Source organism: Peribacillus sp. FSL M8-0224, assembly GCF_038003055.1.
In the GTDB taxonomy this organism is placed as follows: domain Bacteria; phylum Bacillota; class Bacilli; order Bacillales; family DSM-1321; genus Peribacillus; species Peribacillus frigoritolerans.
This window is the reverse complement of the sequence record NZ_JBBOOJ010000001.1, coordinates 5,017,421-5,132,763: the sequence shown is the minus strand read 5'-3', so window position 1 is coordinate 5,132,763 and position 115,343 is coordinate 5,017,421. Positions and strand designations below refer to the sequence as shown.

Annotated in this window: 102 protein-coding genes and 1 pseudogene (2 of these 103 running past the window's edge); 85 read left to right on the top strand and 18 right to left on the bottom strand. The window is 41.7% G+C overall.

Translation table 11 applies throughout. The annotated features are described in order from the left end of the window. The 7 genes from MKX49_RS24965 to MKX49_RS24935 form a co-directional block, all read left to right on the top strand. Positions 1 to 318, top strand: partial view of an acyl-CoA dehydrogenase gene (locus MKX49_RS24965; RefSeq protein WP_340878157.1) — the final stretch only. It extends 819 nt beyond the left edge of the window; 318 of the gene's 1,137 nt are visible here — the last part of the coding sequence; its start codon lies beyond the left edge, outside the window; the stop codon is at positions 316 to 318. Between the two features lie 35 nt (positions 319 to 353). Then, the gene (locus MKX49_RS24960) at positions 354 to 1,493 is read left to right on the top strand and encodes an acyl-CoA dehydrogenase (RefSeq protein WP_048683536.1); all 1,140 of its coding nucleotides are present in this window, start codon (positions 354 to 356) and stop codon (positions 1,491 to 1,493) included. A gap of 111 nt (positions 1,494 to 1,604) precedes the next feature. Next, positions 1,605 to 2,237, top strand: coding sequence for a TetR/AcrR family transcriptional regulator (locus MKX49_RS24955; RefSeq protein WP_034315867.1), 633 nt, complete (start codon positions 1,605 to 1,607; stop codon positions 2,235 to 2,237). 30 nt (positions 2,238 to 2,267) lie between these two features. Next, the gene (icmF, locus tag MKX49_RS24950; protein ID WP_323596375.1) at positions 2,268 to 5,534 is read left to right on the top strand and encodes a fused isobutyryl-CoA mutase/GTPase IcmF; all 3,267 of its coding nucleotides are present in this window, start codon (positions 2,268 to 2,270) and stop codon (positions 5,532 to 5,534) included. A 138-nt stretch (positions 5,535 to 5,672) separates the two neighbouring features. Then, positions 5,673 to 5,843 carry a hypothetical protein gene (locus tag MKX49_RS24945; protein WP_156319604.1) on the top strand — a complete coding sequence of 57 codons (171 nt, stop codon included), beginning with the start codon at positions 5,673 to 5,675 and terminating at the stop codon, positions 5,841 to 5,843. 205 nt (positions 5,844 to 6,048) lie between these two features. Then, the gene (rpoE, locus tag MKX49_RS24940) at positions 6,049 to 6,639 is read left to right on the top strand and encodes a DNA-directed RNA polymerase subunit delta (RefSeq protein WP_057278194.1); all 591 of its coding nucleotides are present in this window, start codon (positions 6,049 to 6,051) and stop codon (positions 6,637 to 6,639) included. Positions 6,640 to 7,050: 411 nt separating this feature from the next. Then, positions 7,051 to 8,658: a CTP synthase gene (locus MKX49_RS24935; protein ID WP_048683527.1), complete on the top strand. Its 1,608-nt coding sequence runs from the start codon at positions 7,051 to 7,053 to the stop codon at positions 8,656 to 8,658. Between the two features lie 258 nt (positions 8,659 to 8,916). Here the strand turns inward: MKX49_RS24935 and MKX49_RS24930 are convergent, their stop codons facing one another. Next, positions 8,917 to 9,447 carry a DUF2529 domain-containing protein gene (locus MKX49_RS24930; RefSeq protein ID WP_063595704.1) on the bottom strand — a complete coding sequence of 177 codons (531 nt, stop codon included), beginning with the start codon at positions 9,445 to 9,447 and terminating at the stop codon, positions 8,917 to 8,919. A 310-nt stretch (positions 9,448 to 9,757) separates the two neighbouring features. On the opposite strand from MKX49_RS24930, the gene MKX49_RS24925 reads away from it, so the two are divergent. The 45 genes from MKX49_RS24925 to spoIID all read left to right on the top strand — a co-directional run bounded on the left by MKX49_RS24925 (position 9,758) and on the right by spoIID (position 52,863). Beyond that, positions 9,758 to 10,129 carry a response regulator gene (locus MKX49_RS24925; RefSeq protein ID WP_034315860.1) on the top strand — a complete coding sequence of 124 codons (372 nt, stop codon included), beginning with the start codon at positions 9,758 to 9,760 and terminating at the stop codon, positions 10,127 to 10,129. Positions 10,130 to 10,376: 247 nt separating this feature from the next. Then, entirely contained in the window at positions 10,377 to 11,234 is an 858-nt protein-coding gene (locus tag MKX49_RS24920) for a class II fructose-bisphosphate aldolase (protein WP_048683519.1), read from the top strand. Positions 11,235 to 11,396: 162 nt separating this feature from the next. Then, positions 11,397 to 12,047 carry a fructose-6-phosphate aldolase gene (gene fsa / locus MKX49_RS24915; protein WP_034315855.1) on the top strand — a complete coding sequence of 217 codons (651 nt, stop codon included), beginning with the start codon at positions 11,397 to 11,399 and terminating at the stop codon, positions 12,045 to 12,047. A 210-nt stretch (positions 12,048 to 12,257) separates the two neighbouring features. Beyond that, the gene (locus tag MKX49_RS24910; protein ID WP_048683515.1) at positions 12,258 to 13,541 is read left to right on the top strand and encodes a UDP-N-acetylglucosamine 1-carboxyvinyltransferase; all 1,284 of its coding nucleotides are present in this window, start codon (positions 12,258 to 12,260) and stop codon (positions 13,539 to 13,541) included. A 99-nt stretch (positions 13,542 to 13,640) separates the two neighbouring features. Then, the gene (gene glpX, locus MKX49_RS24905; protein WP_034315852.1) at positions 13,641 to 14,603 is read left to right on the top strand and encodes a class II fructose-bisphosphatase; all 963 of its coding nucleotides are present in this window, start codon (positions 13,641 to 13,643) and stop codon (positions 14,601 to 14,603) included. Positions 14,604 to 14,921: 318 nt separating this feature from the next. Next, positions 14,922 to 16,211, top strand: a complete 1,290-nt coding sequence (rho, locus tag MKX49_RS24900) for a transcription termination factor Rho (protein ID WP_034315849.1) — start codon at positions 14,922 to 14,924, stop codon at positions 16,209 to 16,211. A 149-nt stretch (positions 16,212 to 16,360) separates the two neighbouring features. Next, the gene (rpmE, locus tag MKX49_RS24895; RefSeq protein ID WP_034315847.1) at positions 16,361 to 16,561 is read left to right on the top strand and encodes a 50S ribosomal protein L31; all 201 of its coding nucleotides are present in this window, start codon (positions 16,361 to 16,363) and stop codon (positions 16,559 to 16,561) included. Between the two features lie 138 nt (positions 16,562 to 16,699). After that, positions 16,700 to 17,305, top strand: coding sequence for a thymidine kinase (locus MKX49_RS24890; RefSeq protein ID WP_034315845.1), 606 nt, complete (start codon positions 16,700 to 16,702; stop codon positions 17,303 to 17,305). Positions 17,306 to 17,493: 188 nt separating this feature from the next. Continuing rightward, a complete protein-coding gene (locus MKX49_RS24885) occupies positions 17,494 to 17,943 on the top strand; it encodes a hypothetical protein (RefSeq protein WP_251541608.1) in 450 nt (149 codons plus the stop codon). 163 nt (positions 17,944 to 18,106) lie between these two features. Further along, on the top strand, positions 18,107 to 19,177 hold the full coding sequence (gene prfA / locus MKX49_RS24880; RefSeq protein WP_202313896.1) for a peptide chain release factor 1: 1,071 nt from the start codon (positions 18,107 to 18,109) through the stop codon (positions 19,175 to 19,177). Continuing rightward, positions 19,170 to 20,039 carry a peptide chain release factor N(5)-glutamine methyltransferase gene (gene prmC / locus MKX49_RS24875; RefSeq protein WP_340878154.1) on the top strand — a complete coding sequence of 290 codons (870 nt, stop codon included), beginning with the start codon at positions 19,170 to 19,172 and terminating at the stop codon, positions 20,037 to 20,039. Before prfA ends, prmC begins: the two co-directional genes overlap by 8 nt. 151 nt (positions 20,040 to 20,190) lie before the next feature. Continuing rightward, a complete protein-coding gene (gene spoIIR, locus MKX49_RS24870) occupies positions 20,191 to 21,126 on the top strand; it encodes a stage II sporulation protein R (protein ID WP_340878152.1) in 936 nt (311 codons plus the stop codon). 289 nt (positions 21,127 to 21,415) lie between these two features. Then, complete coding sequence (locus MKX49_RS24865) at positions 21,416 to 22,465, top strand: L-threonylcarbamoyladenylate synthase (RefSeq protein ID WP_034315839.1); 1,050 nt, start codon at positions 21,416 to 21,418, stop codon at positions 22,463 to 22,465. Positions 22,466 to 22,539: 74 nt separating this feature from the next. Then, positions 22,540 to 23,106 carry a manganese efflux pump MntP gene (locus MKX49_RS24860; RefSeq protein WP_048685870.1) on the top strand — a complete coding sequence of 189 codons (567 nt, stop codon included), beginning with the start codon at positions 22,540 to 22,542 and terminating at the stop codon, positions 23,104 to 23,106. A gap of 141 nt (positions 23,107 to 23,247) precedes the next feature. Further along, positions 23,248 to 23,691, top strand: coding sequence for a low molecular weight protein arginine phosphatase (locus tag MKX49_RS24855; protein WP_340878151.1), 444 nt, complete (start codon positions 23,248 to 23,250; stop codon positions 23,689 to 23,691). Positions 23,692 to 24,030: 339 nt separating this feature from the next. Further along, entirely contained in the window at positions 24,031 to 24,477 is a 447-nt protein-coding gene (rpiB, locus tag MKX49_RS24850; protein ID WP_034315832.1) for a ribose 5-phosphate isomerase B, read from the top strand. A gap of 59 nt (positions 24,478 to 24,536) precedes the next feature. Continuing rightward, positions 24,537 to 25,130 carry a TIGR01440 family protein gene (locus MKX49_RS24845; RefSeq protein ID WP_251541601.1) on the top strand — a complete coding sequence of 198 codons (594 nt, stop codon included), beginning with the start codon at positions 24,537 to 24,539 and terminating at the stop codon, positions 25,128 to 25,130. A gap of 370 nt (positions 25,131 to 25,500) precedes the next feature. Then, on the top strand, positions 25,501 to 26,742 hold the full coding sequence (glyA, locus tag MKX49_RS24840) for a serine hydroxymethyltransferase (RefSeq protein ID WP_340878150.1): 1,242 nt from the start codon (positions 25,501 to 25,503) through the stop codon (positions 26,740 to 26,742). Between the two features lie 234 nt (positions 26,743 to 26,976). After that, positions 26,977 to 27,606 (top strand): uracil phosphoribosyltransferase, encoded by a 630-nt coding sequence (gene upp / locus MKX49_RS24835; RefSeq protein ID WP_034315825.1) that lies wholly within the window; start codon positions 26,977 to 26,979, stop codon positions 27,604 to 27,606. 23 nt (positions 27,607 to 27,629) lie between these two features. Beyond that, positions 27,630 to 28,772, top strand: a complete 1,143-nt coding sequence (wecB, locus tag MKX49_RS24830) for a non-hydrolyzing UDP-N-acetylglucosamine 2-epimerase (RefSeq protein ID WP_340878148.1) — start codon at positions 27,630 to 27,632, stop codon at positions 28,770 to 28,772. Positions 28,773 to 28,855: 83 nt separating this feature from the next. Continuing rightward, positions 28,856 to 31,084: a S8 family serine peptidase gene (locus MKX49_RS24825; RefSeq protein ID WP_289351364.1), complete on the top strand. Its 2,229-nt coding sequence runs from the start codon at positions 28,856 to 28,858 to the stop codon at positions 31,082 to 31,084. 458 nt (positions 31,085 to 31,542) lie between these two features. Next, entirely contained in the window at positions 31,543 to 31,911 is a 369-nt protein-coding gene (locus MKX49_RS24820; RefSeq protein WP_048685860.1) for an ATP synthase subunit I, read from the top strand. 22 nt (positions 31,912 to 31,933) lie between these two features. Further along, positions 31,934 to 32,629 (top strand): F0F1 ATP synthase subunit A, encoded by a 696-nt coding sequence (gene atpB / locus MKX49_RS24815; RefSeq protein ID WP_048685858.1) that lies wholly within the window; start codon positions 31,934 to 31,936, stop codon positions 32,627 to 32,629. Positions 32,630 to 32,693: 64 nt separating this feature from the next. Then, positions 32,694 to 32,918, top strand: coding sequence for a F0F1 ATP synthase subunit C (gene atpE / locus MKX49_RS24810; RefSeq protein ID WP_048685857.1), 225 nt, complete (start codon positions 32,694 to 32,696; stop codon positions 32,916 to 32,918). 165 nt (positions 32,919 to 33,083) lie between these two features. Further along, positions 33,084 to 33,605: a F0F1 ATP synthase subunit B gene (gene atpF / locus MKX49_RS24805; RefSeq protein ID WP_249594538.1), complete on the top strand. Its 522-nt coding sequence runs from the start codon at positions 33,084 to 33,086 to the stop codon at positions 33,603 to 33,605. Next, positions 33,602 to 34,138: a F0F1 ATP synthase subunit delta gene (locus MKX49_RS24800; protein ID WP_063595715.1), complete on the top strand. Its 537-nt coding sequence runs from the start codon at positions 33,602 to 33,604 to the stop codon at positions 34,136 to 34,138. The genes atpF and MKX49_RS24800 overlap by 4 nt, the downstream gene beginning before the upstream one ends. 24 nt (positions 34,139 to 34,162) lie before the next feature. Then, positions 34,163 to 35,671, top strand: a complete 1,509-nt coding sequence (gene atpA / locus MKX49_RS24795; RefSeq protein ID WP_048685849.1) for a F0F1 ATP synthase subunit alpha — start codon at positions 34,163 to 34,165, stop codon at positions 35,669 to 35,671. Between the two features lie 37 nt (positions 35,672 to 35,708). Then, on the top strand, positions 35,709 to 36,569 hold the full coding sequence (locus MKX49_RS24790) for a F0F1 ATP synthase subunit gamma (protein ID WP_048685846.1): 861 nt from the start codon (positions 35,709 to 35,711) through the stop codon (positions 36,567 to 36,569). An 87-nt stretch (positions 36,570 to 36,656) separates the two neighbouring features. Beyond that, positions 36,657 to 38,054 (top strand): F0F1 ATP synthase subunit beta, encoded by a 1,398-nt coding sequence (atpD, locus tag MKX49_RS24785; protein WP_048685843.1) that lies wholly within the window; start codon positions 36,657 to 36,659, stop codon positions 38,052 to 38,054. Positions 38,055 to 38,079: 25 nt separating this feature from the next. Next, positions 38,080 to 38,481, top strand: coding sequence for a F0F1 ATP synthase subunit epsilon (locus MKX49_RS24780; RefSeq protein WP_048685840.1), 402 nt, complete (start codon positions 38,080 to 38,082; stop codon positions 38,479 to 38,481). Positions 38,482 to 38,823: 342 nt separating this feature from the next. Further along, a complete protein-coding gene (locus tag MKX49_RS24775) occupies positions 38,824 to 39,198 on the top strand; it encodes an NADH-quinone oxidoreductase subunit A (protein ID WP_048685838.1) in 375 nt (124 codons plus the stop codon). A gap of 26 nt (positions 39,199 to 39,224) precedes the next feature. Beyond that, entirely contained in the window at positions 39,225 to 39,701 is a 477-nt protein-coding gene (locus tag MKX49_RS24770) for a NuoB/complex I 20 kDa subunit family protein (RefSeq protein ID WP_170946902.1), read from the top strand. Then, positions 39,702 to 40,643 carry an NADH-quinone oxidoreductase subunit C gene (locus MKX49_RS24765; RefSeq protein WP_340878145.1) on the top strand — a complete coding sequence of 314 codons (942 nt, stop codon included), beginning with the start codon at positions 39,702 to 39,704 and terminating at the stop codon, positions 40,641 to 40,643. A gap of 5 nt (positions 40,644 to 40,648) precedes the next feature. Continuing rightward, a complete protein-coding gene (locus MKX49_RS24760) occupies positions 40,649 to 41,746 on the top strand; it encodes an NADH-quinone oxidoreductase subunit D (RefSeq protein WP_048685832.1) in 1,098 nt (365 codons plus the stop codon). Then, the gene (gene nuoH, locus MKX49_RS24755) at positions 41,747 to 42,754 is read left to right on the top strand and encodes an NADH-quinone oxidoreductase subunit NuoH (protein WP_340878144.1); all 1,008 of its coding nucleotides are present in this window, start codon (positions 41,747 to 41,749) and stop codon (positions 42,752 to 42,754) included. 33 nt (positions 42,755 to 42,787) lie between these two features. Next, a complete protein-coding gene (gene nuoI, locus MKX49_RS24750) occupies positions 42,788 to 43,207 on the top strand; it encodes an NADH-quinone oxidoreductase subunit NuoI (protein ID WP_048685828.1) in 420 nt (139 codons plus the stop codon). Continuing rightward, complete coding sequence (locus MKX49_RS24745) at positions 43,204 to 43,722, top strand: NADH-quinone oxidoreductase subunit J (protein WP_048685826.1); 519 nt, start codon at positions 43,204 to 43,206, stop codon at positions 43,720 to 43,722. Before nuoI ends, MKX49_RS24745 begins: the two co-directional genes overlap by 4 nt. Then, positions 43,719 to 44,033 carry an NADH-quinone oxidoreductase subunit NuoK gene (gene nuoK, locus MKX49_RS24740; protein ID WP_034315785.1) on the top strand — a complete coding sequence of 105 codons (315 nt, stop codon included), beginning with the start codon at positions 43,719 to 43,721 and terminating at the stop codon, positions 44,031 to 44,033. Before MKX49_RS24745 ends, nuoK begins: the two co-directional genes overlap by 4 nt. A 34-nt stretch (positions 44,034 to 44,067) precedes the next feature. Next, positions 44,068 to 45,939 (top strand): NADH-quinone oxidoreductase subunit L, encoded by a 1,872-nt coding sequence (nuoL, locus tag MKX49_RS24735; protein ID WP_340878143.1) that lies wholly within the window; start codon positions 44,068 to 44,070, stop codon positions 45,937 to 45,939. Next, entirely contained in the window at positions 45,936 to 47,459 is a 1,524-nt protein-coding gene (locus MKX49_RS24730) for a complex I subunit 4 family protein (protein WP_340878142.1), read from the top strand. The genes nuoL and MKX49_RS24730 overlap by 4 nt, the downstream gene beginning before the upstream one ends. Before the next feature lie 3 nt (positions 47,460 to 47,462). Beyond that, positions 47,463 to 48,989, top strand: coding sequence for an NADH-quinone oxidoreductase subunit NuoN (nuoN, locus tag MKX49_RS24725; protein ID WP_340878141.1), 1,527 nt, complete (start codon positions 47,463 to 47,465; stop codon positions 48,987 to 48,989). 149 nt (positions 48,990 to 49,138) lie between these two features. After that, positions 49,139 to 49,381, top strand: coding sequence for a DUF1146 family protein (locus MKX49_RS24720; RefSeq protein ID WP_034315776.1), 243 nt, complete (start codon positions 49,139 to 49,141; stop codon positions 49,379 to 49,381). Positions 49,382 to 49,539: 158 nt separating this feature from the next. Further along, on the top strand, positions 49,540 to 50,289 hold the full coding sequence (locus MKX49_RS24715; protein ID WP_048685820.1) for a YwmB family TATA-box binding protein: 750 nt from the start codon (positions 49,540 to 49,542) through the stop codon (positions 50,287 to 50,289). 32 nt (positions 50,290 to 50,321) lie between these two features. After that, the gene (gene murA, locus MKX49_RS24710; protein WP_034315774.1) at positions 50,322 to 51,623 is read left to right on the top strand and encodes a UDP-N-acetylglucosamine 1-carboxyvinyltransferase; all 1,302 of its coding nucleotides are present in this window, start codon (positions 50,322 to 50,324) and stop codon (positions 51,621 to 51,623) included. 202 nt (positions 51,624 to 51,825) lie between these two features. Beyond that, positions 51,826 to 52,863: a stage II sporulation protein D gene (gene spoIID / locus MKX49_RS24705; protein ID WP_226990485.1), complete on the top strand. Its 1,038-nt coding sequence runs from the start codon at positions 51,826 to 51,828 to the stop codon at positions 52,861 to 52,863. 20 nt (positions 52,864 to 52,883) lie between these two features. Here the strand turns inward: spoIID and MKX49_RS24700 are convergent, their stop codons facing one another. After that, a complete protein-coding gene (locus tag MKX49_RS24700; protein WP_340878140.1) occupies positions 52,884 to 53,309 on the bottom strand; it encodes a VanZ family protein in 426 nt (141 codons plus the stop codon). 154 nt (positions 53,310 to 53,463) lie between these two features. On the opposite strand from MKX49_RS24700, the gene MKX49_RS24695 reads away from it, so the two are divergent. The 8 genes from MKX49_RS24695 (at position 53,464) to MKX49_RS24660 (ending at position 59,918) form a co-directional block, all read left to right on the top strand. Continuing rightward, complete coding sequence (locus MKX49_RS24695) at positions 53,464 to 54,342, top strand: M23 family metallopeptidase (RefSeq protein WP_340878614.1); 879 nt, start codon at positions 53,464 to 53,466, stop codon at positions 54,340 to 54,342. Between the two features lie 434 nt (positions 54,343 to 54,776). Next, a complete protein-coding gene (gene spoIIID, locus MKX49_RS24690; protein ID WP_034315767.1) occupies positions 54,777 to 55,049 on the top strand; it encodes a sporulation transcriptional regulator SpoIIID in 273 nt (90 codons plus the stop codon). 307 nt (positions 55,050 to 55,356) lie between these two features. After that, a complete protein-coding gene (locus MKX49_RS24685; RefSeq protein ID WP_048685812.1) occupies positions 55,357 to 56,358 on the top strand; it encodes a rod shape-determining protein in 1,002 nt (333 codons plus the stop codon). 277 nt (positions 56,359 to 56,635) lie between these two features. Beyond that, positions 56,636 to 57,475 (top strand): flagellar hook-basal body protein, encoded by an 840-nt coding sequence (locus tag MKX49_RS24680; RefSeq protein ID WP_323596360.1) that lies wholly within the window; start codon positions 56,636 to 56,638, stop codon positions 57,473 to 57,475. Between the two features lie 48 nt (positions 57,476 to 57,523). Further along, positions 57,524 to 58,366, top strand: a complete 843-nt coding sequence (locus MKX49_RS24675; protein WP_340878138.1) for a flagellar hook-basal body protein — start codon at positions 57,524 to 57,526, stop codon at positions 58,364 to 58,366. 168 nt (positions 58,367 to 58,534) lie between these two features. Continuing rightward, positions 58,535 to 58,789, top strand: a complete 255-nt coding sequence (locus tag MKX49_RS24670) for a DNA-directed RNA polymerase subunit beta (protein ID WP_053087418.1) — start codon at positions 58,535 to 58,537, stop codon at positions 58,787 to 58,789. Between the two features lie 128 nt (positions 58,790 to 58,917). Continuing rightward, positions 58,918 to 59,346 (top strand): 3-hydroxyacyl-ACP dehydratase FabZ, encoded by a 429-nt coding sequence (fabZ, locus tag MKX49_RS24665; protein WP_034315755.1) that lies wholly within the window; start codon positions 58,918 to 58,920, stop codon positions 59,344 to 59,346. A 290-nt stretch (positions 59,347 to 59,636) separates the two neighbouring features. Then, complete coding sequence (locus MKX49_RS24660; RefSeq protein WP_251540651.1) at positions 59,637 to 59,918, top strand: hypothetical protein; 282 nt, start codon at positions 59,637 to 59,639, stop codon at positions 59,916 to 59,918. A gap of 114 nt (positions 59,919 to 60,032) precedes the next feature. Here the strand turns inward: MKX49_RS24660 and MKX49_RS24655 are convergent, their stop codons facing one another. After that, positions 60,033 to 60,467 (bottom strand): YwpF family protein, encoded by a 435-nt coding sequence (locus MKX49_RS24655; RefSeq protein ID WP_034315749.1) that lies wholly within the window; start codon positions 60,465 to 60,467, stop codon positions 60,033 to 60,035. A gap of 360 nt (positions 60,468 to 60,827) precedes the next feature. On the opposite strand from MKX49_RS24655, the gene ssb reads away from it, so the two are divergent. The 8 genes from ssb to MKX49_RS24615 all read left to right on the top strand — a co-directional run bounded on the left by ssb (position 60,828) and on the right by MKX49_RS24615 (position 72,345). Beyond that, the gene (gene ssb, locus MKX49_RS24650) at positions 60,828 to 61,190 is read left to right on the top strand and encodes a single-stranded DNA-binding protein (protein WP_214811232.1); all 363 of its coding nucleotides are present in this window, start codon (positions 60,828 to 60,830) and stop codon (positions 61,188 to 61,190) included. 440 nt (positions 61,191 to 61,630) lie between these two features. Next, the gene (locus MKX49_RS24645; RefSeq protein WP_152908346.1) at positions 61,631 to 62,635 is read left to right on the top strand and encodes an ABC transporter ATP-binding protein; all 1,005 of its coding nucleotides are present in this window, start codon (positions 61,631 to 61,633) and stop codon (positions 62,633 to 62,635) included. Then, a complete protein-coding gene (locus MKX49_RS24640; protein WP_057278171.1) occupies positions 62,616 to 63,584 on the top strand; it encodes an ABC transporter ATP-binding protein in 969 nt (322 codons plus the stop codon). Before MKX49_RS24645 ends, MKX49_RS24640 begins: the two co-directional genes overlap by 20 nt. Before the next feature lie 42 nt (positions 63,585 to 63,626). Next, on the top strand, positions 63,627 to 65,243 hold the full coding sequence (locus MKX49_RS24635) for an ABC transporter substrate-binding protein (RefSeq protein ID WP_057278170.1): 1,617 nt from the start codon (positions 63,627 to 63,629) through the stop codon (positions 65,241 to 65,243). Between the two features lie 115 nt (positions 65,244 to 65,358). Continuing rightward, on the top strand, positions 65,359 to 66,363 hold the full coding sequence (locus MKX49_RS24630) for an ABC transporter permease (protein ID WP_133351499.1): 1,005 nt from the start codon (positions 65,359 to 65,361) through the stop codon (positions 66,361 to 66,363). A gap of 12 nt (positions 66,364 to 66,375) precedes the next feature. Next, positions 66,376 to 67,278, top strand: coding sequence for an ABC transporter permease (locus MKX49_RS24625; protein ID WP_340878137.1), 903 nt, complete (start codon positions 66,376 to 66,378; stop codon positions 67,276 to 67,278). Positions 67,279 to 67,484: 206 nt separating this feature from the next. Then, a complete protein-coding gene (locus tag MKX49_RS24620) occupies positions 67,485 to 71,222 on the top strand; it encodes a S8 family serine peptidase (protein WP_340878136.1) in 3,738 nt (1,245 codons plus the stop codon). Positions 71,223 to 71,928: 706 nt separating this feature from the next. After that, positions 71,929 to 72,345 (top strand): hypothetical protein, encoded by a 417-nt coding sequence (locus MKX49_RS24615; RefSeq protein WP_063595730.1) that lies wholly within the window; start codon positions 71,929 to 71,931, stop codon positions 72,343 to 72,345. A 70-nt stretch (positions 72,346 to 72,415) separates the two neighbouring features. Here the strand turns inward: MKX49_RS24615 and MKX49_RS24610 are convergent, their stop codons facing one another. Further along, the gene (locus tag MKX49_RS24610) at positions 72,416 to 73,861 is read right to left on the bottom strand and encodes an aminotransferase-like domain-containing protein (RefSeq protein ID WP_340878135.1); all 1,446 of its coding nucleotides are present in this window, start codon (positions 73,859 to 73,861) and stop codon (positions 72,416 to 72,418) included. 123 nt (positions 73,862 to 73,984) lie between these two features. Here MKX49_RS24610 and MKX49_RS24605 point away from each other — a divergent pair, with 123 nt between their 5' ends. Further along, positions 73,985 to 74,593, top strand: coding sequence for a LysE/ArgO family amino acid transporter (locus tag MKX49_RS24605; protein WP_034315735.1), 609 nt, complete (start codon positions 73,985 to 73,987; stop codon positions 74,591 to 74,593). 129 nt (positions 74,594 to 74,722) lie between these two features. Here the strand turns inward: MKX49_RS24605 and MKX49_RS24600 are convergent, their stop codons facing one another. The 3 genes from MKX49_RS24600 to MKX49_RS24590 all read right to left on the bottom strand — a co-directional run bounded on the left by MKX49_RS24600 (position 74,723) and on the right by MKX49_RS24590 (position 80,696). After that, a complete protein-coding gene (locus MKX49_RS24600; RefSeq protein ID WP_340878133.1) occupies positions 74,723 to 77,695 on the bottom strand; it encodes a DEAD/DEAH box helicase in 2,973 nt (990 codons plus the stop codon). Beyond that, the gene (locus MKX49_RS24595; protein WP_340878132.1) at positions 77,688 to 79,313 is read right to left on the bottom strand and encodes a hypothetical protein; all 1,626 of its coding nucleotides are present in this window, start codon (positions 79,311 to 79,313) and stop codon (positions 77,688 to 77,690) included. Before MKX49_RS24595 ends, MKX49_RS24600 begins: the two co-directional genes overlap by 8 nt. A gap of 489 nt (positions 79,314 to 79,802) precedes the next feature. Further along, the gene (locus tag MKX49_RS24590) at positions 79,803 to 80,696 is read right to left on the bottom strand and encodes a helix-turn-helix domain-containing protein (protein ID WP_340878130.1); all 894 of its coding nucleotides are present in this window, start codon (positions 80,694 to 80,696) and stop codon (positions 79,803 to 79,805) included. 547 nt (positions 80,697 to 81,243) lie between these two features. Here MKX49_RS24590 and MKX49_RS24585 point away from each other — a divergent pair. Next, the gene (locus MKX49_RS24585) at positions 81,244 to 81,561 is read left to right on the top strand and encodes a hypothetical protein (protein ID WP_340878129.1); all 318 of its coding nucleotides are present in this window, start codon (positions 81,244 to 81,246) and stop codon (positions 81,559 to 81,561) included. Positions 81,562 to 81,589: 28 nt separating this feature from the next. Here MKX49_RS24585 and MKX49_RS24580 read toward each other — a convergent pair whose 3' ends face one another. After that, positions 81,590 to 81,733: a hypothetical protein gene (locus MKX49_RS24580; protein ID WP_153246105.1), complete on the bottom strand. Its 144-nt coding sequence runs from the start codon at positions 81,731 to 81,733 to the stop codon at positions 81,590 to 81,592. A 463-nt stretch (positions 81,734 to 82,196) separates the two neighbouring features. Here MKX49_RS24580 and MKX49_RS24575 point away from each other — a divergent pair, with 463 nt between their 5' ends. The 3 genes from MKX49_RS24575 (at position 82,197) to MKX49_RS24565 (ending at position 88,187) form a co-directional block, all read left to right on the top strand. Next, entirely contained in the window at positions 82,197 to 83,633 is a 1,437-nt protein-coding gene (locus tag MKX49_RS24575; RefSeq protein WP_340878128.1) for a hypothetical protein, read from the top strand. A 154-nt stretch (positions 83,634 to 83,787) separates the two neighbouring features. After that, positions 83,788 to 85,794, top strand: a complete 2,007-nt coding sequence (locus tag MKX49_RS24570) for a penicillin-binding transpeptidase domain-containing protein (RefSeq protein ID WP_340878127.1) — start codon at positions 83,788 to 83,790, stop codon at positions 85,792 to 85,794. 323 nt (positions 85,795 to 86,117) lie between these two features. Beyond that, the gene (locus MKX49_RS24565; RefSeq protein ID WP_340878125.1) at positions 86,118 to 88,187 is read left to right on the top strand and encodes a SpoIID/LytB domain-containing protein; all 2,070 of its coding nucleotides are present in this window, start codon (positions 86,118 to 86,120) and stop codon (positions 88,185 to 88,187) included. A gap of 155 nt (positions 88,188 to 88,342) precedes the next feature. Here the strand turns inward: MKX49_RS24565 and MKX49_RS24560 are convergent, their stop codons facing one another. Together MKX49_RS24560 and MKX49_RS24555 are read right to left on the bottom strand one after the other, a co-directional pair. Next, on the bottom strand, positions 88,343 to 88,594 hold the full coding sequence (locus MKX49_RS24560; RefSeq protein ID WP_340878124.1) for a hypothetical protein: 252 nt from the start codon (positions 88,592 to 88,594) through the stop codon (positions 88,343 to 88,345). A gap of 84 nt (positions 88,595 to 88,678) precedes the next feature. Further along, complete coding sequence (locus MKX49_RS24555; protein WP_340878123.1) at positions 88,679 to 90,103, bottom strand: alkaline phosphatase; 1,425 nt, start codon at positions 90,101 to 90,103, stop codon at positions 88,679 to 88,681. 256 nt (positions 90,104 to 90,359) lie between these two features. Here MKX49_RS24555 and secA point away from each other — a divergent pair, with 256 nt between their 5' ends. The 4 genes from secA (at position 90,360) to MKX49_RS24535 (ending at position 95,230) form a co-directional block, all read left to right on the top strand. Next, positions 90,360 to 92,738 (top strand): preprotein translocase subunit SecA, encoded by a 2,379-nt coding sequence (gene secA / locus MKX49_RS24550; RefSeq protein ID WP_340878122.1) that lies wholly within the window; start codon positions 90,360 to 90,362, stop codon positions 92,736 to 92,738. Next, a complete protein-coding gene (locus MKX49_RS24545) occupies positions 92,735 to 93,196 on the top strand; it encodes an SLAP domain-containing protein (protein ID WP_340878121.1) in 462 nt (153 codons plus the stop codon). Before secA ends, MKX49_RS24545 begins: the two co-directional genes overlap by 4 nt. Further along, the gene (locus tag MKX49_RS24540; protein WP_142398479.1) at positions 93,181 to 93,363 is read left to right on the top strand and encodes a hypothetical protein; all 183 of its coding nucleotides are present in this window, start codon (positions 93,181 to 93,183) and stop codon (positions 93,361 to 93,363) included. Before MKX49_RS24545 ends, MKX49_RS24540 begins: the two co-directional genes overlap by 16 nt. A gap of 76 nt (positions 93,364 to 93,439) precedes the next feature. Then, positions 93,440 to 95,230 (top strand): LTA synthase family protein, encoded by a 1,791-nt coding sequence (locus MKX49_RS24535; protein WP_340878120.1) that lies wholly within the window; start codon positions 93,440 to 93,442, stop codon positions 95,228 to 95,230. A 17-nt stretch (positions 95,231 to 95,247) separates the two neighbouring features. On the opposite strand, the gene MKX49_RS24530 is transcribed toward MKX49_RS24535, so the two are convergent. The 5 genes from MKX49_RS24530 to tagD form a co-directional block, all read right to left on the bottom strand. Further along, positions 95,248 to 96,174 carry an LCP family glycopolymer transferase gene (locus MKX49_RS24530; protein ID WP_340878119.1) on the bottom strand — a complete coding sequence of 309 codons (927 nt, stop codon included), beginning with the start codon at positions 96,172 to 96,174 and terminating at the stop codon, positions 95,248 to 95,250. A 277-nt stretch (positions 96,175 to 96,451) separates the two neighbouring features. Then, positions 96,452 to 97,150, bottom strand: coding sequence for a C40 family peptidase (locus tag MKX49_RS24525; RefSeq protein WP_340878613.1), 699 nt, complete (start codon positions 97,148 to 97,150; stop codon positions 96,452 to 96,454). Between the two features lie 143 nt (positions 97,151 to 97,293). Then, entirely contained in the window at positions 97,294 to 97,491 is a 198-nt protein-coding gene (locus MKX49_RS24515; RefSeq protein WP_340878117.1) for a LysM peptidoglycan-binding domain-containing protein, read from the bottom strand. A gap of 292 nt (positions 97,492 to 97,783) precedes the next feature. Beyond that, positions 97,784 to 98,947, bottom strand: a complete 1,164-nt coding sequence (locus tag MKX49_RS24510) for a CDP-glycerol glycerophosphotransferase family protein (protein ID WP_340878116.1) — start codon at positions 98,945 to 98,947, stop codon at positions 97,784 to 97,786. Beyond that, a complete protein-coding gene (gene tagD / locus MKX49_RS24505) occupies positions 98,940 to 99,338 on the bottom strand; it encodes a glycerol-3-phosphate cytidylyltransferase (RefSeq protein ID WP_034315711.1) in 399 nt (132 codons plus the stop codon). The genes MKX49_RS24510 and tagD overlap by 8 nt, the downstream gene beginning before the upstream one ends. Positions 99,339 to 100,224: 886 nt before the next feature. Between tagD and MKX49_RS24500 the strand changes: the two genes are divergently transcribed. The 5 genes and pseudogenes from MKX49_RS24500 (at position 100,225) to tagH (ending at position 108,147) form a co-directional block, all read left to right on the top strand. After that, positions 100,225 to 103,554 carry a CDP-glycerol glycerophosphotransferase family protein gene (locus MKX49_RS24500; RefSeq protein ID WP_340878115.1) on the top strand — a complete coding sequence of 1,110 codons (3,330 nt, stop codon included), beginning with the start codon at positions 100,225 to 100,227 and terminating at the stop codon, positions 103,552 to 103,554. Positions 103,555 to 103,650: 96 nt separating this feature from the next. After that, positions 103,651 to 105,189 (top strand): glycosyltransferase family 2 protein, encoded by a 1,539-nt coding sequence (locus tag MKX49_RS24495; protein ID WP_340878114.1) that lies wholly within the window; start codon positions 103,651 to 103,653, stop codon positions 105,187 to 105,189. Between the two features lie 136 nt (positions 105,190 to 105,325). Further along, positions 105,326 to 106,531: pseudogene (locus tag MKX49_RS24490) on the top strand (CDP-glycerol glycerophosphotransferase family protein); the annotation flags it as partial. Between the two features lie 3 nt (positions 106,532 to 106,534). Beyond that, complete coding sequence (locus tag MKX49_RS24485) at positions 106,535 to 107,332, top strand: ABC transporter permease (protein ID WP_323596338.1); 798 nt, start codon at positions 106,535 to 106,537, stop codon at positions 107,330 to 107,332. 17 nt (positions 107,333 to 107,349) lie between these two features. After that, positions 107,350 to 108,147, top strand: a complete 798-nt coding sequence (tagH, locus tag MKX49_RS24480) for a teichoic acids export ABC transporter ATP-binding subunit TagH (protein ID WP_034315705.1) — start codon at positions 107,350 to 107,352, stop codon at positions 108,145 to 108,147. A gap of 38 nt (positions 108,148 to 108,185) precedes the next feature. Here tagH and MKX49_RS24475 read toward each other — a convergent pair whose 3' ends face one another. The 3 genes from MKX49_RS24475 to MKX49_RS24465 are packed head-to-tail and all read right to left on the bottom strand — an operon-like array spanning position 108,186 to position 112,338. Beyond that, positions 108,186 to 109,352 carry a glycosyltransferase family 4 protein gene (locus MKX49_RS24475; protein ID WP_340878113.1) on the bottom strand — a complete coding sequence of 389 codons (1,167 nt, stop codon included), beginning with the start codon at positions 109,350 to 109,352 and terminating at the stop codon, positions 108,186 to 108,188. 24 nt (positions 109,353 to 109,376) lie between these two features. Then, complete coding sequence (gene murJ, locus MKX49_RS24470) at positions 109,377 to 110,903, bottom strand: murein biosynthesis integral membrane protein MurJ (protein WP_340878112.1); 1,527 nt, start codon at positions 110,901 to 110,903, stop codon at positions 109,377 to 109,379. Positions 110,904 to 110,907: 4 nt separating this feature from the next. Next, entirely contained in the window at positions 110,908 to 112,338 is a 1,431-nt protein-coding gene (locus tag MKX49_RS24465) for an O-antigen ligase family protein (RefSeq protein WP_340878111.1), read from the bottom strand. 111 nt (positions 112,339 to 112,449) lie between these two features. Between MKX49_RS24465 and MKX49_RS24460 the strand changes: the two genes are divergently transcribed. The 3 genes from MKX49_RS24460 to MKX49_RS24450 all read left to right on the top strand — a co-directional run. Next, complete coding sequence (locus tag MKX49_RS24460) at positions 112,450 to 113,193, top strand: WecB/TagA/CpsF family glycosyltransferase (protein ID WP_048687845.1); 744 nt, start codon at positions 112,450 to 112,452, stop codon at positions 113,191 to 113,193. Between the two features lie 18 nt (positions 113,194 to 113,211). After that, the gene (locus MKX49_RS24455; protein WP_340878110.1) at positions 113,212 to 114,315 is read left to right on the top strand and encodes a glycosyltransferase family 4 protein; all 1,104 of its coding nucleotides are present in this window, start codon (positions 113,212 to 113,214) and stop codon (positions 114,313 to 114,315) included. 76 nt (positions 114,316 to 114,391) lie between these two features. After that, positions 114,392 to 115,343, top strand: partial view of a glycosyltransferase family 4 protein gene (locus MKX49_RS24450; protein ID WP_340878109.1) — the 5' portion only. Its footprint extends 107 nt past the window's final position; 952 of the gene's 1,059 nt are visible here — the first part of the coding sequence; it begins with the start codon at positions 114,392 to 114,394; its stop codon lies off the right edge, out of view.

The following is a 115,343-nucleotide window of genomic DNA, read 5'->3' as shown; positions in this document are numbered from 1 at the left end:
AAACCCATTGCAGAACAGCAAGGGATTGGTTTCAAACTGGCCGAAATGGCAACGGGCATAGAAGCTTCAAGGCTACTCGTCTATCGGGCGGCATATTTACGCTCGCAGGGGTTGAATTGCGGTAAAGAGGCTGCAATGGCTAAGCTATTCGCTTCGAGGACGGCCGTTGAGGTGGCGATAGAAGCAGTCCAGGTGTTCGGAGGCTATGGATATACAACGGATTATCCGGTCGAACGATATTTCAGGGATGCGAAGGTAACTGAAATTTATGAGGGTACAAGCGAAATACAGAGAATGGTCATCAGTAAAAATCTATAATTACGAGAAATTTGAGAAATTTAGGAGGCATTGTCATGCAATTTAAACTAACGGAAGAACATGAAATGATCAGGAAAATGGTGCGCGACTTTGCCCAGAATGAAGTGGCTCCGACTGCTGCCGAGAGGGATGAAGAAGAACGATTCGACCGTGAAATCTTCGATAAAATGGCTGAACTTGGATTGACTGGGATTCCGTGGCCTGAGGAATACGGCGGAATTGGAAGTGATTACTTAGCGTATTGCATAGCGATTGAGGAACTTTCCCGGGTTTGCGCTTCTACTGGGGTGACTTTATCAGCCCATACTTCGCTCGCAGGATGGCCAATATATAAGTTTGGCACTGAAGAACAAAAACAAAAATACCTTCGCCCGATGGCACAGGGGGAAAAAATCGGTGCATATGGCCTGACTGAGCCTAGCTCAGGCTCAGACGCCGGCGGGATGAGAACGACTGCAAAGCTTGTGGGTGATGAATATGTTATCAGCGGTTCCAAAATCTTCATTACGAACGGCGGGATTGCGGATACATATGTCGTCTTTGCCTTGACAGATCCTGAATCGAAGCAAAAAGGAACGAGTGCTTTTATCATTGAAAAGGACTTCCCGGGCTTCAGTGTTGGTAAAAAAGAGAAGAAACTTGGAATCCGTTCATCACCGACTACGGAAATCATCTTTGATGAGTGCCGTGTTCCTAAAGAAAATCTCCTTGGAAAAGAAGGAGAAGGCTTTAAAATCGCGATGATGACGCTTGATGGCGGCCGTAATGGAATTGCAGCCCAGGCTGTAGGGATAGCCCAAGGTGCATTGGATGCCGCGGTTGATTATGCAAAAGAGCGCGTCCAATTCGGCAAGCCAATTTCTGCACAGCAAGGAATCGGTTTTAAATTGGCGGATATGGCAACGGGTGTTGAGGCTTCAAGGCTATTAACCTATCAGGCTGCCTGGTTGGAATCAGTGGGCCTTCCTTATGGGAAAGAGTCGGCCATGTCCAAACTCTTTGCTGGAGATACAGCAATGAAAGTGACGACGGAGGCCGTACAGGTTTTCGGGGGCTATGGATATACAAAAGATTATCCAGTGGAGCGGTATATGCGCGATGCGAAAATAACCCAGATTTATGAAGGGACACAGGAAATTCAAAAGCTGGTCATCTCACGGATGGTTACTAAATAGGGTTGAAACTGCGGTTTTCCGATAAGGCTCTGCCTTTACCGGAATTCCCTTTTCAATTTCGTCAGAATGTCTTTGATTAATGAATAAAGGGCTTTCAAAAGGAGTTTGGAAATGGAAAAAAGAGAGGTTCTTGCATCTGTAAAGGATGAGCGGCTGGTTGAAAAAAGGCGTACACAAATGATTAAAGGAGCGGTAACCCTTTTTAAAGAAAAGGGATTTCATCGTACGACTACCAGGGAAATTGCCAAAGCGGCAGGCTTTAGCATTGGCACATTATACGAGTATATCCGGACCAAGGAAGATATTTTATATCTCGTTTGTGACTTTATTTATGATGAAGTCCAGGAAAAGCTTCAGAAGGAAATAGAACAGAGTGATGGGACACTTGAAAGCTTGAAGCTGACGATCGCCTATTTTTATAAAGTGATGGATGATATGCAGGACGAAGTGCTTGTCATGTATCAGGAAGTGAAAGCCCTGACGAAAGATGCTTTACCATATGTTCTGAACAAAGAACTTCGGATGGTGGGCATGTTCGAAAAAGTGATAACGAAATGTGTCGAGAATGGGGAGCTATCATTAACGGAAAAACAAATAAGCCTTGTTTCACATAATATTTTCGTACAGGGACAGATGTGGAGTTTTAGAAGATGGGCATTGCATAAACAGTACACGCTTCAAGAGTATGTTGAACTGCAGACGCAATTATTGATTCAAAATGTATCGGGTTCCAAAGTGCACTGATATAAATAAGTTTCAATAAGGGGGAGCTACATGAGTACAGTTGAGGTGTATAAACCGAAGAACCATATTAGATTCGTTACAGCTTCAAGCTTATTTGATGGACATGATGCATCCATCAATATAATGAGGAGAATCCTTCAGTCCAGCGGGGCGGAAGTTATTCACCTAGGTCATAATCGTTCGGTGGAAGAAATCGTGAATGCGGCCATCCAGGAAGATGTTCAAGGCATAGCCATGTCATCTTACCAAGGCGGACATGTGGAATATTTTAAATATATGTATGACCTGCTGATGGAAAAGGGAGCCGGGCACATTCGGATTTTTGCCGGCGGTGGCGGGGTCATCATCCCTAGGGAAATTAAAGAACTCCATGATTATGGAATTGCCCGTATCTTTTCACCTGATGAAGGGAGGGAATATGGGCTTCAAGGAATGATAAACGTTTTGATGGAGGAGTGTGATTTCTCGACAGTCAAACCATCTTTACAGGAACGTTTTGATGAATTGATTGCCGGGGGAACGAATGCCATTGCCCAATTTATTACCTTTGCCGAAAATAGACTCGATGTTTCACAGGAATCAGCGGCAGCGGTGGAGAGTCTTTTTGAGCAGATCAAGACTTCCGAAAAGAAGGTTCCTGTTCTGGGAATCACGGGGACTGGCGGAGCTGGAAAAAGTTCATTGACTGATGAATTGATACGAAGGTTCATTAACGAAATTCCGGACGAGAGAGTCGCCATTCTATCTGTAGACCCGACCAAACAGAAAACGGGCGGTGCCCTTCTTGGTGACAGGATCAGAATGAACTCGATCTTTTCAGATCGTGTTTATATGCGGAGCCTAGCCACGCGCCATTCAAAAAGTGAGCTGTCTTTGGCGATAAAGGATGCCATTTCCGTCGTGAAGGCAGCAGGCTTCGATTTAATCATCGTTGAAACGAGCGGGATCGGTCAGGGTGATGCAGAAATTGCCGAAATATGCGATGTTTCCATGTATGTAATGACGAGTGAATTCGGTGCACCTTCGCAACTTGAAAAAATCGATATGATTGATTATGCAGACTTGATAGTCATTAACAAATACGAGCGCAAAGGTTCCGAGGATGCAAAAAACCAAGTTCAAAAGCAATACCAAAGAAGCCGTACGCTTTTTGATCAAGATCCATCTGAAATGCCAGTATACGGTACAATCGCTTCCCAATTCAATGACCCAGGCACCAATGCATTATTTGCCGCACTGATTGAAAAGCTTAATGAAAAATCAGGAACGGCTTGGAGTACGGCCTTTTCGAAAGAAGCGGATGTTTACAAACAAAATGTCATCATTCCCACTGACCGCCGGTATTATTTACGTGAAATCAGTGATACGGTCAGATCGTATCATAAGCGTGCCGCTGAACAAGTGCGTATTGCCCGGAGGCTTTTCCAGCTTGAAGGAGCCATTGATGCAGTTAAGGAACATGATAACGACGGCGATATGGTGGCTTCTTTAGAAAAACTGAAAAAGGAAACCGCTTCGAATTTATCACCTGAATCTAAAAAAATCCTTTCTGGATGGATGGATTTAAAAGAAAAGTATGCAGGAGAGCAGTTTGTAACGAAAGTCAGGGATAAAGAAATCGTCACAAAGCTGAAAACGAAAAGTTTATCAGGTTTAATGATCCCGAGAGTATCACTGCCGAAATATGTGGATTATGGAGAGATTTTGGGATGGGTATTCCGTGAGAACGTTCCGGGCTTCTTTCCTTACACAGCGGGAGTCTTTCCGTTCAAGCGTGAAGGGGAAGACCCGAAGCGGCAATTTGCCGGTGAAGGATCGCCCGACCGTACCAACAGGCGTTTTCATTATTTATCAAAGGATGATACTGCTAAACGGCTTAGCACGGCTTTCGACTCTGTAACTTTATATGGCGAGGACCCTGATCACCGGCCTGATATCTATGGAAAGGTAGGGGAAAGCGGAGTCAGCATCTGCACGTTGGATGACATGAAAAAGCTGTATGCAGGTTTTGATCTTTGCCACCCCTCAACCTCTGTATCCATGACCATCAATGGACCGGCACCAATCATTTTGGCCATGTATATGAATACGGCTGTCGATCAGCAGATTCAACGGAAAGAAGAAGAGCTAGGCCGTCCCCTTACAGATGCCGAAGCTGAAGAAGTGCAGGCTTATACGCTTCAGACGGTACGCGGTACTGTTCAGGCGGATATTCTGAAAGAGGACCAAGGCCAGAATACATGCATCTTCTCTACGGAATTTGCTTTAAGGTTAATGGGCGACATTCAAGCCTATTTCATCGATCGAAAAGTCAGGAACTATTACTCTGTATCCATTTCTGGCTATCACATTGCAGAAGCGGGTGCCAACCCAATTTCACAGCTGGCTTTTACATTAGCGAATGGCTTTACTTACATCGAATATTATTTAAGCCGAGGAATGAATATTGATGACTTTGCCCCGAATTTGTCATTCTTCTTCTCAAATGGGCTCGACCCGGAATATACGGTGATCGGGAGGGTGGCAAGAAGGATCTGGGCGACAGTCATGCGGGATAAATATGGTGCGAACGACCGCAGCCAGAAGCTCAAATATCATATACAGACTTCCGGGCGCTCGCTTCATGCCCAAGAAATTGATTTTAATGATATCAGAACGACACTTCAAGCTTTAATGGCACTGCAGGACAACTGTAATTCCCTGCACACTAATGCGTATGATGAAGCCATCACGACGCCTACTGAAGAATCCGTGCGCCGGGCAATGGCCATCCAAATGATCATTACGAAGGAGCATGGTCTCTCAAAAAATGAAAACCCGATGCAAGGTGCCTTCATCGTGGAGGAATTGACGGATCTGGTCGAAGAGGCCGTCCTGCAAGAGTTCGATCGCATCAATGATCGAGGCGGTGTGCTGGGTGCAATGGAGACGCAGTATCAGCGCGGGAAAATCCAGGATGAATCGATGCATTACGAAATGAAAAAGCATACGGGAGAATTGCCGATCATCGGTGTCAATACGTATTTGAATCCAAATCCTCCTTCCGAAGAAGCGGTGAACAGCATGGAAATTGCCCGTGCAACCAAGGAAGAAAAGGAAGGGCAAATCATAAATCTCCGGGCATTCCAGGAAAGAAATAAGGAGTTCACGGATGAAGCGTTAACTAAACTGAAATTGGCAGCCATGAATGGGGAAAATATCTTTGCTGAGCTCATGAACTGCGTGAGGGTGGCCAGTCTGGGTCAGATAACGAGGGCATTATATGATGTAGGCGGTCAATATCGAAGAAATATGTAAACAAAGAAGGGGGCTCCGAACGTTTAGGGGCCCTTTTTTTTAATAATTCCCGTCTTTTTTAACAAAATGAAGATTTTACCTTATAATTATTTGGAAAAGGGGCAAAAATGAAGAATCAGCCCTATTGGAGTTGAGAAAATGAACCTGAAAATGATTGGGTTGATCATAGGTTACATTCTTGCCATCATTTTTTTATTTGAGCTGTATGAGCATCAACTGGGTGCCATTTCTTTTTTTATCCTGACTGTTGTCTTTTTTACGGCAGCCTATCGTCAGAAATCGAAAAAGAAAAAAAGGAATGATCTTTAGCTTTTGGTTTCCTGTGAATGATAGACAATAAGGTAAATCTGTGAAAGTATCATATAGAACTAGCATAAACCCATTTAGATTGTTTATAATGGAGTATATGTCTAGCAGGAATTGTCGTTATTTTATCGAACTACTGTTTTAGATTATTTTTTTATGTGAAAAAACACGGAATTCAGTGTTTGAATAGAGAAGGGAAGTGCGGAATTTGAGTTTAAAACAATACTCAAAAGAGCAATTATTGGAAATGTCCTTAATAGAGATGGCATATGATTTGTTAGTTGAAAGAAATGAACCGATTCCATTTAAAGACTTAATTAGTGAATTAGCTTCGCTGCACCATTTATCCAAAGCGGAAGTGGAAAAGAAAATTGCCCAATTCTATACGGATTTAAATGTGGATGGCCGTTTCACTTCACTTGGAGACAATCGCTGGGGATTGAAAACATGGTACCCGGTTGACCAAATCGAAGAAGAAGTCGTACATGTTGTAAAACCTAAAAAGAAAAAGAAAGCCAAAAAGGCTGCTGTGGTCATCGATGATTTCGATGAACTTGAAGACGAAGACCTTGACTTTGAAGAGGATATCGATGATTTGGACGAGGATGAAGATGACGACGATGATGATATTCTAGGTTCTCCAGTCATCGACGAAGTGCTTTTGGATGATGACGTGGATGATGACGACGATCTGGAAGAAGAAATAATCGAAGATGATGCATTTGTCCTGGAAGATGATGAGGACGAAGATGAAGACGAAGATGACTTGGATGACTTGAATGAAGAGGATGAGAAATAAATAATCGCCCTTGACTTTTTAAGGCGAAATTTGTAGAATCATTTTTGGGCTCCTTAAAAAAGGACACAATGATTAAATTATATCGCTCCCTTACTTTTTTGTAAGCGGAGCGTTTTTGTTTTTAATGATGGAATGAATAAATGACATCATTTTTTTATTTTTAAAAATGATTTCTCGTAGAATTGTAAAAACTATAGAGAACATATTTATGTTAACTGTCATTTAAGGAAATTTATTCTTGTTCATGTATCCTGCATGACTCTCACTAAAGACCTTTAAGTGATTAATGGTTTGTACTGGTTACGGTTTTTAGCTTTTAACCGCTCATGTGGCGGAAGATTTGATTCAGGTTCCGATCTAATGATGTGAAGAACTGAATTGGAAGAAAACATTCTATTAGGAGGATATAAGATGACAAAATATATTTTTGTGACAGGTGGAGTAGTTTCTTCCTTGGGAAAAGGGATTACGGCCGCTTCTTTAGGAAGATTATTAAAAAATAGGGGATTGAATGTTACGATCCAGAAGTTTGACCCTTATATCAACTTGGACCCTGGTACGATGAGTCCATATCAACATGGTGAAGTGTTTGTAACGGATGATGGTGCTGAAACGGATTTGGATTTGGGGCACTATGAGCGTTTCATCGATATCAACCTTGGTAAACACAGCAATGTGACTACAGGCAGAATTTATTCAACCGTCCTGAGAAAAGAACGTCGCGGCGATTATCTAGGTGGAACGGTTCAAGTCATTCCCCATATCACGAATGAAATTAAAGAACGGGTTTTCCGTTCAGGCAATGAAACGAATGCCGACATAGTCATCACTGAAATTGGCGGTACTGTAGGGGATATCGAGTCTCTTCCATTCCTTGAAGCGATTCGCCAAATCAAGAGTGATATCGGCATCAATAATGTTATGTATATCCACTGTACATTGGTTCCTTACATCAAAGCTGCAGGTGAAATGAAAACAAAACCGACACAGCATAGTGTAAAAGAATTACGCAGTCTTGGCATTCAGCCAAATATCATCGTTGCACGTACAGAAAGCCCGATTTCACAAGATATGAAGGATAAAATCGCTTTATTCTGCGATATCGATAAAAATTCTGTTATCGAATGTCTTGATGCGGATACGCTTTACTCCATCCCTCTAGCGCTTCAAGCACAAAATATGGACCAAATCGTTTGTGATCACTTGCAATTGGATTGTGGCGAAGCGGATATGGAAGATTGGAAGGAACTAGTCAAAAAAGTTACTTCTTTATCAAAGAAAACGAAAATCGCCTTAGTCGGAAAATATGTTGAATTGCAAGATGCTTATCTTTCTGTAGTGGAAGCACTTAAGCATGCTGGTTACGCATTTGATGCAGATGTTGAAATCGACTGGGTGAATTCCGAAGATGTAACTAAAGAAAATGTTGCAGAACTTCTTCAAGATGCAGATGGAATCCTTGTACCTGGAGGTTTTGGAGATCGTGGAATCGAAGGGAAAATTGCAGCGACTGAATTTGCCCGCACGACAAAAAAACCATTCTTCGGAATTTGCTTAGGCATGCAGTTGGCGTCCATTGAGTATGCACGCAACGTCCTGGGATTGCCAGAAGCACATTCAGCTGAAATTAAGGAGGATACTCCTGATCCAATCATCGATCTTCTTCCTGAGCAGAAGGATGTAGAAGATTTGGGCGGAACACTGCGTCTTGGTCTGTATCCATGTAAGCTTATCGAAGGTACTAAAGCATACGAAGCTTATAATGACGAAGTTGTTTATGAACGTCACCGTCACCGTTATGAATTCAATAACCACTACCGTCAAGCTATGGAAGAGGCAGGATTCGTGTTCTCCGGTACAAGTCCAGATGGCCGTCTAGTCGAAATCATTGAACTGAAAGATCATCCTTGGTTTGTGGCTTCCCAATTCCATCCGGAATTCACGTCACGTCCTAACCGTCCACAGCCGCTATTCCGCGACTTTGTCGGTATGTCATTAAAGAACGGCGAAAATCGTTAATAAACAAAAAAACAGCCCCTGTGGCTGTTTCAGACTGTAGGCAAACTTGAAGAAAATCGAGTTTGCCTACAGTTTTTTTATGGTTTGTACTTTGGGAGGTTGATGGCCACTCCAAGCACCGCTTAGACTCGCTTTCCCGCATGAGTCCCGCACACCCGCTCCAATCAAATTTGTTTTAACATTTAGTGAGTGGTCAGTGGGTTCGGGAACATCATTTGATGAAAGATATATTTTTCCGAACTTTTTTAGATGAATTCATCATTCTTCATCTTCATATTCTTTTATGATTTCTTCAAGAGTGAATTTAATTCCATGATAAGCGAAAAGAGCGGTAAGGAGGGTAGGGTACCCATATCGATTTCCGGTTTCATCGGGAATCAATCCCCGTTGGATGCGTAAATCAATATGTACGTCAGCCAACTCCAAAAGAGAATCTTCTTCGGAAGGGACGGATGTAGAAACCGCAACAAATGGGATATCTTTTTCCTTGAGTTGTTTTGCCAGCATCAATGCTTCTGAATCGTCCGAATGGCGGCTGAATATAAGAAATCGATCTTCCTTGGAAATTGTTTCACTTAAATCATAGCTTTTTGCCTTAGGAAAGGGTTCTTCCCCATTCAATGCCTCGGCAGTGACGCCCTGCATTTCACCAAAACCGTGAATGAACACAGAACCGTCCCCAACCACAGCCTGAGCCAGCAGGCGTCCGGCATCCTCCATTTCAAAGGCTTCATTTTCAATCATTTTTTTAAATAAACCGCTTATCTGTGTCGAGAAAATTTTTAACATGATCAGGGACTCCTTTAAAAAATAATATACTTATTATAAAGGACTTTCCTTTGCATTGACAGGTTTCAGGGTTTTTGGTCCAAAGGGCTGAATTAACTAAATCGGTCGAAAAAACAAAAAAATTAAAATTCCTTTTAGCCATACAGCAGGAATTTTGTTACAATTATCGAATATGAACATAGATATCATGAATGAATAAATGCGTTGCTCAAGTAATTTAACGCAATCTATGTAACTACCCTTTTTCGGGTAATAGGCCGAATAGGCTAATATATTTAATGGATGAATCGGGAAGGGGAGAGGTGATAAAATGCCAGGGAAAATATTGATTGTTGATGATCAATTCGGGATTCGTATTTTATTGAACGAGGTGTTACATAAAGAAGGGTATGAAACATTTCAAGCAGCTAATGGCATTCAAGCCTTGGAAGTGCTAAATAATCATTCACCCGATCTTGTATTGCTGGATATGAAGATTCCGGGAATGGATGGCATTGAGATCTTGAAAAGGATGAAAGTCGTCGATCCGGACATCCGGGTCATAATCATGACGGCATATGGTGAACTTGATATGATTCAAGAAGCAAAGGATTTAGGGGCAATGACACACTTTGCAAAGCCGTTTGATATTGATGATATTAGAAAAGCCGTTCGTGAATACTTGCCGATTCAATCGAGTTAACGGTCTTGAAAATTTAATATTATTGACGGGGAAATTGCCGCGGCTATCTTTTTTTAGATAGGCCGTGTTTTTTTGGAATAAAATTTGAGACATGGTACAGTTGTAATTGTTGCTGTTTTTTTGATGTATTGATATGCTAAAAGAGGAGAGATATTCTGATTTATAAAGCGTATGCTACTTTGGTTTTAGGGAATATCTAGAAAGAATTAACTTTAAAAATAAACATCCACTAGTAGGAGGAAATCAAATGCCTTTAGTTTCTATGAAAGATATGCTGAATAAAGCCCTTGATGAAAAATATGCAGTAGGTCAATTCAATATCAATAACCTTGAATGGACTCAAGCTATCCTAGCTGCTGCTGAACAAGAAAAATCTCCAGTCATCCTTGGTGTTTCCGAAGGTGCTGCCCGTCATATGGGTGGTTTTAAAACGACTGTCATGATGGTTCAAGGTTTGTTGGAAGACATGAAAATCACTGTTCCTGTGGCCATTCACCTTGACCATGGTTCAAGTTATGATAAATGTAAGGAAGCCATCGAAGCGGGATTCACTTCAGTAATGATCGATGCTTCACATCATCCAATTGAAGAAAATATCGAAACAACCAAGAAGGTTGTCGAATTCGCTCATGCACGGAATGTTTCGGTTGAAGCGGAAGTGGGCACGGTTGGCGGACAAGAAGATGATATAATCGCTGATGGAGTCGTATATGCAGACCCTCAAGAATGTGAGCAGTTGGTTAAAGAAACGAATGTCGACTGTTTTGCTCCAGCTTTGGGATCCGTTCACGGACCATACAAAGGTGAACCTAACCTAGGCTATAAAGAAATGGAAGAAGTACGGGATTTAACGAACAAACCTCTTGTTCTTCATGGCGGTACAGGCATCCCTACGAAAGATATCCAAAAAGCGATTTCTCTTGGAACATCAAAAATCAATGTGAATACGGAAAATCAAATTGTGTTCACAAAAGCGGTTCGTGAAATCCTGAATAACGATTCTGAAGTGTACGATCCTCGTAAATACATGGTTCCTGGCCGTGAAGCTATCAAAGAAACGGTCATCGGCAAAATTCGTGAATTCGGTTCAAACGGCAAAGCATAATTTCAAAAGGGTTCCATCCCTTTAAATGTAAGGCAATATTCCCATTGGGGGGGCTCCCCCCTAATGGTTTCTTTTAGATGAAGGCTTAATCCGATCTCTATTTTTCGAACAATTAGAATTCAATAGAGAAATAAAAAATCGATTACATACGGAGGATATTTTATGAAATTCTTTATAGATACAGCAAATATGGAAGAAATCAAACAAGCGCACGAACTTGGCGTACTAGCAGGTGTTACGACTAACCCATCACTTGTTGCCAGGGAAAAGGGAGTTTCTTTCCATGACCGGCTAAAAGAAATCACAAGCCTTGTTAAGGAATCCGTTTCTGCTGAAGTCATTGCGCTTGATTTTGAAGGAATGATGGCAGAAGCCAAGGAGCTTGTTGCGATTGCACCTAATATCACGATCAAAGTGCCAATGACTCCAGATGGCTTGAAGGCTGTTTCAGCACTTACAAAACAAGGTGTCAAAACAAATGTCACGCTTATTTTCAGTGCCAACCAAGCATTATTGGCAGCTAGGGCAGGAGCAACTTATGTATCGCCATTTTTAGGACGCTTGGACGATATCGGCCAAAATGGTTTGGATTTAATTTCGGATATTGCTGACATATTTGCAATCCATGATATCAATGCTGAGATCATTGCAGCTTCCATCCGCCATCCGATGCATATTACAGAAGCGGCTCTTAAAGGAGCACATATTGCAACGATCCCTTATAAAGTTTTAATGCAATTATTCCACCACCCATTAACGGATAAAGGGATTGAAGCTTTCTTGAACGATTGGAATTCACGTACAGAAGCATAATGCCTTGCCGCTAAGTCGCTATAGATTGCACTGTTTTAATAAAATTAACATAAATTAGAAATTTTTATCTTTTTTTTTACATGAATTTTCTACTTTTGTGTAAACTAAAGAACTAGATAGTAAATGTTGTCGGATTATGCAATTTTCTTGTGGTAAAATATTACTTTTTGGAAGTAGCTTCTAAGTGCTTAGCGTGGAAGGGAGTATATTATGGAAAAACTTAAAATTGCCGGTGGCTATCCTCTAAAGGGAAGCATTCGTGTCAGCGGAGCAAAAAATAGTGCGGTTGCCCTTATTCCGGCAACAATTTTAGCGGACTCTCCCGTAACGATTGAAGGCCTGCCGGATATCTCGGATGTACAGATGCTGAAAGAGTTAATGGAGGAAATCGGCGGTGAGGTGTCCTTTGATGAAGGGCAGATGACAGTCAACCCCAGCAGGATGATTTCAATGCCTCTTCCGAATGGCAGGGTCAAGAAGTTACGTGCTTCGTATTATTTAATGGGGGCAATGCTTGGTAAATTCAAAAAGGCAGTGATCGGCTTGCCTGGAGGCTGCCATTTGGGACCCCGTCCGATAGATCAGCATATTAAGGGGTTCGAAGCACTTGGCGCACAAGTGACGAATGAACAAGGAGCCATTTACCTTAGGGCGGACGAGCTCCGGGGAGCACGCATATATTTGGATGTCGTTAGTGTAGGGGCAACGATCAACATCATGCTTGCCGCCGTTTTGGCCAAAGGCCGCACTGTGATTGAAAACGCTGCGAAAGAACCGGAAATCATCGATGTCGCCACATTGTTGACCAATATGGGAGCAAAAATTAAAGGTGCTGGAACGGATATCATTCGTATTGATGGTGTGGAAAGTTTGCATGGTTGCAAGCATACGATCATACCGGATCGGATTGAAGCCGGTACTTTCATGATTTTAGCCGCTGCTGTCGGTGAAGGGATTCTGATCGATAATGTCATTCCCCAGCATTTGGAGTCATTGACTTCCAAATTAAGGGAAATGGGGATTAATATTGAAGCGGGTGATGACCAGATATTTGTCTCGCCGGGAGAAAATTATAAATCCGTTGATATCAAGACGTTGGTTTACCCTGGATTCCCAACAGATCTTCAGCAACCTTTCACTTCCCTTTTAACAAAAGCAAGCGGTTCTAGCATGGTGACCGATACGATATACGGGGCACGATTTAAGCATATTGATGAACTGCGACGCATGAATGCGAAGATCAAAGTCGAGGGCAGAGCAGGCATCGTCGATGGTCCTGTCCAACTTCACGGGGCAAAAGTGAAGGCAAGCGATTTACGTGCCGGAGCAGCTCTGGTAATTGCCGGTTTAATGGCTGAAGGGATTACAGAAGTGACCGGGCTTGAACATATAGATCGCGGATATAGCCATCTTGTTGAAAAACTTTCAGGTTTGGGAGCGACGATTTGGCGTGAAGAAATGACGCAAGAAGAAGTGGAGCAGCTTAAAAGCTGATCCCTTTTCTTGTTACCTCATTGTGTTACTATATATGATATAATGTGTTATACTAATATATAAATAAATCATGCTAGTGTACATGAGGGGGAACCGGAAATGGAAAGAAGTTTATCGATGGAGCTAGTCCGCGTAACAGAGGCGGCGGCCCTAAATTCAGCTCGTTGGATGGGAAGAGGAAAGAAAGACGAAGCGGATGATGCAGCAACAACTGCGATGCGGGATGTTTTCAATACCATTCCCATGCAAGGAACGGTTGTAATCGGTGAAGGGGAAATGGATGAGGCGCCAATGCTTTATATTGGCGAAAAACTTGGCACTGGTCTTGGGCCGCTAGTGGATGTTGCGGTTGATCCATTAGAAGGAACGAACATCGTTGCATCTGGCGGCTGGAATGCATTGGCTGTATTGGCGATAGCCGATAAGGGGAACTTGCTTCATGCCCCGGATATGTATATGGATAAAATAGCTGTCGGACCCGAGGCGGTTGGTCAGATTGATATCAATGCTTCCGTGTTGGACAACCTGAAAGCGGTAGCCAAGGCAAAAAATAAAGATATCCAAGACGTGGTTGCAACAGTATTGAACCGCGATCGTCATTCGAAGATCATTCATGAACTTCGTGAGGCAGGGGCACGTATCAAATTGATCAACGATGGAGATGTCGCAGGAGCGATAAATACGGCCTTCGATCTTACCGGTGTTGACATCTTATTCGGATCTGGCGGAGCTCCAGAGGGAGTCATTGCAGCCGTTGCCTTGAAATGCCTTGGAGGGGAAATTCAAGGTAAGCTCGTTCCTCATACTGATGAAGAAGTGGAACGGTGTGGGAAAATGGGCCTTGAATTAGGAAAAGTCCTCAGAATGGAAGATCTTGTTCGCGGAGATGACGCAATTTTTGCTGCAACAGGTGTGACTGACGGAGAACTTTTACGCGGTGTACAATTTAAAGGGCATTACGGCGAAACGCAATCCGTAGTCATGCGTGCTAAATCTGGTACCGTTCGATTCATTGATGGGCGTCACAGTCTTAAGATTAAACCGAATGGTTTGATTGACTGATAGCGTTTTTTAGAAAAATCACTTTTAAAAAGCGAGCGGTTTCATCGCTCGCTTTCTCTTTAAAAAAATTTAAGTTGAATAATTAAAATAAAAAAAGTAAAATAAAGCTTGGTCTACTATTAATAATTTAAAATCTGCCCTTTCACTCCAAACTTCAAGAAGCCTTCAAATAATTTTCTTCTTTACATGTAAAAATGTATCATCCTTTCTAAGAAAACTCTGGTCGGGTACATGGATTGCGGTTTTTCTTCCATCTAACAAACCAATTCTTTTTCAGTATGGGTGAAAACGTTTAATTAATAAAAGTGTGGTGTCATAATGAATTTAACTATTTCTAATTTAGAAAACATGAAACTTAAGGATCTCTATGAGCACGCTCGTGAATATAAAGTTTCCTATTACAGCAAACTTTCCAAAAAGGAACTTATTTTCGCTATCCTGAAAGCGCAAGCTGAGCAGGATGGTCTCCTATTCATGGAGGGCGTTTTAGAGATCATCCCTTCCGAGGGCTTCGGTTTCCTGCGTCCAATTAATTATTCTCCAAGCTCGGAGGATATTTATATTTCGGCTTCACAGATCCGCAGATTCGATTTGCGAAATGGAGATAAAGTGTCCGGTAAGGTAAGGCCTCCAAAAGAAAACGAGCGCTATTATGGATTGCTGCATGTTGAAGCGGTCAATGGCGATAATCCGGAATCAGCTAAAGAGCGTGTCCACTTTCCAGGTTTAACACCGCTGTATCCTAACAGGCAAATTAAACTGGAAACGACACCGAAGAACTTATCGACCAGGATTATGGATGTCCTGGCACCGGTCGGTTTCGGACAGCGTGGTCTGATTGTTGCACCGCCAAAAGCTGGTAAAACGATGCTCATCAAGGAAATTGCCAATGCGATAACCACAAACCATCCCGAATCGGAATTGATTGTGCTGTTGATCGATGAACGCCCGGAAGAAGTGACAGACATTGAACGTTCCGTCGCAGGAGACGTGGTAAGTTCAACTTTCGATGAAGTGCCGGAAAACCATATCAAGGTGGCTGAGCTGGTGTTAGAACGAGCCATGCGACTTGTGGAGCATAAACGGGATGTCATCATTTTAATGGACAGCATCACTCGCCTAGCCCGTGCTTACAACCTTGTCATTCCGCCGAGCGGGCGTACACTATCAGGGGGGATTGACCCTGCTGCATTCCATCGTCCGAAACGCTTTTTCGGTGCGGCGAGGAATATCGAGGAAGGCGGCAGCCTGACGATCCTTGCTACAGCCTTGGTAGATACTGGTTCAAGAATGGACGATGTCATTTATGAAGAATTTAAAGGTACGGGCAATATGGAGCTGCATCTAGATCGTGCCCTTGCCGAAAGACGGATCTTCCCGGCAATCGATATTCGTCGCTCAGGTACACGTAAAGAAGAATTGCTAATTCCGAAAGATCGCCTGGATAAACTATGGGCCATTAGGAAAACGATGTCAGATTCGCCTGATTTCTCGGAGAAATTCCTTCGCCGTCTAAAACAGACAAAAGGCAATGAAGAATTTTTCAGTAAGCTGGATGAAGAGATGTCAGAAATGAAAAAGGGTCCAGCGAGCGTAAAACGTTCTTAAACCCTGTAAGAAACAAACAGTTGCACAACTAGTTTTAAGTTGTTATAATGAGTTCATGTGTTTTTACAATAAATGTGAGGGTGCTTTTCCCTCAACTTGAAGTATATAACTCTGTTTCGAATGATTCAGGGCATAAGGAGCTGAAAAGAATGAAAACTGGAATTCATCCAAATTATAAGCTTTCAAAAGTAATTTGCTCTTGCGGAAACACTTTTGAAACTGGTTCAGTTAAAGAAGAGATCAAAGTTGAGACTTGTTCAGAGTGCCATCCATTCTATACTGGTCGTCAAAAATTCGCTGAAGCTGGCGGACGTGTTGATCGTTTCAACAAAAAATACGGTATTAAATAAGCCGGACTTTTTAAAAAACAGGCAAGTATTTTTCTTGCCTGTTTTTTCTTTTCCATAAACAAGTAAGAATTTATACAAAGCCAGGTCGACTTCAATTATGGCCAATGGATCGACAGGTGGAAGGGAGTAGCTGTTTCCATGTATGTAATGAAACAAACAGGCTGGATCGAGCTTATTTGCGGAAGCATGTTTTCAGGTAAATCTGAAGAATTGATTAAACGAGTCAGCCGTGCTCAATTTGCTAAAGAGCAGATAGCTGTATTTAAACCAGCTATTGATAATCGCTATGCGGAAGAGGCTGTCGTATCACACAATGGCTCTTCTGTGATGGCAAAACCGATTGCCCATTCAACGGATATTTTTAAGTATTTGGACAAGCCCCTGGATATCATTGCAATAGATGAAGTGCAATTTTTTGATCATGAAATTATCGGGGTTGCCCAGCATCTTGCGGACAGCGGTTATCGAGTGATTATGGCTGGACTCGATCAAGATTTCAGAGGTGAACCATTCGGTCCTATGCCTGTTCTATTATCGCTTGCAGAATCGGTGACTAAGCTGCAGGCAGTGTGTGAAGTATGCGGATCACCTGCGAGCAGGACACAGCGCTTGATAGATGGGGAGCCGGCCTCCTATGATGAGCCGATCATCCTTGTGGGTGCATCGGAATCGTACGAGCCCCGCTGCCGCCATCATCACGAAGTTCCGGGTAAGCAGGCTGTCGGGATTAAAGAACATATTTGAATGATGGTGCCCTATGATCCAATGAGATCACAGGGTGCTTTTTTTATGGGGAAAAGTGGAAAAGACTATCGAGTTATTAGGTGGCCTGACCAATACATGGAAGGGAAATAAAAGATAAATATTGCCCCATTTTGGGTAGGCTAACGAGGAAATGTTCTTCTTAACCAGTCAAAATGGAGGGAAAAAATATGAAATCAAAACTGCTTATTATGACGGCCTTTCTGCTTGCTGCACTAACGGCATGCGGTCAAAATGACAATGCAATAAATAATGATTCGGAATATGGAGATCAATCCCGGGATGGCAGGGTTGGCAATGGGTTAAATCAAGTATCCAATAATGATTGGGATAATGAAGCGGAACGACCATCAGATCAGGTCCTCAACACACCGCATCATACATCCAATAATTCTCCATCCATGGGGCAGCAAATTGATGAAATCCGCGGGGTGATCGAATCGGAAACTGATTATGAGGCCGGTTCCGTTTGGTTTAATGGAAATACCATACACGTTACGGTCCATGATAAAGGCAAAATCAAGACCGAAAAAGAAAGAAATAAGGAAATGCAGCGAATACAAGGCATGATAAACAGGGTTGTGCCTCAATATAATGTAGATGTCGAATTAAACAAGTAACGCACGACATTTTTGAATCTCTTTGACGTTGATTATTCACCTATACTATAATTAACCTAGAAGTGAACTGAGCTGGGGCACTGAGCTACTTATTTATAGTAATAAAAGATGGATTACTTCCAATTCGTTTCAGATGTTTTGGAAAATTTATGAGGTGAATAATTTGTTTGATCGTTTGCAAGCAGTAGAAGATAGATATGAAAGATTGAATGAACTATTAAGTGACCCGGAGATCATTAATGACTCCAAGAAGCTAAGGGAATATTCCAAGGAGCAATCCAGCATTCAAGAGACCGCATCGACTTATAAAGAATATAAAGCGGTTCGTGAGCAACTTCAGGAAGCGAAGGCGATGCTGGAGGAGAAACTTGATGCGGAAATGCGTGAAATGGTAAAAGAAGAGATCAATGAACTTGAAGAGACCATACAAGGCCTTGAGGATAAGCTGAAAATATTGCTTATTCCTAAAGACCCCAACGATGATAAAAACGTAATCATGGAGATCCGCGGAGCGGCTGGCGGAGATGAGGCGGCCTTATTTGCAGGCAGTCTATACCGGATGTATAGCCGTTTTGCCGAGGTGCAGGGCTGGCGGACTGAAGTAATTGAAGCTAATCCTACTGGGCTTGGCGGCTACAAGGAAATCATATTCATGATAAATGGCAATGGCGCTTATTCAAAGTTGAAATTCGAAAATGGAGCCCATCGCGTTCAGCGAGTACCTGAAACGGAATCAGGCGGGCGGATTCATACATCCACAGCCACGGTTGCCGTTTTACCTGAAGCTGAGGAAGTGGAAGTTGAAATCCATGATAAGGATATTCGTGTCGATACCTTTGCATCAAGCGGTCCTGGAGGGCAAAGTGTCAATACGACAATGTCAGCGGTGCGCTTGACTCATATTCCGACTAATACGGTTGTATCCTGTCAAGATGAAAAATCACAAATCAAGAACAAAGAAAAAGCAATGAAGGTTTTGCGTGCCAGGGTGTTCGATAAAATCAATCGCGAAATACAGGCGGAATATGATCAAAATAGGAAGCTGGCCGTTGGAACGGGCGATCGATCTGAAAGGATTCGCACTTATAACTTCCCGCAAAACCGCGTTACCGACCACCGCATTGGTTTAACGATTCAAAAACTGGATCAAATCATGGAAGGTAAACTGGATGAAGTCGTTGATGCATTAATCATGGAAGACCAATCTTCAAGGCTGGAAAATGCAGATGAGTAATTCTGCCGTGAAAGTGTTTGAAGCCCTTAAATGGGCTTCTTCTTTTTTAAAGGAAAATGATCGTGATGCCAATGCTGGGGAAATCCTGTTACAGCACTTTTTAAAACAAACTCGCTCCCAAATGCTGGCCAACCTCCATGATGAGCTTAGTGAAGCGGATTTTGGGCAATTTAAGGACGCTATTGAGCTGCATGCTGAGGGGACGCCCATCCAATATATAATCGGCAGTGAAGAATTTTATGGACGGACCTTTTTTGTGAATGAAGAAGTGCTCATACCGAGACCGGAAACAGAAGAATTGATTTATTATACATTACGTAAACTCCCGGCCATTTTTATGGAGGGACAGAAGCTCCGTTTAGCTGATATTGGGACTGGCAGCGGCGCAATTGCCATAACGATGAAACTTGAAAAATCAAACCTGATGGTGACGGCCACGGACATAGCGGAACCATCGCTTGAGGTGGCGCGGAAAAATGCCGAATCACTTGGTGCCGAAGTGGAGTTCATGCAAGGTGATTTGCTTTCGCCGTTCATGAATATGAACGAGAAGGTGGACATCCTTTTATCGAATCCGCCATATATACCAGAAGATGATCATAAATCCATGTCAGTGGTCGTGACTGGTCATGAACCACATCGTGCGTTGTTTGCCGGTCTCGATGGGCTGGATTTTTACCGCCGCTTTATGGAACAGCTACCTTTGGTCATGAAGGTGCCTGGACTGATCGGTTTTGAAGTGGGTGCAGGGCAGGGTGCGGCGGTTGCAGATTTATTGAAGCGAACCTTTCCTGCCGCGGAAGTATCCATCATAAATGACATTAATGAAAAAGATCGAATGGTCTTTGCTGAATTAAAATGATCCGTCTCCCTTATGTGAGACGGTTTTTTTAGGGACAGCACCCTCACTAATCCTTTGGAATCTATATTTCCAGCTATCAACTTTTTTTGTTTTTACTAGTTTAAGATAGCTGGAAAATGGTGAGACTAATTCATGTGAGGGGGCGAAGGCGATGAAAACTAAACATTTAGCCATTATTTATCTATTAATCTTAACTATAGGAACGATCGTAAGTATATATATGCCTAAAGCAGAGATGGTCGGTGCAGAAGATACGAAGGTAATCCCGGATGAGGCGATTCGGCTGCGGATACTCGCCAATAGTGATGCAGAGGAGGATCAAGCGGTTAAACGGCTGATTAGGGATAAGGTAAATGAAGATATCACTAAGTGGGTGGCGGAGCTTACTTCTTTGGATGAAGCGAGGGATGTGATCACCTCGCATCTGCCGGATATCCAGGCGACGGCTGAGGCGGTAATAAAGGAACAAGGTTTGGAGCAGTCGGTGAAAGTGGATTTTGGACAAGCTGAATTTCCGACAAAACTGTACGGGCAGTATTTATATCCGGCAGGGGAATATGAAGCAGTGATTATCACGCTTGGTGAAGGGGACGGCGCTAATTGGTGGTGTGTGTTATTTCCCCCATTGTGTTTCTTGGATTTTTCAAATGGGACGGCTGTAAGTCAAAGTCCGATTGTCGAGGATGAAGGGGAAGGGTCATTGACTTCGGAAGGAAAGGCGTATGCTGCAACGAATGAAGAGAGTGAACTTGTTGCGGAGGAAGTGGTTGAAGAAGAAGGGCTGGCTGAAAAGGAAAAAGGGCCGGAAGAAGTAGTTGAAGAAGAGGTAATCGTGGAGAGCGTAAAAGAGGAAGCACCGGAAGTAACGGTAAAAGAAGAGGTTGTAGAGCCAGAGGTAAAAGAAGAAGTGGCGGTAGTGAAAGATAAGGAACAGGTGACAGAGGAAGTCATTGAAGGGAAAGTTGAAGAAAACAAGGTTGAACTTGCGGCATCCAATGAAAAAGGTCAACAATTATATGAAGGGGAAAAGGAGCCCGAGGTGGAAGTGAAGTCCTTGTTTGCAGAAATCTTCAATGATCTATTTTAAGGAGGGGGCTGAGTCCCTCTTCTTTAAATTCAGATAATTTTAAAAACTTATCCACAGGGTTATTAACAAAAAATCAAAAAAGTCTGTCATTAATTATTAATATCCACAAACTTATCCACGGATTCGATGTGGTTATCCCCAATTTGTGGATAACACTTGAATTATGTGTATACTTCTTTTATACTTTCAAAGTATCTTTTAAGCGGAATTCGTACGTTAAGTTGAAAATACCGTTCATATTAAAGCGATTATATAAAATAAGAAATGTTAAAAGGCGATGGTGTTCAAAATGAAAACGAAAATTTGGTCAGTGGATAAAAATGTGGATAATTTACAAAGTTATCCCCAGATTACACAATCAGCTGAATTATTAAAGGCTAATCAAGTGGTTGCTTTTCCTACGGAGACCGTTTATGGACTCGGCGCGAATGCCAAAAATGACGAGGCGGTCAAAAAAGTGTTCGAAGCAAAGGGGCGTCCGAGTGATAATCCTTTAATCGTTCATATAGCCTCGGATGACCAGTTGTCAGGTATTGTAGAAGAGATTCCGGAACAGGCCCGGAAGTTAATGGCAGAATTTTGGCCGGGTCCTTTGACTTTGATCATGAAACGAAAACCGGGCCAGCTATCGAATCTTGTGACAGCTGGATTGGACACGGTGGCTGTCAGGATGCCGGATCACCAGGTTGCCCTTGGCCTTATTCGTGCGAGTGATTTGCCCATTGCGGCTCCAAGTGCAAATACTTCCGGTAAACCAAGCCCCACTTCAGCAAAACATGTTGAAGATGACTTGATGGGCCGGATTGCAGGTATAGTCGATGGCGGGAATACAGGTGTGGGCGTGGAATCCACAGTACTGGATTGCACTGTGGAAGTTCCTGTTATTTTAAGGCCTGGCGGGGTGACCCTGGAACAGCTGGAAGCGGTAATAGGGGAAGTCAGGCAAGATGTCGCTTTGAAGAATCAGGAAACGGCGCCAAAAGCCCCGGGCATGAAATATACCCACTATGCACCGAAGGCCCCTCTATTTTTAGTCAAGGGTAATCAAGCTTTCCTTCAGAAGCTTGTGGATGAAAAAAGAAGTGACGGGTTAAAGGTGGGCATCATTACGGCTTATGAACATCAACAGGATTATAAGGCGGATTATGTGGTTGTCCCAGGTTCATTAGCCGATTTACATACAGTTGCGACAGGCTTATATGATGCCTTAAGACAGTTTGACGAGCTGGAGGTCGATGTCATTTTTAGTGAAATGTTTCCTGACCATGGAATAGGGGCTGCGGTCATGAACCGGCTTGAGAAGGCTGCAGGTCATCAAATCATCAAGGAACATGTGTAATAAGGACTGATTTATCCTTCTATTTCTTTTCGGACATGCATAACATGTAGTAGGCACGTCCGAGGGGGATTGGAATGAATACATTTGCTGGAGAAATCATCACCTTATTGCTAATGGCCTTCGCATTGGGAATGGATGCCTTTTCAGTGGGCCTTGGAATGGGAATGTTTAAGCTAAGGTTGAGGCAAATTCTGTTTATAGGTTTGACAGTAGGCATTTTTCATATTTGGATGCCCTTGCTTGGAATGGGGGCAGGCCGTTTCATTTCAGAAAAATTCGGGACCTTCGCTACATACGCCGGCGGTCTCTTGTTGATCATTCTGGGTATACAGATGTTTATTCCTGGTAAAAAGGATGGAGCTGGTGCCATGCAAAATAAGATGCTGGCTCCTGTCGGGAAAGGTTTAATCATTTTTGCTTTAGGGGTAAGCCTGGATAGCTTCTCGGTAGGGTTGACTCTGGGGATTTACGGTGCCAAAACGATTTTAACCGTTCTTTGTTTTGGGTTTGCCGCCACTCTATTAACGTGGGCGGGGCTTTTACTGGGTAGAAAAATGCAGGGTTTGCTTGGCGTGTATAGTGAGATTCTAGGCGGAAGCATCCTGTGTGCGTTTGGATTGAAATTATTGTTCTCTTTTTGATCCGCCTGAATTCATATCATTCCTTCCTCAACTGTTCCGATTAACGGGGCGGTTTTTATTTTTCTTCGGACACAATGACAGTGATTTTTTGACTATAATAAACGGGCGATAGCTTATAATGAATAAAAAGGAGGCGTTAAAATGATCCGAGTATTATTTGTATGTACAGGTAACACATGCCGAAGCCCGATGGCAGAAGCGATATTGAAAAACAAGAATATTGCGGGTGTTGAAGTGAAGTCCGCAGGCGTGTATGCTTCAACAGGTCAGGATGCTTCGATGCATGCTAAAAATGTATTGGTTGAAAATGACATAGTGCATAATCATCATTCAACGCCTTTGTCCGCGAATGAAATGGAGTGGGCGACTCATATCTTCACCATGACGGAAGGGCATAAATCGGCCATTACCCGTTCATACCCCCAAATGATCGATAAGACGTTTACTTTAAAAGAATTCATTCTCGGCGATAAATATGATAGAGACATAATGGATCCGTTCGGCGGTTCTGAAGGCATTTATCGGGAAACGTTCAGGGAGCTGCAGGAATTGATAGATGAATTAGTCAAAAGGCTTAAAAATTGAACTGGGGTACATAATGTGGCCGCTGGAGTAAAAGATATTACTAAGCTTGGTATAGGATCAAGGCAGTCCCAAGAAGTGGCTGCTATTGCAGAATAAGCATCTGCTGGAGCGGAAGAAGTGACGGCTGTCACAAACGAACAAGGGATAGTCATGGGAAATGTCGGAAAATCCGCAATGGAACTTAAAGTGAAAGCGGAAAAGTTGAACAGGACCATTACCCGCTAGCAGGAAACCAGAGTTGGTTTCCTGCTTCTTTGCGGGGAAGTGATGGACATCCTTTATCTTTTCATAATTTTGTGACACAATAAAATCAAATGAAAAAGCTAGAGGAGGATTATGATGAAAGTTGCGATTGCTTCGGATCATGGTGGTATACATATCCGTGAAGAAATAAAGAATTTATTGAATGAGTTACAGATTCCATTTGAGGACTTTGGCTGTGAATGCAGTACGTCGGTGGATTATCCTGATTATGCCTTGCCGGTTGCTGAAAAAGTGGCACGGGGTGAGTTCGATCGGGGCATTTTAATCTGTGGAACTGGAATCGGAATGAGCATTGCTGCCAATAAGGTCAAAGGAATACGATGTGCATTGGTTCATGATGTCTATAGTGCGAAATTGACCCGTCAGCATAATGATACCAATATGTTAGCGATGGGGGAACGTGTCATTGGTCCGGGTCTTGCCAGGGAAATTGCCCAAACGTGGCTGACTTCGGAATTTGAGGGCGGGCGCCATCAAAACAGGATCGGTAAGATTGCGGAGTACGAAGGTAAGCACAGCTAATTCTTATGGTTTTTGGAGAGTTCCGATAGCAAGTTTTCTTATTGAAAGGATGCGTTTTCATGACAAGTGATGCTACATTTTCAAATGAGCTGGAGATATGGGAAAACCAGTTTCGGGAACTTTTATATGAGTTCCAAGAACAGACGGCTTTAAAAGAGAAACAGCTACTGGTTATCGGCTGCAGTACAAGTGAAGTGATCGGGAAAAGGATCGGTACTGACGGGACGCTCGATGTTGCTGGGATGATTTTTTCCGTTGTGAGGGATTTTCAAGGAAAAACGGGTGTTCAGGTTGCATTTCAATGTTGTGAGCATCTAAACAGGGCCTTGGTTTTACAAAGGGAAACCGCGATTCGTTATGGTTATGAAGAAGTTTCGGTCGTTCCTGTAAGAACAGCTGGGGGATCGATGGCGACGTACGCCTATCAGCAATGGAAAGATGCAGTCGTCGTTGAACATATCAAAGCGGATGCGGGGATAGATATTGGAGACACATTCATTGGTATGCATCTGAAGCATGTTGCGGTTCCGATTCGCTCTGCCATTAAAGAAATAGGACATGCACATGTGACCATGGCCAAAACCCGTCCGAAACTGATTGGCGGGGAGCGTGCAGTTTATCGGGACCTCTCTGAAAACAAGAGTTGTACTTAATGGGTAAGTAAGACAGCATTTCTCGGATGGGGAATGCTGTTTTTTAATTGAGGCGGGCAAAATCGTAAAGCTCAAGGTATGGCTTAGAAGAAAAAACTTTCTTTAATAGTGCTAATAGAATGGTGATTTCGCTCATGGAATATAGGGTGAAAGAGCTATTTATCACAATTTTGATGTTAAATACGAACATTTTTAAATAAAAAAACATTTAATGTTCGATAAAATTAGACTATCACTTCTAAATTAGACATGTTAAAATGGAGTAGAATTTTCTAATAATTATTGGTAAGGCTTTTTCATGCTTTTTGAAGGCATGTTGCACATAAATACTAAAAAGCGAATCACGCACAATTTGAGGAGGAATTACGGAATGAATCGTTTAGCAAAGCAAGATGAGCAAGTGTTTAACGCAATTCAACTGGAATTAGGGCGTCAAAGAAGTAAAATTGAGCTTATTGCTTCTGAAAACTTCGTGAGTGAAGCTGTCATGGAAGCGCAAGGGTCGGTCTTGACTAATAAGTATGCAGAAGGATACCCTGGAAAACGTTACTATGGCGGATGTGAGTATGTAGACATCGTTGAAGATCTAGCGCGTGAGCGTGCGAAAGAAATTTTCGGAGGCGAGTATGTGAACGTACAGCCTCACTCTGGAGCTCAAGCCAATATGGCCGTTTACTTTACAGTGCTTCAAACCGGCGACACAGTGCTTGGGATGAACCTTTCGCATGGTGGTCACTTAACACATGGAAGTCCAGTAAACTTCAGTGGTGTTAACTACAATTTTGTTGAATATGGTGTAGACGAAAAAGATCACCGTATCGATTACAATGATGTATTGGAAAAAGCGCGTCAACACAAACCTAAATTGATCGTAGCGGGTGCAAGTGCATATCCACGGGAAATCGACTTCAAGCGATTTCGTGAAATTGCGGATGAAGTCGGGGCATATTTAATGGTCGACATGGCGCATATTGCAGGTTTAGTTGCGGCTGGATTACATCAAAGTCCAATTCCTTATGCTGACTTTGTAACGACAACTACTCATAAAACACTTCGCGGACCACGCGGTGGGATGATCATCTGTAAAGAGGAATTCGGTAAGAAGATCGATAAATCCATCTTCCCTGGAATTCAAGGCGGTCCTTTGATGCATGTTATATCAGCTAAGGCTGTTGCATTCGGCGAAGCGCTTCAAGATGATTTTAAAGTATATGCCAAACAAATCATCGACAATGCTAAACGTTTGGGTGAAGGTTTGAAGAAAGAAGGGTTCACTCTTGTTTCTGATGGAACGGACAATCACTTGATTCTTCTTGATGTGCGCTCTACAGGATTAACGGGAAAAATCGCAGAGCATGTTTTGGATGAAATCGGTATTACCGTGAACAAAAATGCGATTCCTTATGACCCGGAAAAACCTTTCGTTACCAGCGGTATACGTATTGGGACTGCGGCAGTGACATCACGTGGCTTCGGATTGGAAGACATGGATGAAATAGCTGCTATCATCGGACTTGTATTGAAAAATAATGAAGACGCAGCTAAGCTTGAAGAAGCAAAACAGCGTGTTGAATCATTAGCGAACAAATTTGGATTGTATCCTTCATTGTAATATCGGAGCCGCTCCCTTTAAAGGGAGCGGTTTTTTTGCATTTATGGAAGGTCAGTGTGTTAGAAGAATCCGAATAGTGAAAATAGGTCTGACATCTAAACCTTTATTGAAGATTGAAACATTTTTCTGTAAAATAGGTTGAAGTGAATTTTAAAAGACACGAAAATTTTTCTATTCGATTAGGGAAATCATAAAAAAGCGCAAAACTAAGCAATGGAATTGGAGAGATGCCAAATGGGAAAAGTTTATGTTTTCGATCACCCGTTAATTCAACACAAATTAGCCTATATACGTGATATAAATACAGGAACAAAAGAATTCCGTGAACTAGTGGATGAAGTTGCATCATTGATGGCATTTGAAATCACGAGGGATATGCCGCTGGAAGAAGTGGAAATCCAAACGCCTGTAAGCACAGCGAAAGTGAAAATGCTTTCTGGTAAAAAAGTGGGGATCGTCCCGATTTTACGTGCAGGCATAGGGATGGTGGACGGAATCATTAAGCTGATTCCTGCTGCAAAGGTTGGACATGTTGGACTTTACCGTGATCCTGAAACATTGAAACCGGTTGAATATTATGCGAAGATGCCAAGTGACTTGGCAGAAAGGGAATGCATTGTCGTTGACCCGATGCTAGCCACTGGCGGATCAGCCATCGAAGCGATCCATTCCATTAAAAAGCGCGGTGCAGTCAATATTAAATTCATGTGTTTGATTGCAGCTCCAGAAGGTGTAGAAGCTTTAAAAGAAGCTCATCCTGATGTTGATATCTATATTGCGGGTCTTGACGAAAAACTGAATGAACATGGTTATATCGTTCCAGGTCTTGGAGACGCAGGAGATCGTTTATTCGGCACAAAATAAGGAAAGAAACTGAGGTGTCACGAATGAACAAACCGATTAAAGTCATGACCATTTTCGGGACGAGACCAGAAGCTGTCAAAATGGCTCCCTTAGTACTCGAATTTCAAAAACACCCAGAATATTTCAAGCCGATCGTTGCTGTTACGGCTCAGCATCGCCAAATGTTAGATCAAGTTCTCGAACTATTTTCCATACAGCCGGACTATGACTTGGACATAATGAAGGAAAGGCAAACGCTTGCTGACATTACAACAAGAGCATTAAATGGTCTTGATTCCGTAATGAAGGAAGCTAAACCAGATATTGTTCTCGTTCATGGTGATACAACCACAACGTTTGTCGCCAGTCTGGCAGCTTTTTATAATCAAATTGTCATTGGGCATGTAGAAGCGGGGCTGCGCACATGGAATAAGTATTCCCCCTATCCCGAAGAGATGAATCGACAGCTTACGGGTACGATGGCGGATTTGCATTTTGCGCCGACTTCAAAAGCCGAGGAGAATCTGTTGAACGAAAACAAGAAGCATAATATCTTCGTGACGGGAAATACGGCAACGGATGCTTTAAAAACGACTGTAAGGCCGACATATTCCCATCCGGTTTTAAATGACCTTGGAGAAGACAGGCTCATTTTGCTTACTGCCCATCGGAGGGAAAATCTAGGGGAACCCATGAGGAATATCTTCAGGGCCGTTAAGAGAATCATTGTTGAGCATGATGATGTTCAAGTGGTATATCCTGTTCATTTAAATCCGCTTGTTCAAGAATTGGCAAACGAAGTTCTCGGGGACGATCCACGGGTTCATTTGATCGAACCGCTGGATGTATTGGATTTCCATAACTTCGCTTCTAGAGCCTATCTGATTTTGACTGATTCTGGAGGAATCCAGGAAGAGGCACCGTCACTTGGTGTACCCGTCCTGGTTTTAAGGGATACGACCGAACGTCCTGAGGGGATTGCGGCCGGAACCTTAAGATTGGCTGGTACTGATGAACAAACCATATATGATTTGGCACATGAATTGCTCACCGATCAAGAGGTGCACGAAAAAATGTCCAAAGCTTCAAATCCATATGGGGACGGAAATGCTTCAGTCCGCATAGCTGAAGCGATCCGGTACTATTTTAAGCAAGTGAATATGCCGCCAACTAGATTTGAACCATAAAAAAGGAAAAGCTATGCGCTTTTCCTTTTTTTATTTGCATACTCCAAGGTTGTTGAGAAAAGATAACTGCTAAGGGGATGATTATGTTGGGAAAGAAAACGTTCATAGTGTTTGTTTTCCTTTTTATATTTATTTATCAAAATGAAAAGGGCTTCGCAAAAGTCATTTTGCCGCCTTTACCAAAACTATCTGAATCTAAGGAAGTAACGGTTGTTGTCACGATGGATAAGGCGTTTAATCGAAAAAAGATCGAAAAACTGCTTGAAAAATATCCATCTCTTCAATTACGGAATGTTTATTCGGTTGCCCTGGATGGATTTTCCCTTCACGGGAAAATGAAAGAAATAGAACAACTTAAAAAGGAGGGGGGAATTCAGGCCGTAACGGAAGTATCCGTTTATCAAGCCGTGTTGGATAAAAGTGTCCCATACATAGGAGGAGACAGGGTCAGGGGTTTCTTTGATAAGGAGAATCACCGGATCACCGGGAAAGGGATAAAGGTAGGGATAATCGATACTGGCATCGATTATACACATCCCGATTTGCAACGAGCTTATAAAGGAGGTAAGGATCTGGTTGACGGTGATGCAGATCCGATGGAAACCAAAAATCAAGGCGACCTGGATACATTGCATGGCACTCATGTGGCAGGCATCATTGCAGCCAATGGAAAAATGAAAGGCGTCGCACCTGAAGCGGAGATTTACGCATATCGAGCTTTGGGGCCAGGCGGTTCTGGAGATACAGATCAAGTATTGACGGCCATTGAGACAGCCATGAAGGATAAGGTGGATGTATTGAACCTCTCTCTAGGCAATAACGTCAATGGTCCTGATTTACCCATCTCCCTTGCGTTGAATAAGGCTGTGGAAAGCGGCATCGTTGCCGTGACATCAAACGGGAATTCCGGTCCGGCTGTATGGACCGTCGGTTCACCCGGAACAGCGGAAAAAGCGATTTCCGTTGGGGCCTCGACTCCCCCCTTAAGGGTTCCGTATATGATTTACGGACTTGGATCAAAAAAGCATCAATCGCATTTAACCTTGTTTCAAGGCTCTAAAAAATGGAACCTGACGTTTTCCGAGGATGTCATATATGGGGGACTGGGTAATGAAAAGGACCTGAAGAATGTTCGGGATAAGATTGTATTGATGGAACGTGGCACACTTACCTTCCAGCAGAAAGTATCCAATGCAGAAAAGGCAGGTGCGAAGGGGGTAATTGTTTTTAATAATACGAGCGGGAGCTTTACTGGAAGCTTGGAAAAAGAAATGAACATCCCAGCTGCTTCTATTAATAGAAGAGATGGATTGCAGCTCAAGCAAATCATGGAGCAAGGGCAGAGCAAAACCGTTCAATTTGTTTATAAGAACGAGCAGGATAGGCTCGCGGATTTTAGCTCCAGGGGACCGGTAACCGTATCGTGGGGAATAAAGCCTGACGTATTGGCACCGGGAGTGGAAATTGAAAGCACCATTCCTAAAGGATATATGTCCCTGGATGGAACAAGTATGTCCGCACCGCATGTTGCAGGTGCATGCGCCTTAATCCTGCAAAAACACCCGGAATGGACTCCTGACCAAGTGAAATCTGCATTGATGAGCACTTCCAAGCCATTGAGGAAAACAGCGTATCAATTGTATCACACATATGAACAGGGGGCTGGACGCATCCAGGTCGACGAAGCGTTAAAAGCGGACACGCTCTTGAATCCAAGCTCATTGTCCTTTGGGATGTATACAAAAAAAGAGGGAATTGAAGAGCATCATGAAACGATAGTCATAGAAAATACCGGAACGGAAATGAGGAAGTACTCATTCATGGTCCCATTAAAAGAGACGGGGCTTACTTGGGAATTGCCGAAATCCCTTACTTTGAAACCGAAGGAAAAGAAACGGATAAAAGTCGGATTGCAGGTCAACCCAGCCGAGCTTAAAAAAGGAGTCTTTGATGGATACCTCATTATAATGGAAGGAACCAAAAGAATATCCCTTCCTTATTTATATGTAAAAGAAGAGCCTGATTATCCAAGGATAATGGGATTTGATTTTGGTCAAGGGGACCAGGAAGGCACATATCGATACGAAATGTATCTTCCGCGCGGGGCTGAAGAATTCGGAATTGCCCTTTATGAGGAAGATAGCTTGAAATTCGCTGGATATTTGGATTGGTCCAGATCTGCTCCTTCCGGTTTGATCAAAAAAGATGTATTGAAAGAGGACTTGCCGCCTAAAGGAATATATAAGGCGATAATCTTTGCAAGAAGGGGCGGAAGGGAAGATCGGATAGAAAAGACGTTACTTATCGAGTGAAGAGAGGACAATAAGTAAAATAAAATGGATGTCAATAGTATAAAAAAGATAATTTGTGAACAATTCGTTAATAATTACAAACCTGTGACAAATTTCACTAACCACTCATTGACAATGATTCTAGCCTATTGTATGCTAACAAAGGATGTAAAATGAGAGGGTTTTCAGGAGCCCGGCATGCAGATTTTTACAGCATGAAATGTTTTCTATCCTCCACCAAATTCAACCGCGAGGATGCAACTTGCGTCAAATGATCGCCGTCTAAAATGGCTATGACTTTGATGTCAGCGATTCTTTCTCAAATAGTCGGATCAGTTTTGTTCGGTATCTTCTTTTACTCGTCAGAACCTAAGATTCGAACCGCTGCTATTAGTAATTGGCCTTCTTTGTGGACTTGCTAGGTTTACAAGCAATGCTTCATTCAGTACGAAAATATTTCTCAGGAGATTAAATGAAAAATGCCAGAAATGAAAATCATGTTCAACAGGCAGAGTAAATATATAATTTTTCTTCTGGCGGTTTATGTTGTTGGATGGGGACTTACGAGTTATCAAGCCGTTTTTGCTGGGCTTATACTGGGTACGAGTTTGAGTTTATACAATTTATGGCTGATCAATCAGAAAATGAAAAAGTTCAGTCAGGCGCTCGATGAAGGAAAGAAAACGAAATCTCTTGGGACGATGACACGAATGGCATCCGCAGGTCTAGCGGTACTCATTGCATTGGAATTTCCGGAGCATTTTCATCTGATAAGTGTTGTATGGGGATTAATGACAGCTTATATTGTCATTTTTATAGATTTTTTCATCCAATTAATACGTCGATAGCGGGGAAGAGAGGTGAATATAGTTGAATCATGAAGCACCCTTACAAGAATTTATGGGTCTTACCTTTAACTTGAGTAACGTCCTAATGATTACAGTTGCCAGTCTAGTTGTGTTCATACTTGCTGTGCTTGGTACACGTAAGCTTGCCATGAAGCCAACCGGCATGCAGAATTTCATGGAATGGATTATGGATTTCGTTAAGGGTATTATTAATAGTAACATGGACTGGAGAACAGGTGGTCAGTTTCAACTGCTTGGTATGACTTTGCTAATGTACATTTTTGTGTCCAATATGCTAGGTCTTCCGTTTGCAATTAGTTACGATGGAGTGCTTTGGTGGAAATCACCAACAGCCGACCCAGTTATCACATTGACTCTTGCAGTCATGGTTTTAGGTTTAACGCATTATTATGCTATAAAAATGAAAGGCGCCAAGGGTTACTTTAAAGCTTATAAAAACCCAATGACACTTGTAGAGGAATTTACAAACTCCTTGACACTTGGTCTGCGTCTATATGGTAACATTTATGCTGGTGAAGTTTTGCTGAGTCTATTAGCGGGCACCCTGGCATTTAGTGGAGCTGCCGGATTTATTGGTGCAATTGTGCCTACATTAGTATGGCAAGGCTATAGTATTTTCGTCGGTAGTATCCAAGCGTTTATCTTTGTCACGTTAACAATGGTTTATCTGTCTCATAAAGTCAGTGACGACCATTAATTATAAGTTCATTTAGAACTAAAAAAATAATAAATTTTGATACAATCTAAGGAGGATATTTATAATGACAGGTTCAGTAGGTCTTCTTGCAGCAGCAATTGCAATTGGTTTGGCAGCACTAGGTGCAGGTATTGGTAATGGTCTTATCGTTTCAAGAACAGTAGAAGGTATCGCTCGTCAACCAGAAGCTCGCGGTATGCTTCAAACAACAATGTTCATCGGGGTAGGTTTAGTTGAGGCGATGCCTATCATCGCGGTAGTAATTGCGTTTATGGTATATGGTGGTTAATAGAACCTTCAAAAAGTTCAAAAATGGCGAAGTTCGTTCCATGTGAACCTTCGCCTTTCCTTTATGTCCACAATCCTGTTTTTATACAGTTTAAGAGCATAGTTTTCTAAAGTTCATATAATGAACGCTTTAAGAAGTGAAACTCGTGAAGGGAGTGAACCAAGCGTGTTAACAAGCAGCTTTGTACTTGGGTCAACGTCTTCTGGCTTTAATGGCGGAGACATGTTATACCAATTAGTAATGTTTATCATTTTGTTAGCGTTGCTGAAGAAATTTGCATGGGGTCCTCTAATGGGCATCATGACTCAACGTGAAGAACATGTTGCAAATGAAATTCAAGCAGCTGAAGCTAGCAGACAAGAAGCACTTAAATATTTAGAAGAACAACGTGAAATCGTAAAACAATCTCGCACTGAAGCGGGACAACTTATAGAAAACGCAAAACTTCAAGGTGAAGCACAGCGTGAAGAGATCGTAAATCAAGCACGTCTTGAAGCTGAACGCGTCAAAGAAACAGCTAAGCGTGAAATCGTACAGGAAAAAGAAAAAGCCATTACGGCATTACGCGAGCAAGTGGCATCTTTATCCGTACTCATTGCTTCTAAAGTAATAGAAAAAGAACTATCCGAAGCAGATCAAGAGCAATTGATTAATGACTACATTCAAGAGGCAGGAGAAGGGAAATGAGCGATATAACAGTAGCAAAGCGTTATGCCGTTGCCCTTTTCCAAATTGCGAAAGAGCAAAATCTCATTAACCAACTTGAAGAAGAGCTTCGCATAGTGAATGAAGTTTTTACAAAAGATAATGAGCTATTAAGCTTCCTGGCTCATCCTAAAATGACTAAAGATGCAAAAGGCGCTTTGATTGCAAATGCATTTGCAAGCCTTTCTTCTTCCGTTCAAAACACTGTGATGCTGATGGTGGAGCGTCATCGTACAGATGAAGTGACAGCAATGGCACAAGAGTTCATTGAACTTGCGAATGAAGAAAACTCAGTAGCTGATGCAACGGTCTATACAGTACGTCCATTGACTGAAACGGAAGTGGAAGCTGTGTCTTCATCTTTTGCAGCAAAAATCGGCAAAAGAAATTTACGCATCACTAATATTACGGATAGCAATATCCTTGGCGGCATCAAATTACAAATCGGTAACCGCATTTATGACGGGACGATTAGCGGTAAGTTAGATCGCCTTAGCAAACAACTATTAGGTTAATATTCACAGATAGGGGTGAAATTCATGAGCATCAAAGCTGAAGAAATCAGTGCGCTGATTAAAAAGCAGATTGAAAACTATCAGTCGGAAATTAAAGTAAGCGATGTTGGTACGGTTATCACTGTTGGTGATGGTATCGCACGCGTTCATGGTTTAGATAATGCAATGTCTGGGGAGCTCTTAGAATTTTCCAATGGGTCAATGGGATTAGCACAAAACCTAGAGCAAAATAACGTAGGTGTTGTTATTCTTGGACCATTCAGAGACATTAAAGAAGGCAGTGAAGTACGCCGTACTGGCCGTATCATGGAAGTGCCAGTTGGAGAAGAATTAATCGGACGTGTCGTGAATCCGCTTGGACAACCATTAGATGGCCTTGGCCCGATCGCTACGACAAAAACTCGTCCAATCGAAAGCCCTGCAACAGGTGTAATGGACCGTAAATCAGTACATGAACCTTTACAAACAGGTATTAAAGCAATCGATGCATTGGTTCCAATCGGTCGTGGACAACGTGAGTTAATCATCGGTGACCGTCAAACTGGTAAAACATCAGTTGCAATCGATACAATTCTTAACCAAGCTGACCAAGATATGATCTGTATCTATGTCGCTATCGGTCAAAAAGAATCAACGGTTCGTGGAACTGTTGAAACACTACGTAAAAATGGTGCTTTGGATTACACAATCGTTGTATCTGCATCAGCTTCTCAACCAGCACCACTTTTATACCTAGCTCCATATGCTGGTGTGACTATGGGTGAAGAGTTCATGTTCGCCGGCAAGCACGTTCTTGTGGTTTATGATGATCTTTCTAAACAAGCATCTGCATACCGTGAACTTTCCTTGCTACTTCGCCGTCCGCCAGGTCGTGAAGCATTCCCAGGGGATGTATTCTACTTGCACTCCCGTTTACTTGAGCGTGCAGCAAAATTGAATGACACTTTAGGTGCCGGTTCAATCACTGCGCTTCCATTTGTTGAAACACAAGCAGGCGACATCTCTGCTTACATTCCAACAAACGTAATTTCCATCACTGATGGACAAATCTTCTTACAATCCGATTTGTTCTTCTCAGGTGTACGTCCTGCGATTAACGCTGGTCTATCCGTATCCCGTGTTGGTGGATCTGCACAAATTAAAGCGATGAAAAAAGTTGCCGGTACATTACGTCTTGACTTGGCTTCATACCGTGAATTGGAAGCATTCTCTCAATTCGGTTCTGACCTTGATGCTGCTACACAAGCAAAACTTAACCGTGGTGCTCGTACAGTTGAAGTCCTTAAGCAAGATCTAAACAAACCGATCAAAGTAGAAAAACAAGTCATGATTTTCTATGCATTGACTAAAGGTCATTTAGATGATATTCCAGTATCGGATATCCTTCGTTTTGAAGAAGAGTACTATGTGTTCCTAGATCGTTCTCATCCGGAATTATTAGATCACATTCGCACAACAAAAGGTCTTCCTGAAGACGCTGCTATCGTTGCTGCAATTAACGAATTCAAAAAGAACTTCGTTATTTCCGAATAATAAGGTCTAACTAATTTATAAAGGGTGGTGAGAATGAATGGCCTCTTTACGCGATATTAAGTCTCGGATTACTTCAACGAAAAAGACGAGTCAAATTACAAAAGCGATGCAGATGGTATCTGCTTCTAAAATGAACCGTGCGGAAGCTAATGCTAAAGCATATGTTCCATATATGGAAAAAATTCAAGAAGTGGTATCCAGTATTGCGAACGGAAGCACGGATGCATCTCATCCAATGCTTACTTCACGTCCAGTTAAGAAAACCGGTTACTTGGTAATCACATCGGACCGTGGATTGGCTGGGGCATACAATAGTAGTATACTTCGCCACGTTCATAAAACCATTCTTGAACGCCATAAATCCAATGATGAGTTCGTCATTATCGCAATCGGAAGGGTTGGCCGTGATTTCTTTGTCAGCCGTAACATGCACGTAGAGCTTGAAGTAATTGGGGTTCCTGATCAGCCGTCTTTCGCTGACATTAGCTCCCTTGCAAAATCAACAGTGAATTTATATCTGAATGAGCTGTGTGATGAGCTTTATATGTACTATAACCATTATGTCAGCCCAATCCAGCAGGAGGTAACGGAAAAGCAAGTCCTTCCGTTAGCTGACTTCAATACTTCCAATGCAACATTGACTTCTTATGAATTTGAACCGAATGCAGAAGAAATCCTTGAGGTATTACTGCCTCAATACGCAGAAAGTTTGATTTATGGTGCTTTATTAGATGGTAAAGCAAGTGAGCACTCTGCACGTATGACTGCAATGAAAAATGCGACCGATAATGCAAAAGAGTTGATCGACTCACTTTCATTACAATATAACCGTGCACGTCAGGCAGCGATCACTCAAGAAATTACAGAGATTGTCGGCGGTGCAGCAGCTTTAGAATAAAATCATTAAAGGAGCGGTCGGCCCGGACGAAGCTTGGCCGTTCCATAAACTCGATAGTCGTTATAAGCAACGTTAGGAGGGAAAACGATGAATATAGGACGCGTTACTCAAGTTATGGGTCCGGTTGTTGACGTGAAATTCGAAGACGGACAACTTCCTAAGATCTATAACGCGTTAAGAATCGAAAATACAGCGTCTGGTACAGGACTAACTCTTGAAGTGGCCCTTCAACTAGGTGATAATACAGTTCGTACTGTAGCAATGTCTTCCACTGATGGTTTAACCCGTGGTGCAGAGACTGTTGATACAGGAGCTCCAATTTCAGTACCTGTAGGTGAAGTTACTCTAGGTCGTGTTTTCAACGTATTAGGGGAAAACATTGACCTATTCGAACCACTTACAGCAGAGGTGCGTCGTGATCCAATTCACAGACAAGCACCAACATTCGAGGAATTATCAACATCTGTTGAAATCCTTGAAACAGGTATTAAAGTAGTAGATTTACTTGCTCCTTACATCAAAGGTGGTAAAATCGGTCTCTTCGGTGGAGCCGGTGTTGGTAAAACTGTACTTATCCAAGAACTTATCAATAACATCGCACAAGAGCACGGCGGTATCTCGGTATTCGCTGGTGTAGGTGAGCGTACTCGTGAAGGTAATGACCTTTTCTACGAGATGACTGATTCTGGTGTTATTAAGAAAACAGCGATGGTATTCGGACAAATGAACGAGCCGCCAGGTGCACGTATGCGTGTTGCCCTAAGCGGTTTGACAATGGCTGAATATTTCCGTGACGAACAAGGACAAGACGTTCTTTTCTTCATCGATAACATCTTCCGTTTCACACAAGCAGGTTCTGAGGTTTCCGCCCTACTAGGACGTATGCCTTCAGCGGTTGGTTACCAACCAACTCTTGCTACTGAAATGGGTCAATTGCAAGAACGTATCACTTCAACAAATAAAGGTTCAGTTACATCCATTCAAGCGATCTATGTACCTGCCGATGACTATACGGATCCGGCTCCAGCTACAACTTTCGCTCACTTGGATGCAACAACTAACCTTGAGCGTAAACTTTCTGAAATGGGTATCTACCCTGCAGTTGATCCATTGGCGTCTTCTTCTCGTGCCCTTAGCCCAGAAATCGTTGGCGCTGAGCACTATAAAGTGGCTCGTCAAGTGCAATCGACTTTACAGAAATATAAAGAACTTCAAGATATTATTGCCATCTTGGGTATGGACGAATTAAGCGAAGACGAAAAAGTAATCGTTCAACGTGCTCGTAGAATTCAAAACTTCTTGTCACAAAACTTCCACGTGGCTGAACAATTCACTGGTCAAAAGGGATCTTATGTACCAGTTAAAGAAACAGTCCAAGGATTCAAAGATATCCTAGCTGGAAAATATGACGAACTTCCAGAAGATGCTTTCCGTCTAGTTGGCCGCATCGAAGAAGTTGTTGCTAAAGCAAAAGAAATGGCTTAATTAAAGGGACCTAGGAGGGAATGAAATGAAGACCATTAAAGTCAATGTTGTTACTCCCGATGGCCCAGTATATGATGCAGAAGTTGAAATGGTAAGCACTAAAGCTAAAAGCGGTGAGCTGGGAATCATGGCTGGACACGTTCCAACTGTAGCCCCGCTTACCATTGGTGCTGTCCGTCTTAAAAATGGAAGCAACACAGACTATGTAGCTGTAAATGGTGGCTTCTTAGAAGTTCGCCCTGATGTGGTAACCATTTTAGCTCAATCTGCTGAAAGAGCTGAAACTATCGATCTTGCACGTGCTCAAGCAGCAAAAGCCCGTGCTGAACAAAGATTGCAGAACAATGATGGATCAAATGATGCCAAAAGAGCTAATTTAGCGCTTAAACGTGCCATTAACCGAATCCAAATTGCAGAAATGCGATAACTTTAATTGATGAAAACACCTGATCAAGCCATTCGTGGTAAGATCAGGTGTTTTTTTATCCTGAAGGTTTTTGAGGAATATTGACATGGAATATCGGAATTAGGAAAAAAAGGTCGAATTATAGGGTAAAGTATTTTCCATTTTAAACCTTAACTCGTCGACATGTTTTTATCCTAATGTTATAATGTATACGCTTACATTTATTGCTTCATACCCCCTCCTATCACGTAGCTTCTAAAAGATTGTTACCCTGCATAATATTTTATTACAGTATCCAAAAAGAAGACAGGCAAATTTAACTTGTACCCAGTTAACATGATTTATCCATAAAGGGAGATGAACATGGGACAGCTGCATATTTACCAAAATAATTATTTAATTGTATTTGTTTTCCTTTGTCTCGGTATTTTATTACCTGTGATCGCTTTATTTCTTGGTAGACTGCTAAGGCCTTATAAACCGACAGATATGAAATATACGACTTATGAAAGCGGAATCGATCCTTTTCAGGATTCAAGGGTTCAATTCAATGTCAGGTATTATCTATTCGGATTGATGTTCGTCATATTTGATGTAGAAACGGTTTTTCTTTACCCATGGGCGGTTGCCTATGATGAACTCGGACTGTTTGCATTGATTGAAATGCTGTTTTTTGTCGTGATCCTTATGCTAGGACTAATCTATGCTTGGAAAAAGAAGGTGTTAAAGTGGAATTGAAGTTGGATGAACTTACCCCTAAAGAAATGGAAGAAATGCGCCACAGTATTTTCTTATCCACACTTGAACAAATAAAAGGCTGGGCTAGAAGTAACTCACTCTGGCCAATGACTTTCGGTTTGGCATGTTGTGCAATTGAAATGATGGGTGTCGGCTCCTCTCATTATGATTTGGACCGATTTGGTTCTTTTTTTCGGACATCCCCCAGACAATCGGATGTCATGATTGTTTCAGGAACGGTAACGAAAAAAATGGCTCCAATAATAAGTAGATTATACGAACAAATGCCAGAACCGAAATGGGTTATTGCAATGGGCTCCTGTGCAACTGCTGGCGGGCCTTATGTTCACTCTTACTCAGTGGTCAAAGGGGTAGATCAAATTGTACCTGTCGATGTATATATACCGGGTTGTCCCCCAAACCCAGCTGCACTTATTTACGGGATCAATAAATTAAAAGAAAAAATCCGTTATGAGGCGAAAACCGGAAAGCGGGTGATATAGATGAGTGAAAAGGAAGACTTAGCGAAACAAAAGGCAGAGGCCGCGGCCAAGGCAAAGGCCGTAGCACTGGCCCGAAAACAGGCGAAAGAAGAAGCGGGAGAAAAGCCGGAAGGTGAAATGGATATAGCGAAGCAAAAGGCGGCAGCAGCGGCCAAGGCGAAAGCAGCCGCGCTGGCCAAAAAACAGGCGAAAGCAGCGGCAGAAAAGCCGGAAGGCGAAATGGATATAGCGAAGCAAAAGGCGGCGGCAGCGGCCAAGGCGAAGGCAGCGACATTGGCCCGGAAACAGGCGAAAGAAGAAACGGCAGAAAAGCCGGAAGGCGAAATGGACATAGCGAAGCAAAAGGCGGCGGCAGCGGCCAAGGCGAAGGCAGCAGCCGCTGCCAAAGCGAAAGCGGCTGCTGCTGCGAAGAACAGGACTGCTGTACAGGAAAGCGAGGAAGTTGACACCCCTAGCGAAATTTCCCCAAATCAGTCGAAACTTGATCAAATTGTTTCTGCTATTGAAAGCCATGTAGGACAAGGGGCATTATTAGAGAACTATATTAATAGACTATCAAAAGATGTACCCACTTTAGTGGCCAATCCGGATACATATTTTTCAATAGCCAAATTTCTGCGGTACGATGAACAGCTTGATTTTTCGTATTTATCGGAACTTCATGGTACGGATTTTGAATCCCATATGGAAATCTATGTACATTTACACTCATTCAAAATGAACCAATCAGTTGCCTTGAAGGTGAAGCTTGATAGGGATACTCCCGTAATCCCATCATTGGTCCCATTATGGTCAGGTGCCAATTGGCCAGAATGTGAGGCGTATGATTTATTGGGCATTAACTTTTATGAACACCCTGATTTAAAGCGGATTTTACTTGGGGAAGATTGGAAAGGGTATCCCCTTAGAAAAGATTATGAGCCTTATGATGTGGAGGTATAAGCCCTATGTTAAGGACGGAAGAAATGCTTCTCAATGTCGGGCCGCAGCATCCGAGTACACATGGTGTTTTTCGGCTTGTCATCAAGATTGACGGTGAGATTATCAAAGAGGCTACACCTGTCATTGGGTATCTGCATCGCGGTACGGAAAAACTAGCGGAAAATCTGCAATATACACAAATAATCCCATATACCGACCGGCTCGATTATCTGGCGGCAATGACAAATAATTATGTGCTTTGCCATGCTGTTGAGACGATGATGGGGGTGGAGATCCCTGAAAGGGCAGAATATTTGCGGGTCATCGCAATGGAATTGGGCAGAGTTGCAAGCCACCTCGTCTGGTGGGGTACATACTTGCTGGATATAGGTGCGACGAGTCCTTTCCTTTACGCATTCCGAGAACGTGAAATGATCGTTAATTTATTGACTGAATTGTCAGGGGCACGCCTAACATTCAATTATATGCGTGTCGGAGGTGTGAAATGGGATGCTCCTGAAGACTGGATTGCGAAGGTTGCCGAGTTTGTCCCTTATATGAGGGAGCAGCTTGCCGGTTACCATGAGCTTGTGACAGGGAATGAAATCTTTGTTAATCGGGTTAAAGGGGTGGGCATCTATACGAAGGAAGAAGCCTTGCAGTATTCGCTTAGCGGTGCCAACTTAAGGTGTACAGGTGTGAAGTGGGATTTACGGAAAAATGAACCATATTCCATTTATGACAGGTTCACATTCGATGTTCCTACAAGGGAAGAGGGTGATGCCTTTTCACGCTATCATTGTAGAATGGAAGAAATCGAAGAGTCACTGAAAATCATCGAGCAGGCGGTTGAGCAATTTCCAGAAGGGCCGGTCCTTGCTAAGGTCCCTAAAATAATAAAGGTTCCTAAGGGTGAGGCATTTGTCCGAATTGAATCACCAAGAGGGGAAATAGGCTGTTATATCGCGAGTGAAGGGAAAAAGGAGCCATACCGCTTGAAATTTCGCAGACCTTCGTTTTATAATCTGCAAATTCTTCCGAAATTATTGGAGGGGGAAAATATGGCGAACTTGATAACGATTTTAGGTGCAATCGATATCGTGTTAGGGGAGGTGGATGGATAAATGATCAAGGATCTTCTCCACTCCGCTCCAAGCCTACTGAATTTTGGCATTTTTTTTGGTTTGGCAGTCCTGCTCCTGTTTGTCGTATTAGGGTTTGTAACCTATGGAATCCTTTCAGAGCGTAAAATCATGGGATTCATGCAGATGCGTGTCGGCCCAAACCAAATTGGAGGGAAATGGGGTCTCTTGCAGACCGTTGCCGATGTTTTGAAACTTCTGATCAAGGAAGATACGATACCCAAGAAAGCTGATAAGCCGTTATATATTTTAGCTCCGGTAATTACTTTTGCTCCCGCTTTCATGGTCCTTGCCACCTTGCCGTTCACCGATGCCTTCCAATTTGCTGATATAGGTGTCGGACTGCTTTATTATATGGCGATTTCCGGCATATCTACCATCGGCATCGTCACTGCAGGTTGGGCATCCAATAATAAGTATTCTTTGATTGGCGGAATGAGGGCAGCCGCGCAAATGATATCTTATGAGATCCCTTTGGTGATGTCGCTAGTGGGCATCGTCCTCATAACAGGCAGTTTAAACTTGAATGATATAGTCGCAGCACAGGAAAAGGTTTGGTTCATTTTTCTTCAGCCGGTTGCGTTCATCGTGTTTTTCATTGCATCGGTTGCCGAGTTGAACAGGGTTCCTTTTGACCTTCCGGAAGCGGAATCCGAACTTGTTGCAGGCTATCATGTTGAATACTCTGGATTTCGCTGGGCCTTCTTTATGTTATCCGAATATGTGTATATGTTTGCAATGGCAACGCTAACCACTGTATTATTTTTAGGGGGATGGAATTCTATTCCGTTTTTGGATTTTATTCCGGCGGCCATCTGGTTCGGTCTGAAGTTCAGTGCCGTATTCTATATATTGGTCTGGATCCGTGTAACCTTTCCTCGTATAAGGGCTGATCAATTGATGGAATTCGGATGGAAAGTGCTGCTTCCGGTTGCATTGGCAAATATATTTTTGACGGCACTAATAAAAGAATTGATTAACCTTTTTTAGAAACTTAAGCTGGTCGGAAAGCGAGGGATTTATATGCTTGGTTTAGCAAAAGGTTTAACCTATACATTAAAGAACTTGACGAGGAAAAAAGTGACCTATGACTACCCGAATGAGCCGCTTCCGCTCCCTGACCGATTTCGCGGAATCCAAAAGTTCTATCCTGAAAAGTGTATCGTATGCAATCAATGCGTGACGATTTGTCCAACGGATTGTATTCAATTAACTGGTAAGAAACATCCGGACCCTTCGAAAAAAGGGAAAATCATCGATACGTATGACATCAATTTCGAGATTTGCATTTTATGTGATTTATGTACGGAGGTCTGCCCTACAGAAGCGATCGTAATGACGAATCAATTCGAGCTGGCCGAGTATAGCCGTGATCATCTATTTAAAAATCTGGAGTGGCTGGATGAAAATGATGAAAATATCCGGAAGGTGAATAAAGTATGAGTTTGTCGGGTGAATTGATTGCCTTTATTGGTTTGGCACTCGTCGCGATAGTAGGCGGGGTGTTGCTGATTACCTTAACAAAAGTGGTGCACATGGTTATCGCACTTGTTTTTACTTTCTTGGGCATTGCAGGTATTTATATGTTGCTTTCGGCCGAGTTTGTCGCCATTGTCCAAATCCTTATTTATTCAGGGGCAATTACGATCGTGATGCTATTCGGGATTATGCTGACAAAACACCAGGAAAATGATGCACCGGCTAAAGGGGGCTGGGGGAATTTCTCCTTGCTGGCAGCGATTGCCGGATTTGCCGTAGCGGTGTATCTTGGGATTTATAATCTGGATATACCTGTACAGCCAACGGCGTTGCATGAGGAAAATACAAAGCAAATAGGAATCGAACTTTTTTCAAAATATGTAATTCCATTTGAAGTGATGTCGGTACTCCTGCTTGTTGCTTTAGTCGGTGCCATCGTATTGGCTAAAAAAGATGATGAGGAGGGAGATCGATCATGACGGGAGTCCCTTTGTCGGCTTACCTTGTATTGGCACTCGTTTTGTTTTGTATAGGGCTGTATGGTGCCTTGACGAAAAGAAATGCGGTCATTGTTTTGATTTCAATCGAGCTGATGCTGAACGCTGCAAATATCAATTTAGTGGCCTTCAGTAAATTCGGGGTAACGCCATCCATTACGGGTCAAGTTTTTTCCTTATTCACGATTACGATCGCTGCAGCCGAGGCGGCTGTAGGGCTGGCCATACTAATGTCCCTTTATCGCAATCGTAAGACGGTCAATGTCGATGAAATGGAAATGATGAAGAATTGAAGGTTTATATAATTGAAGAAGGGGATTTGATACGATGATGGAGCACGCATGGCTCATACCGATCTTTCCACTCGTCACGTTTCTGGTTCTGCTTCTATCAGGCGGGCGGTTGCGGGAACGAGGGGCTTTTATAGGAATAATATGTACAGTGGCTTCGTTCGTTTTATCGTTGCTTGTCCTGATCGAGCGATTTAAAGAACCCACTTATAATATATCGATAGATTGGCTTTCCTTCGGAGGGACGCAACTTTCAGCTGGATTCGAAATCAATCAGCTCAATGCCTTGATGCTTGTGGTCGTTTCCCTTGTCAGCCTGCTTGTCCAGATATATTCGAAGGGGTATATGAAGGGTGAAGTGCGATTCTCCATTTTTTATGCTTATCTGGGCTTCTTCACCTTTGCCATGCTTGGACTAGTCATGGCACCCAATTTATTACAACTTTATATCTTCTGGGAATTGGTCGGGGTGGGGTCTTTCCTGCTCATTGGTTTTTACTTTTATAAACTGGAAGCTAAGGCTGCAGCGAAGAAGGCATTCATCATGACCAGGATTGGGGATGTAGGGCTCTTAATCGGCATCATTCTGCTATTCTGGGAAACAGGCAGCTTTGAATATGGAGAGATCTTTCAAGCCGTTCAATCGGGCATGATATCAAGTGATAAACTGACTTTAATCGCTATTTTGATTTTTATCGGAGCTGTTGGGAAGTCTGGACAATTTCCACTTCACACGTGGCTTCCGGATGCAATGGAAGGCCCGACTCCGGTTTCCGCATTGATACACGCGGCAACTATGGTTGCTGCAGGGGTATACCTGGTGGCGGCCATGTTTCCGTTATTCATGGCTAGTTCTGCAGCGATGCAGGTAGTGGCCATAACAGGTGGAATTACAGCCATATTTGCCGCAAGCATTGCCATGGTGCAAAAGGATGTTAAGCGTGTATTGGCCTATTCGACCATCTCTCAGCTTGGTTTTATGATGCTTGCTTTGGGTACCTCGGGATATGTGGCCGGGGTGTTTCACTTAATGACCCATGCCTTTTTTAAAGCATTGCTGTTTTTGGCAGCAGGCAGTGTTATTCACGCTATACATACACAGGATATGGAAAAAATGGGCGGCTTATGGCGTAAGTTGAATTGGACCGGTCCGCTGTTCTTGACTGGCACGTTGGCGATATCGGGGTTTCCGTTGCTCTCGGGCTTTTTCAGTAAAGATGAAATTCTAATGGCAGCCTGGGAGAATGGTAGTTATATATTGTTTGGTCTAGCGGCGGTTACCTCCTTTTTAACTGCGTTTTATATGTTCCGGCTGTTTTTCATGATGTTTGCAGGCGATTCACGCAGTCAAGCAGAACAGATCAAGGAATCACCTTTCATCATGCTAATTCCCATGCTCGCATTGGCTTTGCTTGCTGTAATCGGTGGGTATATCCAAACACCGTGGTTTGGAACTTTTCTTGGGGAGTGGCTTGTGGAGGGAAATGAAGCTCTTCTAGGCGCCAGCCATAGTGAGGGGCCCATTTGGATAATGTTGATGGCCGTGATTGTGTCGCTGGCCGGGATTTACCTTGCTTATATGATATACGTTAAAAAGAAGTTATCTCGGGAATGGCTGGTCAAAGAAAACTCCGAGGTATATAGGATTTTGGAAAATAAGTATTACATTGATGAGATTTATCATTTTACTGCAGGCTATGCAATCAAAGGCTTTAGTATATTCCTATCTTATATTGAAAGGTTCATTGTCGGTGGGCTTGTTTCCACTGTAACAAGTTCAATAGAAGGATTGGGGAAAATAGGGTCTAAACTGCAAACGGGACAGGTACAGCAATATGGCATGATAGCCTTTCTGGGACTTGCGGTACTGTTGGTGATTTTTGCAGTAACTGGGGGGTATCTAAGATGAATGTCTATTTGCTCTCGCTTTTGGTGTTTTCACCGCTGCTGGGCATCGTGATGGTTGCCCTCATGCCGAAAAAAGAGGAAAGGACGATTAAACAATTTGGTTTTTTCGGAACACTGCCTCCCCTTTTCCTATCATTCTTTCTTTGCAGCCAATATTATTCGGGTGTGGCCCTATCCATATTTGACATTAAGTTGAATTGGATCAGGTTTGGAAATTTGGAGATGTATGATCCCAAGCTCTTCACGGTTGATTTTGAGTTGGGGCTGGATGGCTTAAGTCTCATCTTCCTATTACTGACAACAATCATTTCATCACTGGCCGCAATCGCATCCATTTATATAAAAAAAGAATGGAAAGGGTATTATTTATTATTTTTGATCCTGGAGATTGGAATGCTCGGTGTCTTCACGGCAGAAAATTTGATCCTTTTTTTCATCTTTTTCGAAATGACTTTGATTCCTGCTTTCTTTTTAATTGGCAGATGGGGCTTTCTGGAGAGGGAGAAAGCTTCTTATAGTTTTCTGATCTATAATGGCATTGGTTCGGCTGTTTTATTGGTGGCCATTTTGATTTTGTTTGCCAGGACAGGTACGACCAACATTGCAGCATTGACACAGATGATGACAATGGGCGGCGTTTCGCTTTTTGCACCCATATCCGGTTCGATGAAATATGGTTTATGTCTTGCATTTCTCGTGGCATTTGCGATAAAGCTGCCGGTCTTTCCCTTTCATAGCTGGATGGTGCGGGTCCATGCAGAAGCACCCCCATCCATTGTCATGATACATGCCGGTGTCTTATTGAAAATTGGGGCGTACGGAATCATCCGGTTTGGAATGGGGATATTTCCTGAACAATATAAAAGCTTGGCCTTTACCATTGTCCTATTTGGGGTCCTCAGTTTTTTATATGGTGCTTTTCTGGCATTGGTACAAACGGATTTCAAGCTCGTTTTAGCCTACTCATCAATCTCGCATATGGGTATCGTCATGATGGGGCTGGGAGCCTTGAATGAAGCGGGCATTCAGGGAGCTATTTTTCAAGTCATCTCACACGGGCTAATTGCTGCTTTGTTGTTTTTCTTGGTGGGAGTGTTGTATGAACGTACAGGAACCACGATGCTTCCTAAGCTTGGAGGGCTGGCCAAGTCGATGCCGATTTTTTCAGGGTTTATGTTAGCTTGCGGAATGGCTTCACTCGGTTTGCCTGGCATGTCCGGCTTCATCAGTGAATTCATGGTATTTCTTGGCTTATTCAAGAGTCAGCCGATGCTTGCGGCAATAGGGGTGATCGGGCTGGTATTAACCGCTGTTTATGTACTGAGGGCGGTCATGCTTATGACTTTCGGGAAAAATGATAGCTTGATAGAAAAAGAGAAATGGGACATAAGGGGCTGGGAGTTTTTTCCGGCGTTGGTTCTTCTCGGTTTGATAATATCTGTTGGGGTATACCCAAATTTGTTAGGCGGGCCTCTTCAAGGAACGATTGAAGCCATGATGCTTGCTCTAGGGGGGCGATGAAGGATGGATTGGAACACGATGCTTTCTTATGATTGGGGAGCGATGATGCCTGAATTCATCATTCTTGGAACGACCATGATTCTTTCGATACTGGATTTATTCTGGCCGAAGCACTTTAATCGGAGAAAACTGGCATGGCTCGCGCTAACCGGAATCATTTTGGCATGTTTGTCACTGATTAGCCTGCTATCCTTTGAGACAGTCAGTATCTTATCCGATACGTTTCGTTTAGATTCATTTGCAAAAGCTTTTAAGCTGCTACTATTATTCGGAGCGGCCCTGATCATCCTTCTGGCTGAAGGATATGAACCGAAAGAGGGGCTGCGGGAGCACCGGGGGGAATTTTATTATCTGTTCCTGACCGCTTTGCTTGGAGCGATGGTCATGTCCTCAAGCGGTGATTTGATCACGCTGTTCGTTGGACTGGAACTTCTTTCACTTTCATCTTATATATTAGTCGGAATGCGCAAGCATGATCGGAAGTCCAACGAAGCGTCCATGAAGTATGTGATAAACGGAGGCATTTCCACAGCAATCACTTTATTCGGGATGAGCTATTTATATGGAGTGACCGGTTCCGTCAATCTAGGCGAAATGAGCAGGACGATGGCTGCGATGACGGACGGGCAGCTGCAATACATCATGGGGCTCGCTTTCTTCATGGTATTTGTCGGTGTATCCTTCAAGATAGCTGCCGCACCGTTTCATATGTGGGCGCCGGATGTCTATGAAGGGGCACCGACACCGGTCGCAGCCTTCTTGAGTGTAATTTCGAAAATGGCGGGTTTCGTCATCATCCTGCGCCTTTTTCTTTCGTTGTTCCTAACAGCTTCCGGTGATACGTTCGGGGCGCTCGATTTTTTGGATAAAAATAATATTTATATAGCTTCATTGGCGGGGCTGACGATCATCATTGGAAACGTGGTTGCGTTAAGGCAGCAAAATTTAAAACGAATGTTTGCCTATTCAAGCATCGCCCATGCGGGTTACCTGCTTGTGGCGGTGGCAACATTGGGCGGGGGATATTTCCTCCTGGATACTGTCTGGTTTTACCTAATGGCTTATGTATTAATGAATATCGGTGTATTTGCAGTCATTCAGCTGCTTTCCAGTCAAAGTGGGTCCGAAGATATCAGCATTCTTGCAGGACTGGGGAGGAAATCCCCGTATCTTGCCATGGCATTCACCGTATTCATCCTGTCGCTTGCTGGAATTCCCGGGACGACAGGTTTCATTGGCAAACTTAATATTTTTCTTGGGACATTCATAACGGAGCCTGGACATTTCGTCCTTGCGGGAATCATGATTGCAGGTACCATTGTGTCCTATGTGTATTATTTCGGATTATTGGTGCAGGTCTTTTTCCGACCGATTCATTCAGGGAAGGTCATTAAAATTCGTCCGGGTCTTTACGCCGTGTTGATCATATGCGTAATAGGCACCATACTTTTCGGGGTGGCGCCAAATATTGCCTTTGATTTTATTCATGATCAATTTGGTGATTTTACAGACTTTATTTCGAGTAAATGATATAATGCCTGTATCAGAGGCTTGTTCCATTGGATCAAGCCTCTATTTACAGTTTTAAAAAGATATTTTGCAATTCTTCCTTTTTAATTCCAAATATGAAGGGGTTTTGTGTTAGAATAGAATTCGGGTGTCTTTTAGGAGGTATGTACATGTTTTCAGCAATGGGACAGCAGGCTTTAACAGGAATAATTGCACACTTGTTTTTCATCGCAGTTACCTGGTGGGCTTTACAGGCATTACATTTTGATAAAATGTTAAGATCCAATTCGGTCATCAAGGCCAGGGTATTATATATTTTATTAACGGTTGCCATCGGTTCAGTTGTAAGTAATTTCTTCCTCGACTACCTGGGATTTGCAAACCAACTTCCGTATATGTTTAGTAATGACTGATATGCTGTAAGACTTTTCTTATAGCAAAATATGATTCTACTCTTGTATTCGCTATTGCTTCCTTCAAGTTTAAGGGGAAGGTGTCACCAATTGTCGGAAAAATCGAAGTATGATCTCTCTCCTTGTGGAAAGAATGTGTAAAAGGGGAGGGATTTAACATGTATTTTTTAAATAAAAAAATGTTAACATACATAGTATTTCTCGGTTTGATGGTGATTTTAATTGGGAATAGTACGATTGTGGCAGAAAGTAAACCAGATATAGTTAAAATGGTGGGACTGTTACAGGAAGATAAAGATTTAGACATAGGGGATTGGTCTGTACTCACTAGAGAAATAAATAAAGAGATTACAACTAAACAAGAGTTTGAAAGCGAAGTTACAGCTTTAAAACGAAAATACCCTCAATTTCAATGGCACCGGAAAGATGATGCTTCCGGCTGGAAGGCTGAGGCGTTAACTTACAATGTCGATTCAGGTCTGACCGAGTCTATCAAAATAATGACAACGGAAGAGAAATTTGATAAAGTTACCTATGTTATTTACGAAGTGAAGGGGAAAAAGTGGAAGAAAGCCAATAATGCCTTTTTTACCGCTACGTTCCAAAACAGGGTGAATGACCTATTTATAGGAACTCCTTCAATTTTTTCTTGTATTAAAGGGTCTATCAATGATAATATGGATTCGGTTTTAAACTCTAAAACTGAAGACCTGTTAGATATGTTCCAAGCAAGGGAAATTGAGAGTGTGCACGAAACAAACTTTACATCTATATCTGCACATTCAACTTTGTTTAAACAACCTTTGACAAAAGAAAAATTAAATTTGCAGTTTGGGCTACGGACAGAAGGATTGGGTGACCGAACGAACTTTGTAGTTGGCACACCAATCATAACGTTTGAATATTAATATAGAGAAAATGGACGCGGAGGGGAATACTTTTGGAAAAAATCATCGTCCGCGGCGGAAAAAGGCTTAGCGGGACAGTTAAAGTAGAAGGTGCTAAAAACGCCGTTTTGCCAGTTATCGCTGCAACATTATTAGCAAGTGATGGGAAAAGTATCATTAAAGATGTTCCTACGCTCTCCGATGTATATACAATCAATGAAGTATTGCGCAACTTAAATGCAGATGTTGCCTTTCATGACAATCAAGTAACTGTAGATGCATCAAGAGAGTTATTAGAAGAAGCACCATTTGAATATGTACGTAAAATGAGAGCTTCCGTTTTAGTGATGGGCTCATTACTGGCAAGGAATGGCCGGGCCCGCGTTGCTCTTCCTGGTGGCTGTGCCATCGGATCACGTCCTATCGACCAGCATTTAAAGGGCTTTGAAGCGATGGGAGCAAAAGTGAAGGTCGGCAATGGTTTCATTGATGCCGAGGTAGAAGGCAGACTTAAGGGTGCAAGAGTGTATCTTGACTTCCCAAGTGTTGGTGCCACCGAAAACATCATGATGGCTGCTACGCTTGCTGAAGGTATTACGATTCTTGAAAATGTGGCCAAAGAGCCTGAAATTGTAGATCTTGCGAATCTCCTTAATAAAATGGGTGCCAAAGTCAGAGGTGCCGGTACTGGTACGATGAGAATCGAAGGTGTCGATAAATTATATGGCACTGAACATACGATTATACCTGACCGTATCGAAGCTGGTACATTCATGACAGCGGCCGCTCTTACTGGCGGCAATGTTCTTGTTCAAGGAGCTGTACCTGAACACCTTACTTCCCTTATTGCTAAAATGGAGGAAATGGGCGTTAAAATTCTTGAAGAAGAAGATGGATTACGCGTTATCGGTCCAAAAACCTTGAAGGCCATTGACATCAAAACAATGCCGCATCCTGGTTTCCCGACTGATATGCAATCGCAAATGATGGCATTATTACTGCGTGCTGAAGGAACAAGTATGATTACGGAGACCGTTTTCGAAAACCGTTTCATGCATGTTGAAGAATTCCGTCGCATGAATGCCAATATTAAAATAGAAGGCCGTTCCGTTATCGTTAATGGTCCAACTAACATTCAAGGTGCTGAAGTAGCTGCAACAGATTTACGTGCCGCGGCAGCGCTCATCCTGACTGGATTGGTTGCAGATGGCATTACACGTGTTACAGAATTGAAGCATCTTGACAGAGGTTACGTGAATTTCCATGGTAAATTGGCATCTCTAGGTGCTGATGTGGAACGTATTAACGAAGATGTGCCTGCTGAAACAAAAAAAATTGCAGATTTAAACGCATAAGTAGCTTATAAAACCATTCACGTTCGAGTCTCCGAACCGTGAATGGTTTTTTTTATCATGTTCCGGATTCTTGGCCGACAGTTAAATACTTGTCGTTTTTCTATTCATAAATGCTTGTCCTTCGACATACATTTGTTATGTAAAGATACCTGCTGGATACGATTATACGGCAGAGAAAACAAGTGTAGGGAGGCTCAGGAATTTGAAAGCAATCAAACCGATGGTCGTACTATTCATAGCAGTAGCATTCGTAATTATCATGATTCCGGCAGTGCTTGTGCTTCCATTTTCAAATGATAAGACAAGTGGGCAGTTGACCGAGCAATTGGAAAGTAAAGGGAAGAATGAAGGCAAAGAGGTAGCAGCAAATGAAATGAGTTCCGTAGAAGTTGCCGTTTACCGCACATCTGCAAAAAAGATTGAAAAACTGCCGATTGAATCGTACTTGAGTGGTGTGGTTGCAGCTGAAATGCCAGCAGATTTTGAAGAAGAAGCGCTGAAAGCACAAGCGTTGACGGCGAGAACCTATATTGTCAATCAGCTCATAAGCGAAAGTCGATTAGGCTTGCCGGATGGTGCCGATGTAAGCGATACGGTCATGCACCAAGTTTATAAGAATAATGATGAGCTGAAAAAACAGTGGGGCTCTGATTATAAATGGAAAATGCAAAAAATTAACAAGGCCATAAAAGAAACGGCGGGTCAAATCTTAACCTATGAAGGAAAACCGATTACTGCCACCTTTTTTTCGACAAGCAATGGCTATACGGAGAATTCCGAGGACTATTGGCAAGCTGAATTTCCCTATTTAAAAAGTGTATCCAGTCCATGGGATAAAGAAGAATCACCAAAGTTTTATAATAAAGTAGTAGTCGACACTGCAGATTTTGAAAATAAATTGGGTGTAAGTCTTTCTTCGGGAGCATCCATAGGAACTGTCATTGAAAGAACATCAGGTAATCGCGTAGGTGTAGTGGATATCGGAGGAAAGAAAATGACAGGAAAACAGATTCGTGAGAAGCTCGGGCTGACATCTTCCGATTTTGACTGGGAGCGTCAAGGCAACCAGATTGTGATCACGACAAAAGGATCTGGACACGGAGTTGGAATGAGCCAATACGGTGCTAACGGCATGGCCAGGGAAGGGAAAACCTATGAAGACATCGTGAAATATTATTATAAAGGCGTCAAAGTCCAGTCTTCAAGTAAGTGGCTGAATACGATGACGGCAAAAAAATGAGAGATGGGAATTCCCATCTCTCATTTCTTTTCGTTTAATTTTTCTATAAAGGTCAAAAAGCCCCGTTTACGCTTGAAATAATGATATTGGACATGAAAATAAACTGCAGCTACTCCAATGATATCTTTAATGACATCTATTAAGCTAGAGGAGCGGTACGGGACGAAAGATTGATGGTATTCATCAATCACTCCATAAAGGCAAGCTACAAGGGCAGCCAACAGGCTTAAACCAGGTCTCAGTTTTTGGTGTGCAGCAAGTGCCGAAACAAATAATATATACAAAAGGGCAAATTCGACCAGATGAAGTGCCTCTTTGATAAATCGGTCAAATGAGGATGAGGGAAGATCAAGAATCATATCATCGGGGTTGCTCGACATTATCCAAATGGCAATCATATATAGAAAAGGCAATGACGTTAACACAAGTTTAAAAGCTTTTTTCATGATTTAAACATCCTTCAACAGTAAGATACCAAACATTTTACCATTCTACGAATAAAATCGGTTTCATTTCCACAAAATAAATCCAAAAAAAAATTTTTTCCAAAATGTATATAATTTTAACAAAATGTTCAGAATGATTGCTGAGGTGATTAATATGAGAGAGGAAGAAAAGAAACCAACTTCCACAATCCGACGTATACTAAAACAACGTTGGGCATTATCAGCAATCTATATCGCAAGTGCAGCCATAATCTTAGCCGCGGCCTTCTTATTACAAAATAGTTTTGATGATTCAGCTAAAGATGGCAAAGAGGAATCGGCTGAAACAGGAAAAAACTATGGTGAACCTTCTGTAGAGGTTAATAGCAATCTTGAGACAATCAAGATGCCTGTAGCCGATGCAGACAAATCGGTTATCAAGAAACAGTTTTATGATGTGAATGCGGATGAAAAGGCACAAGAAGAAGCATTGGTTTTCTACAACAATAGATATGAGCAAAACAAAGGTATAGACATTGCAATGGAAGATGGAAAGTCTTTCGATGTAAAAGCTTCCTTAAGTGGAAATGTAACGAAAGTCCAAGACGATGCGTTACTTGGAAATTTAGTTGAAGTAGAGCATGAAGATGGCGTTGTTACTCGTTATCAATCTGTTAAAGACATTAAGGTTGCAGTCGGTGACAAAGTGAAACAAGGACAAGCAATAGCTACAGCCGGAAAAAGCCAAATCAATGAAGAGGCTGGCGTACATGTCCACTTCGAAATCAGAAAAGATAACATTGCGTTAAACCCACTTGATTTTGTTGATAAACAAGCTTCTGCGATCCAATCTGCAACTGATGCCGAAGCTGATAAAGAAGAAACACCTGCAGTCGAAGGATCTGAAGCTGACAAAGAAGAAACACCTGCAGTTGACGAAACTGACGAGAGCACTGATTTAGAGAGTGGCACTGATGAGGAAGGCTCTGTCCCTGGTGAAGATACAACTGAAGAAAGCGATTCCTTAAAAGATTCGTTAAATCAATCTAATTAAGATTAAGATTTTTAATAAAATCAAAACAAAAACCTAGAGCGTTACGAATGACAACAACTGAAAATTTGGTAAAAGGAGGCCGTTCACTTTGAACGGCTTCTTTTTTTCTTTCGGGGAAATATTGTCCAATATGCTGAAACCTTTGAATTTCTGACAAATTTCTCGGGAAATAATTTACGTTTAATGAAAATAAACAGATGAAAATCAGAAATATATCCAAACCTCCTGTCCCATTAGGCATATATTCTTAACCAAGCTAATAAGATGTTATAAACCATGCAAAGAGAGTGTTTGAGGTGAGGAATCGTTTATTACAAATTATCTAATAGGTGAATAATTCTATCTTTCATTGTTTATAGGGCAGCGGTATTCGATTCGAAAAATACGAATCTCATTTCACACTTCTCACATCCAATTTGGGGAGGTCGAGTGGTGTGCACGATTACATCAAAGAAAGAACTATCAAGATAGGAAAGTATATCGTGGAAACTAGAAAAACAGTCCGCGTCATTGCAAAAGAGTTCGGAGTCTCTAAAAGCACAGTGCATAAAGACTTAACTGAGAGGCTGCCAGAAATTAATCCTGATTTGGCTAACGAAGTGAAGGATATATTGGATTATCATAAATCCATTCGTCACCTTAGAGGTGGAGAAGCGACAAAATTAAAATACAAACGTTCTGAAAGAGAAGAAGAAATCGTTAAATGATACTTGAATCATTCCGGCAATTGGAAGTGAATCGGGCTATCGGGGAATGAATAAGGGGACATGAAAGTGAGTGTCAGCTTTTTCTTAACCTTGATTGCGGTTCCATGCCGGAATTTTTTTATGGGGAAATAAGGTAAGGTAGTGCATAAGGCATTGATTTTTTTTACATATTGTCAAAATAGGAAATAATAGTCTGTATTAGTGTTTATTTATAATTCATACTTACTTGTGTCAATGCAATATGGTAAAATAAACAATTAGGACAGAAGTAGGTTATATGTGAGGATATTCAAGGAGGATTTAAGAAATGTTTGCTAGAGATATTGGGATAGATCTTGGAACAGCCAATGTTCTTATACATGTCAAAGGTAAAGGAATTGTGTTAAATGAGCCTTCGGTAGTGGCGATTGATAAGAATACGAACCGTGTTCTTGCCGTCGGGGAAGAAGCTCGAAAAATGGTAGGCCGTACTCCAGGAAACATCATCGCAATCCGTCCTTTAAAAGACGGTGTCATTGCAGATTTCGATGTAACAGAATCGATGCTTAAGCATTTTATCAATACATTGAATGTGAAAGGCTTCCTTTCAAAGCCTAGAATTTTAATTTGCTGCCCGACCAACATAACAAGTGTCGAACAAAAGGCGATTAAAGAAGCTGCCGAAAAAAGCGGCGGGAAGAAAGTATACCTTGAAGAAGAGCCGAAAGTGGCTGCAATCGGTGCCGGTATGGATATTTTTCAGCCAAGCGGCAATATGGTCGTGGACATTGGCGGGGGTACAACGGATATTGCCGTTCTTTCAATGGGGGATATCGTTACATCTTCATCCATTAAAATGGCCGGTGACAAATTCGATAATGAAATATTACATTATATCAAGCGGAAGTATAAGCTCCTGATTGGTGAACGTACAGCGGAGAACATTAAAATCCAGGTTGCAACCGTCTTCCCTGGATCTCGTAATGAAGTCATCGATATCCGTGGGCGTGATATGGTATCGGGATTGCCTAGAACCATTTCGGTCAATTCTGAAGAAATTGAGGAGGCTCTTCGCGAGCAGGTTTCCATCATTGTACAAGCTGCAAAAAGCGTACTTGAGCGGACGCCGCCAGAACTTTCTGCTGATATCATCGACCGCGGCGTCATTTTAACAGGCGGGGGAGCCTTGCTTCACGGGATTGATTTACTTCTTGCTGAAGAACTTAAGGTCCCAGTGCTCGTTGCCGAGCAGCCGATGGATTGTGTAGCAATCGGAACCGGTATCATGCTTGATAATATGGATAAATTGCCACGGCACAAATTCAACTAAAAAGCGGGTGGAAATCCGCATCATAAGATAGGGGTCTAAGGTTCAGACAAACGTGAGGCATAGTGAAAGTGCGTGCAGTTCCAGTACTGATGAGCAATAGGCCCTCTTCTTTTAGTCGAGAATTTAACACCATTCCTTTAAATTTGACCTAGCCTATGATATGACAAATTCTTCTGCCTAATGCTTCTCCTTTTCCTTAAGATACTGATGTTCATGACCGATAAGATAGATATGAGATATTGAACGGATAAGTTATGTAGATTGGGGAGTGAAGAAGATGTTAAGAGGTTTTTATACGGCTGCTTCCGGGATGCTTGCACAGCAAAGGCGCACGGAATTACTCACAAACAATATGTCCAATGCGAATACAACAGGGTATAAAGCGGATCAATTGAGTGTAAGGTCTTTTCCGGAAATGCTCATAAGCAGCATGGGTGGTGAAACGGTTCCCACGGAGAGCAAATTGAGCATGTCTAACTTTTCCCAGGTTGGGGGGCTCAGTACGGGTGTTTACGTACAGGAGGCGAATCCTTTATTTACACAGGGCACATTGGAAGAAACCCAGCTTAATACGGATATTTCCCTTGTTGATGAAAACCTACCGATCAATGAGGAAACGGGTCGGCAAGGCTCGGTGTTTTTTACTGTCCAGGATGGCGATGGTGCTATCCGTTATACGCGTAACGGCAGTTTCACCCTGGATGGGCAAGGTTATCTGACTACGCCGTCCGGTCATTATGTATTGAGCGAAAATAATGAAAAGATCCAGCTTGATAGCGATCGATTCACAGTAGCGGAAAACGGTGTTATTTTAGAGGGAAATGTTCAAACCGCACGTTTGGGGATCGGTTATTCGGATGATCCGTCATTACAGCTCATGAAAGATGGCGAAGGCCTATATAAGGCTGTGAATGATGGGGATTTACCTAGCGCATACGCGGCTGCGGATGTCAGTTTTTCCACTGAGCAGGGCTTTCTTGAAGGCTCCAATGTTGACCAATCGAGAACGATGACAGAAATGATGTCGGCATACCGCTCTTTTGAAGCGAGTCAGAAGGTGCTTCAAGCCTATGATAAAAGTTTGGATAAAGCGGTCAATGAAGTTGGCAGGCTTTAATTGAGCAGTAGGTGAAATTCGGAAATTTGAACTGTAAGGGGAAAAACCATGAACCGGACGATGATGACGGCGACGAATACGCTGAACCAGCTTCAAAGTAAAATCGATCAAATAAGTAATAATATCGCGAATGTGGACACGACAGCCTACAAAAAGACCCAAACGAGTTTCAATGACTTATTGACACAGAGTTTCAATAATCAACCGAGTGAGACCAAGGAAAAAGGAAGGTTGACCGCACCTGGCATCCGGCAGGGAACAGGTGCAATGATAAGCCAATCTCAATTGGTGCTTTCACAGGGTGCCTTAAAGACGACGGACCGCAACCTTGATGCCGCATTCACCCGAGATGACCAGTTCTTCACCGTAAGCGTTCAGGACGATAATGGGGTCCATACAAGGCTTACAAGGGATGGTGCCTTTTATTTATCCCCTAATGCTAACGACCAAATGATGCTTGTCACCTCTGCTGGACATAAAGTACTTGATGAAAATGGTGAACCGATCCTCATAGAGGGAAATATTAAAGACATTAAGATTTCGGAAAAAGGCTTATTGATAGTGGATACGGAAGAATATGGCGAAAAGAGTTTTGGGCTCGGAATAGTCTCGGTAAAGAAACCGCAATTTCTTGACCGGCTAGGCGGGAATTTACTTGGCCTGCCCAAAAACTTCAATGCCTTGGGTGTTACGGAAGACGATATCATGACTGCATTAACAGGGGATTCCCGCAACCAGGCAGCAGTCCGTCAAGGTACTCTGGAGTCCTCAAATGTCGATCTTTCCAAAGAAATGACGGATCTAATCAATGTTCAGCGGTCTTACCAATTTCAATCCAGGGCGGTAACGATGGCTGATCAAATGAGCGGATTAGTCAATGGAATCCGTTAAGGTAACTGGTAAATAAAATGTCTCCCTGCGGAATTAGAGCAAATCGGTTATAATGAATTCATAACAAGAGAAATCATTCGTGCCGACCATTTTGCATAGCTGCTGAATTTCTGGCGTATCGGGGATATCAGTCGGCGAGTTTTCTTAAAAGGAGCTTTCACATTCTATATGGAACAAAATCGTGTAATGAGACAACAAATTGAAGAAGAGATAAAGGAAGTTGAGGCGAAACCGAATCGTAGGATCAAGGTCCGTCTTTTGCCAATTTGGCTTCGTTTACTCATTGTTATCGGATTGATTTTCATTGCTGTATTATCCGGGGCACTATTAGGATATAGTGTGATTGGCGGAGGACATGCAATGGATGTTTTCCAAAAATCCACATGGACCCATATTTTTGATATAGTGAACAAGGGCGCGTAGTTCCATGTTTTTTTGAAGTAGTTGCTGTCGTTAACGGATTTATATTTCATGGCAACTACGCCTCTGTCTAGATGACAGGGGCGAGTTTACGTTATGTTTGAAATATTTAAGTCATAGGAGGAACAAGTATGCTTGATATCACACAAATAAAGGAAATTATTCCGCATCGTTACCCATTCTTATTAGTCGATCGGATCATAGAAATTGATGAAGGGAAAAGAGCGGTTGGATTGAAGAATGTCTCGGCAAATGAAGAATTCTTTAATGGCCATTTCCCCGATTATCCAGTTATGCCTGGAGTTTTAATTGTAGAGGCCTTAGCGCAGGTTGGCGCTGTAGCCGTCTTGAAACAAGAAGAATATAAAGGCCGGCTTGCATTTTTCGCTGGGATTGATAATTGCCGCTTTAAAAAGCAAGTTAAACCAGGTGATCAGCTGCGTCTGGAAGTGGAAATAGTGCGTATGAGAGGGTCAATGGGTAAAGGGAAAGCGGTGGCGACGGTTGATGGGGAAACAGCATGTGAGGCCGATATCATGTTTGCCTTTGGTGACAAATAAGATTCTTTTTCCGTGATGGGAATGGAATGTTTTAACTATATGTTTTCAAAAAGTGGTTTAAGGAATCGTGAAGCGGTGTATATAAATAGCACTGCATTGCTTTTTTAAAGCAAGAGCGGTTTTTAGATCTTTCTATTCTCCCTTTGAATGCCGGACATTATTATGTCCGGCATTTTTTAATGTTTAATTCCAAAAAGCAGATTTTCTTTTTAAATTTAAAATAGGACGCAAGTTATTTTCACATTCGGGCAAAATACCTAATGATAAAGAAAGAAGGGAGGTTGCCAAAAATGATGAAGAAAATTTTTGCACTACTTGGGGGATCTTTATTATCTATTATGTTCCTTGCTGGATGTGGAACGGATAATGATGACAACAACAATCCTGCACCAGAAGAAGATAACAACATCATTGAAGATGATAACAACGGTACAGATGATAACAATGGTACGGATGATAACGGCATGAACGGTAATGATGATGGATTGCTTGAAAATGACGATAATAACGTCGATAATGATGCCGATGACTTGATTGAAGACCCTGATAAAAATGACGACAAAAATAAGTAATTAGCACAGAATGAGAAAGACTGCTTAGGCAAAAGAGGATTAATATCCTTATCCGTCTAAGTCAGTCTTTTTTATGTGCATTCGATTAGGGGATGGAAATTAAGGGAAGGTTTTTTATTTATTAGTTGCTAATTTAGGCTTTGAGCGGATTTTTTGCTTGAACTCTTTTATAAGTTCATCGCCGACGAGACCCTTTTGGACCAAATCTTCTAGAAGGAGTTCTGCATATTTGCTCCGTGTTTTTTGGATATGACCAACGAATAAAAGGCTATAGTGATTGCCCACTTTTCTTATTGTACGTAAGACAGTTTGAAACAAAGCCGGTTCATTGTCCTTTTTGGTAATGACTGCCTGGATATACACCTCTCCGTCTATATCGGGAAGTGAGGGTTCAAGCTCTTTGAAATGTTTTTCTTCGACAAAGGCTTCCAGTAACCATGATCTAGCGTCGTTTTCTTTATTTATAATCAATCCATCTGTTAATGCAATATCAATCAAGTTTAAATTTTCAGTAACAATTTGCAACGAGATCAATTTGAATGATTTCATCTAATTCCTCCGTTTCTTGCAAGAAAGAGCGGCGATTACCTCTCTTAAACGTAAATTTTTGAAAGGGTACATATCGATTAATCCTTTTAAAGGTAATTATATCATACTAAAAAGAAGTCTCTTAATGAAATGAAAACCCAACATTTGTCTAAATTATGAAGGATGGAATAAAAATTTGCAAAATATTTAATTTTGTTAACTATTCGTTTTTTACCTGATTTTAAACAATAAAAAGTGTTTTTGCACCAATCCAAACGTCTTTTTATGAAGAAAAATGGTGTAATAAGATCATTTCCTCCATTTTTTAATCGATGGAAGAAAGCGTATGATTAAAGCAATTGAAGAGGAAGGAGTGAAAAAATGATTAACCAAGTTACCCTCGTCGGCAGGCTTACGAAAGATCCAGAATTAAGATACACACCCGATGGCAAGGCTGTTTCCAATATCACATTAGCAGTCAACCGGAACTTCCGTAATACTGTCGGTAACTATGAGGCAGACTTTGTACAGTGTATCATATGGAAAAAGTCGGCTGAAAATACTGCTCAATATTGTAAAAAAGGAGCCATAATCGGCATAACTGGCCGAATACAAACAAGGAGATATGAAAATCAGGAGGGTAAATATGTATATGTAACTGAAGTGGTCGCCGAGAGGGTTCAATTCATCGGAACTAAACAAAATGATGGTAAGCCCAAGGATTTTGAACATATTGGTTTATAGTGTTACTTGAAGGTTGGGCATGCTAGCTTGCTTAATAAAGAATTGTTTTAAAATGTAAGATCTAAATTCGAAACACAATAAAAGTATTTATATGACCATAATGAATAACCAATGCATAGAATTACATGAATTTTTTATAAAACTTCGCAGTAGTATATAGAATTATTTTTCATCCATTCATTCCCCTAAGCTAATATAGCTTCTTCTCCGCAGGAAACCCCGATTTACCCTCAAAAAAATCGTGTTATATGATTTCCCCCTTGGAATGACTGCAAATAAGCAGTCTTTTTTTTGTGCCAAAATATGTGTAAATAGAAAAAAATAAAAAATAATTCTGTTAAATTAGAATTTTTAGAAAATATATTGTAATATTTTAATTTTGATGCAATAATAAACCCAATAATATAATGGAAAATAAGTTATATATAGGAAGTGATTTGATGGACGAACCAATTATTAAGGTTAATGGGCTTCGAACCAGTTTTCGTACGGACGATGGGGTGATCCCTGTCGTGAATTCAATCGACTTTCATGTCAATCCTGGTGAGGTTTTAGGGATTGTAGGAGAATCTGGATGCGGAAAAAGCGTAACTTCTCTGTCCATCATGGGTTTGGTTTCTTCACCGGCTGGTAAGGTGGAGGGGGAAATCCTTTTTAAAGGAGAAAACATCGCAAATGCCTCTGAAGCAAAAATGAGAAAAATTCGCGGGAATGATATAGCGATGATATTTCAAGAACCGATGACAAGCTTGAATCCCGTATTCACTATTGGCGAGCAGTTGGTCGAGACGCTTCGGATACATAAAAAATGGAATAAAAAGCAGGCACGAAATAGAGCTGTGGAAATGTTGAAGCTGGTTGGGCTTGGCCGTGCCGAGGAATTGCTCAAAGAGTATCCGCATCAGCTTTCTGGCGGAATGAGACAAAGGGTCATGATAGCGATGGCCATGATTTGTGAGCCGAAACTCCTTATAGCCGATGAACCGACAACGGCATTGGATGTGACGATCCAGGCACAAATCCTGGAGTTAATGAAGAATTTAAATAAAGAAACAGACACGGCAATCATGATGATTACCCATGATCTTGGGGTAGTGGCGCAAATGTGTGAACGTGTCATTGTCATGTATGCCGGCAAGGTGATTGAGGAAGGAAATGTGCAAACGATTTTCCAAAACCCTAAGCATCCTTATACGGTTGGTTTACTTCAGTCGATTCCCGATATGCGAATAAAGAAAGAGCGCCTATACTCGATACCGGGTAATGTGCCAAAACCTGGGACAAGCAACCTCGGGTGCCAGTTTGCACCCCGCTGCTCCCATGCCATGGAGCAATGTATGAATGAGACCCCGTCTCTACTGGAATTCGATGAGGGTCAGCATGTTCGCTGCTGGCTGTATGAAGATGGGAAAGGAGCTTCCTTGCATGAATCAAACATTGGTTAAGGTAGAAAACCTAAAGAAGCATTTTCCGATAAAAGGAGGGGTTCTGGGAAAGACCATTGGAGAGGTCAAGGCAGTCGATGGTTTGTCTTTTTCCATTTATAAAGGGGAAACCTTGGGACTTGTCGGTGAAAGCGGTTGCGGAAAGTCTACGACGGGAAGATTATTGCTTCGATTGCTTGAGCCGAGCGAGGGCAATGTTTATTTCGAAGGAAAGGACCTGACTGCTTTATCTTCCAGTGAAATGAGAAAGATGCGCCGTGAAATGCAGATGGTCTTCCAGGACCCATTCGCCTCCCTCAATCCCAGGCATACTATTGAAAAAATTTTGGAAGAACCGCTCATTGTCCACGGGGTTAAAGATAAAAAGGCGCGGAAGGCCCGTGTACAGGAACTTCTTAAGGTCGTCGGCTTAAGCAGTTACCATGCTAAAAGGTATCCGCACCAATTCAGCGGAGGCCAGCGGCAGCGTATTGGCATCGCGAGGGCACTTGCAGTCAACCCTAAACTGATCATTGCCGATGAGCCGGTATCTGCACTGGATGTATCGATTCAGGCCCAGGTCTTGAATCTGTTGCAGGATTTGCAGGAAGATTTTGATTTGACCTACTTGTTCATTGCTCATGATCTTGGAGTGGTAAGGCATATCTCCGACCGTGTCGGTGTGATGTATCTTGGACATATTGTTGAATTGACGGAAAGTGAAGGACTTTATGAAAATCCGCTTCACCCATATACGCAGGCTTTATTATCGGCCGTGCCCATTCCGGATGTGGAATATAAGGGGGACAGGGTAATCCTGCAGGGAGATGTTCCAAGCCCATCAAACCCGCCCAGCGGCTGTCCATTCCATACAAGATGTCCGAAGGCGATGGCAGAATGCAATACGGACAAGCCAATCCTGACTGAACATAAACCTGGTCACTACGTTGCTTGTCATCTATACAATTGACACGACGTATACATAAATTCGCAAATAATAAGGGGGAAGAATATGAAGAAAACATTGGCATTGTTGCTGACTGGTATCCTGGCTCTTTCGCTAGCGCTTGCGGGATGCTCCTCGTCTACATCAAAAGAGAAAGATGATGGTAAAGGGGGATCTAGTGAAGCGAAGGGCGGCGTATTGATATACGGTAAAGGCGGAGATGCTGTCGGTCTTGACCCGGCTATCGTAACCGATGGGGAATCATTCATCGTCACTCAGCAGATTTTTGAAACGCTTGTGAAATATGGGGAAGATGATACGGAAATCAAACCGGGTCTTGCAAAGTCATGGGAAGTCTCCGATGACGCGAAAACATACACATTCAAATTGGAAACCGGAATCAAGTTCCATGATGGTACGGATTTCAATGCAGATGCGGTCGTAAAAAACTTTCAACGATGGGCAAAAAGTAAGGATGAAGGGAAATTTGCGTACTATGCCTCCATGTTCGGAGGATTTGAAGGTGATGAAGGTCATGTTATCAAAGAAGTAAAAGCGATCGATGCCAGCACGGTGGAATTCACTTTGAACCGTCCGCAGGCGCCGTTCCTGAAAAACCTTGCGATGCCTACATTTGCTATTGCCAGTCCTGATGGAATTGAAAAAGAGGGTGACGACTTCACTAAAAACCCATCTGGTACAGGTCCTTTTAAGTTCAAATCATGGAAACCTGGCGATACGATTGAAGTGGTGAAAAACGATGACTATTGGCAAGATGGACTGCCTAAACTTGATGGAGTCACGTTTAAGGTCATTAAAGATAACTCTGCACGTTTAAATGCTGCAATCAAGGGTGAAATAGACCTGATGGACGGGTTGAACCCAAGTGATATCAGTAAGGTTACAGGAGATGAAAAACTGCAAATATTCGAACGTGCATCCATGAACGTCGGGTACTTTGCTTTCAATGTTGAGAAAGCACCATTCGACAAGAAAGAAGTGCGTCAAGCCATCTCGCATTTGATCAACAAAAAGGAAATCATTGATAATTTTTATGAAGGCACAGCAGAGCCTGCCAAGAATCCTATGCCTCCATCCGTTTCTGGCTACAATGACAAAATCGAAGACTATGATTACGATGTGGAAAAAGCGAAAGAACTGCTGAAAAAAGCTGGACTTGAAGATGGATTTAAAATGGATCTATGGGCAATGCCGGTACCGCGCCCATATATGCCGGATGGTCAAAAAGTGGCTGAAGCCATTCAAGCAAGCCTAAAACAAGTCGGCATCGAAGCGAATATCGTTTCGTACGAATGGGCTGCATATTTAGAGAAAGTGCAGGCTGGTGAGGCCCAATCCTTCATGATGGGCTGGACAGGCGATAATGGAGATGCAGATAACTTCCTTTATACATTATTGGATAAAGATAATATCGGCTCCAACAACTATGCCCGTTATGCAAACGATGAAGTCCATGAATTGCTGATCGAAGCCCAGTCCACGGCAGATGAAGCCAAGCGTAATGAGTTGTACGGAAAAGCCCAGGAAATCATCCATGATGAAGCTCCATGGGTTCCGCTTGTACACTCTTTACCGCAGTTAGCCGGATCTAAGACGGTCAAAGGGTTTGTTCCACATCCAACTGGTTCACAATCCCTTGTTAATGTTTCTCTAGAAAATTAACCGTACGAACCGGGTAGTATGGAGTCTTGCATGCTTCCCGGTTTTGTTATGGAATGCATTTCAAAATGATCGAGGGCGCTTCGAAGGACCCTTATTTAAAAGGCGGGTGATTGTTTTGTTTTCCTATACCGTACGACGTTTAGGATCTCTCATTCCGGTGTTACTCGGAATGGCGTTTATTGTGTTCATGATGATACGGGCAATTCCTGGAAATCCAGCACAGGTGATTTTAGGGCAGCAAGCAACTGAAGAGGCAGTCGCTGCGATGACAAAGGAGCTTGGCCTGGATAAACCTTGGTTCATTCAATTTTGGGATTACTTATCAGGCCTGTTAAAGGGGGACCTGGGTGTTTCGTTAAAAACGAATAGTCCGGTTTCTGAAGAAATTGGACCATACTTGATGGCCACGATAGAACTGGCCTTGATCGCGATGATCATCGCCGTGGTCATAGGCGTGAATGCAGGGATAATATCAGCTTGGTTTCAAAACTCATGGTTTGATTATGTCGCCATGGTGATTGCGTTGATTGGTTTGTCCATGCCTATTTTCTGGCTGGGATTAATGGAGCAATACATCATTTCAATTCAATGGGATTTACTTCCGACGACAGGGCGGGACAATATCAGGGATCCCGTTGAGGCCATAACCGGCCTGTATTTGATAGATACGCTCATGGCTGGCAGGGTTGATCAGTTTTTTGAGGTGATTAAGCATCTTATTTTGCCGGGGTTAGCGCTTGCTACCATTCCGATGGCGATTATTGCAAGGATGACACGTTCGTCCATGCTGGAAGTCATGAGATCGGATTTCATTCGTACGGCTCGTGCTAAAGGAATGAAAATGTTTTGGGTTGTTTACAAGCATTCCTTTAAGAATGCCTTGATTCCAGTGGTGACGGTTATCGGTCTGCAGACAGGATTACTTTTAGGCGGCGCCATATTAACGGAAAACATTTTTGGATGGCCAGGTATCGGTACATATATTTATGATGCAATCCTATCTCGGGATTATCCGGTGATACAGTCCGGAATTCTCGTCATCGCCTTTTTGTTTGTCATGATTAATCTAGTTGTGGACTTGTTGTACGCAGCGATCGATCCTAGGATTAAATATAAATAGGGAGGGAAACTCATGCCTGAAATAGCAACGAATACTCCGCCAATCCTTCCTCCAAAAGAGGCAGAGGAAAAAGTCATCTCTCCCTGGAAGGAAGGCTGGAAAAGCTTTAAGAAAAACAAGGTAGCGATCGTGGGTCTGGGGATTGTTTCATTTTTCATCTTAATCGCCATCTTCGCGCCCGTTATAGCACCTTATTCATTTGATGGGCAAAAGCTAAGTGATAAACATTTGGCCCCGTCTGCGGAGCATTGGTTCGGAACGGATGAATTTGGCCGGGATATTTTGAGCAGGGTCATTTATGGCTCGCGCATTTCAATAGGGGTCGGCTTCTTATCTGTTGCCGGATCTGTTGTGGTTGGGTCTTTTTTGGGGATCATTGCCGGTTATTACGGCAGGTGGATAGATACGATCATATCGAGGATCTTTGATATTATTCTGGCCTTTCCTAGTATCTTGCTTGCCATTGCTGTCGTTGCCGTTTTGGGGCCCTCCCTTCGCAACGCACTTATTGCCATCGCCATCGTCAATGTCCCGATATTCGGCCGGCTTTTACGGTCACGGGTCTTAACGGTGAAAGAAGAGGAATATGTAACGGCTGCAAAGGCAATTGGAATGGGGGATGGCCGCATTCTCCTTCACCACGTCCTTCCGAATAGCCTTGCACCGATTATCGTTCAAGGTACCTTGGCGATTGCAACTGCCATCATTGAATGTGCAGCGCTCGGCTTTCTCGGTCTCGGTGCACAGCCGCCAGCACCAGAGTGGGGAAAAATGCTCGCCGATTCCAGGGCGTTCATCATTCAAGCACCATGGACGGTTCTCTTCCCTGGGCTTGCGATCATGCTTACAGTACTCGGCTTTAACCTAATGGGGGATGGACTGCGCGATGCCTTGGATCCAAGAATGAAAAACTAGAAGTAAAAGGGTGATGTTAGTTTAACATCACCATCTTTTTGCCGTTTATCTTGTAAATCAGCAAAATATGAAAAATAATAAAAAAATCCTAGTTCTAAATAGGAAAATAGTGACTATTACCCCTTAAAATCACCCCAAAAGTTGTGATACTTTTATACTCAGTAAGAATATTCCAAAAATTGCTTATTTTAGAGGAGGAAAGTTCATTGATCAAACGTAGCTTGTCCATTCTAGCAATCTTTCTATTAGTATTTACTGCAAGCGTTTCCGCAGCCAAGCTCCCAGATCCCCCGACAGGCTCGGGCGGTGCAGGTAAGAAGAATCAGGAAAGTATTATAAAGCTGAAGAAAAATGACTTGGGGAAGAAATACAAAAGCAATGAGAAGGTCAGGGTCATCGTAGAGATGAAGGAAGCCCCGGCAATAGAAACCGCTTCGAAAGAAGGGAAGCTTTTTAAACAATTATCGAAAAATAAGAAACAACAATTAAAGTCTGAAAAGCTAGCTACTCAGAAGAAATTGAAAAAAAAGGTGAAAGAGAAAAAAATAGCTTTCAAGGAACTTGAAAGTTTTACGACAGTCGTCAATGGATTCAGCGGTGAACTTCAGTATGGTGAGATCAAAAAGGTGGAAGCCATGCCTGAAGTTGCTGAAGTACATATAGCGAATGAATATGAACGTCCTGCAGAAAAACCCGACATGCTATATAGCAAAGAACTTGTCCAAGCCCAGGAAGCATGGCGGGAATATGGATATAAAGGGGAAGGGATGGTCGTCGGGATTATTGATACTGGAATCGACCCATCTCACCGTGATATGGTCCTGAACGAGGAGAATAAGGCTGAACTGACTGAAAGTGAAATCAGCGCGATGAAGGAATCCAGCCATCTATTAGGCAATTACTATACGGCCAAGGTTCCTTATGGATACAATTACATGGATGAAAATGAAGAAATCCTTGACCTTGGTGAAGAGGCTTCCATGCATGGAATGCATGTGGCAGGTACGGCCGGAGCCAATGGAGATGAAGAGAATGGCGGCATTAAAGGGGTTGCTCCTGAAGCCCAGCTGCTTGCATTAAAGGTCTTCGGAAATGATCCCGACATGCAGACAACATGGGGCGATATATATATTAAGGCGATTGACGATGCCATCATTCTTGGGGCGGACGTGCTGAATATGAGCCTTGGCTCCACTGCAGGCTTTGTATCGGCAGAAGATCCGGAGCAGCAGGCGGTATCCAGAGCTGTTGATAATGGGATCCTCATGTCGATTTCAGCAGGAAACTCGGCACACTTTGGAAATGGATTTGCCAACCCATCAGCCTCGAACCCGGACATTGGCGTTTCAGGTTCACCAGGACTTGCTTACGATTCTGTACAAGTGGCATCGGTAGAGAATAACTATATGGATTTGGATGCAGCGACTTATGAAATAAACGGTCAGGCAGGAAAAGCTCCGTTCATGTCGGCTTCAAGCGTACATCCCAATGCCTTGAAGGATAAATCGCATGAATTGGTGTCGGCTGGTCTTGGGACGCCAGAGGAGCTTTCCAAAGTGGATGTTAAAGGCAAGTTCGCCCTCATCGAGCGCGGCACGCTTTCTTTTATAGAAAAGGCGCAAAATGCCCAGGCAGCAGGAGCGACAGGAGTCATAATTTACAATAATGCTGACGGATATATTTCCATGGCTACAGATCCAAGCATCACCATTCCCCAGCTGTTCATGTTGAAATCGGATGGTGCAAAGCTGAAAGCGGCCTTAGCGGATGGCGAAAAGGTGACGATTACCTTTAATGGTGATAAAACAAAAGCTGTAAATCCAGAAGCAGGGAAAATGAGCTCATTCAGTTCATGGGGAGTCGCGCCGAACTTGGATTTCAAACCGGAAATCACCGCTCCGGGCGGACAAATTTATTCAACGCTGAACAATGATGAATATGGAATGATGAGCGGTACTTCGATGGCGGCGCCGCATGTTTCCGGCGGCTCGGCACTGGTTCTTGAAAGAGTGGATAAAGACTTTAAATTAGAAGGATCGGCCCGGGCTAATTTAGCGAAGAACCTGATGATGAATACATCAAAACCATTAACGGATCAGGGAGTCGTCAATAAGGCACTTGACTGGAAAAACCCTTATTCGCCTCGCAGGCAGGGAGCCGGGGTCATGCAGCTGCAATCCGCATTGTCCACACCTGCTGTCGTGACCGAGGCATTCACGAAAGAAGCGAAGGTTGCCATGAAGGAGGTCGGCAATAAGTTCGCCTTTACTTTAAAGGTTGAAAACTTCAGCAACAAAGCAGTCAAGTATGATGTAAAAGGAAATATCCAAACAGACTATGCAATCCAGGGACAGCTGGGCTATACCGCTAACGAGCTGGAAGCACAGGAAATTAAGAACGCTTCGATTAAAATCAATAATAAAAATACAAATAAGATTACCGTTCCTGCAAAAAAATCGATTACATTCGAAGTGAAAGTGGACATATCCGATGCAAAGGTACTTGGAGATGACCTTCAAACTCTTGTGGATATTGACAAGGTGTTTCCAAACGGCTATTTTGTTGAAGGGTTCATTTCATTGAAGGATCCAGCCGATACGAATCCGGAACTGAATGTACCGTATGTAGGATTTAAAGGGGAGTGGGACAAAGCCCCAATCCTGGATGGCACTAAATATGACAAAGAATCTTTCTATGGCATGGCAGGAGGAGTATCGACAGCAGGTGAAGATTTCACGTATCTTGGCTATGACCCTGCGGGGAAAACATTCAATGGCAAAAATATCGCGATTTCCCCAAATGGTGATGGTGCACAGGATGACTTCGTGCCTGTCCTATCATTCTTAAGGAATGCGAAAAAGGTAGAATACAATATATTGAATGGTGATAACAAATCAGTCCGGAAACTTCGCACAGAGAATAATGTACGCAAGGACTATTATGATGGCGGACTAGGGACCGCATACACGCTGGATCCGGCACGTAAATGGGACGGTAAAATCAATAATGCACTCGCTAAGGATGGGGTCTATTATTTTGAAATCAAAGCAATGATAGATTACGAGGGTGCAAAATGGCAGACGGTTAAAATGCCAATCAAAATCGATACGGTAAAGCCGGCGGTCAAGATTTCGAAAAAAGGCAATGTTTTAACCATCCAAGGTAAGGATAATTTAAATGGTTCAGGGCTTGCTTATTACGATGTACAAGTCGATGGAGCATCCATCATGGAAGAGCCGCTCCCGGCGAATGCTAAACAATTCACCCTGCCTGATGTAAAAGGCGAAAAGGTTCAGGTTGTGGCAATCGACTATGCAGGTAATGAGAAAACGGCTGAAACCGAATTGGCCGGTGATTCGGCTCCAATCGATAATCATGCACCAGCTGTAAAGATCAAGAGTCCTGAAGCCTTGAGCGTGAATAATAAAAATAAAATCAAAATAACAGGAGAAATTGAAGAAGCGTCGGAAATAAAGGAATTTAAAATCGACAATAAAACGGTACCTGCAACGTATAACAAAAAGAATAAAAAATATGAATTCTCATATGAAAAGAAATTCGAAGATGGTGTCCAAAGCTTCACGGTTAAAGCAACCGATAAATGGGATAACACGGTTTCCTTTAAAAGGACGATAATGGTCGATGCAACAAAGCCAGGTTTAAAAGTTAAAGGCGTACCGGAAACTGTGGGGTTCAAAGGCAAGAATCCAAAAGTGGACGTGACGGTAGAAGATAATTTCGATGAAATCCGCCTTTACCTGAACGGAAGTGAAATATTCTATCATGAATTCAAGGAACCATATAAAATGCGTTCCTATAAGAAAAAGATAGAGGATTTGGAACTGCCGCTTAAGACTGGCAACAACAAGATTGAATTTAAGGTGACCGATCTTGCAGGAAATGAATCGAAGAAATCCTTTAACATCAATAAAGCAAAAAAATAAACGTAAGGCAGCCCTCTTATCCAAGAGGGTTGTTTTTTGTGGACATAATTGATTTTACCTGCATCTTTTGAGGGTTAGTACAATGCTAACGTTGATTGGAATGTATAGGGCATTCGCCTTCCGCGTGAGGTCCGGGAAGCCTTCTCGGCGCTCCTTTGCGCCTGTGGGGTCTCCCTTTCACACTCTATTCCCGTAGGAGTAAACTTTAGGAAAACTCGCTTTTCCTTATACAAGATGGGGTTAGGAATGGACCCTCCGGGATTATAAAAAGAAATCTTGGTTATCCTTCATGAATTTTTACCTTTTTATAAGGAATGAAACCTCATTAAATTGAAGAAATTTGCGACACTTCTGCCGAATAACTGGCTAGCCGAGACCCCACAGACGCTTGCGTCGAGGAGGCTTGGCAGACAGTCGGCGGAAAGGGAGCGGATTTCTGAAATAAGCCGGAACGTTTTCAAAGAAAAAAACTGTAGGCATACTCGCTTTCTTCAACTACAGTATGGGCCCTCTTATCCAAGAGGGCCGTTTTTGCGTAATAAGATTTCCGGATTTTGAATTTTTCGTGAAGATGGAGTAGTTTACTGTAATTTCACCGTGCTAATATGGAAATCTATTAGTGAGGAAGTATTTTCATTATCCGGCAGGTATATGGTATGAGATAAAAGAATTAGGTATAAAGAACCTAATAAAAAGGAGGGTATCCATGAATTATAAGAAGAAATCAAGCAATAAAGTAAGTAGTCTTGGAATTACAGTGAAATTCGAAAGGAGAGGAAGCGAAAGGTCATATCTTACAAAACCGAGTTTCTTTGATGCACTTCAGCACGTCCATTCTCCCTTTGAAAAGGATCCACGCTCTGATTCACCCTATCAGGATTTTCCTCTATGTCAGGAGGTAACCCTTTCTTTTTTTGAAAGAGGTGCTAAAACATCTATTAATTATGACCCCCACCAAGAAAAAATCATCATTGAGGAAAGTTCAGAGACTTATCAGGTGAATAAGGGGGAGGCGCTTACGGCAATCCTCGATCATATCATGATCAATCATGGCTATCACCATTCTTTTTTCATCATTCAGCAAAAAGAGCGGAACGTGAAAATTAAAGCTGCCAATAAGTGATATGGATGGAGCTGCCACGGCAGCTCCATTAATGTTTCGCCATGATGAGCGTTTCCTATCCTTGGAGATGTCAAACCAACCGCCGAATGATCTTTGAAAGGGTTTGGATGCCATAAGCTAATTGTTCCTCCGAGGCGTATGAATATGATAGCCGTATATGTGTATGGTTGTTTGGTTCGTATATGTATCCCGGATTAAGAAGTATGTTTTCCTTTATCGCTTGCTTGAAAAGGTTTGGATTCACGATGGGTTTACATAATTTTAGCCATATATAAAATCCGCCTTGAGGTATTTGCCATTCGGCCAGTCCCTTAAAATATTGATTGAGAAGAGTTAATGTAAAATCCCTGCGTTCCATCAGCTCTTGCCTTAGCCATTCTAAATGCTTTGAATATTGACCAGTTGCTAACCATTCTGCCACAAGGTATTGGGAAAGTGCACTGGAACCGTAATCCATTTGCATTTTAATGTCCGCTAAACGTTCAATCACAGTTATGGGGCCGGCAATCCAGCCGATGCGCAATCCTGGGCTTAAAGTTTTGGACATGCTGCCAATGTGCAATACAAGGCCATCTGCATCAAGGGATTTTAATGGCGGCGGCGGTTCCGAATCAAACCACAAATCACTATATACGTCATCTTCAATAATCGGGATCTGTTCTTTTTTGCATAGTGATAGGAGGTTAAGTCTTTCTTCTTTTGACCATGTAGTATTCGTTGGATTGTTAAACGTTGGGACAGTATAAAACAGTGACGCTTTCTTCCTCCCATTGATGCGCTTCATTTGTGTCGGGATACTTTCACGTCCTTGTTTTGATAAACCTACTAAATGCATGCCCGCAGATTGAAAAGGGTGGACGGAATTTAAATAGGAAGGGGACTCATGTAAAATCATCGATCCCTTTTGAAGTAAACCAACTGAAATCAACTGGAGTGCCTGGAGCCCGCCAGAAACGACCATGAGGGAGCCGGGACTTGCGTTGATCCCTTTTGTTTCTAAATAAACACTTATACATTGGCGAAGTCTCTTGTCACCTTTGGGTTCGGAATATCCTAATGAGTGTGCATCAAAGGAAGTGGATCGCAACGTCTTTTCGATTTGCTTTGTAGGCAATAGAGCTGGAGATAATTCACCAGTGCCTAATCTGATGATGGCAGTATCCGTTTCATACTGATTAATATCCTGAATCGTTTTTAAATTAGGTTCATGAAGGCCATTCCGGACGTAGTTTTTCCAGTCGGGCTGTTTGCTGGAGACGAGCACATTCCATGTATTATTGGAAACGAAAGTGCCAGACCCAAGCTTAGTTTCCAATAATCCGTCTGCAATCAACTCATCTATGGCTGTGATGATGGTACTTCGGTTTACGCCAAATGAGTCGGCCAATGTGCGTTGAGATGGAAGCTTAGTGTCAACTGGCCATTCCCCCCGTGTAATTTGTTGTTTGATCCAATCCACTATTTGTTGGTGAAGTGATTGCGCGGAAGACCGGTTTGGTCTCCATTCGATAAACATACGAAAACCACTCCTTTCATGTTCTATATTCCTTTAAATTGGTTGGTTTGAAGACCAACCAATTGGAGGGTCAATTCCTTTGTTTTACTCATTATACTGAATATGAGGGAAGGGGGTATTCATATGGGGCCATTTTTTCATGGATTATTATTGGCATTAGGGCTGATACTTCCATTGGGAGTGCAAAATGTTTTCATTTTTAATCAAGGAGCAATCCAACCTACAATAAAAAAAGCATTGCCAGCAACGATCACGGCTGCAATTTGCGATACGGTGCTCATTCTGTTAGCTATTTTAGGTGTTTCGTTGATTGTCATGCAATACGATTGGTTGCGCCTTACATTAATCATAATCGGCGTTATATTTTTATTGTATATGGGCTTTCAGATTTGGTTTGCCAAATCAAACTCACAGTCAGGTGTCCAATCCATGCAGATGTCGACAAAAAAACAAATTGTATTTGCTTTATCCGTATCATTACTGAATCCGCATGCAATCCTGGATACGATAGGTGTAATCGGTTCGAGCTCACTTGTTTATTCAGGAAAAGATAAAATGATTTTCACCATGACGTGCATCTTTGTGTCATGGTGCTGGTTCCACGGATTATGTCTTGCGGGACGATTGCTGAAAAAGGTTGATACATCTGGAAAATTCCTTGGAATATTAAATAAAATTTCTGCAATCATCATTTGGATCACAGCCCTCTATATGGTGAAGTCGCTATTTTGAATCAATAAACGTTTTCGAACCAAACGATGCCATGTATAACAGGACGCCTATGTATAAAAAAAGGGGAATGCATATCTATATGCATTCTCCTTTTTTTGCCCTCAATCATCTTCATATCGTGAAATCAGGTTATTGAAGAGCGACCAAGTCCTTGATTTCCTCTGTGGAAAGTTCGGTGATCCAGTTGTCACTGCTGATGATTTCGTCGTTCAAGGCTTGCTTTTTATCAAGCATCTGGTCGATTTTTTCTTCCAGGGTCCCTGTGCAGATTAGCTTATGAACGTGAACGAAACGCTGTTGACCAATTCGGTAAGCACGGTCGGTGGCTTGATTTTCAACAGCTGGATTCCACCAGCGATCATAGTGAATCACGTGGTTTGCTTCTGTAAGATTAAGACCCGTGCCGCCTGCTTTCAATGAGAGTATGAAAATAGGGAATTCCCCATCTTGGAATCGGGTGATCATTTCATCACGCTGCTTCTTGTTCGCACTCCCATTCAGGAATGGCACTTCAAAGCCATATCGTTTTTCCAGCAATTCTTTAATCATATTGCCCATCCCGATATATTGTGTGAAAATGAGACAGCTTTCATCCTGTTCGCGGACCGCATCGATAAGCTCGGTCAGCTTCTCGAGTTTGCCTGATCGGTTAGGTGCCTTCATGATGTTTTCCTTTTCCGTCTCTTTTAAGTAAAGAGCTGGATGGTTGCAAAGTTGCTTTAGCTTATTCAGCATCTGGAGGATGATGCCTTTTCTTTCAAAGGCAGACAGTTGTTCGATATCAGTGAATGTATCTTTAATCAGTTGTTCATACAACGATGCTTGCTCGGTGGTAAGCGGTACGAATTCCTTTTGTTCTTGCTTATCCGGAAGATTAAGAGCGACTTCTTTATCGCGTTTTGTACGGCGAAGCAAAAATGGCTGTATCAAACGCTGTAATTCCTTGATTTTATCCTTCTGTTCATCACGCTCAATGGTCGCCACATATTTCTCCTGAAACTGACCTAGCGTTCCGAGATAACCTTTGTTGATGAAGTCGAAAATCGCCCATAGCTCACTTAAACGGTTCTCCATCGGCGTACCCGATAAGGCGATATGATGTCTGCCATTTAGCTTTCGCACCGCCTTGGATTGCTTCGTTTGGGCATTCTTGATGTTTTGTGCTTCATCAAGGATAACGCTGCTCCAATGGATCGAGGTCAGTTCAGCCACATCTTGGTGGGTCAGTCCATATGATGTTAAGACAATATCATGATCGGCTGCCAGTTTAGTAAATACTTCACCTTTAGCACGATTCGATCCATAGTGAAGGTGAACTTTAAGTGAAGGTGCGAACTTTTCCAATTCCTTTTGCCAGTTGCCAAGGACCGATGTCGGGCAGACGATTAGCGCCGATTGAACAGAGACGGATTCGGGGGCAGTGGCAATGGCCTCAGCCTCATCACTGCTCTCTGCGCCGCTATCCTCTTCGACGATGATCGGTTCACTCTTTTGTTCGTCCCTGGGCGCAGTGGGCAGCTCTTCACCAGCTCCTTCTTTGCCTTTCACATGAAGCAGGTAGGCAATCATCTGGACTGTTTTTCCAAGTCCCATATCGTCGGCTAGACAAGCACCAAAACCATGCTCCCTTAAAAAAAGGAGCCAGCTCATGCCCAGTTTTTGATAAGGGCGTAAATCTCCTTGAAGTGCATTAGGGACGGGCAGGACGGATATGTTCTTGGTTTCCCTGAGCCTTCCCACCATTTTACGGAGCTCCTGGTTCAATTCAAATTGAATCCGAAGCATTTCATGGTTTTCAGAATCGTCATCGCCATCTTCATTTATGCCATTCAACAGTTCCTGCTGCAGCAAGTCAGTCAGTTGGATGCCTTTTTCATTGGCTGTTTCCATAAGCTCCTGAATTTGTTTAATGAATGCTGGGTCAAGCTTGACCCATTGGCCGCGTATGAAGACAAGCCGCCTTTTTTCATTGACGAGCTCCTCGAACTCCGCCTCAGTGAGCTCTTTGCCATTTAATGAGAATCGCCAATCAAAGTCCATCAAAGCTTTTAACCCTACATAAGACGGGCCGCGATTCGATTGGCTCTTCACTTTCGCCTTGACCTTCAATGAGGATTCCTTCAAGGCAAGCCACCACGATGGAAGGAGAATTTCGACGCCAAGAAACAGGAGTTTTTCGCTTGCATCGGTCAAGAACTCCCATGCGTCCGTTTCCGAAATCTCCCTTTTCAGACGGCCATTCTCCCCAAGCCATGGCACGACGAGTTGCCAGCGTTTCGTGGCACGCACCACATCACTTGCATACTTGTTCCAGCCGCGCGGCAGTTTTTTTCCTGTATATGTTTCAATGATATTCTCATCCCTTTTGGAACGAAGGGTAACATCGAGTATCCAAGGCCCATTACCCTCAGGTGGCTCAGTTAAACGGAGACCTATAGTGAATGGTTTTGGGTCGGGCAGGGTACCGAGCCATTCCTGCCAGCTGTCTTTGTCAAAAAAGGCCTGTAATTCTTCGGGGGAAAGTCGAGTATCCTTTAATGCCCCGACGGCTTCACTCCATTTATGCTGCATGGGTGAATAGTTTTTTAAATACATGTTAGCGGCACCGTTATACCACTTTTCGATAAAAGTACGGTTGGTTTCCGGTTCAGGTGAAGGAAGATCCAAAGATATTTCTTCTTCCCAAAAGGACGGGACGAATTCCTCTTCCACTTCTTCAGGCAGTTTCCAGCCGATGGAGTCCAATTGTAGATTAGTGAAATCCGGTACGGGGATTCCAGCTTCTATGGATTCATGAAGAACGGGCGCTGCTGAAAGGCAAAGGGAGGATATTTCGGACCATTCCCATTCTATGAAGGAGTTAAAGCTTTCCCTCGCAAAAAAGTTGAGAAGTCCCCAAGCGTCAAGAATGAATACTTGATTTCCATCCACTATATCCGTAGTCATTTTAGTTCCATAAAAGCTTGCGTCATCCCAGTTGAATAACAGCCTGCGAATATGATTCGTGGTGAGGAAGGTATTCTCTTCATTGACGACACCAAGGGCGTAAGTTCCGTTTTCGAGAGCGGCTATTTTGATTTTTAATTTCCCTGGATTAAACATCGATAAGCTTACCCCTTTTTAGTTCTTCTTGGAAAGCGCGAAGCCGTTTGGTCGAATCTGCTACATAAAGTATATACCGTTCGAATACGTCTTCCTTTTTGCTCTTTTTATAGATGGTGCGCATCCTTTTCAAATAACGGACAGCTTGCTTATAAGCAGGCCGGTTTTTCAAAGAAACTTTTTCCTGGACCGCATGATAATAAAGGGGCAGGATTAGTTCCGGTTCTTTTGATACCACTTCTTTGATGGATTCACTGCTGATTAAGTCAATGCTGATTTCCGAGTAAATATGCATCTCCACCCATTTTTTGTATTGTCCTTGTTCAAAAAGGAAATTTGCATAGTTCCAATAGCTGTGCGGAAGGGTGGCCCTGTAAAATTTCTCAAGCAAATCGTTCCGTTTTAATTTATAACAGCAACTGTTAATTAAAGTCGTAAAGGTCCGGACGAAATCTACCCGTTTATAATAATCGGATAGACCGGCAAGGAATTCCTGGACATTATTATTGATGAATTCAATGAAAGGGATGGCCCGTGCCCGGTTTTCAGATTCAGCCAGGAGATTCAGCCAATAAAAAATGTATGGACAGGCATCCTTCTTCAATTCATGGAGAAGCTCAATCGCTTGTTTATCATGGTTTTCCAAAAGGGATAGGTGAATGGCTGCGAGGGTATAGGACGTCCTCTCAGTGGTGCCCATATACTTCTCGGGAAGTTCTTTATTGATTCGTTCAAGTTCCTCTTTACGCCATGAGGAGTTGGAGAATAAGTAGCTCCATATCTCCCGGTAGAGGTCGATCTTTTCATATTCGAGGCCTTCACCTCCATCCAGCAGTTTAGCTACATCTTCCTTGATGCTGAAAACGAAGGGATCAAAGGCGAAGGGCCGCGCTTGCCTGCTTAGCGGCTGTACCGTTTCATGCAGCTCTTCTGCCAGGTCGACGGCAAGTGCATAAAAGACCCTGATCGTTTGCGTCTCACTTTTATGCAGCTGAATCATTCTCAGTGTCTGCTGCATTGTGCAAAATTGCGTAACAAAATGATAAAGCAACTTCCATTCCCTTTCCATTGGAGCTTTTGAGCTAAGGCGTTTAAAGTAAGTTTGTATATGATTTTCAATCATGTAAGTAGCCTCGCCTATATGGGGCTCGACATGTTCCGCAAAGGCATCATTCACGAATTGCTTCCATGATGGATAGCTTTTATCTAAGGTGATGGATCTCCCCGCCGCCTGTTTAAGTAATTCACTTGCCGGTTTCACCTGCTGCAGTGCTTGGGCGGCTGAGGCGTTTTTAGGTGCTTTCCAATCGCCCAGCCATTCGGAAACACTAGCGTGTTCGGAATATGCAGAAAAGAAAACGGCCATTTGATGCCGGCAAATGAACCTTGAATCACATGTACAGCTTCCATCTTGTGGGGAGAGCAGATTCAGCCTGGCCTTAAATCGTGTCTCTTCCTGTACCTCAGCCGCAATCGTATCCACCGCTTCTTCTTTAATATCAACGAGCCCCTGACGGTATAACTGGAGCCCTTGATTCACCACATCCGAATCTTCCGGATCCCCGGCCTCCAAAAATTCCGCCAGCCGCTCCCCAACTAACAACAACTCCCGCTCCATACTCTCCTCCTTCAGGGACCAGCCCTAGTTATATATTTTTGTATGATCATGAACCATCAGTTCTTAACTTTTCGTAATCCCGTCCCGGCTTTGTGTATATATGATCGAATGCCGGAACATGGCCGTTCTCTTTACGTTCTATTCGATTTAATCACTGCTTCTTGCCGTTATATTCATAAATACCCTGTAAAAGTCAATATCGTCAAAAATCCGCTTGAATATAAGCGATTCGGATATAAACAGGAATAACTGGCATTCACGATGAACATGCAAGGAATCCTTCATCCTCATTAGCTTCACAAAACTAAGTGATGAGGGGCCGGAACCCTTTTTTAATGGGCGTTTTTGAAGCATCTCTTTATTATACTTCATTTTGGCTTGGAATTTAAAATGTAGAATAGAGGTTTTGAAAATGATGAGTGTGAGATTATACATATTCTTGGTTAATGGGAAGAGCCATTCCCGCGGGAATGGCTCTAAAATATGAAATTAGTTAATTTTCATTTCATTCTTCCAACTGTCCAACTTTTTGTTGATGAATGTAACAAAGGTATGATTTTTTTGTAAATTGAATAGAAACGCTGACTTTTCCAAGTACTCTTTTGCCTCTTCAAAGTTACCTACGAGTTCAAAATTATACCCTAAATGGTAATGTAAATCCGCTAAAGCATATAATTGGTCATGTTCGAGGCACCACTTTATGGCATCTTGGCAGCAGGCAATGGACTCTTCGTATCGGACCAGGCGTGTTAACACCCTGCCGAAGTTATAGGATAGACGTGTCTTAAGCGTTTTATCCGTCAAAAAGGGCAGGGCTTTCAAGTGATCTAAAGCTTTCCGTAACAAGGCGAATGCATTTTCGTAGTGTTCTTCGGCTACATACATTACACCAAGGCTGCTTAAGATTTCAAGCTCCCGTTCCGAATAAATTTTGTCTGTCGTATGGGTAATGGCTATGGCCTGATTAATGAAATCGATGGCTTTATCTAAATCTTTATTTTTTTCATATTCGTATATTCCCTTGTGCCAAAGAATCAATTGATGATTCTTTTTATTCTGAAGAAAGAGGGGACTGTTTTCCTCAGCCTTTACAATTTGCTGCATTTCCTCATAATTTCGGGTTCTTCTGGCTATTTTTAATTGATAAATCACTTCTTCCACGTAATCCAGCCTAGGGGTCATTCCAATATCGAAAAAATAGTTTACATCAACGCCTAAACGTTGGGAAATTAAATAGAGAGTGGATGCGTATGGATAGACATCGCCCTTTTCAATCTTACTGATCTGTGCTTGTGTACAAATACCGGTTGCCAACTCTTCCTGGGAAAGCCCGATTTGTTTACGTAGTTCTTTGATCTTTTGTCCAACTGCAAAAAAATCCATTTTGATTCTCCTTAAAATATGCCTAGAGTTATATTTTGTTATGAAAAATCGGTGAAAGCGGTATGTACAGGTCCTGAACGGTTTAAATAGATTCTTTAGTCGAAATATATGGTTTTAAGAAGTGTGGTTAAATATAACTATAGAATTTATTTCTATTTTAACCAATATTTTTTTAAAAGAAAAGGAGGAATGACCTATGAAAAAAAGTACTAAAGCATTAGTCGTATCTTTTCTTATCATCGCTGCTTTTGTTATTGTCCCAAGCGAATTACCAGGCCTTTACGCAGAACTTCCAGGTTTATATAAATAAGTAAATGAAGCTTACTATAACTGATTCAAGCATCTTCAATTGAAGATGTTTTTTTATTATCATTTTTGGTTGATTATTCTTTTGCGCATATTCCTGTAGTTATAATTATCTATGAATGGGGAGTGTAAGGTTCATTTGGTAGGCGTGGAAGAAACGTGAGGGTAGTTTGTAACGCCTATTTCCTTTTAATGATTTTGTTATAGTGTAAATAACAAAACGGAGAGAGGTGTAAGGTTAATGATTGATATTAATATGAAAGTTCAACCCTCTTTTTACGATGATGAATGTGCCATTGTGTTTTCTTTTTATTTTGATAAGGCAACAAGGAATATTGGTGAAGCTGTGGTGTACACATGCCAAAAATCAGGTGAAAAAGAATACAGCCAAGATCATATAGATACAGATGTCCAAGAAAAAATCGCCTATATTAAAGAGTTTTCCATTGCCGATGAATATCAGGCAACCTCAATGAAGAAAATTAAACATTTTTTGAATGTAATCGGTATCAAAAAATGTGTGAAGCACAACCTTCAGGGAAATGAAATCGCATTTTAAACGATAAAAACTCATGACATCCCATATGTCATGAGTTTTTACCATTTAAATGAGAGTTTTGAGCATTCATTTTCTTTTTGATGAAATCGCTCAATTGTTTCCTTTCACTTGGTTTAGCGTTATTTGTTCTTTCAAAAAATTTAAAGTGTTGTTTATTTCTATCGGATTTCATGATGTCTCTCCTTTACATTTTTTATTTACCCATTTTTTTAAAATTAAAACGTGATTTCCTCATAAAGTGAATAATGAAAAAAAAGATAACGTAATTATTCCTAGAGTTATATTTTCATCTGTCAATCCCTGCATATAAGGATTAATTAGATGATAATAAGTGGTAAAGCCTAAATATGGAGGAATTTCGTGTTTTATCATACTTTAAAAAAATGCTAAAATGGTCCGAATATCGGATTTTTCATTAGAAACATCAGTTTCTAGTACCCTAAAGTGAAGAGGGTTGAAGAACTCTTTTCGATGGCCCCCGAGCACTTGCTTGGGGGATCTTTTTGTTTTTTGGATAATTTGTCCACTTTATTTCTATATTATGTTTCGTTTTGTTTGTATATACATGGGTAAATATAAGAAACAAGATGAATTAAACCTGTGTTTATAGCAGTTTAATCGGAGGAATATATTTTATGGATGTGAAAGTGAAGAATGATCCCACGAAGCGAACTTTCCAGCAGTTCATTTTTCCCTTTACACTTGAAGGAAAAATGATTGAAAAGTTTGTTGGGAAATTGGTTGAGGAAAATTTCGTTTTTTTGAACTTGAAAGATATGGAACAACAAAATCAATTTTACGGTGGCCATAAAGTTTCACACCGTAAATTGGAAAAGTACTTCATGCCATACATCGAGCCGATTTTATTTCCGGGTCATGCAAAACAGAAGGAAGGCTTGCGGCGTTTCACGAAAAAATTGGATATTGATTGTACCTTCGAATCACCCTATCTAAATACCCCATTTATTATTAACTCTATAGATATCTTCATATGCCCATTTCATATCGGCATGATGAATCTTCGTGTTACTTTACCTGAAGGGCTTTCACATAATGATGTGCTCTATTTTGGTGATACATTTAGAATCCTCGAACCGATTGCTGATGATGAAGAAAAAACGAAAGTTGGCTGCCGGGAAAATCAGTATGAACAAGTGAAGGATTTCATCTTCAATGAACTGTTGCCGCCTATTGAGGAATATATGGATGAAGAACAAGCGGATCCGACCTATTTTGGGAGTTTGCCCTTTTTCATTGATGAAAGAATGTATGTGATCAGTTATACGGCATTCCCTGAGAATCGTGATATTTCTAAAAATGATTTATTCCGGATCAGTGAGCTGAACGGGTATGACAATGATGGTGAGCCATATATAGGCGCATTAAACCCTGATTATATAGAAAAGTATTATCAAGAAAGGGTATATGACAGGTGGGGAAAGGAAACCTATTATGTAACTAGCATGTATCATTTCGCGTGTGTCACGAAAGCGACAGGTAAACTGGAACAAGAACTGGCAAGCGAAATGTACGGCCAGCATTTTTATACATTGTTGCTTTTCTTCTATTATAAGATCGTACTGCTTAAATTGGCTCATGAACATTCCCAGATTGATGTGGAAAAAGATCAATCGGATACAGAACAGCTGATTTTCATGATCACTCAGTTTTCTGCAAAGTACTTATTCACTGAAGTGAATAGTACGGCAATCGGTAAAGAGCTTTTCAAAAAAACGGATGAAACCTTCAGGATTGCCCCTCTCTACAGTGAAGTGAAGGAAACACTTTCCTACCTTTATCAAAATCAGGATAAACTGTCTGGGAAAAGAAGTAATTATCTTTTACAGATACTAACGATTTATACGGTGATCTCCGGGATATTCGGAATGAATCTATATATTGAAGATTGGAAAGGGAAATTACCATGGAAAGCGTATATGGATTACAGCTTATACGAATGGGTAGCTGTCATTGTAACGACAAGCGGACTCATCATTTCGGCCATCCTCGGCTTCATCTTCCTGAAAAAATGGCTGCAAGAGAAAAAAAGCCGAAAAAAAAGAATGCTTTAAAGTAAAGTCCTGTACGCGATGTACGGGACTTTTGTTTTAGAAAAAACATGGTTAATTAGAAAAGTGAAGAAATTCAGCATGCAAAATCCCCCATTTCCCTAATATTTTGCTAAACTATAGGTATATCATTCTAACTATTCATTAGGAGGAAATCATGAAGAAACTAGCTTTATTTTCCAGCTTATTGTTGATGAGCGTATTGTTCCTGGCCGGTTGCTCGGATGAGCCAAGTCCGGAAGAGCGCTTTGCGGCATACACGAAGCTTTGGAATAAACAAGATTTTGCGAAGATGTACGAGTATCTGTCACCTGAGACAAGGAAAGAAATCAGTGCGGATGAATTTGAGAAGCGTTATGAAAAAATCTATACGGGGATTGAAGCCGACCATTTAAAGGTGGACTATAAACAGCCAAAAGAAGAAAAAGATCATAAAGATGGAGAGAAGGTAAGCCTTGCATATACCGTTGATATGTCCACTATGGCGGGCGCTGTCAGCTCTGAGCATAAAGCGATACTTGTCAAGGAAGGGGAAGGCGAGGAAGAAAATTGGTACATCAAGTGGGATGAGAGCTACATATTCCCTCAATTGGAAGCTGGTGAGAAGGTATCGGTTGAATCGTATCCAGCCATTCGCGGGGAAATTGTCGATCGAAAGGAACGCGGCCTCGCCATGAATGGAACGGTGGCAGAAGTGGGAATCGTGCCAGAGAAAATGGCCAACGAAACCGAAACGGTTAAAAAGGTCGCTGGAATCCTCAACATGTCCACTGACGAAGTGAATCAGAAATTAAAACAAACATGGGTAAAGCCAAGCTATTTCGTGCCCATCAAGAAAATGTCAAATGATAATAGCGCAACTTTGGAAAAGCTATTGAGCATTGCCGGGGTATCTGTCAATAATACGGAAGAGCGCATATATCCGTATAAAGAGGCCACTGCCCATCTAATCGGATATGTCGGTGAGGCATCGGCCGAGGATCTGGAGAAATTGAAAGGAAAAGGATATACCGCAAGTGATGTTATTGGCAAGCGAGGTCTTGAGGAAGTGTTGGAAGCGCGGCTTAAAGGCAAACCTGGCGGAAAAATCTTCATTAAAACCGAAGATGGCGAAGAAAAGGTGATTGCTGAAAAGCCTGCTGAAGAGGGAGAAACAATTACATTGACCATCGACGCCGAGCTTCAAAAGGATATTTTCAAGCAATATAAGAACGAAGTTGGATCGGCATCGGCAATTGATCCGAAGACAGGCGAAACGCTTGCACTTGTTTCAAGTCCGTCATTCGATCCTAATAAATATATTTTCGGAATAACGAAAGCAGAACAAAAAGCGCTTGAAGAAGACCCGAAAAAACCACTTCTGAACCGTTTCAGTTCGACGTATGCACCTGGTTCAACCATTAAGGCCCTCACTGCGGCGATCGCCTTGAAAAATGGTGTGGATCCGAAAGGGTCGATCAATATCCAAGGGAAAACGTGGGCCAAATCGACATGGAAAGATCATTCCATTACAAGGGTTTCGGACCCTGGTGTTCCGATCGATATGGAAAAGGCATTAATTTATTCAGACAACATTTACTTTGCCCAAAAAGCTCTCGGGCTTGGAAAGGAAAAATTCACGAATGGACTCAAGGCTTTCGGATTTGATGAGTCTTTGAATTATGATTATCCGATCAAAGCATCGAGCATCGGCAAGATCGACAGTGAGGGGAGATTGGCAGATGCTGGATATGGTCAAGCGCAAGTTCAAATGAGCACGCTCCACCTCGCCATGACCTATTCAGCCTTCCTAAATGAAGGAAACATTCCTGCACCTTTCTTAATAACAGGAGATAAAATAGAAAAGAAAATATGGAAAGAAAATGCGATATCAGCAGACCAAGCGAATCAGGTCACCAAGATGCTGACACAAGTAGTGGAGCATCCTAAGGGAAGCGGACATGGAATAGCTGATCTTGGCATCAAAATCGCTGCCAAAACGGGAACTGCTGAAATCAAGGCATCCAAAAACGCGGACGGAACAGAAAACGGCTGGTTTGTTGCCATGGACACAGAAGACCCGGAACTTCTCATGGCATGGATGATGGAAGATGTAAAAGGACGAGGCGGCAGCCATGTCGTTGTCGATCAAATGAAACCGGTGTTGAAGAAGTATTTGAAGTAAAGAAAAAAGTCCCCCATCTTGAACTGGGCAAACATTTAACATTAAAAAGCAGGACATTGGCTTCTTCCATGTCCTGCTTTATTTTGGTTGTGGATTCTAATTTGTGGCGGCAATGAAGCTGGATTTGAAGGAGAATGGGTCGTGCATACAGAATGTAAAAAGGGAGTTCAATAACTTGCTAGTATACTAGGGACGTCCTGAAATCATGATGTTTACAGAGTGACATCATCCAGGCCGTTATGTTACCACATGCCGATGGATTGAATAGGATTAATTCAAAAATCCTTGAAAGATGAATAGAATGGGAATGAGGATGAAAAGGAATGAAAAGATTAAAGTATTTGTTTATCGCTTTCTTTATCACTTTTTTTGCATTTCCTTCTCATGAAGCGACGGCAGCAGAAGAAAATTCAACCATGGAAGTGAAACTGAAGAATTATTTGGGCAATAGAACCAGCGCAGAAATAACGGCAACTGGTGACTACCGTACATCAGGGGGAGAGATATTCATAAAGGCAGGGGAAAATCTGACTTTGAAAGTGGAGTCGGCTAAACTTGCCGTATACAAAGGATCTAAGAAAAAGGGATCTTATGCTTCTTTTAAGGTAATACCAGTTAAACCTGATTCTTCATTATCCATAAACGGCCGTCCGTATCAAGGCTCATTTTCATTTAAAGCGGAGGACGGTTACATCCGGCCGATCAATACTGTTTATATGGAAGATTATCTAAAGGGCGTCGTCCCGCTGGAGATGCCTGCACTTTGGCATGCCGAAGCCTTAAAAGCACAAGCGATTGCCGCCCGGACCTATGCACTTCGCCATCAATCCACAATAATTGACGATACGGTTTCTTACCAAGTATATGGCGGGGCTGCCGGTCACTATCGAACTAATTCAGCCATTGAGCAGACGAAGGGCATGGTAATCAAGCATGATGGCGAAATAATCGAAGCGTTCTTTTCCTCAAGCAATGGAGGAATGACCGAATCGAATTCAAATGTTTGGTCAAGTGGCAACCCCCTTGCATATTTATCTATAAAAGAAGATTTCTATGATCCGAAAACCAGTTGGGAGATAACGCTGGACAAGCAGCAAATCGACCTTTCAAAAATGGACTTATCTAAACCGGAAGAATGGTGGACAAGTGTAGAGGAAAAAGATAAAACGGTTGTGCCGAAGCTTAAGGCTTGGCTGAAGAATAATGGATATGCGCAGAAAGATATTAAAATAACGGAGATTCCCTTGTTAACATTTTCAGATGAGAAAACGGGAGGCCGTGTAACGAAAGGCTCCATCCAATTGAATTTCTATGTAAGGGATCTCGTTGATGACGGGGGAAAGCTATTACCGCAAACGGTTAAGCTTACTAATGTATCAGCTTCCAAAATCAGGGGCATGGTGGGGCAAGAGGTGATGAAAAGCTATCTGGTTGACCATTCATCCTCCGATCACCCCAAAATTTCTATTAAAGGATCAGGATATGGGCATGGTGTCGGGCTAAGTCAGTTTGGGGCGAAAAACAGAGCGGAAGCAGGACAATCTTATCTGGATATTTTGGGATTTTATTATCCCGACACAACTATAGAAAGGGAATATGGACCAGGCGCTGGATCTAAAACGGATCTTGTCGCTAAGGCAGAACCGAATTCAGTAAGCATGAAAGCGCAAACGGATCATGTCAATGATGAGGTTGGAATCACATACTCCCTAAAAGAAGATACTGTGGTAACACTTACGATTAAAGATGGTAAAGGGAAATCTATTGTTACCCCAGTCCGTGACCAAACAATGAAAAAGGGTACCCATTCAGCAATCTGGAACACAACAGCGGTGAGTAACGGTACATATGAAGCAGAAATATCAGCAATGGACCGCAACGGGAATGAAGGTTTGGCAACAATGCCGATTAAGATCAGTAAAGATACGTCGGCACCGAAAATCACCGAAGTCAAAACAACGGGCGACTATAGTACCGAGCAAGCGAACATAACATATATAATTAATGAAAACGCTAATGTAACAGTGGAAATTAAGAACAGTAAAGGGAAGGTTGTCGGTATCCTTTCTGAAAGGCCGTTCAGTAAAGGCAGGCAATCCGCAACATGGGATTTCAAAAATATGTCCAGCGGCATATTTACGGTGACAATCTCAGCTAAGGATAAGAGTGACAATCAGAAAACCATTTCAACGAAAATCTCGATTAGGAAGACGACGGGAATAGTGACAGCAAGCGAATTATATATTAAAGAAAATAGAAATGCATCTTCTGAAACGGTTGGGAATCTATACAGGGACCAATCTGTAACGATCCTGGCTCAACAAGATGAGTGGTACAAAGTGAAAAAGGGAAACCAAATTGGGTATGTATTAAAAAAACATATAAAAAAATGAATGGGCAGGACGTCAATCATGGCGTCTTTTTTTGCTCTATTTTATTATGGCATCAAGACTCTTCATCAAACTCACGAGTAAATGCCCCAAACTCACGAGTAAAATGCATTAATTCACGAGTAAAAGGCGGAAACTCACGAGTATACGCACCAAATTCACGAGTAAAGTATGGATTCACGAGTAAATGCTGCAAACTCGCGAGTAAAATGCATTAATTCACGAGTAAAAGGCGGAAACTCACGAGTATACACACCAAATTCACGAGTAAAATGCGGATTCACGAGTAAATGCTGCAAACTCGCGAGTAAAATGCAATAATTCACGAGTAAAAGGCGAAAACTCACGAGTAAATGTTGCAAATTCACGAGTAAAAGGCGGAAACTCACGAGTAAATGCTGCAAATTCACGAGTAATACCCGCAAACTTCGCCATAACTTGAGTTAACGGACCTTAATCAAAAAATGAGAATCTTAAAAGAGGAATGAATGCATTCATTCCTCTTTTGTTCTATGCTGACCGGGTGTGAACGGAACGCCGGCGGCTTTTGTGATGATTTTTGAGATATCGGTATTTTCAATGACTCCATCAAAGGCTTCACTGCCTGGACCCGAGGCGAAAACGGGAATCATATTGGCTGTATGTCCTCCTGTGGAACTGGCTGCCCGTATGCTTCGATCAGCTACGCCCGCCTTATGGTGCCTGGCGATGGTGCTACCGATTTCCCAATCGATTTGATGCTTTGGATAGACAAGCGTTTTATTCATTCTTACGTTATTGATGAATTGATCGACTTCTTGATCCGTAAGGGATATATGTGCATACTTCTTGAATGTGGAAACGACACTTTCTGGATTGATTTCATTATTTTTATCGAATGTAAGCTGTTTGGACATATATTCAGATGAAACCCTGATTTTTTTCAATGCCTTGATATCCATTGTTTCAGAAGCGGAGGTCCCCATTGTTTCGTGGTCTGCAAGTACAACGATCAACGTATCATTTCGATTTTTTGCCCAATCTACAACCTCTTTTACGGTTTGGTCAAATTCGATGGTTTCTTTCCATATTCCAGTGATGTCGGCTGCATGCTCCATATGGTCAATACGCGCACCTTCGGCCATCAAGAAGAATCCCTTATCACCCCGGGATAAAATATCCAACGCTTTGGATGTCATTTCGGGGAGGGATGGCTCTTGGGAATGTAATACTTCTTTATCCAGTTTAAAATTCATATAGGTAGGGTGAAATAATCCTAAAAGTTTTGCCGGATTATTAATGGAACTAAGTTCTTCTTTAGTCGTCGTAATCCCATAGCCAGCTTGTTTAAATTTGGCGATTAAATCCTCGCCATTCTGCTTATCCGCCTCGAAATAGCTGGCACCACCTCCGAGAATGACGTCAATCCTGTTATCAAAGAGCTGCCTCGCGATATTTGCGCCACCTGTCCAGCGGTTAGGCACACTTGCACCAAAGGCAGCGGGTGTGGCATCGACTACCATATTGGTTGAGATGATCCCGACTTTTTTGCCATTGTTCTGAAAGGCATCCAATACACTATCCACCTCGGAACCATTGGCATCGACACCGATTGATTCATTGTTGGTTTTTATACCAGTGGCAATCGCCGACCCTCCTGCTGCCGAGTCAGTGACGTAATTATTGGCGGAATAGGTGCGCATCAGGGCGACATGCTCCAGTTTTTCCAAATGTAGTACACCTGTCTTTCCATATTCCAATTGCCGGGCAATTTCTATTGCCCCTAGCCCCATGCCGTCGCCAATCAGCAATATGACATTCTTGGGGGTGTTTCTTGTTTCTGCTTGAATAGGGGAGCTCATGCTAATAAAGAAAATTATAAGAACGAATAATCCAAAGCGGTGCGGCTGTACGAGTTTATATCTAGATGTCTTATTCATCTGAAATCCTCCATTGGGTGAAAGTCTTCCTATTATTTGTTTAAATCGATAAAAAAACCCCTCCCTGATATTCAGGATGGAACTAATCTTTTTAGCATGGTTAGCGGCATCGAGTCGATTTTTGTATAATTTGTCTTTCAAAAAATTAAAGAATTTCTATATAATTACAATATGAAGGCGATAATTTATAAACAGTAAATACATAACTGATATAATTTCACTAAAGGTCAATTGAAATAATAGGAGAGAAAACCCTATGCTATCCAGTATGAAAAAGTTCTTCAAAGAAGGTTCTAAAGACTTGAAGAGAATTTATAAGTTGGTTGAAGAAGTGAATCGGCTAGAGGGTAAATATGAAAAATATTCAGATCTGGAATTAAGCGGAATGAAGAATAGATTTAAAAGCATTTTGGATGCTGGTGATAATATTTTGGATATACAAGCCGAAGCTTTTGCGGTCGTGAGGGAGGCTTCCAAGCGAGTATTGAATCTTAAACACCATGATGTTCAGCTTGCAGGCGGTTTTGTCCTGAGTGAAGGGGGCATTGCCCAAATGAATACGGGCGAGGGGAAGACGCTTGTCTCTACATTGCCTAGCTATTTACATGCACTGTTCGGTAACGGTGTGCATATTATTACGGCCAATGAATATTTGGCCAAACGTGATAAAGAGTTAATGGGACAAATTCATGAATTTCTAGGTTTGACGGTCGGTTTGAACATTTCCCAAATGGGACCTTCTGCGAAACGTGAAGCATATGCGGCAGATATCACGTATGGGACGGCAACAGAGTTCGGTTTTGATTATTTGCGTGATAATCTGGTTTATCGAAGGGAAGACAAGGTTCAAAGAGGACACCGATTTGCCATTGTCGATGAGGTTGACAGCATCTTGATTGATGAAGCGAGGACACCATTAATCATTGCGGGCAGGGCAAACGACGGAACCGAGCTTCACCAGATCACGGCGCAAATCATGAAGACATTTATAGAAAAGGATGATTACGAGATTTCCATCGAGTCAAGGTCCGCCTTTTTCACGGATCAAGGTGCTTCCAAGATTGAAGAGGCCTTTGGCATCGACAATCTGTATGGAATGGAGCATCAAGAGTTATTACATAATGTTACACAGGCGCTGAAAGCGCGGGCAATCATGAAATTGGATGTGGACTACATTGTTTTCGATGGAAAGATTGCAATCATCGATAAATTCACAGGCAGGGTGATGGAAGGGCGAAGCTTCAGTGACGGGCTACATCAAGCCATTGAGGCAAAAGAGGGATTGGAGATTTCCGAAGAGAATGAAACACAGGCTATGATTTCCGTTCAAAATTATTTTCGATTATATCATTCAATGTCTGGGATGACAGGGAGTGCCATGCCATCAAAGTCTGAATTCCAGGAAATATATCAGCTCCCCGTCATTGAAATTCCAACTAATGAACCTATTATTCGAGTGGATGAGGTTGATTTGCTTTATAAAGATGAAACAAGCAAAATCAACAAAATCGTCACGGAAGTAAAAAGGATCCATGATGGCGGCAGACCTATCCTGATCGGGACGACCTCCATTGAGCAATCTGAAAAAATTTCGGTTCAACTGGATAATCGAAAAATTAAATATCAAATCCTTAATGCAAAGACGGAAGAGGATGAAGCGGAGATCATTGCGAAGGCCGGGCAAAAAAAACAAGTGATGCTGGCTACGAACATGGCTGGGAGAGGAACGGATATATTACTTGGGAATGATGTAAAGGAATTGGGCGGCCTTCATATTATCGGGACGGAGCGACACGAAAGCCGTCGGATCGATATGCAGTTAAGAGGACGTTCCGGGCGGCAGGGTGATCCTGGTTCAACACAATTCATCATTTCTTTGGAAGATGATTTGTTTAATTACTATGATGAAGAAGAAATGGGACGTTATATCAAGAAAATCAAAACGGATGAAAATGGGTTGGTGCTGGGCCCTGCACCCGATAAATTCGTTAAAATGGTTCAGGAAACGGTAGAGCAGATGCATCAATCAAGCCGATATCACTTATTGAAGTTGGAACATGCATTAAATGAGCAGAGTAAAATCATCTATGCAATGAGAGATCGGGTTCTTGATATGGAGCCTGAACGGATGTCGGCCATTTTACTTGACTACATCGTAAAATACATTACTCGCCTCACAGTGAAATATGACCGTGAACATATAGCGGAGCCTGACTCCTCTGCCTTAATTGAAGAGCTAACCTTTGTTTTGCTGTCGTTAGGTTGGCAGGAAAGTGATTTGAAGGATATAGAAGGCCAAATTGAAGGAAGGGTGTTGGAGGCTTTAGCTGAATGGGAATCGAGACTGGTGATCTTTCAAGACGATGCAGAATGGGGAAACCAGTTGCGCGCTTTCATGCTGCAGCACATCGATACAAATTGGATGAACCATTTAGATGAAATGAACAGTTTGAAGGAAGGCATTGGTTTAAGTGAATATGGTCAGCAGGACCCATATGCGTTGTTTGAAAAAGCAGCTCTCAGTCAATTCAACCTTCTATTAAGTAAAATTGAGGCGGAGATAAGCATCCGTTTTATGGAATATATGAAAAGCAATCAGCAAGATGCAGCTTCTTTGGAGGGGGAGGAACGATGAGTTTATTTGGAAAAAGGGATAATGCAGCTTCAGATGTACCTAAGTTAGCAAATCATGATGACACCGTTCATACTGTCCTGATGTTTCACAGGGGATGGGATATTTCCAAGCAAGAGGAATATGTATATAAATTCCACCATCAAAGGCTGCCTGCATTAAAACCGAACCAAATTTCAATATCCGGCATCAAGCTGATTAGGGTGGAAGATGATGTCATCATAGAGGCTTTTCTGCGAAGTTCAATAGAGAAAGCTGTCAGTTTTGATATCGTGGATTTACTGTTAGTTGATGGAGATGGAAAATTCCTCGCAAAAAAGACATTCGATCTTTTAGAGCTTGGTGAGCTTCCAGCACTTTCATGCATGCCATGGCGTTTCTTGTTCGAGGAAGGGGATATGTTGGCGGAATCGATTCCTGATGAAGGTTGGAAGATTGCTTTTGAATGGAAGAGAAAGTAGAAAAACAACTGCATGAGTCTAGCGGCAATCGGCAGCTTTTTGCCGGAGTGCCAAAGCAAAGCCCTCATCCTTTTAGTGATGAAGGTTTTTTGTTTATAAGGGAAGTCAGTAGCACCAAATATTTATGCCATTTTCTGTGTGCAATTTCTCATAAATGGCAACGCTAAGTAATATTTATAAGTAATCTTCCGCAATCTAGCCTAACCAAGGCTTGGAAATAATGATGAGGAAAGTGGCAGGAGCATGAAGAATAACTGTAATCAACGCTTGAAGGAGAGGCTATTTGAGTTATTGTCATTCTCAATCGTGGCCATACTTTTCATTTATACGAATAATAGGATGGGTAACGATCCTTCTATTGGGATCATTACGATAATCATCGGTGTTGCGGGTTTTATTGTTTATCTGAAGGAATGGATATCGAATCGAATCATAAAGGGCATCATTTTTTCAGTTTTCCTTCTTTCGATCATGGTCTTTTTCCTTGGGGACATCTGGTTTTATCGTTATTATTCGACACCTATAACATCCTATATGTGGATGCAAAAAAGCAATCTGAATGGGCTTGGTGAAAGTATATTCAGTATGATGGAAATCAAGGATGCAATCTTTCTTCTGGCAGGCATTCCAATTGCTGAATCTTTTGTGAAGAAAAAATACCCCCTCAAGCATATGGCCCTTGTGCCGGCCGTAATATTCCTGATGATAGCAGGATTAAAACCGGTCAAGAATATCTTTATCGACAAAGTCGATATAACCCGTCGTTATGAGGCAAATACCTTTTTGCGAAACTGGGGTCCTATCGGTCATCACGCATTGGATGCGTATGCCTATTTTACTGACTCGGGAAGGGATGAAATGTCTTCGGAAGAAAAGAAGGCCGTTTCTGATTACTTCAATAAAAAGAAAAGAAAGGAAAATGCCCTTTCAGGATCCTTGGAGGGGAAGAATCTCATTATCATCCAGGTGGAATCTTTACAGGCGTTTCCGCTCTTTCAAACCAGTGCCGGGCAGGAGGTCACGCCATTCATGAATGAACTGGCGAAAGGGGGATTGTATTTCCCGCATGTATATCCGCAGACGGTATTTGGAAATTCATCTGATGGAGAGCTTATCGTGAATACCGGACTATTTCCTTTAAAGCAAGGTGCGACCTTTTTTCGGTTCCCTTATAATGATTTTCCTGGTCTTGCCAAGGAATTAAAGAAGTCGGATTATCAAAGTTTTGCTTTCCACGGAGATGAAGAAGACTTTTGGAATAGGCAGCATGCATATCCCTCGCTAGGTTTTGATGACTATCTTTCCATAGAGGATATGAAGCAGGATGAGATGATTTCGATGGGCTTGGGAGACCGCAGTTTCTTTAATCAAAGCTATGATTTCTTAAAAGATAAACAAAACCCCTATTACGCTTTTTTCGTTACTTTGACCAGCCATGTACCTTTTTCGCTGCCGAAGGAACAGATAACAATGAAGCCTGAAGTTGGAAAAGAAAATAGTTATCTGACTAAATATTTCGAAGCCATTCATTATACAGATTCAGCTATCGGGGATTTCGTGAAGAAGTTGAAGGATGACGGGAAATTGAAAGACAGCGTAATTGTCATTTACGGAGATCATGATGGGCTATTCTTAAAAGATAAACACGAGGTTGAAGCGTATTACGGTAGTAAAATCAGCGATGAAGAGTGGATTGAAAAATATATGCCCATTCCCGTGATCATTTATCAGGAGGATATGGAAGGGAGATCGATAGATAAGGTGGCGGGCCAAATCGATATTCTGCCCACTCTATATGATCTGTTCAATATAAAGAGTTCTTCATACTTTGGAGAGAGCATGCTGGATGGCGAAGAAGGTGATGCCTTGATATTAAAAGGGGATTATGGTTCTCAAATGAAAATAAATGGGGAAGGCAAGGTCGAAGGATTTTCACCAAAAGATCAAAAGGAGATTGATCTGAGTGATCAGGTGATACGTTCCGATTACTTTAAAAAAATTGAGAAAGAAGTAAAAAAAGAGGATGACCGATAAAAGTCATCCTCCTTCCATTATAATCCCAAATGTGCTTTAACACGATTTTGGGCTTCAAGCTTTGTATCTTCTGGAACGATGTTGTACCAAACGCCATCTACCCGTTGATTGTCACCTTCAAGTGTATATTGTTCAATATTTTTGAGGGATGATTTGTAGTTATTTTGAATGCTCAACATTTGATTGAAACTTAAATTGGTTTCCACGTTTTTACCTAAAGCTTCGAATATATCGTCATAATTGGTAAGTGTTGATAGGCTTGCCCCTTTTTTCATGACAGCTTGGATAACTTGGCGTTGCCGCATTTGCCGTCCATAATCCCCGCGGGGATCTTCTTTACGGATTCGGGAATAAATCAAGGCCTCTTTACCATTTAAGTCGATTGTACCTTTGTTGAAGGTATATCCTTTATAGGCAAGGTCCATATCATTATCGACTGTGACACCACCAACGGCATTCACAATATCCTGAAAGCCTTCCATATTCATTTTGACGTAATAGTCAATCGGGATATCCAAATAGGATTCCACTGTATTTATCGACATGGCCACTCCGCCATATGCATAGGCATGGTTCATTTTATCATTTATACCTTTACCGACGATCTCTGTACGCGTATCTCTCGGTAAACTCAATAACTCAATCGATTCCTTTTTAGGATTAACGGTCATGACAATCATCGTATCTGATCGACCTGAGTCATTTTTTCTTTCATCCACACCAAGAATCAGTAATGAAAATGGATCTTGGCTTTTGAACTTGATGTCCTCTACACGTTTATCCGTTTTATGGGCTGTGCCCTGCATAGTGCTGATCGCACCGGCTAATGATTGATATACTGAAGCGCCATAAACACCTGCGCCAATGATAAGGATAAGAAGGGTGAAGCCGATTATTTTAAACGTTTTGCGTTTCTTTTTCTTTTTTTTATGTTCGGATCTCATTTAATATTCCTCCCTTAACCATCCCACAAAATGGAAGGTGTGAAAAAGTACCTAGTCGGTATTTTTAACTATACCTTTTTTTTGTCAAAAATAGAATAGTTTCTTTTTGTAGGTAGAGTGCATATTTACCTTTTTTCATTCAAAAAAACGAAGGATTCTGAATTCCTTCGTTTGCACAGCATTCAATTGTTTTCCAAAATTGTATAGCAGAGTTAAAGAAGTTATGATTATTTCCATAAATTTGCCAGACTTTAAGAGAAAGTCTGGCAAGTAAATCTTATAAACTTCTATAACCGATGATTTTACTTTTGAAATAAGAGTTTGAAGTGGTACTGATCGTTACTCCCTTACTTGATGAGGCATGAATGAATTCCCCGCCGCCCAAGTAAATTCCCATATGGCTTATGACTGATTTATTGGAACCCGTTGCAAAGAAGATAAGATCGCCGCTTTTCGGTGAAGTAACTTTTTTGCCCATATCATAATAAGTGGATGATGAAAGCCTTGGAACATCATACCCAGCCTTCTTGAACGTATAGTAGATGAATCCGCTGCAATCGAATCCTGATGGGGAGGAACCCGCCCACGAATAAGGTGTGCCGATCAATTTCTTTGCTTCGGAAACGAGCTTGGCCACTTTGTTTCCTGAACTTGGGGCTTCCACTTTTCCACCATCGTTATTATCTGCAGGGGCAGTGCTTGCCGATTTACTTAATTTCAGTTTTTGCCCCACTCTGATTAAATCGGACTTTAACGAGTTGATTGATTTAAGCTGGGCTACGGTCATGTTTGTTTTTCTGGAAATCTTGGAAAGAGTATCACCTTTTACCACAATGTATGTAGACGAATTGGCTGGGGTCTGTGTACCACTGGATGGTTTGGAGCTGCCGGGTAAATCAATGGTAGTGGTGGTGGTTGATTTGGATACGATAAGTTTGGCGCCTGCATAAATTCTATCGGATTTTAAGTTATTCATTTTCATCAATTCAGCAAGTGTAAGGTTATGCTTGTTTGCTATCCTGGTTAAGGTATCACCTGAAACAATGGTATATGTGGTTTTCTTTGTTGTTTTCACGGAAACTGAAGAAGCATTTGATGTTGTTTTGGAGTTGGGTGTAATTAATTTTGATTGATTCTCAAGAAGTCTGATTTTAAGTTATTAAGCTGTTTTAAGTCTTTTACCGTCGTATTATGCTTCTGGGCGATTTTACTTAGGTTATCACCGCTTTTGACTGTATATGTACCGGCAAGGGCAGGAGAAACAAAAGTCGAAGATAAAATGGCTAATGTCGAAAATGCGACAACACTTTTTTTCACGGTTTTCCACCTCAAATATGTCTTTTTCCCTATTCTAACAAAATAAATGGTTTTAAACATATTACATTTTTGTTACAAGGGGAAAATAGTAGTATTTTACTGGTTTATATTGGTGGCGCTTGAGTATTGCAATCTACAATATTTTCTATATTGTGAGTCTTTTTTCACATTTTGGAGTTTCGCCTTTCTCTTTGTCATTTTCTGTAAATATATATCTTTTTTGGGAGGTGTATTCTCGCTCAGTGTTTATGGAAAAATAGAAAACCCACTTTGTTTTACGAAGTGGGTGGTTTTATTTAAAAAGGAAATCAACTAAATTCCTGCTTGATTTTCCAGTGGAGTATTCATTCCATTTTTGGTTAAAGGAAGCGATCTTCATTAATGAATGATCGGCGGTACGGATTTTCCTCAAGAGCTCTTCTGTGGTGGATACCACGGGTCCGGGCATGGAAGAAGAGTAATCCTCCCAGAATCCCCGTTCCTGCACATACTTTTCTAAGTCATATGCAAAGAATATCATGGGTCTTCCCAAAAAAGAGAATTCAAATGGAATCGATGAGTAATCGGTTATTAAAAGATCCGTACTGATCAGCAGTTGATTAACGTGAAAGTCACTATTGACAGGGAAAATGAATCCCGGGAATTTATCTTGTATATCATGCTCTGCTTTTACAGCTGGATGCAGCTTTAGTAATAACGCATAATTTTCGCCCTTAAGTTCCTTGTAGAGCAATTCCAAATCAAGAGCAATCTTTCCGTTGTTCAAGCCGTCATTACGAAATGTAGGGGCATATAACATGATTTTCTTATGCTCAAGTTCTGGATACTTGGCCAGCAAAGCATTACGGGCAGTCCTTTTTGATTCATCATTAAAAAAGAAATCGGTCCGAGGTATCCCGGTCCTTAGGATATGGGATGCCGGCAGTTGGAAACTTTCTTGATAAATCTCGGCCATTCTCTCTGAACCTGTCGTAACATAATCGAATTTATCATATACCTCAAAAAATCTTTTCCTTGCACCGGCTGAACGGTTTTTAATGGAAGGGTCTTTTGCTCCGAATTGCTTTACGGCACCGGCCGCATGCCACACTTGCACGCATGTCACTTGCTTTTTGAATGAAATGGCTGAAAGAAAGCCAAAATAATTATCGATGATAATCCATTTTGATGTAGCCAGATGATAAATCGATCGGATCATGGCACTGATATTTTTTGATTCAAACGGAAGGACGATGGTTTCCCCATCGTCCTTAACTTGTATAGAACTGCTTGATTTCATTAAAAATACTTTTTGAACGGAAATGTCCTGCTTGTCCATTTCATCTGCGATATATTGGCAATTGTCCCCGAATGATGTGACAAAGGTCGTTTTGTCATATAAAGGGAAAAGTTTAAAGATAGAGAATAAAACTTTGAAACAAAAAAGATAAACCCCTATCGCGAATTCTTTAGCCATTAGTAACTTGTAGAAGGTCATCTTTAATTTGGGAAGTCGAAATGCCGATTGTCCTTGGAAGGTAGACCACTTCACAAACTTCGGATAATTCATCGAATTGGCCTTTCCAGTCATCACCCATTACAAAGATATCCACACCTTCACGAACGATGTCTTCCTTCTTTTGTTCCCAATTGTCTTCAGGTATGACTTCATCCACATAACGAATTGATTCTAGGATCATTTTTCTGTTTTCAAAGCTGTGATAAGCTTTTTTATCTTTTAAAGCATTGAATTCATCCGTAGAAATGGCAACGATCAGATAATCCCCTAAATCTTTAGCACGTTTTAATAGATTGATATGACCCCAATGAAGCAAATCAAAGGTTCCGTAAGTGATTACTTTTTTCATTTGTATTCCTCCTTTAAGACTCTTGAACTGTTATTCAATCAAATTAATATATATTTGGTCTATTAGAATATGAAATGGAACAATAAAACAGGCAACCAGCATTTTAATTCTGCTTGTTGTATTCCTATATATTTAGGCAATGGCATTCTCTAACTAATTATAACTTAATAGCTTTACAAATAAACCACAATTTTTTTACAAATAAACCACAATTTTTTACATTGATGATTCTTGTAAATATTAATTTTTAAGTTAAAATTAAATGTTGACTAATTTGTATGACACTAAAGGGCATAATAAAGTGTCTATAATTAATGTAAGGATTTATACTAAATGATATTTAAAAATAATTTCCCTCACATTAATGAATGAAGAAAGATTTCATCATTCTTGCTGCAATCAGAAAAGCCACTCACAATTTTACCACGTTTAAGAGAGAACAACTAGAGGGGCTTCATAAATCCCTGTTTTCTAATAGTGAAAGGTAAAGGACAGAGGATGGTATCTATCGGCCATAAATCTATCGCTTAACTTTTATGGATCCATAATGAGGGGAAAATATAAACGGTTGACCTGTTTTGAAAGCGTTCACTTTGATAGTAAGAAGACTTCTTTGTAATTGAAAGACATGTTTTTGCTATTCCCTTTCCATTCTGGCAACATGGAAGGACATGCAAATGATTTTTGCGGTTTTTTTGTTTCAGTACGACAATGAATCACCTGGATTTTTTCTTTTTTGTTCATAAGAGGAATTGAAGGGAAAATACGGGAAATCTACCTGTCTGTTTAATGATATTGAGGAAAAACCAAAAAAAGTTTATGATTTTAAAGTACAATGAATGATTCATTTTTATTTAAATAAATAATTTGTTATAGGTGGTCTAAAATGATTAAAAAGCTTCTTGGAAAAGGGAAAGCAAAAAAAGCGCCTAAAATTAAGCTGAAACAAGTTCTGACCATTGCGCAAGAAGAAAATATGCTATTGATTAAAGGAGAATTCTCAATAGAACATTATTGCGCAAAAGAACTATGGCTACATTCTAGGGAAAATGAAGATCAAAAAATAAAAATAGCTGAATCAGTGAGCTCGTCTAAATTTGATTTTAAAGTAGATATGAAAGATTTAATGAGGAAATTAGCAGATGATGAACCGACTGTTTATGACTGTTATATAAAGGTAGCCGTTCCGATTGAAAAGCTGAGCAAGAAAACAATACTTAATATCGAACATAAAGCTGAATATGTAGAAGAGAACGAACAGGTTCATATTGAATTTCCAATTCGTCTAGGGCGTTTTCAGGAGACGTACACGAACAATTTAAGTATTTTCACCTATGAAGATAAACAAAGTATATTCTCGATAACGAATAAAGGAAATATATCTCTTTGCATCAATAAAACCCCTAAAATTCAGATTAAGTCTCAAATTGAAAAAATCAAAAACAATTCGAAGACCATGCAGGTTAATGGTCAAATCTTCACCAAGCATTCCGTGATCATAAAAGGTGAGGGCCTAGTTAGAGGAAGACAAAGTGGCAAAGAATATCAGGCCAATCTATCTTTTATTCATAATAAGGAAATGAATATTAAGAAATTTGGACTGAATCGTTATATATATGATTTGAAATTGGATTTAGAACAATTAGTCAGTGTGGACTTGGAAGATGATGTCTATGATATTTACATGAAATTACATTTGCATGATCAGGAAGAGCCGAAAATGGTACGCGTCGGAAGACCAACCACGAGAACTAAATTATTTACAAAAAAGACCGATGTGAGCTCGAATAATGGAGTGGCCATCATCAATCCATATTATACCTTTAAAGCATCCAATTTATCTTTGGAAGTGTTTAACTTCTCTACGGAAAGTTATCGATATTTAAAAAAGATGATGGGATGGAGGCGTTTTCTGGCCCTATTTAAAAAGAAAAAGGATGTTTGGCTAATTGGTGAAAGAACTTATAAAGCCCAAGATACCGGATATCACTTTTTTAAATATATGAGGGAAAACCACCCTGAAAAAGAAGTGTATTATGTAATAGAAGAAAATTCCGTGGAAGCCAAGAACGTCGAGCCCTTTGGAAATATCCTTTATTTCAAGTCAAAGGATCATATTAAAAAGACAATGGAATCGACACGTATCATTTCATCACATCATCCGGATTATTTATATCCTTTAAGAACATCTGAATTTAAAAATCGTGTTAAGGGAGTTAAAGTATTTCTTCAACATGGTGTAATGGGCACTAAGAACATGGTTGCAAACTACGGCAAAAATGCATCCTCCGGTTTTAGTACGGATGTTTTTCTAGTTAGTTCAGACTTCGAAAATGATATGATCGTAACGGATTTTGGATACAACGAGAAGGAAGTATTCACGACCGGACTTTCTAGGTTCGACTCACTATTTAAGGATGATGTTTTAACAAAGCGGCAATTACTGATCATTCCGACATGGCGAGATTGGATTACATCCGATGAAATATTTTTGGAAAGCGAGTATTTCGAAAGGTATCAGAACTTGGTGAATCACCCGGTTTTACATGAGTTATCTAAAAATAATGGGTTTGAAATCATTTTTTGCCTTCACCCTAATATGCAGAAATTCACGTCTTATTTTAAAGATGCCCCTGTTCGGGTGATTAGTCAGGGTGAAGTGGATGTCCAAAGGTTAATTAAGGAAAGTGCGATTATGATCACGGACTATTCAAGTGTTGCTTTCGACTTTAGTTTCCTGCATAAACCGGTTATTTACTATCAATTTGATAGAGATCGTTTCATAGGGAAAAGACCGTCACATTTGGATTTGGATAACGATCTTCCGGGTGAAATCGTTGATGAATTGGATGGATTGTTAGGTGTATTAGCCGAATACGCCAATACTGATTTTGTCATGAAGAAAAAGTATATCGATAAGGCCAACCGTTTTATTAAATATCGGGATGTCCATTCTAATTCAAGGATATTCGAAGTGATTAAACATGCAGAAAAAGATCAGAATTCACTTATTAAATTATATAACCACCCGATATCAAAACTCATTATGAATCGATTTAGGAAAAGTGAACAATATTTCCCTGTCATGAAAAAAGTTTATAAAATCATGTCCAGGGTCATACCGGTTGACCGGAACCTTATTCTTTTTGAAAGTGGGATAGGGAAGCAATTCTCCGATAGCCCCAAATATATTTATGAAGAACTGGTCAAAAGGGATAATAAATATAAAAAAGTTTGGGTGTATAATGGTAATTTACCTATAAAAGGAAAGAATACGAAGCTGATCAAACGCCTAAGCCCGGAATATTATTATTATTTAGCCAAAGCAGGTTATTGGATAAATAATCAAAACTTCCCTACTTATTTAAGCAAAAGGAAGGAAACGACATATATTCAGACTTGGCATGGAACCCCTTTGAAAAAAATGCTGTTTGATATCGATAATATTCAAGGAAGAGACGAGGGGTACTTGAATCGGGTGCATGGTGCAACGAGAACTTGGGATTATTTAATATCACCAAGTCCATACGCATCCAAAGCCTTCAGAAGTGCTTTCAAATATGAAGGGGAAATATTGGAAACGGGATATCCGAGAAATGATTTGTTTTACAAGGAAGATGCTTCAATGGTTGCCGACTCAGTGATGGAAAAACTGAAGATACCAAAAGGAAAAAAAGTCATCTTATATGCTCCTACATTCCGGGATAATCAAACTTCGAAAAATAATAAATTCATTTTCGAGCTGAAATTTGATTTGGAAAGAATGAAGGAAGAACTAGGGGATGAATATATCCTGTTGTTAAGGATGCATGTTGTTATAAGTAATAATCTGAGCATTCCGAGCGAATTCGAGGATTTCGTGATAAATGTATCCAATTATTCAGATATCCAGGAACTTTACCTGATTTCTGATATATTGATTACGGATTATTCTTCCGTAATGTTCGATTTTGCTAATACTGCCCGGCCGATTTTGTACTACACGTATGACTTGGAAGATTACAGAGATAACATCCGCGGATTCTATATGGACTTTGAAAAGGAAGCACCAGGTCCATTTTTAAAAACGACTGAGGAGATTATCGATACTATTACCAATATTGATGAAATAAACATGCAATACAAAGAGAGATATGGTTTATTTAGAGAGAAGTATTGTGGAATAGAGGATGGTAAAGCTACACAGAGAATCGTGGATAAATTTTTTAATGATTGATTCCTTAAATAAAGGGTATTGTTGCTTTTAAGTAACTGGTAACTGGCTGCCTGATAGAAACATCTATGTTACCTCTACTTAAAAGGAGGGAATCGTATGAATTTCTTGGTACGTCAAAAGGCGAGGGAACTTTTAAAGAGCGGTAATATTTCAATAAAAAATAACCCTGTTGGCTTAAGGAATAAATTTTTAGGAAAAGAAAAAAAGGTCACTGTAGTCACGGCTGCTTATAATGCTGAAAAATTCATCAGAAAAACGATTGAATCAGTCATAAATCAGACAATGGGTATAGATCAGATTGAATATATCATTATTGACGATTGTTCGACTGATGCTACCAATAAAATCATTCAGGAGTATACAGCTAAATATAAAAATATCTGTTCAGTAACTCTTCAAGAAAATAATGGGTCACCTGGGACCCCCAGAAACATTGGAATAGAGTTGGGGACATCCAAATATATAACTTTTTTAGACGCGGATGACTGGCTTGCCCATGATGGACTGGAAAGCCTCTATAACATCCTGGAGGAAACCGGTGATGATTATGTAGTGGGCAAAACGGTAAAAGTCGAATCTGAGGCAGAGAGTGTCATCGGTGAGTTTGCTTCCATTAAAGAAAGAAGAAGCATCACCCCAATGGATGTTCCGCACTTTTTTTATCATATGGGTCCAACGGCCAGGATGATGAATCTGCCTATGATTAAAGAAAATGAAATTGGTTTTCCGAATATGAAATTCGGTGAAGATAAATGGTTTTTTAATGATGTTTTCTTTAAAGTCAGAGCAGTATCAACTACTAAAAAACCTATTTATTATGTCAATAGGACTTCAGAAAATCCCTCTTCTTTAACACGTGTTACGAATGTGTTGGAAAAAAGAAAAGCGGATATCGACATAATAAAGTATATTCAATCCAAGGACATTGCCATCGAATTGAAAAAGGTGGCCCTTAACCGGATTTATGAGTACGATATTGTAAAAACGTTCGACAGCCAAACTTTTGTGAAATCCAAGAATAAAGAAGATTTTATAGAAATATTAAGGGAAGCTGTCGAAACTGCGAAAAACCTGTCATATGACTTTAAGAATGAATTTAAGGTGCCTGTTTATAAATTGGCTCTTGAATTATTCATGGGCGATCGCATTGAGGATTTCGTAAAGTTATTTGAATGGTTAAAGCGAGATTCCAATAAAAAGTATCATATAAAAGATGGTTTACCATATTATGAACTTCCATTTCTGGAAGACGAATATCGCTTTGTCAGGATACCGATGCTTGCCCGTGCAATGGATTCCTTTATCATGGATAATGTCTATCACCAAAGTTTTGAGATTTATGGTGATGATATAGACAACATAGATTCTGTATTGATACGTGATCGAAAAAGAATGGACAATGAAATCAATTGCGAAGTTCAAATAGACGGTAATATAGGCAAGTTTACTGTTTCTTTAGAAGAAATTGATAAAATGGAAATGTCATTATTTACAGTGTTCATTCGCTACAATGATTATCAATTGATGAATATTAAAAGGGTCCTGAAAAATAAGATGACGTATAATAAGAAAAATGTGGAGTTTTATACAACAGTGGCAAATAATTTGGGACTGGCAATTAAGTCTTTGGAGTAGCTGTAGAAGTACGCCAAAAATAAGCTCTCCCTTTTATTGGGTGAGCTTATTTTTAGTTTGAAATTAGCATGGTTCAATGATCATTAATCAATAAAAAGGGAGATCGGATATGTCAAATGAAAAAGTACAAACCTCAAAGAGACCTTCCTTTCTATCGCTAGTTAAAAATAAGGCTAAAGCAATTATTTTAAGAGGATATAAAATGGCTTTTGCATTTGCTGGCACAGTGTTGCCAGTGGACCAGAAGCTTGTCATTTTTGAGAGCTTTTTGGGCAAGCAGTATAGCTGTAATCCCCGGGCGATTTATGAATACTTGCAGAGTAACCATCCTGAATATAAAATGTATTGGAGCGTAGATAAAAAGTATGCAGCTCTTTTCGAAGAGGCAGGCATTCCATATCTCGATCGTTTTTCATTCAGTTGGCTGCTCAAAATGACAAGGGCCCGTTATTGGGTGACGAACAGCAGGCTCCCGCTTTGGATTCCGAAGCCGAAGCACACGATCTATTTGCAAACGTGGCATGGTACTCCACTAAAGAAACTTGCAGCGGATATGAATGAAGTTCATATGCCTGGAACGACAACGGATAAATATAAAGAAAATTTCCATGCCGAATCAAGTAAATGGGATTATTTAATTTCACCGAATGCTTATTCAAGTGAAATCTTTGCCCGGGCCTTCAATGTCGATACCTCTAAAATTCTGGAAACAGGTTATCCTCGTAATGATATCCTTTACAACGGGAATAATCGTGATACAATCGACTCATTGAAACAGAAGTTGGGTATACCAATAGAGAAAAAGATCGTTTTATATGCCCCGACTTGGAGAGATGATGAGTTTTATAGCAAGGGAAAATATAAGTTCGAAATAAAACTGGATCTGGATCGAATGAAACGGGAATTGGGGGAGGAGTATGTCATTTTGCTCCGTCTTCATTATTTGGTTTCTGAGAACTTGGATTTATCGGCGTATCAAGGATTCGCCTATGATTTATCCAGTTACGAAGATATTAGTCATTTGTATCTTATTTCGGATTTATTAATAACCGATTATTCATCCGTATTCTTTGATTACGCAAATTTACAGCGTCCGATGCTTTTCTATGTATATGATATTGAAAATTACAGGGATAAGCTTCGCGGATTTTACTTTGATTTCGAAAAGAATGCACCAGGTTTGTTAGTCAAAACATCTGATGCGGTCATTGATAGTATCAAGACGATGAAATATGAAAATACCAATGATATCAATCATTTTCACGAGCGGTTTTGTGCACTCGAGGATGGCCAGGCTTCACGCCGTGTCGTAGAAAAAGTGTTTTTAGGAAGGTCTGTGTAATTTATGAGTTCAGCTTTGACCGTTTTAAAAGAACAAATCAAACATTTTTATTTGGTAAGGCGTTTATCTGTTTATGAGGTGAAAAGTGCCAACAGCAGTAACTACCTGGGAGTCCTATGGGAAATCATCAATCCGATGATACAGATTGCGATTTATTGGTTTGTATTTGGATTTATCATCTTAAATCGCGGGGATGATTTCCTTCCATGGCTGATGGCAGGGATCGTTGTCTGGTTCTTTGTGAACCCGGCCATAACCCAAACGTCCAAATCCGTCTATTCCCGAATGAATATGGTATCCAAGATGAGCTTTCCGATGAGTGTGATTCCATCGTATGTCATCTTTGCTAAGTTGTATCAGCATCTCATGCTGCTGGGAGTCATCATCATCCTATTAGGGTTTACAGGTTACCTCCCTACACTCTACATCTTGCAACTGCCGTATTATGTTGCAGCGACGGTCTTGCTGTTATTTTCATTGGGTTTAATCACTTCAACATTATCAACCATCATTCGTGACGTTCATAATATCATCGTGTCCTTAATGAAAGTCATGTTTTATTTAACACCAATCCTTTGGGTAATGGATGCTAAGGAACACCCTACCATAGTCAACATCATGAAGCTGAATCCACTATATTATATTGTGGAAGGGTATCGAGCTTCGTTGTTGGGGGAATCATGGTATCTGATAGCGCATTGGGAGTATACGATTTATTTCTGGGCAGTCGTTATCATCTTGTTTATGATAGGTTCCTCGCTGCATGTCAGGTTCAGAGATCGCTTTGTTGACTTTAAGTAAACTGGAAGTGAGAAAATTTGGAAAAATCGGTAATAGTCAAAGATATAACGAAAAAATATAAATTATATAATAAAAACTCGGAAAAATTATTGGATCTCCTTTTGCCTAAAAGCTATGGGGAAGAGTACTTCGCTCTGAGGAATGTTAGTTTTGAAGCAGAAAAGGGCGATGTAATAGGATTTGTCGGGGTCAACGGATCAGGTAAATCCACATTGTCCAATATTATTGCAGGCATTGTCCCGCCTACGGACGGAAATGTCCAAACTAATGGGAAAACGGCTTTGATTGCCGTTTCATCGGGCCTGAATAATCAGTTGACGGGCAGGGAAAACATCGAACTGAAAATGCTGATGCTCGGATTCGATAAAAATCGGATCAAAGAACTTGAGCCTGAGATCATTGAGTTTTCGGAACTTGGTAAGTTCATTGACCAACCGGTGAAATCCTACTCAAGCGGCATGAAGTCCAGGCTTGGTTTTTCCATTTCCGTGCATATCGATCCAGATATCCTGATTATTGATGAAGCCTTATCAGTCGGGGATAAAAACTTTGCTGAGAAGTGTTTAGAGAAAATGAACGAATTTAAGGCAAAGGGCAAAACGATGTTCTTTGTCAGCCATTCAATCGGTCAGATGAAGAAATTTTGCCAAAAGGCATTATGGCTTGAATATGGAGAGTTAAAGGCATACGGTGCCATGAAGGAAGTAATGCCGCAATATGAGGCATTCTTAAAAGAATATAACGCCATGTCTAAACAAGAACAGAAAAAATACCGTGAAGAGCAAATGAAAAGACGTAGTTCCGCACTGGTATGAACGTGAAAAGCAGACCCGGGCTTCGGGTCTGCTTTTTTTTAGTTAAGCACTTCAACATAAGCTTTCTCAAACCGCTCGGCCGCTGAAAGGTGGGAGTATTCACTTTCCATTTTACACCTTGCTTTCGAAGCTAACTTTGCTGCATATTCAGGGTCTTTAAGCAGAAGGGAGATGGCTTGTGCAAGTTCTTCTTTATTTTTTTCCTCTACTAAAAGGCCATCTTCGCCATCAATGAGAATCTCCTTTAAACCTCCGATTGCGCTTGCAATGACGGGTGAGCGGCAACTCATCGCTTCTAAAGCGGAAATGGAAGTCGCTTCTTCCACCCCGTGGGAATGAACGCTAGGGATGAGTACGATGTCCGATGCTTCATAGAGGTTATGCATTTTCTCGAACGGCACAGAACCCAGGAAAAGTACGGAAGCGGATATATTGAGACTGGCTGCGGTTTCCTCAAGCCGGCTTCGCTGTTCCCCTGTACCTGCATAGACCAAAACCGTTTCAGGATGGTTTTCCAGCACCTCCGGCAAAGCAAGGAGCGGGTAGATGACACCGTTCTTTTCCGTCATTCTTCTCGGAACGAAAAGCATCTTTTTATGTAGCGGTATTTGAAAGTCCCGGCGAGTTTGCTCCCGCTTTGCCATCTCCGGTTTAAAAGCAGACACGTCAATGAAGTTCTTGATCGTATCCGCCTCTATATGTGCCAAATGATTTATATAGTCTTTGATCCTTTGATCGACCGTCACAACTTTTGCAGCGGACTGATAAGCTTTTCTTTCTAGCTCGCGAATGATCAAATCTTCTTCACTGTCCGGAAGAAGGGCGCCCCTGCTGACTGCCTCGAATGAATAATATCCATGGACGGTTTGCACCGTTGGTATCCCGGATTCGATGGAGGCGAGCGTTGCGAAAATGTCTTGGGCATTAATGACATCATAGTTCTTTTTCAAGCCATTAATAGATGAAGCCAATAATTTTTGGCGTTGCCGATCATTGAAAAGCTGGCCGCTCCCCTGTTTTACTTTATTTAATAAAAATCCTGGAGCCTGGGCGAGCATCTTCCTCTTGAAAGCTGGTAATTGAGAGAAAGATAATATGTCCACATTATGGCCCCGTGTCATTAAACCCTTTTTTAACGTAGTGATATGGCTCGATAGCCCTCCTTCATGAGGGTAGTTGAAAATGGTTGTGATTAAAATGTTCATATTGGCACTCCTTCTTCTAATGTATTACTTTGATGATCTGATCCTTTTCATCCCTTGCAGGCTGCTTACTTTAAAAAGAATGGATAGTGCGAGATATAATCCGAATACCAGCAGCGTGATGATCACCAATTCCATGATGATGGGCAACGATAGGGTAAGCGGATGGATCCAGAGAGCGATTCCGTAAATGATGGCTCCGATGATGGTAAGCTTGCCGCTTTCCTGAAAAACATCCCTGAAAGCAGCCTTGTCCGTTCTTCCTGTCTTCAGCCACAGGTAGCCGAAAAGGTAGAGGGATTGCAGGAGCATGGAAATCCCCGATGCTAAAGCAATTCCACCGACGCCGAGATAACGTGATAGAACCCAGCTGAGCAGCACGTTAAGCAAAACGGCAATCAGGCAGGAATACATGGCCACTTTCGTTTTCTTCAAGGCGTAAAAGGCGTTCATCAAATAATCCCTCAGTGCAAAAAACGGGAGGCAAGCTGAATAAAAGAAGAATGCCCTATAAGTCATGTCAGTTGCTGAAGCATCGAAAGCCCCGCGTTGGAAAGCCAGAGTGATTAAGCTGTTTCCGCTGATTAACATGACGACCATGAACGGAATCGCTAAAAATAACAACGATTTCAACCCTTTTAAGGTCAAATTAAGGAAAGATTGATAGCCTATAAGCGCGCGCTCGACGATTGAAGGGTACAATACGGTAATCAGCGGCGTGAGGACAATGCTCAATGGCAGCCACAGCAGCCGATTCGCATAGTTCAGGGCCGATACGCTTCCAGTTTCGAGCGAAGTCGCAATAATTCGATCGACGACACTATTCAACTGGATCGCCAAAGCTGCGATAATGATTGGATAAAAGGTGAACAGTGTTTGTGCAATCTGCCTTTTATGAGGCAGGAAAGAGACGATGGGCCGGATTCCGTATTTCTTCAATGATGGGTATTGAATAAGGAACTGGCTTGCTGCACCGAACACAAACCCCCAAGCCAGTCCTTCAATCCCAAAGGGAGCAGCGAACAATACGGTGGCTGCTATAATGACCGTGTTTTGTGCAGTTGAAGTGAGTGCCGGCAGAATAAAGCGCTTATTCGCATTCAGGACCCCCGTCGCCATGTATGAAAGCGTGAAAAATAGTAAACTGGGCAGCATGATCCGGGTCAGTGACTCCGTCAGGGCAAGCTCTGAATCGGAGAAACCCGGGGCTGTCATCATGACGAGCGGCTTTATGAAAATCATGCAGGCGATGGTCAGGACTCCGGCAACAAGCATGAAGAAAGAACCTAAAACACTGATGAATTCATCAGCTTTCTTTGGGTTATCCGCTTTCTTTTCCAAGTAAATTGGAATAACGCCGGCCTGAAGACCGCTGCCGAGAGCCGTAAATAGAATGGTTGGTATGAGACTTGCCACGAAAAAAACATCCGCCATGGATGATGCCCCGAAATAGGCGGCTATGATCGATTCCCGCCCGAACCCGAGGACTTTTCCAATGGCTGCAATAATGGTGACGAGCCCGACCGATTTAATGACATTTGAAAGAGTAGGCATATTTTCAATCCTTTAAAATGATGTCCTTCTGTAAACAGAATCCCAAACAACTATAAAATATCAGCGTAAATGTTTTATCTTCGAGAATATTGTAGAAAAGTCCTGCTAATAGTGCGGCCAACATCAGGCAGATGGTGAACGCCGCAAATGTGCCTTTTCCCGATTTCAGGATTTTCCGGCAGGTGAAAAATATGAATGCAAGAACCGCAAGGAAGCCGAGCGCACCAGTTTGGACCAGGATCTGGATATATTGATTATCGGTATACATCCTTTCACCAATTTGGTATTCCTGATAGATTGGTGAGGAAAAGGAAAGTGTGGCAGAATCCCCGAAGGTGGCTAGACCGGTGCCGATTATCGGGTGATCTTTGAAAATGTCAATTCCCTTGATTAGGACATATAACCGGCCCCATTCCGTACTTTGGTGCAGGGTCTTATCAGAGAACATTTCTGAAAAGCGATTGGAGAGGGCATGTTCGTGTTCGGAAGAGGGGGTGCTGCCGATTACCACATTTTCCATGGGAATCGATGCGGATACCTCCACTTTACTTGAAGCAAATAAAACTGGGTAATAAATAAGAAGCAGGCCGAGACAAAATGCTCCTACAGCATATTTGAGAAATGGTTTATTTCTAGTCCAAATTATAAAGACAAGCGCAGCGAACCCGAATGCAATCATCGTGCCCCGCGAATAGGTAAGCAGTAACGTTCCGGAAATCAGGATGGCAGCCAGAAAGACGATCCATTTATATTTTTTCAGCGACTGAAATAGAAAGAAACCAAGGAATAACTGGATGCTTAAGAATAAGGCAAATACATTAGGATTGGCTGGTGCTCCATAAATCCTCATGCGGTTTGTTGGAGAAAGATTCCACAATTCCCATGCGCGGGGAAGCAGGATCGTACGTGAAAAGATTTTCTCCACTATGCCATGCAGGCAAAGTAAGATAGTAAATATTAGGATTACCTTCAAAAAGCGAAAGATATCCTTTCTTTCTAGATTTAATTCACCGATAATGTAAAGAAGCAAGAATGTAATAAGCAATGCACGGAGTTCAAACAAGATGGGGAGGATCCCCACCCCGTTTATGAGGGCAGCACCGGCACCGATTAAACAAAACAACCAAAATGGCGCAGTGAAATGATATTTCGAAAATGGCCATTCGTTCTTTTTGAATTTTTCAATAAGCAAAGAAATGAATAAGGTGAGGATGATCAGGTCACCTGTATAAGTTAAGCCGCTATTCAGTTCCATCAATATGGGACGGGCAGGGAAATAAATGAATAGAATTAATAACAGGTTTTTTTTATTTATACCGATAAAAACGAGCATCAACGCCGTTGCTATGTAACCGGCGATAGGGTGAGGCACTGCCGATGGGATGAGCAGGCACAGAAATAGAATGGGTAACGATTGTTTTTCTATAAACTTCAATTGATTAACCACCTTTGAATCAAAAATCATGTTCTATGATGTGTATGAAAAAATTTCTTGAATAATACCCCACCCTTTAGATGTATAGTACATATGAAAGGCTGAAGTGAAATGACAGAGAAGTTTGTTGAGATACTAACCATTCCATTCATTGATAGCAATATGGATGAGTTCATGAATGGAATGATTTATCCTAGATTGATGAATCAGGAAAAAACGTTTGTCGTTACGGCAAATCCGGAAATAGTCGAGTATGCAAATGAACATCAGGATTATAAAGACATCATTATATCGGCTGATTACATCACTCCGGATGGCGTTGGTATTATTATGGCCTCTAAATGGCTAAATCAACCTTTACAAGAGCGGATTACAGGATTCGACTTGATGAATGAATTATTTCGGGTCGCTGATGAAAAAGCGTTGAAGGTTTATCTGCTTGGAGCGGAGGAAAACGTGATTGAAGCAGCGGCCCTGAAAGTGAAAGAATTATATCCGGGTCTCGAGTTGGTGGGATACAACCATGGTTACATTGATATCAAGGATGATACCCTGCCGAAGTCGATAGCGGAACTAGAACCTGACATCATATTGACTGCATTAGGGTTCCCCAGGCAGGAGAAATGGGTTTCCAGACATTATGCGTTATTCAATAAAGGGTTATTCATGGGGGTAGGGGGAAGCTTTGATGTCCTTGCGGGAAAGGTGAACCGCGCCCCGGTTTTCTGGCAAAAAATGCGTCTTGAATGGTTGTACCGACTGATCCAGCAACCTTCACGGTGGAAACGGATGCTTGCGCTGCCAAGATTCGTATTAAAGGTTAGGCGGTTAAGGAAAACGGTGCAGCGTTCCTGAACATAAGGAGTGGACTGGATGAGAATCTTGCACTTAAACGCTGGTAATGAAACCGGCGGCGGTATGTTTCATATTATGTCCTTACTGAACCAATTGAATAAAGAGGAGTGTTTGCTTGGTGTATTTGAAAATGGTGAACTATACCGGCGGGCCATGTCTTCCGGGATACAAACTGAACTTTTCAAGCAACATTCCAAATATGACCTTTCAATTTTGAAACCTTTAAGGGACTTTATCCGTCTAAATAATATAGACATCATCCATACACATGGTCCGCGGGCTAATATATATGGTGCTTTTATAAAGCGCCTCATTAAATGCCCATGGCTCCTTACTGTTCACAGTTCGCCTCATCATGATTTTTTAGGGCAGGGTGTAAAAGGAAAATTGTTTACGGGCCTTCATGTAAGGTCATTTCAATATGCCGATCATATACTGGCGGTTTCCGACCGCTTTAAGCAGGACTTGATTGACCAAGGAATCCATTCGACCAAAATAACGAAGATCCTGAACGGAATTGACTTTGAAAAGGAACTGCCTTTCCCGTTTCAAAGAGAAGATTTCGGGTTCGGGAATGATGATTTCATCATCATTATGCCTGCAAGGCTTGAACCGGTGAAAGGTCATGAATTTGCTTTAGCGGCATTAAGTGAAGTGGTATCGGAATTCCCCCATGTGAAGCTGATCCTTGCAGGGGACGGAAGCAGGAGATCCGCTCTGGAAGAGATGGTCTCGGAAAAGGGATTATCCGATCATGTGTACTTTTTAGGGTATCGTGAAGATTTAGATCGAATCTACCCGTTGGGGGACATCACATTATTGACTTCCTTAAGCGAAAGCTTTCCACTCGTTTTACTTGAAGGAGCAAGATCCGGTCTTCCGGCAATCACTAGTGATGTCGGCGGTGTACAGGAATTGATTCCCGATCGGAGCAAGGGCTGGATAACGGATATCGGCAATGTCGAACAGCTGAAACTGGCCATCTGCAATGCTTTGGAATTAAAAAAATCCGGGGACTTGACAAAGATAGGGCTGGATTTACAAAAATTTGCAAAAAACAACTTTTCTATAGAGATTTTAGCCAATAACGTATATAATGTTTATTTGAGGATGAAAAATTAAAATAAGCATTTATATATAGGTTTTCTTATAGATCGTAACGGGTATTAGATTTTTAGTTGAATTGAGGTGGTTCTTGATGTTAATAGGGGCCTTGTTGGTAGCCTTTTTATTATCCATTTTTTTGACTCCTTTTGTCGGAAAGCTGGCCTTTAAATTAGGAGCTACCGATAAACCGAATGAGCGAAAAGTGCATAGTAAAATTATGCCGCGCATGGGCGGTTTAGCTATATTTTTGAGTTTTTGCATTACCTTCTTGCTCTTCTTGCCTTTCATGAATGATTTTGGGGAGCAGCTGCCCCTTCTGGTGGGAGCCCTTGTCATCATATTGATCGGGATGGCTGATGATATTTTTGAATTAAGAGCTGCACCCAAATTCCTGGGCCAGGTTTTGGCTGCCCTCATTATCGTATTATGGGGCGGTCTTGAAGTGAAATTCATCAATTTGCCGTTCTTTACCGATACACTTGAATTTGGTGTTTTCAGTATACCGATCACCATTTTGTGGATCGTCAGCATCATTAATGCAATCAACCTAATAGATGGACTTGATGGTCTTGCAGGCGGTGTCTCAACGATCGCATTAGTGACAATTGCAACTATGGCCCTTATTAAAGGGGACCTATTTGTTGCCATGGTCGCATTGATCGTGATTGGAAGCACTCTTGGCTTCTTGAAATATAACTTCCATCCGGCAAAGATTTTCATGGGAGATACAGGTGCCTTATTCTTAGGTTACATCATTGCCGTTCTGTCCCTGCTAGGGTTTAAAAACGTAACGATGATTTCATTGATCGTACCGATCATCATTTTGGGTGTTCCCATTTCGGATACATTTTTCGCGATTATCCGCAGGGTCGTCAATAAACAGCCGATTTCGGCTGCTGATAAATCACATTTACATCACTGTTTGATAAACTTGGGATTCACCCATAAGCAAACTGTCTTACTCATTTATGCTTTAGCTGCTTGCTTTGGTTTAGCGGCCATAATCTTTTCATTTGCAACGATGTGGGGGGCTTTGATCCTTG

Coding starts and splice junctions, on each gene's coding strand:
- MKX49_RS24680 (WP_323596360.1), top strand. CDS start 56,636: ATGTTAAGAGGTTTTTATACGGCTGCTTCCGGGATGCTTGCACAGCAA.
- MKX49_RS24485 (WP_323596338.1), top strand. CDS start 106,535: ATGAGTTCAGCTTTGACCGTTTTAAAAGAACAAATCAAACATTTTTAT.
- nuoI (WP_048685828.1), top strand. CDS start 42,788: ATGCTTGGTTTAGCAAAAGGTTTAACCTATACATTAAAGAACTTGACG.
- spoIIR (WP_340878152.1), top strand. CDS start 20,191: ATGAAAACTAAACATTTAGCCATTATTTATCTATTAATCTTAACTATA.
- MKX49_RS24585 (WP_340878129.1), top strand. CDS start 81,244: ATGATTGATATTAATATGAAAGTTCAACCCTCTTTTTACGATGATGAA.
- MKX49_RS24885 (WP_251541608.1), top strand. CDS start 17,494: ATGAAATCAAAACTGCTTATTATGACGGCCTTTCTGCTTGCTGCACTA.
- MKX49_RS24765 (WP_340878145.1), top strand. CDS start 39,702: ATGAGTGAAAAGGAAGACTTAGCGAAACAAAAGGCAGAGGCCGCGGCC.
- MKX49_RS24590 (WP_340878130.1), bottom strand. CDS start 80,696: ATGGATTTTTTTGCAGTTGGACAAAAGATCAAAGAACTACGTAAACAA.
- MKX49_RS24945 (WP_156319604.1), top strand. CDS start 5,673: ATGAACCTGAAAATGATTGGGTTGATCATAGGTTACATTCTTGCCATC.
- MKX49_RS24660 (WP_251540651.1), top strand. CDS start 59,637: ATGATGAAGAAAATTTTTGCACTACTTGGGGGATCTTTATTATCTATT.
- MKX49_RS24670 (WP_053087418.1), top strand. CDS start 58,535: ATGGAACAAAATCGTGTAATGAGACAACAAATTGAAGAAGAGATAAAG.
- MKX49_RS24890 (WP_034315845.1), top strand. CDS start 16,700: ATGTATGTAATGAAACAAACAGGCTGGATCGAGCTTATTTGCGGAAGC.
- MKX49_RS24510 (WP_340878116.1), bottom strand. CDS start 98,947: ATGGCTAAAGAATTCGCGATAGGGGTTTATCTTTTTTGTTTCAAAGTT.
- MKX49_RS24495 (WP_340878114.1), top strand. CDS start 103,651: ATGAATTTCTTGGTACGTCAAAAGGCGAGGGAACTTTTAAAGAGCGGT.
- MKX49_RS24720 (WP_034315776.1), top strand. CDS start 49,139: ATGTTTTCAGCAATGGGACAGCAGGCTTTAACAGGAATAATTGCACAC.
- prmC (WP_340878154.1), top strand. CDS start 19,170: ATGAGTAATTCTGCCGTGAAAGTGTTTGAAGCCCTTAAATGGGCTTCT.
- tagD (WP_034315711.1), bottom strand. CDS start 99,338: ATGAAAAAAGTAATCACTTACGGAACCTTTGATTTGCTTCATTGGGGT.
- glyA (WP_340878150.1), top strand. CDS start 25,501: ATGAATCGTTTAGCAAAGCAAGATGAGCAAGTGTTTAACGCAATTCAA.
- MKX49_RS24455 (WP_340878110.1), top strand. CDS start 113,212: ATGAGAATCTTGCACTTAAACGCTGGTAATGAAACCGGCGGCGGTATG.
- MKX49_RS24530 (WP_340878119.1), bottom strand. CDS start 96,174: ATGAGATCCGAACATAAAAAAAAGAAAAAGAAACGCAAAACGTTTAAA.
- icmF (WP_323596375.1), top strand. CDS start 2,268: ATGAGTACAGTTGAGGTGTATAAACCGAAGAACCATATTAGATTCGTT.
- atpE (WP_048685857.1), top strand. CDS start 32,694: ATGACAGGTTCAGTAGGTCTTCTTGCAGCAGCAATTGCAATTGGTTTG.
- rpmE (WP_034315847.1), top strand. CDS start 16,361: ATGAAAACTGGAATTCATCCAAATTATAAGCTTTCAAAAGTAATTTGC.
- MKX49_RS24920 (WP_048683519.1), top strand. CDS start 10,377: ATGCCTTTAGTTTCTATGAAAGATATGCTGAATAAAGCCCTTGATGAA.
- MKX49_RS24595 (WP_340878132.1), bottom strand. CDS start 79,313: ATGGAGCGGGAGTTGTTGTTAGTTGGGGAGCGGCTGGCGGAATTTTTG.
- MKX49_RS24935 (WP_048683527.1), top strand. CDS start 7,051: ATGACAAAATATATTTTTGTGACAGGTGGAGTAGTTTCTTCCTTGGGA.
- MKX49_RS24820 (WP_048685860.1), top strand. CDS start 31,543: ATGCCAGAAATGAAAATCATGTTCAACAGGCAGAGTAAATATATAATT.
- upp (WP_034315825.1), top strand. CDS start 26,977: ATGGGAAAAGTTTATGTTTTCGATCACCCGTTAATTCAACACAAATTA.
- MKX49_RS24615 (WP_063595730.1), top strand. CDS start 71,929: ATGAATTATAAGAAGAAATCAAGCAATAAAGTAAGTAGTCTTGGAATT.
- rpiB (WP_034315832.1), top strand. CDS start 24,031: ATGAAAGTTGCGATTGCTTCGGATCATGGTGGTATACATATCCGTGAA.
- MKX49_RS24570 (WP_340878127.1), top strand. CDS start 83,788: ATGAAGAAACTAGCTTTATTTTCCAGCTTATTGTTGATGAGCGTATTG.
- MKX49_RS24845 (WP_251541601.1), top strand. CDS start 24,537: ATGACAAGTGATGCTACATTTTCAAATGAGCTGGAGATATGGGAAAAC.
- MKX49_RS24610 (WP_340878135.1), bottom strand. CDS start 73,861: ATGTTTATCGAATGGAGACCAAACCGGTCTTCCGCGCAATCACTTCAC.
- MKX49_RS24555 (WP_340878123.1), bottom strand. CDS start 90,103: ATGAATAAGACATCTAGATATAAACTCGTACAGCCGCACCGCTTTGGA.
- MKX49_RS24865 (WP_034315839.1), top strand. CDS start 21,416: ATGAAAACGAAAATTTGGTCAGTGGATAAAAATGTGGATAATTTACAA.
- secA (WP_340878122.1), top strand. CDS start 90,360: ATGCTATCCAGTATGAAAAAGTTCTTCAAAGAAGGTTCTAAAGACTTG.
- MKX49_RS24770 (WP_170946902.1), top strand. CDS start 39,225: ATGGAAGAAATGCGCCACAGTATTTTCTTATCCACACTTGAACAAATA.
- MKX49_RS24700 (WP_340878140.1), bottom strand. CDS start 53,309: ATGAAAAAAGCTTTTAAACTTGTGTTAACGTCATTGCCTTTTCTATAT.
- MKX49_RS24760 (WP_048685832.1), top strand. CDS start 40,649: ATGTTAAGGACGGAAGAAATGCTTCTCAATGTCGGGCCGCAGCATCCG.
- MKX49_RS24600 (WP_340878133.1), bottom strand. CDS start 77,695: ATGTTTAATCCAGGGAAATTAAAAATCAAAATAGCCGCTCTCGAAAAC.
- nuoN (WP_340878141.1), top strand. CDS start 47,463: ATGGATTGGAACACGATGCTTTCTTATGATTGGGGAGCGATGATGCCT.
- MKX49_RS24460 (WP_048687845.1), top strand. CDS start 112,450: ATGACAGAGAAGTTTGTTGAGATACTAACCATTCCATTCATTGATAGC.
- glpX (WP_034315852.1), top strand. CDS start 13,641: ATGGAAAGAAGTTTATCGATGGAGCTAGTCCGCGTAACAGAGGCGGCG.
- MKX49_RS24645 (WP_152908346.1), top strand. CDS start 61,631: ATGGACGAACCAATTATTAAGGTTAATGGGCTTCGAACCAGTTTTCGT.
- MKX49_RS24825 (WP_289351364.1), top strand. CDS start 28,856: ATGTTGGGAAAGAAAACGTTCATAGTGTTTGTTTTCCTTTTTATATTT.
- nuoH (WP_340878144.1), top strand. CDS start 41,747: ATGATCAAGGATCTTCTCCACTCCGCTCCAAGCCTACTGAATTTTGGC.
- MKX49_RS24540 (WP_142398479.1), top strand. CDS start 93,181: ATGGAAGAGAAAGTAGAAAAACAACTGCATGAGTCTAGCGGCAATCGG.
- MKX49_RS24780 (WP_048685840.1), top strand. CDS start 38,080: ATGAAGACCATTAAAGTCAATGTTGTTACTCCCGATGGCCCAGTATAT.
- MKX49_RS24535 (WP_340878120.1), top strand. CDS start 93,440: ATGAAGAATAACTGTAATCAACGCTTGAAGGAGAGGCTATTTGAGTTA.
- MKX49_RS24685 (WP_048685812.1), top strand. CDS start 55,357: ATGTTTGCTAGAGATATTGGGATAGATCTTGGAACAGCCAATGTTCTT.
- atpA (WP_048685849.1), top strand. CDS start 34,163: ATGAGCATCAAAGCTGAAGAAATCAGTGCGCTGATTAAAAAGCAGATT.
- MKX49_RS24800 (WP_063595715.1), top strand. CDS start 33,602: ATGAGCGATATAACAGTAGCAAAGCGTTATGCCGTTGCCCTTTTCCAA.
- fsa (WP_034315855.1), top strand. CDS start 11,397: ATGAAATTCTTTATAGATACAGCAAATATGGAAGAAATCAAACAAGCG.
- MKX49_RS24855 (WP_340878151.1), top strand. CDS start 23,248: ATGATCCGAGTATTATTTGTATGTACAGGTAACACATGCCGAAGCCCG.
- nuoK (WP_034315785.1), top strand. CDS start 43,719: ATGACGGGAGTCCCTTTGTCGGCTTACCTTGTATTGGCACTCGTTTTG.
- MKX49_RS24930 (WP_063595704.1), bottom strand. CDS start 9,447: ATGTTAAAAATTTTCTCGACACAGATAAGCGGTTTATTTAAAAAAATG.
- MKX49_RS24775 (WP_048685838.1), top strand. CDS start 38,824: ATGGGACAGCTGCATATTTACCAAAATAATTATTTAATTGTATTTGTT.
- MKX49_RS24960 (WP_048683536.1), top strand. CDS start 354: ATGCAATTTAAACTAACGGAAGAACATGAAATGATCAGGAAAATGGTG.
- rho (WP_034315849.1), top strand. CDS start 14,922: ATGAATTTAACTATTTCTAATTTAGAAAACATGAAACTTAAGGATCTC.
- MKX49_RS24925 (WP_034315860.1), top strand. CDS start 9,758: ATGCCAGGGAAAATATTGATTGTTGATGATCAATTCGGGATTCGTATT.
- MKX49_RS24580 (WP_153246105.1), bottom strand. CDS start 81,733: ATGAAATCCGATAGAAATAAACAACACTTTAAATTTTTTGAAAGAACA.
- MKX49_RS24655 (WP_034315749.1), bottom strand. CDS start 60,467: ATGAAATCATTCAAATTGATCTCGTTGCAAATTGTTACTGAAAATTTA.
- MKX49_RS24640 (WP_057278171.1), top strand. CDS start 62,616: ATGAATCAAACATTGGTTAAGGTAGAAAACCTAAAGAAGCATTTTCCG.
- fabZ (WP_034315755.1), top strand. CDS start 58,918: ATGCTTGATATCACACAAATAAAGGAAATTATTCCGCATCGTTACCCA.
- MKX49_RS24605 (WP_034315735.1), top strand. CDS start 73,985: ATGGGGCCATTTTTTCATGGATTATTATTGGCATTAGGGCTGATACTT.
- MKX49_RS24475 (WP_340878113.1), bottom strand. CDS start 109,352: ATGAACATTTTAATCACAACCATTTTCAACTACCCTCATGAAGGAGGG.
- murJ (WP_340878112.1), bottom strand. CDS start 110,903: ATGCCTACTCTTTCAAATGTCATTAAATCGGTCGGGCTCGTCACCATT.
- MKX49_RS24625 (WP_340878137.1), top strand. CDS start 66,376: ATGCCTGAAATAGCAACGAATACTCCGCCAATCCTTCCTCCAAAAGAG.
- MKX49_RS24545 (WP_340878121.1), top strand. CDS start 92,735: ATGAGTTTATTTGGAAAAAGGGATAATGCAGCTTCAGATGTACCTAAG.
- MKX49_RS24860 (WP_048685870.1), top strand. CDS start 22,540: ATGAATACATTTGCTGGAGAAATCATCACCTTATTGCTAATGGCCTTC.
- MKX49_RS24715 (WP_048685820.1), top strand. CDS start 49,540: ATGTATTTTTTAAATAAAAAAATGTTAACATACATAGTATTTCTCGGT.
- MKX49_RS24955 (WP_034315867.1), top strand. CDS start 1,605: ATGGAAAAAAGAGAGGTTCTTGCATCTGTAAAGGATGAGCGGCTGGTT.
- MKX49_RS24790 (WP_048685846.1), top strand. CDS start 35,709: ATGGCCTCTTTACGCGATATTAAGTCTCGGATTACTTCAACGAAAAAG.
- MKX49_RS24910 (WP_048683515.1), top strand. CDS start 12,258: ATGGAAAAACTTAAAATTGCCGGTGGCTATCCTCTAAAGGGAAGCATT.
- MKX49_RS24500 (WP_340878115.1), top strand. CDS start 100,225: ATGATTAAAAAGCTTCTTGGAAAAGGGAAAGCAAAAAAAGCGCCTAAA.
- MKX49_RS24730 (WP_340878142.1), top strand. CDS start 45,936: ATGAATGTCTATTTGCTCTCGCTTTTGGTGTTTTCACCGCTGCTGGGC.
- MKX49_RS24695 (WP_340878614.1), top strand. CDS start 53,464: ATGAGAGAGGAAGAAAAGAAACCAACTTCCACAATCCGACGTATACTA.
- wecB (WP_340878148.1), top strand. CDS start 27,630: ATGAACAAACCGATTAAAGTCATGACCATTTTCGGGACGAGACCAGAA.
- nuoL (WP_340878143.1), top strand. CDS start 44,068: ATGATGGAGCACGCATGGCTCATACCGATCTTTCCACTCGTCACGTTT.
- ssb (WP_214811232.1), top strand. CDS start 60,828: ATGATTAACCAAGTTACCCTCGTCGGCAGGCTTACGAAAGATCCAGAA.
- MKX49_RS24575 (WP_340878128.1), top strand. CDS start 82,197: ATGGATGTGAAAGTGAAGAATGATCCCACGAAGCGAACTTTCCAGCAG.
- atpD (WP_048685843.1), top strand. CDS start 36,657: ATGAATATAGGACGCGTTACTCAAGTTATGGGTCCGGTTGTTGACGTG.
- MKX49_RS24675 (WP_340878138.1), top strand. CDS start 57,524: ATGAACCGGACGATGATGACGGCGACGAATACGCTGAACCAGCTTCAA.
- MKX49_RS24525 (WP_340878613.1), bottom strand. CDS start 97,150: ATGAATAACTTAAAATCCGATAGAATTTATGCAGGCGCCAAACTTATC.
- MKX49_RS24565 (WP_340878125.1), top strand. CDS start 86,118: ATGAAAAGATTAAAGTATTTGTTTATCGCTTTCTTTATCACTTTTTTT.
- MKX49_RS24635 (WP_057278170.1), top strand. CDS start 63,627: ATGAAGAAAACATTGGCATTGTTGCTGACTGGTATCCTGGCTCTTTCG.
- MKX49_RS24745 (WP_048685826.1), top strand. CDS start 43,204: ATGAGTTTGTCGGGTGAATTGATTGCCTTTATTGGTTTGGCACTCGTC.